Raw genomic sequence first — 115,343 nt, 5'->3', positions numbered from 1 at the left:
TCTTGACTCTGTGAACGTGGATAAATGAATTTAGCCAAAGTGACTTATACGCAATTATCGTCTGGTGTATAAGCGACATATTTATCCCGCTAATGAATTCCGCAAACCTATTTGGCTGAACCGGATTCGGTTAGCGCCGTTTCTCTGCCCATGTACCCCACTGACCCCCAAGCCGAGCTGCGTGCCTGGCAGCAGAAGATGCAGCGGCCGCCCTCGACGCTGAACCGCTTCACGCGGCACCTGCAGACGCGGTTGAACGCGCTGCTGCCCGAGCGGGTGCACCAGGCCCTGACGGCGGCCATCAAGCAGATGGTGCGCGGGGTGCTGTTTGGCTCGACGTACACCACCAGTAGGCCGCAGCCGGGGCTGGCGCTGGCGGCACGCGAGGAGGCCGTGCGCACCCGCATTCGGTACTACCGCAACACGGCCACGGTGGAGGGCGCGGCTACCGGGGCGGGGGGCTTTCTGCTGGGGCTGGCCGATTTTCCGCTGCTGCTGGGCATCAAGCTCAAGCTGCTGTTCGACGTGGCCGCGCTTTACGGCTACGATGTGAAGGACTACACCGAGCGGCTGTTTTTGCTGCACGTCTTCCAGCTCGCCTTCAGCAGCCAGCACACCCGCAACGAGGTGTACCGCCGGGTGGCCGACTGGGAAAGCTACCGCCATACCCTGCCCACCGACGTGCACGCCTTCGACTGGCGCAGCTTTCAGCAGGAGTACCGCGACTACATTGACCTGGCCAAGATGGCCCAGCTGGTGCCGGTGATTGGGGCGGCAGTGGGGGCGGTAGCCAACTACCGGCTGCTGGAGCAGCTGGGCGAAACGGCCATGAACTGCTACCGGCTGCGCTACTTTGCCCGGCCCGGCAGCGGGCTGGAAACGGTGCCCGGGCAATAGCATAGTGGCCGGGCTTGCAGAAACGCGGCGGCGGGGGTTACCTTTGCAGCATCAATTCTTTCGCTGTTGAAGGATTGTTTTTATAGAGAGGCGTGGAGAGACAGGCTCTGCGAAACGCCGGCAACCCCCCGGAGCATCCGGAACGGTGCCAAGTCCTGACCAGATAAAAACAAGTTGCTGTGGGCGCTTTGCTTTCCCCGTTTGCATTCTTTCCGGGCCCCGGCGGGGCCCCGGCTCACCTGGTAGCCCCCGTGGCGGCTGCCGGCCCGACTTCGGCGGCTTGTTGCTGTTGTTGTTAGCCCGCTTGAGCGCGTAGGCGCTTTTCCCTCGGTTTTTTGGCGGAGGCCCCGATTCAGGGACCGGGCCGTTTAGTATTGCCCCGACTCCAACGTCGGGGCACCACGCCGCCGAGCCACCCCAGTGTTTTCTTTTTCTCACCCAGGCCCGGCGCCGTGCGTCGGGTGGCGCGGGGCCGTTGGGCCGGGGCTGCTGCGGGCAGCCTGGGCGGGCGGCGCGGCGCGTATTGGCGGCCGGCCCCGGCAGGGGCGCGGGCGCACCTAGTTGTATGCTGACAAAATCGTTGGAATTGCTGCGGCGCGAGGCCGCGGAGACGGGCGCGCACACCCTCAAGCGCAGCCTGGGACCGTTTCACCTCATTGCCATTGGGGTGGGCGTCATCATTGGGGCGGGGCTGTTTTCGCTCACGGGCATTGCGGCGGCCAACCACACCGGGCCGGCCGTGACCCTGTCGTTTGTGGTGGCGGCGGTGGGCTGCGCGTTTTCGGCCCTGTGCTACGCCGAGTTTGCGGCCATGGTGCCGGTGGCCGGCTCGGCCTACACGTACTCGTATGCCACCATGGGCGAGCTGTTTGCCTGGATTATCGGCTGGGATTTGGTGCTGGAGTACTCGGTGGGGGCGGCCACGGTGGCCATCAGCTGGTCGCAGTACCTGGTGAAGTTTCTGGGCAACTACGGGCTGCACTTGCCGCCGCAACTGGTGGCCTCGCCCTTCGAGACGAGCGTGCTGGCCGACGGCAGCACCGTGAGCGGGCTGGTGAATTTGCCGGCCATGCTGGTGGTGCTGGCCATTACGGCCATCATCGTGCGCGGCACCCAGGGCTCGGCCTGGTTCAACGCGGTGGTGGTGGCCCTGAAGGTGTCGGTGGTACTGGTGTTTATTGCGCTGGGCTGGCGCTACATCGACCCGGCCAACTACCAGCCCTACATTCCGCAGAACACCGGGGTGTTTGGCGAGTTTGGCTGGAGCGGCATTCTGCGCGGGGCCGGGGTGGTGTTTTTCGTGTTCATCGGCTTCGACATTGTGGCCACCATGGCGCAGGAAGCCAAGAACCCGCAGCGCAACATGCCCATCGGCATCATCGGCTCGCTGCTGGTGTGCACGGTGCTTTTCATGTTGTTTGGGCACGTGATGACGGGGCTGGCGCACTACTCCGCATTCAAGGACAGCGCCGCGCCGGTGGCCATTGCCATCGAGCAAACGCCCTATGCCTGGCTGAGCTCGGCCATTATCCTGGCCATCCTGATCGGCTACACCTCGGTGATACTGGTGGATTTGCTGGGCCAGAGCCGGGTGTTTTTCTCGATGAGCCGCGACGGGCTGCTGCCGCGGGTGTTTTCGCAGATTCACCCGCGCTTTCAGACGCCGCACCGCTCGAACCTGCTGCTGGGCGGGTTCATCAGCTTGTTTGCGGGCTTTGTGCCCATTCGGGTGGTGGGCGAGATGTGCAGCATCGGCACCCTGCTGGCCTTCGTGATGGTGTGCGTGGGGGTGCTGATTATGCGCAAGCGGGAGCCGAACGCGCCGCGCTCGTTCCGCACGCCCTGGGTGCCGGTGGTGCCGGTGCTGGGCATTGTGACCTGCCTGGTGATGATGCTTTCGCTGCCCGCCGATACCTGGCTGCGCCTGTTTATCTGGCTGGCCCTGGGCCTGGTGATTTACTACGCCTACGGCAAAAAGCACAGCAAGCTGCGCCAGGGCCTGGCGGTGGACCCCACGGTGGAAGCCCCGGGCACGGGGCTGGGCTAAGCCAGCCGGCACCTCAGGCCAACGGCCCGCTACCCCTGACGGGTGGCGGGTCGTTGGCTTTTTCAGGGGGGTAATAGGATTCCGCGGCAGGAAGAAAGTGTGACCGGTGCCGGAACGACTGCGGCGGGTGCCGGAAGGATTGCGTCCGGTGCCGGAACGACTGAAACCAGACCCGGAACGAGTGGGGCGAGGGCCGGAACGATTGCGTCCGGTGCCGGAACGACTGCGGCGGGACCCGGAACGGTTGAGGCGGGACCCGGAAGGACTGGGGCGGGGGCCGGAAGGAGTGGGACCCCGGCCCCGGTGGCCTCACCCCCCGGCCCCCTCTCCGGGGGAGAGGGGGAGCCTAGCGTTGGTTGTTGGTTTTTTGTTGTTGGTTTTTCGCTTTTCGGGGCCGGATGAAGTACACTCTGGCAACTGGCAACTGGCAACTGGCAACTGGCAACTGGCAACTGGCAACTGGCAACTGGCAACTGGCAACTGGCAACTGGCAACTGGCAACTGGCAACTGGCAACTGGCAACTGGCAACTGGCAACTGGCAACTGGCAACTGGCAACTGGCAACTGGCAACTGGCAACTGGCAACTGGCAACTGGCAACTGGCAACTGGCAACTGGCAACTGGCAACTGGCAACTGGCAACTGGCAACTGGCAACTGGCAACTGGCAACTGGCAACTGGCAACTGGCAACTGGCAACTGGCAACTGGCAACTGGCAACTGGCAACTGGCAACTGGCAACTGGCAACTGGCAACTGGCAACTGGCAACTGGCAACTGGCAACTGGCAACTGGCAACTGGCAACTGGCAACTGGCAACTGGCAACTGGCAACTGGCAACTGGCAACTGGCAACTGGCAACTGGCAACTGGCAACTGGCAACTGGCAACTGGCAACTGGCAACTGGCAACTGGCAACTGGCAACTGGCAACTGGCAACTGGCAACTGGCAACTGGCAACTGGCAACTGGCAACTGGCAACTGGCAACTGGCAACTGGCAACTGGCAACTGGCAACTGGCAACTGGCAACTGGCAACTGGCAACTGGCAACTGGCAACTGGCAACTGGCAACTGGCAACTGGCAACTGGCAACTGGCAACTGGCAACTGGCAACTGGCAACTGGCAACTGGCAACTGGCAACTGGCAACTGGCAACTGGCAACTGGCAACTGGCAACTGGCAACTGGCAACTGGCAACTGGCAACTGGCAACTGGCAACTGGCAACTGGCAACTGGCAACTGGCAACTGGCAACTGGCAACTGGCAACTGGCAACTGGCAACTGGCAACTGGCAACTGGCAACTGGCAACTGGCAACTGGCAACTGGCAACTGGCAACTGGCAACTGGCAACTGGCAACTGGCAACTGGCAACTGGCAACTGGCAACGAACACCTACCGCCGCAGGCGGGCCAGGAATTTTTGCAGGGGGGCACGGGCTTCGGGGGCGACGCCGGTGGCCAGCACCAGGGGGGCGTAGACGGCGGTGAGCACGGCCGCGCGCAGCAGCATGGTGACCAGGGGGGAGTGTACCGGGGGTACCAGCCAGGCCAGCAGGCCGGCGGCGGTGGCCAGGGCCAGCACCAGCAGAATGCGCCCGTCGAAGGGCTGCATGCGGTAGGCCTGCCACACAAACCAGGTGCGGGCCACGTTGATGGCCGTCATGGACAGGAGCGTGGCCAGGGCGGCCCCGGTGATGCCCAGGCGGGGAATCAGCCAGGCGTTGGTGGCCACGGTGAGCACGGCCAGGGACACGTTGAAGAGCAGATCGAAGCGGTAGCGCGGGGAGGTGACGACGATGAGGCCGTTGACGCCGGTGATGCCGTCGATGAGGCGGCCCAGCAGCAGCAGCAGCACCGAGGTGGCGCCGGCGGCGTACTCGGGCTTGCCGATGAGGGCGTAGATGAAGTCGAGGTTGAGGCCGATGCCCAGGGCCAGGTAGCAGCCCAGCACGGTGCCCAGGCGGGTGGTGCTGCGGTAGAAGGCGGCCATGCGCGGCAGGTCGTTATCCTTCCAGTACTGGGCCAGCAGCGGGAAGGCAATCTTGTTGAGCGAGCGAAACGGAATGGTGAGGGCCGTGCTGATGAAGAAGGCAATGGTGTAGATGCCGGTGGCCCGCAGGCTGATAGCCGAGCCGACCATGAGCGCGTCGATGGAGCTGATGATGGTTCCCGAGACGTTGGAGAGCAGGGCAAAGCCACCGAAGCGCAGCAGCTCGCCCAGGGGCCGCACCTGCCAGGCCGCGGCCGAGGGGCGCAGGTGCAGCTCGCCGATGTAGGCCAGGTAGAGCGCGGCCAGCAGGGAGTTGAGCGCGTAGAGGCCCATGAAGGCCAGCACGAACTGGTGAAAGTCGATAAGTCCCTGGCCGTAGCAGATGGCGGCGGCAGCGGTGAGCAGGCGCTGCAGGATGTCCTGCACGAAGGCCGTGAAGGAGGAGTGAAACAGGGCGCGCAGGTAGGCTTCCTGCAAGCTGTAGAGCAGGGTGAAAAACGCCAGGCCGATGCCCCAGAAGTAGTAGGGCATGAGCAGGGCCGCGTCGTGGGCGTACTGGCGCAGAATGAGCGGCCGGCCCAGCACGTAGAGGGCCGTCGCGAGCCCGAAGCCCAGCATGGGCAGGCCCAGCAGCAGCGGCAGAAAGCCGTGGTGGCCAACCTCGCGGTTGCGGAAGTAGGGAAAGAAGCGGATGCCCACGCTGCCGAAGCCAAACGCAGCCAGCTGGGCGTAGATGGTGGCAATGCTCACCAGCACCCGGGTGAGGCCAATCTGGTCGGGACCGAGCAGGCGCGGCAGCACAAAGGCGGTGTTGACGAAGCCCAGGCCCAGCCCGACGTAGGAAATGATGGTATTGCGCAGCCCCTGCCGCTGAACGATGCCCAAATGCTAGTTATCGGTTGTCGGTTGCGAGTGGTCGGTGGCGGCCGCTTTCGTGCGGGCTACCAGTTCGGCCCCGGTGAGAAACGCGGCGCGGCGGCTGCGAAGGTAGGCCATGATGCGGTGGAACTCCCGGGGGCCGTTGCGGTGGTTGGCCGGGTCGAAGTTTTCGTTGTGCCAGAGCAGCGAGAATACGCCACCGAACCGCTCGATTTCCCCGAGCATGGGCTCAATGGCGGGCATGATTTCCTCGGGCGCCAGCTGCAGGTAGCGGGGGTGGTGCAGGGTGGCATCCATCAGGTTCAGCGGGATTTCGAGGAAGTTGTGGCAGCCGCCTTGCTCGAAGTCGAACGGATGGAAGGGCAGGCAGTACGAGTTGCGGAAGCCGAAGTGCTCGGCAAAGCCCAGGGTGGAGTCGTAATCGAAGACCCAGCCGTCGAGCAGGGCGGGGGTGCGGCGCGGTTCCCAGTACAGGTAATGAAAGCGGATGCCGGCCGGCGAGTCGGCACCGCGGGGTATGGCCTGAGTTTCTTCACCCAGGCGCTTCGAGTCAGCGGAAGTGCCAATGCTGGCGTGCAGCTGGATTTCGGCACCGGCGGCAAGCAGCTGGTTGATTTCCGGGGTGTAGTCGGTTAGGAAGTAATCCGCGTTGGGGGTACCGTTGGCCGCCGGGCGGTGCTGCGGAATGAAGAAGAAGGTGCTGACGGCTTCGTATTCGGCCACCGCCCGCTGTACCTGCGCCAGGTTGTCCCAGGCGTCGGGGCGGGTGAGGTGCTGCCAGAGCTGCCGGCCGAAACCCAGCCAGTCGCGCCGCCGCAACGCCTGCTTGGCGGTTTCCTTCCAGGCGCTGCGCAGGTTGTCGATGTCGTGGCTGACGAAGGCGGCGAAGGGCGCGTCAGCCTTCCAGTGGCGCGGGCGCATCTGCCGACCCGTGACGTGCTCCACGGCAGCGCGCAGCACGTCGAAATAGTAGTTGACCACCGGCACCGCCACGAAGCCGTAGCGCTGCTGCACGCTGGCCGAGTAGGGGAAGCGGCCGTGCTGGTCGCGCTCATCCGAGTAATACTCCTGCCAGCCGCTGAGTAGGTAAAAGGCCGCGGAAATGATGTCCGCGTGGATTTCGGCCCGGCCGGGCAACAGCGTCAGCAGCGGGCCGGCCGGGTGCGGGTCGAAAAAGAACGGCAGCGTCCGGCCTTGCCAGTCGCGCCAGCTCGGCTCCGGCGGGTACGGATTAACCTGCTCGAAGAACGCCCCGGCCGCGTCGGCTACTTCGATGTTGGGCTGCGTGGCGGCGTAGCCAATCGTCGGCAGCGCGTCTTCGGTTGCGTAGGCCAGGTGAAAATGCCGGAGCACATACGTAAGCCGGGTATCAGCCGAAACCGGGGAAGCCTGCAGCGGCGGGAGGGAAGACCTATCAGCGGGGAGGCTCATGCAGCGAAAGTACAGGACAGGAAGGCGAATCGACGCCGCTACCAGCGCAACGAGGCACAATGCAACCGGGCCGCCCGCGCGCCGCAGCAAGCGGCAGGCAGGCGGCCCGGCAAGGGCAAGCGTCAAAGCCTATTCAATTACCAAACGCTTGGTGGCTACGCCTTCGGGCAGGTTTACGCGCAGGGTGTACACTCCCGAGGGCAGCACCGGCAGCGCCAGCCGCTCCGGGGCACTGCCGCTCAGTTTCTGCGCGAATACCTGCTGGCCCAGGGCGTTGATGAGGCTGGCCTGGGCACCTTGCGGGCGCACGGCGGTCGGCAGCTCCAGCCAAACTTCCCGCTGCGCGGGGTTGGGGTAAATGCTCAGCTGCTCGCCGAGGCGGGCCGGGGCAGCGGCCAGGGGCTGATTGGCGGTCAGCACCACGGAGAATCGGCCGGTCGGCACCGCGCTGGTGGCCGTGAAGGCGTAGCTTGATTGCTGCGCCAGGTTAACCGACGTGCCGGTTTGGGCATCGTGCAGGAAAGCAGAAACGCCCGTAGGCAGATTGAGCAGTTGGTTGGCGCTCAGGGTGTAGGTCCCAGGCTGCGCCACGCGCACCAGCAAGGGCAGCGTAACGGGAGTAGCCAGGCCGGTAATGGGCAGGCCGTTGATCGACAATTCTACGTTACCCGCCAGGAAGGCCAGGCGGCTGGGGTTGTTGCCGGCTACCTTGTAAGCATCGTAGGCCGAATCGAAGCCGGGCGTAGCCCCAGCCTGGAAGTAGGCCGTGGCCTGGTCGGCCGGGCCGGTGCTGCCGGCCAGCTCAAGCTGCACCAGCGGGCGGGTTTCCGTGCTGCGCTGCAGGGCGGGGTTGGCGTAGGAAGTGAGGCGGGCCGCATGCGAGAACTGCAGCGCGGCCGAGCCGGCGTTGGGCGTGCTCACGCGCACAAAAAAGCCCTGACCCATGGGAATGAGGTTGGAGCCACCGTTGGCCGCTACCCCGTTGATGTAGGTGGCGTAGGTTCCCGTGTAGGGGCCGGAGGATTTGAACACGTACAGCGCATTATCCAGGTTGTTCAGGCCACCCGTTAGCGCATTCCAGTCGATGGGGCCGGGGTAGGGGTTGCCCAGCAGGTGCCAGCCCGACTGCGGGGTGGCATCCCGGTGCAGGCCATCCACGCGCAACGGGGTCGTCCGCAGCGAGCCGCCAAAATCCACGACCTGATTGCCGCTGATGTTCACGGCAAAGCCCTTGCCCGGTACCATGGGGTCAGTGGTGGCCGCCGGCGACAACCAGCCCAGATCAAAGTCAGCCACCGTACTGCCGGTTCCTACGCGGGCGGTGCTGTAGTAAAAAACGTTTGGGAAGGGCACCGTGGTGCTGGTGTAGGCCGGGTTCACAATGGGCGTGAAAGCGGCCGTGGCCAGGTCGGCCAGGGTGGTATTCTGCACGGGGGCGGCCAGGTGGCGGTAGCCCGCGCCGCTGTTGCGCGAACCATCGAGGTAGCGCTGCACCGTTACCCGGCCCGTGACGCTGGTTCCCGGGGCATTGTAGAGCATGGCCGTGGCCTGGGCATCCGAGGCCAGCGTCAGCGTGTTGTCGGCCAGGGCCAGGTTGCCGTTGGTCGTCAGCACCCGGCGCACCAGCATGGGCACCGACGACTGGGCGCCGGCCACGCCCACCGTCAGGAAGCCCAGATCAACTGTGCCCGCTCCGCTCAGCACCTGCGGCGCCAAGCCGGTGAGCGACACTGCGCCCAGGCCCGTCAGGCTGCCGTCAGCCGTGAGCTTGCCGCTGAGGCTCAGATTACCGGCTGCCTCCACCGTCATCGATGCTCCCGGCATTACGGTAAAGCTGGCTGCCGCGGCCGCGGCAGCCAGCACCGGCATGCGCACGGCGTTGGCCGGAATGACCACGTCGTCGGCCGCCGTGGGAACCAGGTTGGCGCTCCAGTTGGCGGGGTTGGTGTATACCGTGCTGACGGCGCCCGTCCAGAGGTTGCTGGTCAGAATGTACTCGCCGCGGTTGATTTGGGTCGCCACCGTCAGGGACGTCGCCGAGCTGGTGGTCGTAGCGGCCGACCAGCTGGCTTCGTTGCTGGAGCGCCCATACACGCGCTTGCCCGCCGGGCTGCCGTCCTGAGGAAGCAGGCTGACGCTGTAGGTGGAGCTGGCGGGAGTGGTGAATACGCCAAAGTAGCTGCTGCTGGCCCCGGCGGCCGGCGCCACATTCGGCGCTTGGTTTACGGCGTAGAGCTGCACGCCGCGGGTGTTGCTGCTGGCAACGTTCACCTGCGCCGCATCCCCATTGGCCGCGGTGAGCGACAAGGTAGTGCCACTGGAGCTGCCGCTGGGATAAGCCGATACACTCGCATCGCCCAGGGCGGCGCCGGAAGTGGTCCACGGCGACGAGCCGAAGAAGTTGGTCAGTGCGCCGTTTACTGGGGTGCTGCCTGCATCGGTGGCCGTGGCGCCGCTGCTCTGGTCGAAGCGGTAGTAGGCAACCAGGTCGGCCGGCGCGGTGGGGATTTTGGCGCACATCGCGGCGCGGATTTGGGCGGCCGTGCGGGCCGTTTTCCACACGCGCACCTCATCCATCTGCCCACTGAAGAATCGGCCATTGGCCAAGTAGTAGATGCCAATGGCCATTGGCACCGAAGTAGTCAGGTCACCATTGGTATAGTTGAAGGTCGTGCTGTTTTCCAGCACGCCATCAATGTATATCTGCCAGGTGTTGCCGGTGCAAACCCCGGCCAAGTGATGCCAGCGGCCGTCATCTACGCGTGTGGCCGACAAGCCGGAGGTAAAGTACTGACCTACTCCGGCTCGGCCGTGAAAACCAGCATAACCGCCATTCGTCACCAAATGGTAGCCCTTGTCCTCACCCGCCGCGTCAGAATATTTGCCCAGCACAAACTGATAGTCGCTGGTAGAAGTCCTGATCCAGGCTTCTACGGTTACCTGCTGTGTGATGCCGCGGTTGCTCGTGCCGGTTTCGACGTAATTGCCAAAACCATTAAAGGTCAAAGAATTGCCCGCTCCAGGCAACGTTTGACCGTGGACGGGCGCAGCGGCGAAAGTGAGAAGCATCAGAGCGCCTTTGGCCAGCGCCCGCGAAAGATTCGCCAAGGGAGAGGTAGAGTTGAGGAGCATAGAGAGAATGGAACATGAAAGCCTGCAAGTTACGGCTGTTGGAGCCAGGCATCGATAGCCTGCAGGGCAAGTTGCTGACTTTTTCCTTCGTTTGGAGTGCCCAGCGTAGCGGAGTAGTAAGCCGCCCGCTGGTAGTGGGTTGCCGGCTTGAGCTGCTGGTAGCGGCGCAACAGCTCGCCAACTTCGGGCAGGGTGTAAGCCCGTTCAACTAGGCCGTGGGCCGCGTAGCCGTAGTAATCGTCGGCCGCCGCGTGGGTGCCGAAGCGGTAGTAGATACTGACCAGGTTGAGCAGCGTGGCCTCGAGGTGGGTGGAGGTGTCGGCCGCCACCAGCGCGTCGTGGCCCAGCAGGAACTCAAACACACTTTCCTCCCGGGCACTGGACCAGCGCAGCTGCGGAAAGGCCCGGCGCAGGTCGGCAAAGTCGCGCTGGTCGCCGGGGTGAGGGCGCAGGGTGAAGGTAATATCGGGAAACTCGCTCAGTAGGTATTCCAGGGCGGCGCTCAGCCCATCGGTAGGGTCGAGCAGGTTGGCGGCAATGGCCACGCGGCGCACTGCGAGGCTGGTATTGCGCTGGGACAGAAAAGCATCGGCCTTAGGCATACCTACCAACTGTACTCTGCCGTGCACGGGGCCACACTGCCGGTACTTATCCAGCGCATCCTGGCCTTCCAGCAAATTCAGATCGAAGCCCAGAGGCGGAAACGAGGTGCTCACGCTCGCGTGCTGAATGTAAGCTGTGGGCACGCCTTCGGCTTGGCAAGCCAGCAGCAGGGCGCGGGCATCGTCGTTGTGGTCGTTGGCAAATACCACCGCTCGCGGCCGGTAGTGGCGCAGGGCCCGGCGGTATACCTCGTAGTAGCCAATGGCGTTGAAAATCAGATCAAAGAAGCGCCAGGCGGCCCGCCCTTCGGTGCGCAGCAGACCGAGCAAGACCACTGGGAACTGCCAGTAGTATAGTAGCTTGCGGCGCAGGGAAAGCCGGTTGACTCGATGGTTGTAGCGCCCGATCTGCTTGCTCTGGCCCGCTACCAGCACGGCGTCGGCACGGTGCTGCCGCAGAAAGTGCAGCGCATCGTAGTTGTTCTGACTGACCACGTAGAGCCAGACCGCGCCGCTCAGTTTTTCGGGGTTACGCACCGGCCGGAACACGTTGCCCACCAGCCGCAGTCCCGCGTAGCCCAGCACCTTAACCAAGCGCCGCACCGGACTGGCCGGCGACACGGGTTCGAGCACCGAACTGGGCAGCGAAGCATACAGCGGGCTGAACCGCAGCTGCAGCAGGTCGCGCATGCGCGCCACCAGAGGCGAAACCAACACGGGCCTACAGGTTTTCCCAGCTAAGCGGGGTGCCGGCACGCAGGGCTGCGCGGGCCGGTTTGCCCAGCACCTGGTCGAAGTAGCGGGGAGGAAGCCCGTCGCCGGGGCGCACCACGCGCAGATTTTCGCGGCTGAACGGCTCCCCGGCGGCAATGTCGCGCGCCACGTACAACGAACGTTTGTAAAGGCGGCTGTTTTCCTCGGCCCGCTGCACCCCGTACTGGATGCTGCCCAGCGCCTGCCAAGCCCGCTCGGTTTCGGTAACCAGCTGCGCCACTTCCTCGGGTTCCAGCGAAAAGGCCGAATCCACGCCACCGTCGGCGCGGCGCAGCGTGACATGCTTTTCCACCACGCAGGCCCCCAGCGCCACGGCGGCTACCGAAGCTCCTACCCCCATGGTGTGGTCGGACAGGCCCACCAGGCAGTCGGGGTAAAGCTGCTGCAGGTGCGGAATGGTGCGCAGGTTGGTGTTCTGGGGCGTGGCCGGGTAGGTGCTGGTGCACTTGAGCAGCACGAGTTGCCGGCAGCCGGCTGCCCGGAGCACGTCTACGGCTTCGGCTACCTCGGCCAGGCGGCTGGCACCGGTGCTCATGATAACGGGTTTGCCGGTGGCAGCTACGCGCCGCAGCAAGGGCCAGTCGGTATTCTCGAAGGAGGCAATCTTGTAGGCCGGTACGTCCAACGACTCCAGGAAGTCAACGGCTGTTTCGTCGAAGGGCGAGCTGAAGGCCAGCAGGCCGTGCTGCCGGGCCCGCTCAAATAACGGGCGGTGCCACTCCCAGGGCGTATGAGCTTCTTCGTAGAGCTCGTACAGCTCGCGCCCATACCAGAGCGACGACGGATCGTCGATGCGGTGGGCGCCGCGCAGGGTCATGGTATCGGCCGTGTAGGTCTGCAGCTTGATGGCGTGGGCGCCGGCCGCGGCCATGGCATCGACAATGGCCAGCCCGCGCTCCAGCGACTGGTTGTGGTTGCCGCTGAGTTCGGCAATGATCAGGGGTGGCTGCTCGGGGCCGATGGCGCGGGCGCCGATTTGAAATTCAGGCATGGCAAAACCGGGCGGGAGCCGGCAACAAAACATCAGAAATAGAACGCCGTGGGGCTAGCGGCGGAACACCCGGGCCTGCATGGCCTCGCGTAGTTGCAGCCACTCACGCTGCAGCAGGGCCAGGCCAATGACATCCTTGAACGCGCCGTCTTTGCGAATGTGTTCACGGAAGTAGGACTCGCGCCGGAAGCCGAACTTCTCGTGCATGGCTACCACCCGGGCGTTGTCGACAAATACCTCGCAGAGCAGCTTGTTAAGCTGCAGCTCCGTGAAAACGTATTCGAGCACCGCAAACTCCACCCTGGCGCCGATACCCGTACCGCGTAGGTCTTGCTCGCCCAGGTAGAAAGCCCAGTAGCACGACTGAAATGCCTGATTGATTGCGTAGAGGTTGGCTACGCCCACCGGCCGGCCCTCGTGCTGGATAATCCAGTACTGTCTGGAAGTATCCTGACTGATGGCCGCGAACCAGGCCCGCTGTTGCTCGGCGGTGATGGTATCGGCGTGGTACATATACTGCGCCACGGCCGCGGAATTGCGCCAGGCACGCACCAGTTCAAGGTCTTGGGCAAGTAGGGGGCGTAGCAGTTCGTTATTCATAGCCGGGGCACAAAAGCAGGCGGCCGCAAAGGTAGCAGCCCGGCCGGCGTTGTCAGCGCGGCGCGGCCAGGCGGGCAAACTCGGCCCGGAGCTGTGCCGGGGCCAGCGCCGTCACGTAGGGCTGGCGTAGCTGGCTTTCGTGGAACCTGAAACCCTGGCCAAGCTCCCGGGCCAGCTCCCCACTCGATAACCGGGAAAAATCCCCTACGGAGTAAGCCTGACGGTGCGCCTGCACGTACTCGGCCAGGTGGCGCTGGTTGTCCACGTAGTAGCCCGTTACGGCGGCCCGACCCAGGAGCAGGGCTTCGAGCAGAACCGTACTGGCCGGGCATACCACCGCATCGTGTGTCTGATACAGGGCCAGCATCTGCTCGGCGGAAGCACTGCGATGATACCGGACCCTGTTGGTGTCCTGCCCGCGGGTCAGCTCGTGCAAGTCGGCCTCGTAGGCAAAGGCGCCGCCCAGTACCACGCCAATCTGACGCACCTGGCTCATGCCCAGCAGCGCCACTAAGCAGCGGTGAGTGAGCCTCTCCGGATCGGCGCCGCCAAAGCACAGCAGCACCGACTCAATATGGGGAACTGGCGCCGGCAGCTGCAGGCTCTGGCGGAATTGTCTTCTGAGCAGTGAATACTCGGGACCCAGGCAATACCGGGTGGAAGCCAGCTCCTCGTAATCAGTGGGCGCTATTCCCGGGGCGTGATTAATTAGCAAGTCGGCCGCCGTAGGCCAGGCCCGCAAGTCGTCTACGACTGCCAGGCGGCAGCCACTGGCGCGCACAGCCAACTGGTAAGTGGTCTGAAAGTCGTAACCGTCGAGCACCAGCACATCGCGGGCGCTTAGCCGGGCCGCCAGCAACTGTGCCTCGGCGGCGGCCGGCTGCTCCGGCAGCTCCAGCATCGGCAGGCCGGCTTCGGCAATCAGCTGCCGGACGATTTGCGGGGGCTGCTGGGCGGCAAACAGGGTTTCGGCAAACGCACCCCGGACCATGTCGGCTAAGGCGAGCAGGCGCACCACATGGCCCAGCCCGATGCGGGAGTTACCATCGGCGCGTAGAACCAGGCGGGCGGCAGGCTGGGCGGGCATCAGGGGCTTACTTGTTGGTTGCTACCGTTAATTGCTGCCAGCCAGGGATGCTGCGCCAGCAGCAGTTGCACCTCGCGCAGACCGAAGCCCGCGGGTAGACTGGTGTAAAGCAGGTGCAGCAAGGCGTAGTCGCTGGCATAGTCGAGCGTGAGCCGTAGATCCGGTAGCAAAGGCTCAAACGCGAGGGTTTCGAGGCGGAAAGCGTTGGGGTGGCGACGCAGGTAGGGCGTCACGTGCTCGCGCTCCTCGGGGCGCTGGGCCTGGGTATGGGCCGCTGCCAGGGCCGCGTAACTGATGACTTCCAGATTGGTCCCCAGTGGCAGGCCCGTGGTCAGGGTATAATCGGCGCCGCTCCGCAGGTGATGGGCCAGGGCCTGCGTCAGGTAATGCGGGTCGAGGGCGGGGTTATCGGCGGTAAGGCGCACCACCACGTCGAGGCCAAAAGCAGTGGCAGCGTGGTAGAAGCGGCCCAGCACATCCTGCTCGCTACCCCGGAACACGGCCGCGCCGCGCGCTTCGGCCGTCGCCGCCAGCGCATCGTCGGCCGCGGCAGATGAGGTGGCCACAACCACCGTGCTGAGCTGCGGCACTCGCCCGACCCGCGCCAACACTTGGTCGAGTACAGTGAGGTTGCCTTCCAGGGGTAGGGGCAGCAATACCTTGCCCGGCAGGCGGGTTGAGCCCAGGCGGGCCTGCACCAAGGCGCCGGTGCGCGGAGCTGGGCTTAGCGAATGGTCCATCCGCCGTCAACAACCAGATTGTGCCCCGTTACGAAATCAGCGGCGCGGGAGCTTAAAAACACGAAAGCGCCGGCCAGGTCTTCGGGCCGGCCAATGCGCCCCAGGGGAATGCGCTGCTCCAGCTCGCGCACGAACTCCGGGTGCTGCTGCACGGTCGCGCTGGGAAACGCCCCCGGCGTCACGCAGTTCACCTGGATGTTTTCCGGGCCTAGGAAGGAAGCGAAGTAGCGCGTGAGTTGAATTACGCCGGCTTTGGCTGCGCCGTAGTGCGGGGGGTTGGTAAACTGCGGGGTTGCCGCGTAGGCCGTGAAATCGGGCGCTACCACGCCGTACATGGAGGCCACGTTGATGATTTTGCCGCTGCCGCGCTGCCGGAAGTAGGGCAGAATTTCGCGAATGCAGCGGTAGGTGGTGCCCATCGAGCCGTCGAGGCCGAAGGCAAATTCTTCGTCAGTGAGCTGATCGGGTCGGTTGCCGCGGCTGTAAACGGCGTTGTTGATGAGGACAGCGGGCAAGCCGTAATCAGCGGTGCTGCGGGTAAATGCCTGCTGAACCGACGCGGTGTCGGCCACGTCGCAGGCGATAAAGTGGACGTCAGACGGCTGCTCGCCGAAGGCTTCACTAAAACCATCCCGGTGACGACCCAGCACCAGCACCGTGGCGCCCTGGGCCGCCAGCGCCCGTACCGTGGCCCGGCCCAGGTGGCCGTAGCCGCCGGTCATCAGCACCACCTGGCCCCGCAGGGAAAATAGATCAGCAAATGAGGCTAGCGCGTCGGAGGCCATGTGTACGGCAGAATAAATTGCTCATCGGTTTCAGCCAGCCGCACCAGTTGCGGCCTTAATTCCCGGGCTTGCTCGGCGTAGGCCCTGGCCGCCACGTTGACCCGCAGATTCTCTGCTGAATCTACGCCAATCACTACCCGGTCAACTGCGGGCGTCTGAGCCACGAATTGCAGTAGCAGGGCCGGCAGGGGCACACCCGCTTCCCGAGCCAGAGCTTGCAGCCGCGCAAGCTTGGGACGCAGCGGCTCAAAAAAAGAGGGAAGACTACCAAGGTCGCGCAGCAGCAGGCCCTGCAGGAAGGCCGAGCGCGCGTGCACCTCGATGCCCCGCTTCCGCAGTTCAGCCAGTAGAGGCGCGAAGCGCTGATCCAGCACGTTGAAGGGAAGCTGCACTAGGGTTAGGTTTAGGCCCGAGTCCAGCAGCCAGCGCGCCTGAACCGGGTGGTAGAGCGACACGCCGATGCGCGTTGTCAGGCCCGCCTGCCGGGCTTCCACCAAGGCTGACCAGGCTTCCGGGTGTTGCTTCAGGCCATCGAAGCTGTGAAAGAGGATGCCATATACCTGCTTGAGGTGAAGCCGCTGCAACGAAGCTTGAATTTGCAGGTTGACTTCCGCGGGTGAGCCCGCCGCCAGTTTGGTTACAAGCTGGAATTGACCGGAGCTGGCTTCCAGCAAATGCCCCAGCCGGGCTTCGCTGTCGCCGTAGGCCGCCGCTGTGTCGAGCAGCGTGACGCCTTGGCTTGCCGCCTCCTGCAGAATAGCCCGGACGGTCGCATCATTGGGGCGCCCGGTAGTGTTGTTCAGCCCGTAGTCGAGGCCGAATTGCGCTGTTCCCAGGGCCAGTTTGTGGACAAACTCAACGTTCATCAGCTCCGATTTACAAACTCCAGCACGCAGTCAATCACGTACTGATGCTCTTCGTCGCTGAGGGTGGGGAACATGGGCAAGCTCAGGCAGCGGGCGTAGTAGTGCTCGGCGTGGGGAAAGTCGCCGGCGCGCCAGCCCTGCTGCTGGTAGAAGGGCATGGTATGCACCGGGATGTAGTGCACCTGCGCGAAAATCTGCCGGCTGCGTAGAAAGTCGTAGAGCCCGCGGCGGTCGGCTACCTGCACGATGTAGAGGTGGTAGGCGTGGCCCGCGTCGGTGTGCAGCAGCTCAACGCCGGGCACCGGGCCGAAGGCCGCGTCGTAGCGGGCGGCCAGGGCGCGGCGCCGGGCCAGGCCCTCGTCGGCGCGCTGCAGCTGGCTCAGGCCCAGGGCGCAGAGCATGTCGGGCAGGCGGTAGTTGTAGCCCAGCGTCTGCATCTCGTAATACCAGCCGCCCTCGTCGGCGCGCTGCAGCTGGGCGGGGTCCTTGCTGATGCCGTGGGTGCGCAGCAGCAGCAGCTTTTCGTACAGGTCGCGGCGGGCAGTGGTAATCATGCCGCCCTCGCCGGTGGCAATGTGCTTGACGGGGTGAAACGAGAAAATGGCCAGGTCGGCCAGCTGCCCGCTGCCGCAGCGCTGCTCCCGGCCCTGCCCATCCAGGAACGAGCCGCCGGGGGCGTGGCAGGCGTCTTCGATGATCCAGAGGCCAAACTCGTCGGCCAGCGCGCGGGCCTCCTCCAGGTTCACGGCCAGCCCGGCGAAATCTACCGGAATCAGCCCGTGGAAATAACCCCGCGGGTGGCTCTCGAGCAGGCGCCGCACCGCGGCCAGGTCGATGAGCGCGGTTGCAGGGTCGATGTCGGCAAAATGCACCTCGCCGCCGCAGTACAGCACGCAGTTGGCCGAGGCCGCGAAGGTGATGGGCGTGGTGATGACGCGCTGCCCCGGCTGCACGCCCAACGCCAGCGCGCACAAATGCAGGGCCGCCGTGCCGTTGCTCACCGCCACGGCGTATTCCACGCCGATGTAGTCGGCAAAGCGCCGCTCAAACTCGGCCACCTGCGGGCCCTGGGTGAGAAAGTCCGAGCGCAGCGTGTCGAGCACGGCCTGCTCATCGGCCGGGCTGATGTGCTGGCGGCCGTAGGGAATGGGACGGGAGGGGACGAACGAAGACGTAGCCATGAGGCCTCAAAAGTACGGGCTCGGCGGGTTTGGGCGGCCGCCCAGCAGTGGATAGTTTCGGCGGCCCGTGTTTGCGGCGCCTGACCGGCCCAGCCGGGTGGCCCAATCGTTAGGCCTCGGCCGCAAAAAAAGCCCGGCCGGTAAGGTCGGGCTTTGGGGCGGGGCAGCCAGCGGCTACACCGTAAAGTCGGCGTCGACGTGCTGGCGGATTTCCTCGCGCAGCTGCTCGGCTGTCATCCATTCGTCGTTGTTGGCCGAGTTGTAGTGGAAGCCCAGCGGCACGCGCTTGCCTTTGAAATGGGCAATGAACTTATCCACGCTCCAGGGCGGGGTCGAGGGCAGAATCACGTAGTAGCGGTCCAGCTCCACCGTGCTCAGCGCGTCGGTTTCGGTAATCATTTCCTCGTGCAGCTTCTCGCCGGGCCGGATGCCCACGATTTCCTGACGGCATTCGGGGCCGATGGCCGTGGCCAGCTCGGTGATGCGGTAGGAGGGAATCTTGGGCACGAAAATCTCGCCGCCCCAGGAGTGCTCCAGCGCGTACAGCACCAAATCCACGCCCTCGTCGAGTGAGATATTGAAGCGCGTCATGTCGGGGTGGGTGATGGGCAGCACGCCCCTGCCGCGCTGCTGCAGGAAAAACGGCACCACCGAGCCGCGCGAGCCGATAACGTTGCCGTAGCGCACCACCGAGAAGCGCAAATCCCGGCTGCCCTTCATGTTGTTGGCGGCCACGAACAGCTTGTCGGAGCAGAGCTTGGTGGCGCCGTACAGGTTGATGGGGGCCGCGGCCTTATCGGTGCTCAGGGCCACCACGTCCTTCACGCCGCAGTCCAGGGCGGCGTTAATCACGTTTTCGGCCCCGAAGATGTTGGTCTTGATGCACTCCATGGGGTTGTACTCGGCCGCGGGCACCTGCTTGAGGGCGGCGGCGTGCACAATCACGTCGATGCCTTCGCAGGCGCGCTTCATGCGCTCGGCGTCGCGCACGTCGCCGATGAAGTAGCGCATGGCCGGGTACTTGTCGGTGGGAAAGTGCTGGGCCATTTCGTACTGCTTCAGTTCATCGCGCGAGTACACCACCAGGCGCTTCACCTGCGGGAACCGGTCGAGCACCGACTGCACGAACTGCTTGCCAAACGAACCGGTGCCGCCGGTGACGAGAATAGACTTGTGATTGAGGTCGAGGGCCATGCCAGGGAAATAGAAGCCGGCCTTGGGGCCGGCACAGACGGCAAAATTAGGCAATACCACCCGGCTTTGCCTAGTCTGGCCCGAGATGGGGCGCGGGCGCGGCGGGCATCAGCCGCGGATGAGCTGGATGAGCCGCTCGGTGAGGGCACGCCGCGAGTAGCGGGCGTGGCTCACGGCCGGCAAATCCAGGTTGAAGTTATGCTGCCAGGCGGCCACCAGCTGGTCGAGGTGCTCGTGCATGGCGGCGGTGGCTTCGTAAGCCAGGGTGCGGCCGGCCTGGTTTTCCTCCAGAATGTGGTCGGCGTCGGAGCCCACCGGTCCGATGCACACGATGGGCTTGTTGGCGGCCAGGTACTCGAAAATCTTGCCCGGCAGAATACCGAAGTTGTGGGGCACGTCGGGAATGGCCAGCAGCAGGGCCGTGCTGCGCAGCAGATAGCCGATGGACTCGTCGTGGGGCACGAAGGGCACGATTTCGGTGTGCGCCCGCAGGCCCGCCTCGGCCAGCTGCTGCTCGATTTCGCGGGCCACGCGCCCCACAAAGCGCAGGCGCAGCGGCACCGTGGGGTGGCGCCCGATGCAGGCCGCTACTTCGCGCAGAAACGGCCCGAGGTGGTACTGCCCGGTGACGGTGCCCACGTAGGTAATCAGCAGCTGATCGGCGGGCGGCGCGGAGGGCGCCCCGAAATCGGCTTCGTCGTAGCCGTTGGGCAGCACGTTAAACTTGCCGGCCGGCAGCCCGGGTACCTTGCCCGCCAGCAGGCGGCGGGTGTCGGCGCTGGTGGTGATGACCGCGTCGGCCGCCGTGAGCACCTGCCGCTCGTAGCGGGCGTCGAGCCAGTGGGCCGGGGCCGTGCGCAGCAGCGCCTGGGTGTAGTAGATGTCGGTCCACGGGTCGCGCAAATCGGCCAGCCAGCGCAGCCCGTAGCGGCGCTTCAGCTCCAGGCCGATAAGCTGGGTGGAGTGCGGGGGCGAGGAGGTGAGCACGGCGTCGAACCGCTCCCCGGCGCTCAGCAGCTGGGCCACGGCGCGCAGCACGTGGCGGTTCCAGCCGCGGCGCGCGTCGGGCACAAACAGGTTGCCGCGCACGAAGCGGGCCACGCGCTGGGCGAGGGAGGCGCGGCCCTCGTTGGCAAAGCCGCCGTGCGGAATGGGCCGGTTGGTGAGTTTCTGGTAGGCCCCGAAGGGCTCGGTGGTGCCCGTGTGGATAACGCGCACGCCCGGCGGCACGTCGGCGGCTAGGGAGTGGTCGAGCACCGGGTAGGCGGCCTGAGCGGGGTCGACCGTAATGACCGTTGGCTCAACCCCAAAGGCAGGCAGGTGCTTTACCCACTTCAGGCAGCGCTGCACGCCGGCGCCGCCCGAGGGCGGCCAGTAGTAGGTAATGACGAGCAAACGCAGCGGAGCAGCGGACACGGCGGGGCGGGAAAAGCGGCGGAAACACGAAAGTAAACCACGAAACCGGCTTTCGGGGTTTTGTGGCTATTTTTGTGGCTGGGGCCGGGAGCCCCGCGGCCGGTTTTTACGGACCGGCCCGCAAAAAGGCGGAAGCGGCGGCTGTTGGCCGCTTTTTCGCCCACCCGGCCCGCCGCCACCCAGAGGATTCAGCCCTACCATGTTTGATAATTTAAGCACCAAGCTCGACCGCGCCTTCAAAACCCTGAAGGGCCAGGGCAGCATCACCGAAATCAACGTCGCCTCCACGGTGAAGGAAATCCGCCGCGCCTTAGTGGACGCCGACGTGAACTACAAGGTGGCCAAGGAAGTCACCGACAAGATCAAGGACGAGGCCCTGGGCCGCGACGTGCTCACGTCGGTGTCGCCGGGTCAGCTCATGGTTAAGATCGTCTACGACGAGCTGACCGAGCTGATGGGCGGCGAAAAAAAGGACATTGTCATCAAGGGCGACCCGGCCGTGGTGCTGCTCTCGGGTTTGCAGGGCTCGGGCAAAACCACCTTCGCCGGCAAGCTGGCCTCCCACATCAAAAAGCAGAACCGCACCGTGCTGCTGGTGGCCTGCGACGTGTACCGCCCCGCCGCCATCGACCAGCTGAAGGTGCTGGGCGAGCAGATTGGGGTGGAAGTGTACGCCGAGGTCGAGAACAAGAACCCGGTTCAGATTTCGCAGAACGCCCTCGAGTACGCCCGCAAAAACAACAAGAAGGTGGTCATCATCGACACCGCCGGCCGCCTGGCCGTCGACGAGCAGATGATGCGCGAGATTGAAGCCGTCAAGAAGGCCATCAATCCCTCCGAAACCTTGTTCGTGGTGGACTCCATGACGGGCCAGGACGCGGTGAACACGGCCAAGACCTTCAACGACCGCCTGAACTTCGACGGCGTGGTGCTCACCAAGCTCGACGGCGACGCCCGCGGCGGCGCGGCCCTCTCGATCCGGGCGGTGGTGGAGAAGCCCATCAAGTTCATCTCGACAGGCGAGAAGATGGAGGCGCTGGACTTGTTCTACCCCGACCGCATGGCCCAGCGCATTCTGGGCATGGGCGACGTTATCAGCCTAGTGGAGCGCGCTCAGCAGCAGTTCGACGAGGACGAGGCCAAGCGCATCAACGCCAAAATCCGCAAAAACCAGTTCAACTTCGACGACTTCCTCTCCCAGCTGGAGCAGATCAAGAAGATGGGCAACCTGAAGGACCTGGTGGGCATGATTCCGGGCATGGGCAAGGCCATGAAGGACGTGGAAATCGACGACGATGCCTTCAAGCCCATTGAGGCCATCATCAAGAGCATGACCCCGCAGGAGCGCGCCAACCCCGACATCCTGAACGGCAGCCGCCGCAAGCGCCTCGCGGCCGGCTCGGGCCAGGGCATTCAGCAGGTCAACAACCTGATGAAGCAGTTCGACGAGATGCGCAAGATGATGCGCACCATGAACAAGATGAGCCAGACCAAGGGCGGCATGGCCCAGATGGCCAAGATGATGGGTGGCGGCCTGCGTCGCTAATCCCGGATTCACCCGGATTTTTTCCGATGATTGACAGGCGCCCCGGCTACCAGCCGGGGCGCCTGTTGTCTATTGGGCGGATGCTGAGCGCGCCGGGGGCGGTTGGGCTAACCCTGGCGAGGCGAACGGCGTTTCCCGGAAGCCAAACGGCTTTGCCCATGACTGCCACCACCGTCCGTTTACTGTCCGGGCTGCTCCTGAGCCTGGGCAGCTGCACCAGCAGCCCCGACCAATCGGCCGCCAATCCGCCCCCGGTGGCTGATTCCGCTACTGCGGCCCCGCCGCCCGCGGATACCGCCGCGCCGCCGGTCAATCGGGGCCAGCCGGTTACGCTGGCGGGCCAGACCTTCCGGCTCAAGTCGGTTCCGCTGGGCCCGTCCGATTCCGACACGCCGCCGCAGTTCAACATTTACCTCTACCCGAGCCGGCGGCCCGACAGCGTGCTGGTGGCGCAGGACACCGAGCCCTCGGTGCTCGCCCGGGACCAGGGCCGGCGCATGGGTGTGCCGCCAACGGCCGTCATCCTGTTTCAGACCTATCACGCCGGGGCCGGCTACCATTATTACGCCGCGGCGGAAGGCCACCAGCTGCGCATCTACCGCAAGCGGCTGGAAGAGGCTACCCCGGCAAACGAGCACGCGGCCCGCCCGCCGTGGCAGCTGGTCAAAACGTTTGGCTTCTTCACCGATGGCGCGCGGCAGCTCACTCCCTAGCCTGGTCCGCCGCTTAGGCTACAGCGTACCGGCGGGGTGCTGACCGGCAGCAATGGCCGCCAGTTGCGGGGGCGCATACGGCGCCGTCAGCACCTGCGCGTCGGTGTGAAAAGCCCGGAACAGCGCGAAAACGTAGCGCATCCGCTCCTGAATGCGCGTCCAGTCGTGGGCGGCGGTGGCAACCGACGGGGTTTCCTGACTGGCCAGCGGCCCCCCGACGCTGCCCAGCAAGGCAATAGCCGGCGCCTGTTCGGCCGACAGGGGCAGCAGGGGAGTGGGCAGCGGGACGTCCTGGGCCACTGCCAGGCGGCGCGGACCGATGTCGAACTGTAGCAGGCGCTGCGTCACGCAGCGACGGATGATGAGGGGCATGGCCCCCCGGATGTAGGGCTCCAGCCGCAGGTGCTCATGCCACACGGCAAAGCAGTTGGCTAGGTAGGCGGCTTCCTGCTTGCGGGTCGGGTCAGTGGCGCGGCCGGCCGTGCAATACTGCTGAAACGCCTGGTGCAGCAGCTCCTGCCCGCCGTGCCCGGCCGGCCCGGGGCGCAGCCGGGCCAGAAACTCGGCTTCGGCGGCCGGCGTGAGGTCGGCGGGGCCGGTGAAGCGCGCCACGAAGCGGGCGGTCTGCTGGCCAATATCTTCCAGCACGGTGCGGTTGCCCGCCAGAATCAGCCGGGCCGATACCCGGCGGCTGCGGCGGATAATCCAACGCCCGGCCGCCGCCCCGCACCCCAGCCCGAGCAGGGTCCCGGCCGGCAGTGCCAGGGGCGGAAAGCCCAGCAGCCAGCCGCAGCCCAGTCCCACCAATGCCCCCACGATGCCCCCGACCACCGTCCCGTCGCGGCGGGCTTGGTCGAGGTCTTCTTGCCGGATGGCGACACCGGCCTTGCGGGAGCCCCACACGGCCCAGGAATGGAAATTGGCACCCGCGTCGGCTCCCAGCACGCGCTGCAGCGCTTCCGACAGCAGGTAATGACAGCGGGTAATTTTGAGGTTGGCCAGCACCGGGTCGGGCTCGGCCAGCGCCGCCCGGATTTCCAGCTCCAGTGGCGTGGCAGTGAGAGTTGCGGCTTGCATTGGCGGAAGATAGCGGGCGGAGTGCCCGTTGGTAGATCATCGACCGAAAAAAGCCCCGAATCCGGCGGATTCGGGGCCAGCAAGGGCGGGCGCTCCGAGCGGCATCAAGCCGGAAGCTAATATTCCGTCTTGCCTTCCTTGGCTTCCCAGGCGCGGAAGCCGGCCAGGGCCTCGTCGCGCAGCAGTTGCTGCATGGGAATGCTGCGCTGGGCCAGGGGCTGCTCGATTTCGTCGTAGATGAACTGGTCGTCGAAGCCGATGGCGGCCGCGTCCTGCTTGGTGTTGCCGTAGAACACGCGGCGCGGGCGGGCCCAGTAAATGGCACCCAGGCACATGGGGCAGGGCTCACAGCTGGTGTACAGGTCGCAGTCGGAGAGCTGGAAGGTACCTAGCTCGCGGCAGGCCTTGCGAATGGCGTCGACCTCGGCGTGGCAGGTGGGGTCGTTGGTGCTGGTGACTTGGTTGAAACCGCGGGCGATGATGCGGCCGTCTTTCACCACCACGGCCCCGAACGGGCCGCCGTGGCCGGCTTGCATCTGCTCGACGGAGAGGCGAATGGCCTCGCGCATGAATTCGGGGTTGGGATCTTGCTCAAGCATGGGAAGTCGGAACGGGTAAATCGACCAACTGGCCGAAGCGGCAAAGGTACGGCGCCCGGCTGCCGCGCGAAAACCCGCGGCGGGCAAAAGCGTTGGGGCGAGTCGGCGGGCGAATTCGTAAGGCGTATTGCTCTTTTAAAAGTGCCGAAGCATCCAGGGAAAGTGCCGGGCTGGGCAACCCCGCGGCTCCGCCAACCGAGTGAACGACGAACCGCCGCATTGGCTTCGCGTCCGGCCGGCGGGCTTGCCCCGCCCGATACAACGTCGGGCGGCAGTTTCACTTCAATCCCCATTGCCTTATGCGTTCAACCTGTATTCTCCGGCGTATGCTGCTGGCAGTCCTGTGGCTGCTGGCTTTTTAGGGCGAGCCGACCATCTGCGGCCTCACCTGCTGCTCGGCGCCCGGCTCGACGGGGCGCAGGAAGTGCCGGCCGTGAGCACCCCGGCCCAGGGTGCGGCCAGCTTCACCTTCAACGAAACCCGCGACACGCTTTTCGTCACGGCGGCCTTCAGCGGCCTGAGCGGGCCCATCACCGCGGCGCACGTGCACGTGGGCGCACCGGGCGTGGCTGGTCCCGTCGTCACCAGCCTGGTACCGCTGCTGCGCGGCAACCGTATGCAGGGCTTTCTGACCGGCGCCGACCTCGACCGCAGCAAGGTGGCCAACTACCTGCGCGGCAACTACTACCTCAACGTGCACACGGCGGCGCACCCGGCCGGGGAAATCCGCGGGCAGATCGAGCTGGAGCAGGACCTGGCCTACGTAGCCCAGCTCACGGGCGGGCAGGAAGTGCCCGCGGTCAGCACCACCGCCGGCGGCCTGGCCGTGCTCAACCTCTCGCCCGACAAAAGCAAGCTGAAGTTTCACCTGGTGGTGCGCGGGCTGAGCGGGCCGCCCACGGCCGCGCACTTTCACCAGGCGCCCCGCGGCACCAACGGTCCGGTGGTGGTTGACCTGGCACCCTTCCGCACGGGCAACGTCATCAGCGGGGAGCTTACGCCCACGCCGGCTTTTCTGGCCGCGTTTGAGGCGGGCAACATTTACGTGAACGTGCACACCGCCGCCCATCCCGGCGGTGAAATCCGCGGGCAGGTGACCCGCGACCGGGGCTACATGAACGCCGATGTGCGGCTGAGCGGCGGCCAGATGGTGCCGGCCCTAGGTACGGCCGCCAACGGCGTGGCCATTGTGCGGGGCACCTACACCCTCGACACCTTGTATGTATTTGCCACCTACACGGGCCTGAGCGGGCCGGTGACCCGGGCCGTGCTGCACAATGCCCCGTTGGGCCAGGCCACCAGCGCCGCTACCGAAGTTACCGGCGACCTGGCCCCGCTGATTCAGAACGAGCTGCTGGGCGTGCAGCTGGTGCCGCCGCCGGCCCAGGCCACCGCTCTCATGAACGCCCTGCTACGCGGCAACCTGGCCCTGCAGCTGTCGACGGCCACGAACCCCGGCGGCGAAATCCGGGGGCAGATCTACCGTTACGCCCGCGAGGGCTACACCTTTGCGTTGAACGGGGCGCAGGAGCGGCCCAACCCGGTGGCCAGCGGGGGCTACGGGGCCGGGCTGGTGTCCATCGACCGCGACCAAAGCAACGTGCACTACCTGCTGGCCTGGGGTGGGCTGAGTGGCCCGGCCACGGCGGGTCACTTCCACACCGGCCTCAGCACCCAGGCCGGGCCGGTCGCCTTCAACCTGGCGCCCTCCTTCAACAATGCCGGCAACCCCACGGCCGCCCACGGTTACTGGCGCAGCGACCAAACGCCACCGTTCACCCTGCGGCGGGCGCTGCAGTTTCGCACCGACAGCATGTACGTGAACCTGCACACGGCTGCCAATCCGGCCGGGGAAATCCGCGGGCAGGTGCTGCGCGGGGCCCGCAACCTGAGCCTGATTCTGGCCGCCCGGCCCGCCGCCGTGGTACCCGGCACGCTCTCTGCCTACCCCAACCCGACCCGGGAACAGCTGTACCTGAGCTTTGAGGGCCGCACGGCAGCCTCCGGCCACGTCAGAGTTACCGATGCGCTGGGCCGAAATGTCAGCTCGCATCCCCTGCGGGTGCAACCCGGCGCCAACGCGCTGACTCTGGAGAGTAGGGAGCTAGCTCCCGGAATTTATTTTTTGATGCTGGGGGTTACTGGCACGAACATTGTTATTAAATTTGCGAAAGAATAGTTTTTTAGGTGTTTTGGTTGTGGAAAAGAGGGACGGCGCTGCTGTCCCTTTTTTTATTGCTTAAAGTTATGGCGGTAAGTGAATTACGGGCGTTGCCTGGTCCGCTGAGCGGGTTGATTTCCGGGCGGTAGCCGGCAGCCGCGGAAGCCTACTGGGGCGTTGCCGCGGCTGATTACCGGGGTGCTTGGCTGCTGCCCCGGATTTTTTTGGCTGCTCCCTTGAGTTGCCGGCCAGCTTTAGTGCACCACCCGAATCAGGTACTGCTCTTCACCGTCGGCGGCTTCGTTGCGGAAGGCACCCACGCGGCTGGGGCCGTAGCCCAGGTTGACTTTCACCCACTCGTCGCGGGCGGGCAGCTGCCGCAGGATTTCGGTGCGCAGCTCGGTTAGCTTGCTTTCGAGGTGGCTGATGTGCTGCTGCAGCTCGGCGGGGTTCTGGTGCAAGCTGGCGGCGGGTTGGGCTGCCGGTTCGGCCTGCCGGGTTTGCTGAGTTACCTGGGCCTTACGCAGCTCTTCTTCGGTTTCCAGGTAGGTGCGCACGGTTTCTTCCAGGGGCAGCAGCGCGGGGTCGAGGTAGTCGAGGTTGGAGGCCATTTCGGTGAGTAGTTGCTGGGCTTCTCAACGCAGGGGTGGGGGCGAAGGATGCGGCCGCAGGCAAATTCGGCGGGGCGGCCTCGGGCCAACTTCCCTACTTTTGCGGGCTGCCGACCCCGCGTGCCGGGGCGGCATCCTTCCCGTTGACCCACATGTCCGCTTTCGACCCCATCGGCACCGCGCTGCTCGACTACCTGGCCGGCCACACCGCCGCCGCCATTACCGTGCACAGCAACGTGGCCGACGACGAGCCCCTGCCCGCCCGCTACTTTTTCCGCAGCCTCTGGGAAATGCCCGAGCTGGAGCGCACCGCCCTCGACGAATGCCGGGGCCGGGTGCTCGATTTGGGGGCCGGGGCCGGGGCCCACTCCCTGGAGCTGCAGATGCGTGGTTTTGCCGTGCGGGCCGTCGACGTGTCGAGCGGGGCGGTGCGGGTGATGCAGCAGCGCGGGGTGCGCGAGGTGGCCTGTCACGACATTTTCGAGCTGAAAACCGACGCCGACGGCCCCTACGACACCCTGCTCATGCTCATGAACGGCCTGGGCCTGGTGGGCACCCTCGACGGGCTGGAGAAGTTTCTGCAGCGCGCCCACGAGCTGCTGGCACCCGGCGGGCAGATTCTGGCCACCAGCAGCGACATCAGCTACCTCTACGAAGACGAGGAAGGGGCCCTGAACCTCAACCTCAACGGGCCTTACTACGGCGAGGTGGAGTACCGCATGAGCTACCGCGAGCAAACCGGCCCGGCCTTCGGCTGGCTGTTTGCCGACCCCACCATCGTGCAGGACTACGCCGAGGCCGCCGGCTACGACGTGGAGTTTGTGGCCGAAGACGAGCAGGACCAGTTTCTGGTACGCCTCACCCGCCGCGCCTAACCGCGGCCCCGGGCTCGCCCGCCAACCTTTGGGCCGGGGCCGCGGTTGTTGCCCTTATTCTCCCTTGCCATGTCCTACACCAAGCAATACCCTATCCGCTGGGCCGACCTCGACCCCAACGGCCACATGCGCCACTCGGCCTACAACGACTACGCCGCCCAGCTGCGCCTCGACTTTCTGGAAGACGCCGGCTATCCGCTGGCCCGGTTCGCCCAGCTCGGCATCGGCCCCATCTTGTTTCGCGAAGACACCCGTTTTCTGCGCGAAATCAGCCCCAACGAAACCATTACGGTAGGCGCCGAGCTGGCCGGCCTCAGCCCCGACGGCCGCAAGTGGCGCATCGTGCACACCGTTTACAAGGCCGACGGGCGCGAGTCGGCGGTCATCACCGTCGACGGGGCCTGGCTGGATCTGCGCCAGCGCAAGCTCACGGCACCGCCCGCCGAGCTGACCGCTGCCCTGGGCCAACTCGAGCGCCACGCCAGCTACGCCGAAATCGGCGGCGACGGCCGCACGGGGCAGTAGCGCCCAACCCACCGGAAAACTTCGGCCGCTTCGCCGGGCTTGTTTCCGACGAATACCATTTTCCCGACCGCGCCCGGGCCTGCTTCAGCGGGCCGGGGCTGCGGTCGGTTTCGTGTGCAGCGACTTGGCGATGCGCGTGAGCTGCTGGCGGTGGTGCAGCACGTGGTCGAGCATGAAGTCGAGGGTTTGCTGAATGGTGAGCATGCCGGCGCGGGGGTGGCGGAAGATGGCGCGGCCCGCGAGCTGGCCCGGAAACTCGTTGAGCAGCTGCTCCAGCTGCCGGCGGGTGCGGGCCCAGCCAAGGCGCAGCTCGGCGAGGCTGGGCAGCTCGGCCGCATCGGCGGGGGTGAGGTCGGCCACGCGGGCGGGGGCCTTGAACTTGAAGCCGGGCAGGCGCAGCGCCAGGCGCAGCAGTGCGGCGCGCAGGCTGGCTTTCCAGTTGCTGCGGCGCAACTCGCTGGTTTCCTGCTGCAGCTTGTGGCGCAGGTACTGCCCGATGGCGTCTTCGGAGGCGGCCAAATGGTGCACCACGTGCGCGGCCGACCACTGCCCGGGCGCCGGCGCCTCGTGGGCGCGGCTGCCCAAGGCTTCGGCGGCGCGTAGCAGCTGCTCGGTGGCCGATTCCAGTTGTTCGAAGCGCAGGTGCAGGCGGTGGTTCATAAGCAGGGAAGCGGGGCGGGCGGGTAGGGGCCGCGCCGCGCCAAAAGGTACTGAAAAACGATGGGGTCGGATTGCCGACCCGGGCCGAAGTGGCACGAAAAAGCCCCGCTTCGGCTGGGAAGCGGGGCTTTTCGGGAAATGGTTACCCGCGCCTAGCGGTAGAGCACGGCTTTCACGGCCTTCACGGTGCGGGCCACGTTGGGCAGGGCCGCCTCGATGAGGGTGGGCGCGTAGGGCAGGGGCACGTCGGCGTTGGTGATGCGGCCCACGGGCGCGTCGAGGTAGTCGAAGGCGTAGCGCTGCACGTGGTAGGCCAGCTCGGCGCTGATCGAGGCCAGCGGCCAGGCTTCCTCCACAATCACCATGCGGTTGGTTTTCTTCACCGACTCCACCAGGGTGTCGTAGTCGATGGGGCGCACCGAGCGCAGGTCGATGACTTCGGCTTCGATGCCTTCCTTGGCCAGCTCGTCGGCGGCGGCCAGGGCCACCTTCATCATCTTGCCGAACGAGACGATGGTCACGTTTTTGCCGGGGCGCACCACGTTGGCCTTGCCCAGCGGAATGAGGTACTCCTCCTCGGGCACCTCGCCCTTGTCGCCGTACATCAGCTCCGACTCCATGAAAATCACGGGGTCGGGGTCGCGGATGGCCGACTTGAGCAGGCCCTTGGCGTCGTAGGGGGTGGAGGGCACCACCACTTTCAGGCCGGGGGTGTTGGCGTACCAGTTCTCGAAGTTCTGCGAGTGCTGCGAGGAAAGCATGCCCGCGTTGCCGGTGGGGCCGCGGAACACGATGGGGCAGGTGTACTGCCCGCCCGACATGGACATCATCTTCGCGGCCGAGTTGATGACCTGGTCGATGGCCACCAGCGAGAAGTTGAAGGTCATGAACTCGATAATCGGCCGCAGTCCGTTGACGGCGGCGCCCACGCCGATGCCGGCAAAGCCCAGCTCGGCAATGGGGGTGTCGATTACGCGCTCGGCCCCGAATTCGTCGAGCATGCCTTGGCTCACTTTGTAAGCGCCGTTGTATTCGGCTACCTCTTCGCCCATCAGAAACACGCTCGCGTCGCGGCGCATTTCCTCGGACATGGCTTCGCGCAGGGCTTCCCGGAATTGGATCGTCCGCATGTAGATGTCAGGAAAGAAAAAGTCGGGTGAAAAACGGCCGGCCCCGCAGGAACCGGCCCGTAAAGCTACAATGCCCGGCGGGAGTGGGCAAACCTAGTTTGCGCCGGCGCTGCCGCCTACCGCCCGGGAGCCGGGCTTACAGCTGCTCCAGGTGCGGGCCGCTGTCGGCTGCCACTACCCGGTACAGGCGGTTGCCGCAGCGCACGTAGCGGACGGGCTCACCCAGCGGCACCGTGTTGGCTTTCTTCACAAACGCGCCCTGCTCGTAGGCAATAACGAGGGTGTCGCCCCGCAATTCCTGCCGGGTAATGCGGGTTTGTGCCGCCGAATTCAGGGAAGACAGCACCAGGCGCTGGTCAACTACACTCAGCAGCAGGGCCGCGTCGGGAGTGGGCGAGCTTACCCGGGTGGCGGAGCAGCCTGCCAGCAACAGCAGCCCGGGCAGCAGGGAGGAGCGTTTCATGGAGTGGAGGAAAGCGTCATTGGGTGGCAAACGGCTCGGCGGCTGAGCGGGGTATGGCTAGCCGAACCATAGGGGCTGCTAGCAGCGCCGCGTGCCCCTCTAGCAGATGCGTGTGCCTTGCTAGGCTGTGTCTGAAAAGTAGTGCTGCAGGATACGTCGAATACAGGCCAGTTGAGCCATACTGAGAAAGTGTTGGTCGTGTTTATCGTAGCGGGTGGCCACGCGGCGGTGTTCCTTGAGCGAACCGAAAAAGCGCTCCACCACGTTGCGGCGGGCATACCGGTGCGGCTCGATGCACGGTGGTCAGCCCGCCGCGGCTGCGCCCGAGGCACTGGGCTTTTTTTTCGTGCCGCCGGCCGCACTTTTCGTGGCGCGCACCGTGGTCGAGTCCACCAGCCACGTGTCCAGGTCCAGCAGCCCGTCCGCATCCAGGCGTAGGCGCAAGGCGGCCAGCACCCGCTCAAACGTGCCGTCCGCCGACCAGCGCCGGAACCGCTCGTAGGCCGTTTGCCACGGGCCGTAGCGCGCCGGCAAGTCCCGCCACGCCGCGCCCGTGCACAAGATCCACAGCAACGCGTTCCACAACGGCCGGTCGTCGCGCCGCGGCCGGCCCGTGCGCTGCGGTGGCAACTCGGCTGCCACCACGGCCCACTGCGCATCCGTTAACTCGTATCGTGCTGCCATCCCCTAAGTTAAGCACCAGCCCTTTTCAGACACAGCCTAGTCGTTGCCTGTGCTCCTCTAGCAGGAGCGTATGGCCTTCTAGCAGTTCCGTGTGGGTGTCTAGCAGTTCCATGTGGGCTTCTAGCAGAAGCGTGTGCCTCTCTAGTTGTTCCGTGTGGCCTTCTAGCAGTTCCGTGTGCCTCTCTAGTAGCCCGCGCGCGTCGGGCGCAGGGCTTTACTCCGACTTCAGATCTAGGCAAACGGTATCCGCGTTGACTTTAAGGCCTCATTCACTCTGAAAATACAGCAGGAGGTCGTAATCGGGCTGGGCGCGTTCGTTGAGGTAGATATTTTCAAACTCTTCCCGCGGATCTACGACTCGCATTTCTGGCGGGGTGCGACATAAATGAGTTAGGCAAGCATCTTCACTCAGCAAATACTTTGGGGTGCGGGGCTGCAGGTGCAAATAGCTGACGCCTTCAAATGCAAGATGCAGTTCTGCCCAAGGCTCCCGTGCGGCCCAATCACCTGCCGACTTTCGCCAAGACAGCCGGAGCGTGGCGTTGGCGGGTTCGAAGTAAAGGGCTGTAAAGTCGAAGTTGTTGTGCAGGTCGGCGTAGCCGCCTTCCGGCCATACCAAGTCGGTGTACGAACTGCCAATGGCGAAATTCAGGAATTGCATAAGTGGCTTGATTGCCGGGCAAATAAAGTTTCGTGCCGGGTTTACAGGGTCAGACGACCAGCCCGCCATTCCTTCAGGGTCGTTTCGGCAATAAAGCCCAATATGCCGTTCTCCGAGGCGACATGCCGTAGCACGGCTTCCGCTTTGGGGGTATTGCGCCTAAGTAAACAGGATGCCGCCCACAGCCGGACGCCAGGGGAGGGAGAGTCGAGAAGTTCCAGCAGCCCGGTTGTATGCCCTTGGTCTTTTAGCCAACGCACGGCGGCAATAATGCGGGTGTAGGCTTTGTTGCCAAGCCTGGAATTGCCGCATTCCGTAGCGGCTGCGTGCGCTTCGGCCGCGGCTGCAAAAGCAGCAAGGGCCGCGGCCGGATTCAGGAAACTATCCGCCTTCATTTCACTGCCGCAGGGCCTCCACAAACATCTTACTGCCGGCGTAGCCGCGAAACTCCAGGTCCTCGACGGCCTTCTGGGCGTAGGCGCGGTCGAGCTGCACGGCCCGGCGCAGGTACTGGCCCACGTCGCCCTCGCGCTGGGCACGGGCAGCGGCTACGGCCAGGCAGTAGTAGGCCATGGGGTCGTTGGGCTTGAGCGTGAGGGCTTCCTGGTAAATCTGGGCGGCGCCGTCGTAGTTTTCCTTCAGCAGGTACAGCAGGGCGCGGTTCATGGTGTTCTGGTAGCTGCGGCCGCTGAAGGAGAGGCTGCGCAGCGCGTCGTCGGGCTGGCCGATTTCGATTTCCAGGGCGCCCTTGTCGGCAAACACCTTTTCCAGCACCGGGCGCGGGCCGCCCAGCTTCACGGCGTAGTCGTAGCTCTGCAGGGCTTCGAGCCGGTCGCCGGCGCGGTGGTAGGCGTTGGCCACGTGGTAGAACATCTGGGCCGTGGGGTTGCGGTGGGCCGCCAGGGTGAAGTTGGTGGCCGCCCGGCGCAGGTAGGCCCGCCGCACCCGGTCGGAAACTTCCTTCTCGGAGCGCTGCTGCAGCACCACGGCCAGGTTGTAGTAGGCCTGCCAGTGGCCGGTGGTGGCTACCGAGGTTTCGTAAATGCGCTGCTTTTCGGCCAGCAGGGGCGTGAGCGAGGCCGAGTAGCGCAGCTCCTCGGGCGTGAGGGCGTCGGCTTCCAGCTCCTTTTCCACGATTTTCTTGGAGAGCAGGTAAATCTCCGACTCGAAGCGCTTGGGGGCGGTGTAGCGCACGGCCACCGTGCCGAAGCGCATCACCGGGTACACGTACTGCTCGAGGTAGTCGAAGAAGGAGAGGGCGTGCAGGCGCTTTTCCTTTTGGGCCCAGGTGCCGGGCGTGTCGTTGATGATGGCCACCACCGAGTCCTGCTGCTCGGGCTTGAGGGCCGAGGCGGCCACCTTGCTCAGAAACAAATCCCAGCGCCGGCGGAAGGTCTGGGTCTCAAACTTCACCGACTGCGCCGAGTTCAGGTAGGAAGCCGTTTCCAGGCGCCTCTTGTAGTACTTGGCCAGGGCCTGCACGCGCTTGTCGGCCAGGCGGGCATCGCGCGAGTCCACCGAGTCGGGCGAGTGGCCGGCTACAATCATCACCTTTTCGGTGCGCTGGTTAGCCTCGATGAATTCTTCCAGCGCGGCTACGTTGGTGCCCAGGTAGTTGCGCACCGCGCTCTGGCCCTGGTCGAAGAAGAAAGGCAGCACCCGGGTGCCCCCGCCTTCCAAGCTGGCCGACTCGGGCAGCAGCTCCACCACTTCCTGCTCGCGCACCACCAGGCGGCTGGTGAGCACGATGCCGCGGCCCAGCAGCACTTCCTCGGCGCGCACCACCTTGCCGCCGGGCTTCAGGCGGCGCACCTGCGGGCGGGCTATCAGCTGGCCGGGGTTTTTGCGCGGGTCGTAGGGAAACGACACGGGCTGGCGGATGATGAGGAAGTTGCGGTCCTGGTCGTCGTAGAGGTACTCGCCCGAAAGGAAGCGCAGGGTGCGCACCGTATCTTCGCGCAGGCCGTTGTCGTAGCGGTAGCGCACCGGCAGCTCGTACACGCGGCCTTTGCGCAGGTGCCTGGCGGGCACGCGGGCGGTGAGCTCGGCCAGCACCTGGTCGCCGTTGGCTTCGAGCACGGGCGGGCGCAAGCTCAGCTGCTGGCCTTCCTGGGCCAACCGCAACGTGCGCGGCAGCGTACAACCCGGCAACCCAACAACCAGCAGCAAACCAACGCAACGAGCGGCAACAACGGGGAACGAACGCATGCAAGAAATTTCAGGCGACAAAATCACCCCCTAAACGCATTTGCAGGGGCTTCGGACGTACCAGCGGAAGCCCAACAACGGAAAAAAACTTGACGAACGGCGCCGGCCGCGCTATCTTATCGGCCCAACACCCCTGACTTTCACCCGGCTATGAAACGCATTACCGACTTTATTGAGCTGCAAAGCTTCGGCGTGTGCGACGCGCTGGGCAAGCGGCTCGGCTTCTCCACCAGCAGCGTCCGGCTCTCGTTCGTGTACGCCTCGTTCTTCACCTTTGGCTCGCCCATCGTGCTGTACTTCGCCCTCGCGTTCTGGATGAATGTGCGCCGGGCCATGCGTCGGCAGCGCAGCACCGTCTGGGATTTGTAGGGCTGCTGCGGTCTTTTCCGCGTGAACCCGGCCGGGGGCAAACTGCCGCCCGGCCGGGTTTTTTCCTGTTCAGGCGGATTTAGCCCGCAGTGGGCGCGGAGGTCTCCGCTGAAGACGCAGACTCAGGGCAACAGCTCACTAAAGTGCTTCCGGCCGCGCCCGAAGTAGGCCCACACCACGCTGCCCGGGTACACGCCCGGCCGCTCGGCCACGCGCAGGTGCGGGCGGGCCAGCTGCCGGCGCTGCCGCCAGTAGCCCAGCTGCCGCCAGAAGTGCCAGTGGGCCCGCAGTACCGCCGTGGCGTCGGCCGCCGAACCTTTGGTCAGCAGCTGCAGGGCGGCCAGGACGTCGAGCAGCACGCGCTGGGTCAGGCTGCCCGGCAGCTCTCTGGGGGCAGCGTTCTTGTAGAGCAAAGCCAGCCCGTTGCGGAAGTTGAGGTAGGTTTTGCGCGGGTTCGACTTATGCAGGGTGCCGCCGCCCACGTGGTAGACGGTGCTGCCGCCGTGATACCACACCTCGTGGCCCGCGTTCCAGAGCCGCCAGCACAAATCAATTTCCTCCATGTGGGCGAAGAAGGCCGGCTCCAGCCCGTCAAGCTGCCGCCAGGCCGCGGCGCGCACCAGCATGCAGGCGCCGGTGGCCCAGGCCACCGGCCGCGGGTCGTCGTACTGGCCGCGGTCGGCTTCGAGGGTGTCGAACAGGCGGCCGCGGCAGAAGGGGTAGCCCAGGCGGTCGAGGTAGCCCCCGGCGGCGCCGGCGTACTCAAACTGCTGCCGGTCGGCGAAGGCGCGGATTTTGGGCTGCACGGCCGCTACCTGGGGCCGGGCTTCGAGGAGCTCCCGCAGGGGGCGCAGCCAGCCGGGCGTCACTTCCACGTCGGAGTTCAGCAGCACGTAGTAGCGAAACTCCGGCAGCTGGCGCAGGGCGTGGTTGTAGCCCTCACAGAAGCCCAGGTTGTGGGCGTGCACCAGCACCCGCACCCCGGGGTGCTGGGCCGAGAGCCAGCTGACCGAGTCGTCGGTGGAGGCGTTGTCGGCTACCACGATGGCGGCGCCGTCGGAACTGGCCAGCACGGCGGGCAAAAACTGCTCGAGCCAGCGCCGGCCGTTCCAGTTCAGAATGACCACGGCCACGTCGGCGGCCGACGTGGCCGCAGCCGGGAAAGCAGCAGTTGCCTCAGACGCCAAATCCGCTCAGATCGAGGCCGGGAATGTTGGGCAGCAGGCCGGCGGTGCGCTGCTTGAGGTGGTCTTTGGCTTTGTCGCCGGCTTCTTCCAGCACCTTGTTGACGGCGGCCACAACCAGGTCGGCCAGCATATCGCGGTCCTGGGGCGTGAGCAGGCTCTCGTCGATTTCGAGCTTGAGCAGCTGGCGCTGGCCGTTGGCGGTGGCGCGCACCAGCCCGCCGCCGGCTTCGGCCGAGGCCGTGATGGTGTGCAGCTCGGCCTGGGCCTGCTTTACTTTTTCCTGGAGCTCTTTGACGCGGCCCATCATGCCCATCATATCAAACATAGCGCAGTCGGTTTAGGGGGGAGAGAAGTAGAGAACGAGCAGACGCTGCCCGGCGTCGCGCTGGCCCAAGCGGGCCGGGCGGCCGGCAAAAGTAGCAGGGCCGCGCCGCAATTCGCGTTTGGCAGTCGGCCCGCTACCGCAGCACGGTCACGGTGCCGCGCTGGGTCACGCGCCGCCCGGTTTCGTCTACCACGTCGACCTGGTAGGTAAATACCTGCGGGGCGGCCAGAATGCCGTTTACGCGCCCGTCCCAGCCCTGACGCGGGTCGGTGCTGCGAAACACGGTCTGGCCGTTGCGGTCGTGAATGGTGAAGGTCAGCTCGCGCAGGAAACGCCCCTTGGGCAGCAGCACGTCGTTGCGGCCGTCGCCGTTGGGGGTGAAGGCCGTGGGCACCACAATGCGCACGGCGCGGGTAACGGTGGCCACGTTGCTGAACACGGTCAGCGAAGCGCCGTTGGGGGCGGTGCCGGTGGCTTCGAGGCGGTAGCGTAGAATCTGCGGGTCGCTGGGGCGGCCGGAGTCGCGCAGGTCGGTGGTGCCGGCGGCCGGGGTGATGCTGCCCACGGGGCGCTGGTCGGCATCGAGCAGCAGCAGGCGGTAGCGCCAGTTGCTGCCCTGCCCGGCAGGGGCGGACCAGGCCAGCTGCACGGTGTTGCCCTCGGGGTCGGAGGCTACCGGGGCGGCTTCGAGCACGGGCGGACAGGCCGGGGCGCTCGGGGCCGAGAAGTTGTTGCACGGGTCGCGGAAGCGGGCCGAGTAGCAGGGCACGGTGCCGATGGTGGGCGCCACGGGCAGCGGGTCGAGCAAAGGCAGCGTGCGACCCAGGCTCAGCTCCTGCGGGGCGCTGCCGCCCAGGGTGCGGCGCACCAGCAGGCGGTCGGCCGTGTCGCGGGCGGGGCCGAGCAAAGCCAGCTCCACGGCGCCGGTGAGGGTGAACGAGGCGGTGAGCAGCGGCAGCGGGGGCGCGGTGGTGGCCACGGTGGTTACGGTGCGCTCGTCGGAAACCGACTTGGCCGCGCCCACCCGGGCCGTGACGCGGTAGCGGTAGCTGCGGCCGCAGGTTACCTGCTCGTCGGTGTAGCTGCCCACGCCCGCGCCCAGGCTGGCCAGCGGCTGCCCGTCGCGGCTGATATCGAAGCCGCTCACGGCGCTACCGGCGGGCACCGACCAGCTCAGCACGTTGCGGCGGTCGGCGGCGGTGGCCGTCAAGTTCACCGGGCACAGCGGCTCCGAGCTCAGCAGGGCGTTGCCACACTGGTCGCGCAGCTGCAGGGCGTAGCAGCTCACGAGGCTGCCGCCCGCCAGAGTGAAGCTGCTGCCCGGGGGCACCGCGGCGATGGGCGCGCCGTTCTGCAGCAATTGGTAGCGGAACTCGGGCTGCAGGGCCGTGAAGCCGAACTCCAGCGCCGCGCCACGTACCATCAGTTGCTGCAGGACCGGGCGGCTGGGCGTGGGGTTGGGAATAGGCTGGGCTGCGGCGGTGGTTTCGCACAGCACCAGGTCGGGGTAGCCGGCCGTGACGGTGACGGTGCTGGCGCCGGGCGGCAGCGGGTACACGCCGCCGGTGGCCGTGGCCGCGCTGCGCGGGCCGCCGCCCACCTGCACAAAGTACTGCACCCCGCTCTGGGCCGGAATGCTCACCTGCACCTGGTTGCGGGCCACGCCGCAGATGGCCAGGGTGAAAGCGGGCACCGCGGGCCGGGCGCGCACTTCCAGCTCGCGCACGAACAGAATGCCGCCGGTGCCGCCGGGGCTGGTGTTGGGCGTGAGCTGGTGAATGCGCACGCGCCCCGGCGTGGCGGGTACCGTGAGCAGGGTGGTGCGGTCGGCGGCGGTGAAGGGCGGGGCGCAGGTGGCAGCGTCGGTGAGCTTGTAGTACACCTGCTGGGGGTCGAGGGTACGGCCGCTGGCGTCGCGCAGCTCCACGGTGCTGCCGGCGCAGAGCACCGTCAGCTCCTGCGGGGTGTTGGGCACGAACACCCGGAAGCCGGCGCTGATGCCCGGCACCACGGGGTAGCTGCACTGGGCCCGGGCCCGGGGTGCGGGCAGTAGGGCGGCGAGCAGCAGCCAGGTCAACAGCAGGTATTTCACGCTCCCACCAACGCGCAGATCAGGCCAACCCATGTGCATACCGCGAAAATACGCGCTCGGGGCCTGGCTGGTCGTGGCCCGGCGCATTAAGCCCAGGCGTACTGGCGCACGAAGCGGGCCGCGGCGTGCAGATCGGGGTACAGCACCCGGTCGCGGCCCATGAAGGGCACCTCGGCGCGGAAGGCTTCCACCACCTGCTCGAGCGGCGGGGAGGTGCGGGCCGGGCGGCGCAACGCCAGGGCCTGCACCGCGTTCAGCAGCTCGATGCCCAGCACCTGCCCGGTGTTTTCGATGACGCGCAGGGCCTTGGTAGCCGCGTTCGAGCCCATGCTCACGTGGTCTTCCTGGCCGTTGCTGCTCACGATGCTGTCGACCGAGGCGGGCGTGCACAACTGCTTGCTCTGGCTCACGATGCTGGCGGCGGTGTACTGGGGAATCATCATGCCCGAGTTCAGGCCCGGCTCGGCCACCAGGAAGGGCGGCAGGCCGCGCTGCCCGCTGATGAGCTGGTAGGTGCGCCGCTCCGAGATGGAGCCCAGCTCGGCCACGGCAATGGCCAGGAAGTCGAGGGCCAGGGCCAGGGGCTGGCCGTGGAAGTTGCCGCCGGAGAGGATGGCGTCGGTTTCGGGGAAGATGTTGGGGTTGTCGGTCACGGCGTTGCACTCGGTTTCGACCACCCCGGCCACGTACTGCACCGCATCGCGCGAGGCGCCGTGCACCTGGGGCATGCAGCGGAAGGAGTAAGGGTCCTGCACGGCGGTTTTGGCTTGCTGCTGCAGCTCGCTGCCCACCAGCAGCTCGCGCAGGTGGCGGGCCGTGGCCAGCTGCCCGGCGTGGGGCCGGATGCGGTGCAAACGCTCGTCGAAGGGCTCGGGGCGGCCGTCGAAGGCTTCCAGCGAAAGGGCACCGATAACGTCGGCGGCCTCGAGCAGGCGGCGGGCCCGCAGGGTGGTGTGCACCGCGTAGGCCAGCATGAACTGGGTGCCGTTGAGCAGGGCCAGCCCTTCCTTGGCCTGCAGCTCGATGGGCTGCCAGCTGAACAGATGCAGGGCGTCGGCGGCCTGCAGGCGGTAGCCCTCGTAGCTGACCTCGCCCAGGCCGATGAGCGGCAGGCAGAGGTGGGCCAGCGGGGCCAGGTCGCCGCTGGCGCCCAGCGAGCCTTGCTGGTACACGATGGGCAGGATGCCGCGGTTGTAGAAGTCGAGCAGGCGCTGCACGGTGGCGCGCTGCACGCCGCTGTGGCCGTAGCTCAGGCTCTGGGCCTTGAGCAGCAGCATCAGGCGCACCAGCTCCGCGGGCACCTCGCCGCCCGTGCCGCAGGCGTGCGACATCATCAGGTTAACCTGCAGCTGCCCGCGGTCCTGGGGCGAGATGCTGGTGTTGCACAGGGAGCCAAAGCCGGTGTTGATGCCGTACACCGGCGCGTCGGACTGGCTGAGCCGCTCGCTCAGGTACAGGTGGCAGTGGTCGATGCGGGCGGCGGCCTCGTCGGAGAGGCGCAGCGGGGCCTGGCGGCGGAGCACCTGCTCCAGGGTTTCGAGGTCGAGGTGGGTGGCGGGGTGCAGAACGTGCTCGGCAGACATGGGTGGGGCAGAGGGGCGGAAAAGGAGCTGGGAAAGGGCCGGGCCGGGGTGGGTGGCGAAGCGGGCCTGAAACTACTGGTTTCGCGGCAAACCGCCGCCGCGGGCCCTTGCCGCCGGCCGGGGCAACGCCGCCGGCCCTCATCGAAAGGTGCAATTCGGCGTCGGGCGGGCAGAAGCCGGGCACGGTACCCAATCCGTATAGGGAGAGTATAGGCACTCCCTGCTCAGAGCGAACCTGCTCCGAAGGGTGAGTAGCGGAAAAGTACAGTTTTGCTCGGCCGCGGCCCGGGGTGCCCTGACCCGGACGGCGCGGCCCCGAGCTGCCGGAGAAAGGCGTTGACCTAAGAGTCGGAAGCTGGCAAAATACCCGGAAGTAGGTATTGTAGGCATGCGGGCGGGGCCGCAACTTTGTTGGTTGCCTGCTCCATCCTTTCCACCTTTTTCGTTTTTATGAGAAACCTCTTCTCGTTTGATCCTGCTCCCCGGCTGCACCTGCGGCGTCGGCTGCGGGACTGGGTTTTGCCGGCGCTGCTAGCCGTTGGCGGGGCCTCCACGGCGCAGGCGCAGTGTACGTTCGCGGTGAGTGCCTTCCCGGCCGGCCCGCTGACCTTGTGCCCGGGCGGCAGCACCACGCTCACGGCCTCGGCCATGGCGCCGGGCTTCGATATCGGCACTGGTTTCGACGGCCCGGTGGGGGTGCTGGCCCGGCAGCCCGACGGCAAAATCCTGGTGGGCGGCGCCTTCTCGGCCTTCAACGGCGACGCCGGCGCCCCCAACGCCCTGCTGCGGCTGAACGCCGACGGCACGCTGGATAAGACCTTCAACTACGTGGCGGGCAGCACCAGCACCGGCGTAGGCCCCTCCGGCACGAGCGTAGAGGCCATTGTGGTGCAGCCCGACGGCAAAATCCTGATTGCGGGCTCCAACGCCGGCTTCGGGGTGTACAACGGGGACGCCGCCGCGCCCAACGGAGTGATGCGCCTGAACGCCGATGGCACGCTGGATACCTCCTTCAACTACGTAGCGGGCAGCACCAGCACCGGCTTCAACGGCAACGTCTACGCCCTGGCCCGGCAGCCCGACGGCAAGATTGTGGTTGGGGGGAGTTTCATCACCCACAACAACGTCAACGGCACGCCCAATGGCCTGGCGCGGCTCAACGCCGATGGCAGCCTGGACACTTCCTTTAACTACACCGCCGGCAACAACGACACCGGGGTCAACGGGACCGTGGCCGCGCTGGCCCTGCAGGCCGACGGCAAAATCGTGGTGGGTGGCACGTTCACCGCCTACAACCTCAATGCGGCCGCGCCCAACAACGTGCTGCGGGTGAATGCCGACGGTAGCCTGGACCAGACCTTCAACTACGTGGCCAGCAGCACCAGCACCGGGGCCGATGCTTACGTAACCTCGCTGCTCGTGCGGCCCGGCGGGCAGGTCGTGGTGGGCGGGGCGCTGTCGATTTACAACGGCGACACCGGCGCGCCTAACTACGTGCTGCAGCTCAACGCCGACGGCACGCTGGACCAGACCTTCAACTACGTAGCCGGCAACGTGAGCACCGGAGCCAACAACGTGGTGGCCACCCTGGCTTTGCAGCCCGACGGCAAAGTGCTGGCGGGCGGGGTGTTTAGCTTGTACAACCTGCTGGACGGCGCCCCCAACAACCTGCTGCGCATCAACACCGATGGTACGCTGGATCAGACTTTCAACTACGTGGCCGGCAACGGGCAGAACGGACTCAACGGCAACGTCAACTCGGTGCTGGTGCAGCCCGACGGCAAGGTGCTGGTGGCCGGCAGCTCGACCCGGCACAACCAGACGACGCCCATTCCGGTGGGGGTAGCCCGCCTGAACGCCAACGGCAGCCTCAGCCACGCCGCTGCGCCGGTGGCCGGCGCCACCTTCGCCTGGAGCAACGGCGCTACGGGCGCCAGCATCACGGTGAGCCAGCCCGGCACCTACACCGCCACGGCTACCAGCGGCAGCTGCTCGGTGGCCAGCAACGCGGTGGTGGTTGGGGCGGCACCTGCCGTGACGGTGAGCGTGACGCCGGCCGGGCCGGTGAACCTGCCCGCTGGCGGCAGCACTACCCTCACGGCCTCGGCCACGACGGCACGGTTTGCGCAAACCGGCACCGGGCTCAACGCCCGGGTATATGCCCACGCAGTGCAGGCTGATGGAAAAATAGTGGTAGGCGGAAACTTCTCGGCCTACAACGGCACGCCAGCGGCCAACGTGGCCCGGCTGAATGCCGACGGTTCACTGGACGCTTCGTTTACTTCGCGCGGCACCGGCAGCAACCGGGTATCTGCCATTGCGTTGCAGCCCGACGGCAAAATTCTGATCGGCGGGGGCTTCGGCACCTACGGGGGAGTGAACCGCAACAGCATTGCTCGCCTGAACGCCGATGGCAGCCTCGACCCTACCTTCGTGCCGCAGGGCATCCGGGGAGTAGGGCTGAATGACGCCGTTAATGCCATCGTGGTGCAGCCCGATGGTAAAATCCTGGTAGGCGGTTCTTTCACCCGGTTCGACAACGAGCCGACGGACCGCTACATCGCCCGTTTCAACGCCGACGGCAGCCTGGATGCCAGCTTTGTCCCGACCGACCTTAGCGTCAACAACCGGGTATTCGCGCTGGCCCTGCAGCCGGATGGTCGCATTCTGGCCGGCGGCGACTTCACGGCGGCCGACGTCACCTCGTTCAACACGGGCGGTACGCCCCGCACCCGAATCGTGCGTCTGTTGGCCAACGGCCTGCTCGACCCAAGCTTTGCGGCCTCGGGGCAGGGCTTCAACAGCAGCGTTAACGCCATTCTGGTGCAGCCCGATGGGCAAGTGCTGGTAGCGGGCGACTTTGAGCAATTTGCCAGCAGCACCCGCGGCGGCATTGCCCGCCTGAACGCCGATGGTACGCTTGACACGGGCTTTGTGCCGGCTGGCACGGGCCTGCGCGGCTTTTCTACGGGCTTTGGCGACGGCGCCCTGGGCCTGGCCCTGCAGGCCGATGGCAAGGTATTGGTCGCCGGCGAATTCCGGTTCTACGACAACGTAGCCCGCAATTACCTGGCGCGCCTTAACACCGATGGCTCACTTGATACCGGCTATGTTCCGGCTAGTGTGCTTTCCAACTCCGCCATTGCTTCCCTGACGGTATTGTCTTCAGGTAAGCTGTTGGCCAGTGGCTTTCAGAACGCTTATGGCAGCACTTTTGTGAACTACGTAATGCGCCTTAACGAAGACGCCAGCCTCGACAACGTGGCCACCCCCATTGCCGGCGCCACCTACGCCTGGAGCCCGGGCGGGGCCACCGGCGCCAGCATCAGCGTAAACGCCAGCGGCTCGTACACCGCCACCGCTACCGACCCGTCTACCGGTTGCCAGTACACTTCCGAACCGGTGGTAGTGACAGTCGCCACCGCCTCCGATCTGGTGATCAGCACACCCGGCCAGAGCATTCCGGCGGGCGCCTACAACAACGTGACCGTGACCGGCACCGGCACGGGCACCCTGCAGGGCAACATCACCGTGAGCGGCGCGCTGCTGGTGCAAACCGGCGGCCAGCTCGCCTCGGGCTGCTTCACCATCGGCGGTACGGGCAGCTTCACCGTGGCCGACGGGGCCATGCTGGCCATTTGCTCGCCCCAAGGCCTGAGCACCGCCGCCGGCACGGGCACCGTGCAAACCACCGGTGCCCGCTCGTTGAGCACCCAGGCTACCTACCTCTACAACGGCACTCTGGCCCAGGTAACCGGCAACGGCCTGCCCGCCACGGTGCGTGAGCTGGCGCTCAGCAACGCCGCCGGCCTCACGCTCAGCCAGCCCCTGCAGGTGCGCCGCCGGGTGAACCTGCTCGCGGGCAACCTGGCCCTGAGCGGCCAGGCGCTGACCTTGCTCTCCGACACCAGCGGCACGGCCCTGGTGGTCAACGCGGGCGGGGTAGTAACGGGCAATACCGGTACCATGCAGCGCCACATCGAGCGCAACACCGCGGCCAACGGCTACCGCCACTACAGCAGCCCAGTAACCCCGGAAACCCTGGCCACGCTGGCCACGCCGGGCTACGCGCCCAACTTCAGCGGGGCGGCGGCCTACAACAGCAGCGCCACGCCGGGCGCGGTTACGCCCTTCCCCACGGTGTTTGCCTACGACCAGGACCGCATTGCCACCACGCCGTCCAACTTCTCGGCCTTCGACAAGGGCTGGGTGGCGCCCACCAGCGCCGCTGCGCCCATGGAAGTAGGCCGCGGCTACTCGGTGAATGCCCCGGGCTCGGTGCTGGTCGACTTCACCGGCACCTTCACCACCGGCCCCGTCACGCGCAGCGGCCTGGCCCGCACCGGCGCCGAGGGCGGCTGGCACCTGCTGGGCAACCCCTACCCGGCGCCGCTCGACTGGAGCACGCTCACCCGCGGGGCCGGCCAGAACCTGGAGAACATGGACGGCGCGGTGTACGTGTTTCAGAGCAGCGGGCCCTACAGTGGCTCGTACCGCACCTACCTAGCCGGGGCCCCCGGCGGCGGCTCGCCGCTGATTCCGGCCGGCTCGGGCTTCTTCGTGCACACCACCACGCCCGGCACCCCGGGCACGGTGCGCCTGACCAACGCCAACCGCGTGACCACGTTCGGCGCCCAGCCCGCCTTCGGCCGCCCGGCGGCTGATGCCCGCCCGCAGCTGCAGCTCACGCTGACCAGCGCCAGCGGCGCCACTGACGCGGCCACGCTCTACGCCGACCCCAGCGCCACAGCCGGTCTCGACGCCGCCTACGACGCGGTGAAGCTGCCCAACCCCTCGGGGCTGAACCTCTCGACCCTGGCCGCCACGGGCGAGGCCCTGGCCATCGACGGCCGCCCGGCCTTTGTGGCCACTACGGCGGTGCCGGTGCAGGTGCAGGTACCGGCCGCCGGGACCTACACCCTGCGCGCTACGGATCTGCTCAACCTGGTGCCCGGCACCCGCGTGCTGCTCCACGATGCCCAGACCGGGCAGGAAACCGAGCTGCGGCCGCAGGTCAGCTACCCCTTTACGCTCAGCACTACCTCGGCCGGGACGCGCTTCACGCTGCTGTTCCGCCCCGGTAACGTCACGGCTACGGCCGCGGCGCAGCTGGCTGCCCAGGTGCAGGTGTACCCCAACCCGGCCCACGGCCGCTTCCAGGTGCAGCTGCCCGCCGGCGTCAGTGAACTGGCCCTCTACAATGCCCTGGGGCAGCGCGTGAGCACCCAGGCCGTACGCGGCCCGCAAGCCGACGTGGACGTGACCGGCCTGGCGACGGGCGTGTACACCCTGCGCGTGCAGGCCGGCAGCACGGCCATCAGCAAGCGCGTCGTGCTCAACTAAATCCCGGGAAGCCCGCCGCCACTGGCGGAGCCGGGGCGGCGGGCTGACCCTTGTTTCACCTTCTACTGTAACCCATGACTCGTTTCTTTTTCTGTCTGCTGGGCGCGGCCCTGTTGAGTAGCGCCGCGGCCCAGGCCCAGGGCAACCCCGGCTCGGGCGGCCCCCAGCCCGGCCAGCCCACCGCCGTACCCATCGACGGCGGCGCCTCCCTGCTGCTGGCCGGAGGCGCGGCCTATGCCCTCAACCGCCTGCGCCGCCGCAAGTAGTCGCCCGGTTCCTTCGTTGCCCGGTAGCCTGCCGCCACTCGTAGTGGCATGGGTAGGAGCCCGTCCAACGGTAAAAGCCCCATTCCAGCGCCTGCGGGCGTTGCAATGGGGCTTTTTGGTGGCGGACAGCTGCCGTGCTCAGCTTCTTAGGTCAGGGCACTGCTTCCGGCGGGTAGTCAGAGCCATAATCATACAACTCATCAGCGTCGCGCAGGTACCAGGCCAGAAAGGTTGTCAGCGAAGACGTCAGCACCTTGAATATTCCCTCCGAGGGTATAATGCCAATCAGATAACCGGTTTCGTTTTCCGCCGCAATGAAGCCGTATTCCCAGCTGCGGTGCATGTAATCGACGAAAACCGTTACCTGCTGCCGGGCCTTAGTGGTAACGTTGTCAGGAATGATGTGAAGCAACCCGCGCCGTGTTTCCAGTGCTTCAATGGGCAGAAAGGAGAAACCCTTTTCATCGAGCCAGTTTGGGTACAGCCCGGGCGTTCCGTTGACTGCGCAGTAGAACTGATGAAAATCCGGAGGCAGTATGAGGCCCCGGACAGCGCAAACCTCTTTTACGTAAGCGGCTGGCAGCGCAGGACCCGCAATGCCCTGACGTTGCCAGGACGAGGCCAAATCGGCAAGTACTGCGGAAAGCGCCGGATCGGTCATCGGTGAAATGCGGGTGAGGAAAGTAAATAACTCCAAAAGCAGTCGTGCCCGAACCGGGAAGTTCGGGCACGACTGCTGTATTCAGTGAAGCGTTGGCTTAGGCCAGAGCCTGCACGGTGGCTACCACGTCGCTCAGTGCCAGGGTCTGCTCGGTGCCGGCGCGCATGTCGCGCAGCTTCACCTGGCCCGCGGCCCGCTCGTCGGGGCCGGCCAGCAACAGGTAGCGGATGCCGCGCTTGTCGGCGTACTCGAACTGCTTTTTGAGCTTGCTGACCTCGGGGTAGAGCTCGGCCGCGAGGCCCGCGTCGCGCAGGCGGCGCAGCAGCGGCAGCACGGTGGCGCGGCCCTCCTGGTCGAAGTTGGCAATGAGGCAGAGCGGGGCGGCGGCCACTTCTTCGGGGAACAGCTGCAGCTCCTCCAGCACGTCGTAGATGCGGTCGACGCCGAAGGAGAAGCCCACGCCCGAGAGGCCGGGCAGCCCGAAGGCGCCGGTGAGGTTGTCGTAGCGGCCGCCGCCCGAGATGCTGCCCATCTGCACGTTGTTCACCTTCACCTCGAAGATGCAGCCGGTGTAGTAGCTCAGGCCGCGGGCCAGGGTCACGTCGAAGTCCAGTCGCTCGAAGTGCTCGAAGCCGAAATCCTGCAGGTACTGCTGCACCTGGGCCAGGTCGGCCAGCCCGCGGGTGGGGGCACTGGCTTCGTCGGCGAGCACGCCGTCGGCGCCGAAGGCCTGGCGAAGCGCGGTCAGCTTTTCATCAAACGAGCCGCCGACTTCGAGGTAGCCGAACACTTTGTCGATGGCGCCCTGCGAGAAGCCACGTTCCAGCAGCTCTCGGGTCACGCCCTCGCGCCCGATCTTATCCAGCTTGTCGATGGCCACGAACAAATCGGACTCGCGGCCTTCGCCGCCCAGGGCCTGGTAGATGCCCGAGAGCACGCCGCGGTGGTTGATCTTGATGGAGAAGTCCGTCAGGCCCAGGGTGCTGAGCACCTCGTCGATCATGAGCACGATTTCGGCCTCGCAGAGCAGCGAATTGGTGCCCACCACGTCGGCGTCGCACTGCACAAACTCGCGGTAGCGGCCACGAGCCGGGCGGTCGGCGCGCCACACGGGCTGAATCTGGTAGCGCTTGAAGGGCAGGGTGAGCTGACCGCGGTTCATAACCACGTAGCGGGCGAAGGGTACCGTCAGGTCGTAGCGCAAGCCTTTTTCGGCCACTTTGGGCAGAACCTTTTGCGAACCAGCTGCCAGGTCTTCAGCTGTAACGTCCTTGGCGAAGTCGCCTGAATTAAGAACCTTGAATAGCAGTTGGTTGCCTTCTTCACCGTACTTACCCATCAGAACCGACAGGTTTTCCAAGGTGGGCGTTTCGAGCGGGGCGTAGCCGAACTTCTCGAACACGCGGCGCACCACGCCGAAGATGTAATTACGTCGGGCCACCTGCGTGGGGCCAAAGTCGCGGGTGCCTCTGGGGGTGCTGGGTTTCTGCATGGGAATAGGGTAGCGGGGGCGCAAAGGTAACGGCGGGCCGCGCCCCATCCCAACGGCCGCTATTGCCCGGGGACAGGGCGCGGCGCCTTCGTCCCATGCCGACCGGCCGCGAGGTGTTATATTAACGGTTCACTATATGCTTGCGGGCCGGGGTTATTGGGACCGGGAGCAAGCTCATCGGGTAATGAAACTGCTCAGGTTTGCCCCGGCGCCCGCGCTGGCCGATTTCGTCGAGCACTACTGGGTGGTGGAAGACCAGGCCACCCCCGCGCAGCCGGTCGTGCACGCCGTGCTGCCGGCTACCATTCAAAGCATCATCGTGGTGTTCGGCGAGCCGTACCAGACCATTACCTACGACGGCCGGGAAGTGCGCGACATCCGGGCGGGGCTGGTGCTGGGCCGCGTCACCACCAAGCGCCTGTACCTGCACCAAACCGGGCGGGTGGGCATCTTCGGGGTGCGCTTTCACTCCACGGGCTTCTTCAACTTGTTTGGCGTGCCCATGCACGAGGCCACCGACACCACCCTCGAGCTGGACTGCGCCGCCGGGCAGTTCGGCCGCGAGCTGACGCGCCGGGTGCAGGAGGCCGACTCGCATGCGGCCCGGGTGCAGGCCGCCGAAGCTTTGCTGCTGGCCCGCCTGAACCAGGTGCAGCCCCGCCTCGACGCGGTCGACTTCGTGGCGGCCCGCATCGTGCAGCAGCACGGGCAGGTAAGCATCGACGCGCTGGTGCAGGTCAGCAACCTGAGTTTGCGGCAGCTGGAGCGCCGGTTTCTGGCCAAGGTGGGCACCTCGCCCAAGCTCTACGCCCAGATTGCGCGCTTCGGCCACGTCTGCCAGCTGCTGAAGGAGGAGCCCCGGCCCGAGTGGGTGGACGTGGCCTACCGCTGCGGCTACTACGATCAGGCCCACCTGATCCGGGAGTTTCGGCGCTTCACCGGCGAAACGCCGGCCGCCTACTTGGCCCACTACGATGAGTTTGCCCGGTTTTTCTGGGCGCGGTAGCCAGCCACCCCACAATTTCCCGGCCGCGGCACGCAGCGGGGCGAACAGTAGCGTGTCTTTGGGAAGACTGATTTTGAGCTGCCTTGCGCCCCGGCCTGCCCGGCGCTTACCAGGAATTAGCCGGCTCCCCACCCGGCCCGCCCCCAACTTTCCGGCCGCCCCAACGCGCAGTGTGGCATTCGTGCAATACACCGGCCGGGGGGCACAGTATCTTTCCCTGGCTACCCTGATTTCCGCGCCGGCTCTTCCTCCGCGCTGGCTTGCTGCCGGCCCGCTGCCCTCGGGCGGCCCACTTCTGCCTGTTGCCTCAATCCCACAACCCTTCTGCGCTATGAAAACCCTCATTCTTCTTGCCCTGCTGGCCCTGAGTGCTGCCGGCTCGGCCCAGGCTCAGGCCCAACCAAGCACGGGCTACTGGAACCTGGAAACCAACCTGAGCACCCGCGACTACACCCTGGTGCGCTTCTACAACGACCAGCACGAGCTGGTGCGCGAAGAGCGCCTCGACAACCTCTGCCTCGATTTGAGCCGTCCCACGCCGCTGTGCCGCCGCACTACCCAACTGCTCAATAACACGCTGACCCAGGTACTGCGCGACCCCCAGGCGGCCGAAACCACTACGATGCTGGCCGTGCAGCTGGGGCAAAATCGCCGTATGCAACGCGTGTACGCGGTGCGCTAACCGTTTCATCGTCCCCTGCGGCGCGGCCGCGAAGCAGTTGCCGGGAGCTACGGCGGCGGCTTCGCGGCCGCATTGCGTTGGCCGCGGTCGGGCCCCCGGCGCCTGACGGCGGGCAAAAGCCAGCTGTGTACCCGGGCCGCCTGTTTCCCGCAGGCCAGCCTGACGGTTGGGCGGCACCCGCCAGGGCGAAATCAGCGGGAAGCAGCCCGCCGGGCCTGAAACAGCACCGAGGCCGCCAGCGGAGCTTTGAGGGCCGCGCGCAGGCCGGCGTGGTGCAGGCCCTGGTTGGTCCAGTCGTTGCAGGTGCGCAGGGCGTGGTAGCGGCCCCGGGCCGGAAAGAAAAAGTCGGCCTCCCCGTAGCCCTGGGCGTTGCGCAGCGTCCAGCGCCCCACCGAATCAGACAGGAAGCTCTGCGCGACGTAGCCGCTCAGCTGCCGGTACTGCGCCGCCGAGATGCGTAGCGGCACCACGTAGCGGCCCGAGTCGGGGGCTTGGTGCCGAAAGCCCACGTGCATGAGGGTGCGCGCCGGCAGCAAGGCCCGCGCAATGGTGCCCGCCCGTGGCAGCCGTCCGCCGTACGATTCCAGGTAAAAAGCCTCGTTGCCCCAGCCAAAGCTCACGTAGCGGGCCGCCCCAAACCGCTCGAAGCCCGGCTGCGGCAGGTGCGCCAGCCAGTCGGTGCCGGTTTGTAGTTCGCGGGCGGGCAGCACCAGGTCGGTGTGAAAGCCGTTCGACACCACAAAAATGCGGATGCCGCCCGGGGTTTGGCGGAAGTCGCCGTTGCGCGGCACCAGCGTGCCGGCCATCAGCAAAGCAATCAGGGCGGCAAATACGGACATCAGCAGGCGCAATCCTCGGGTGAACGTAGTCATACGGCCGCCGGCAGTAGGGAGCCGGCCCAGGCTTGATACTGCCCGGGGCCAGGCGTAACCCATAAAAAAAAGCGGGACTCCGGTGTGAGCAGCCGAAGTCCCGCGCGGGAAGGAGGATGGGAGCGAAGAGCGGAGTGGAAATCCGCCGTCGGGCAAACGAACCTAGGAGCGCACTATTGCCCGGCGGGCGTAGCGGCGCGGCTGGGTGGCCGTGAGCACGCACTTGCTGGCCTGGCCCACTTTGCTGGCTTTCGAGTCGAGTGGGTTGCTGGCGGGCAGGGCGGTGAAGCGGGCCAGCGGGGCGTTCATGGGCACCAGGGCGAGGCTGCCCAGGGTGAGCTTGGGCTGGCGGGCACTCACCTGGAAGGCCGGGCGCAGCTGCTCGTAGCCCAGCACGGTGGTGCGCAGCCGGTACTGGCCAAAGGGCAGGTTGGCGACGCTGAACGAGCCGTCGGCGCGGGTTACTACGCTGCACACGAAGCGGTTGTCGCTGAGGCGCAGCACGATGACGTTGGCCTGGGGAATGGCCTCGCGGGTGTCGGCGTCGAGCAGTTTACCCGAGATGACGCCGACGGCTTTGGCCGAGGAGCTGGTGCCGGCCGTTGCCGCGTTGAAACCGAGGAAAAGGGCAATGGCAAGGAGGAAGAAACGGACTGCAAGCGTTTTCATGGCTTAGAAAGGAAAGGGAGTGGGGTGAGGGGTGGGGCTAGGCGGCGCAGGCAGAAGCCGCGGTTCTGCTGCCGTGCGCGGGGCGGCCCACGTGGCCGAGTCGTGCCGTCGGACCCTAGCGGGCCGACTGGCGGAACCGGCCCGATTGGCCGATGCGGGGGGAGCGGTGGCACTGCTGGGCCGGGAGTCGGAGACCGTTAAGGCCGGCAGCGGAGGCGTTGTGCTTGGTTGATGGTGTAAAGATAATAGCAGGTACTTTGTGATGCAAGGTACTATCGAAATTTATTTTCATTTACTGGTTTTAGCTGGTACTGAGCAGGGCTGAAGTGCGCAGTAAAGAAGTTTTTGGGGAAATCTTTGGCGGGAGCGAAGAACCAGCGGTGGGTTGTTCGCTTAGCCTGATAGCGGGGTATCAGGTCCGTTTGGCAGGTAAGATGGCAGCAACTGACGAAGCGTTGCCCAAGGCTGCAAAAAAAGTCGCTGGCAGTACCAAAACTTTTTCAGGAGTGATTCCCGACCAAAGGAAGCCGCCGCTGGAAAAGAGAGCAGTGCATTTTCCGAAGTCAGATTTGTGATTTGACAGCGCAAAGGTAGCGGACCACGTGGGCGCCCTCCAATCCCACGATGATGTGAGTGGCCAGGCGGGTGTCAGCCGGAATGCCCTGCAGTTGCCTGCCAGGCGCGTATTTCACTGTCGCCCTACCACCCCGATTGGTTATGGGCTACCTAGGAGCAAAACCGGCACACCAGCCGCCGGTACCAACTTTCAGCTGAGCCAAAGCTTCTGCTTGTAAGCCTGGTTCGGATTATTGACTACGAATTAATTCGTAGGTTGCTTGGGCCTTTGGGAAATCCGAATAATTGTTGCCGGTTTCGTTTTGCCAGGTGTGAGCGGGCCGGGCTGGCTCGTCGGGTTGGCTGCCAGGCCGGACGCGTTGGTTTGCAGCTGCCCTAAAAAGACCCCCGCCAGCAACCGAGGGCTGCTGGCGGGGGACCACAAAAAATCGACGGCGGCTAAAAATCGGCGCCGGGGGCTCCGTTGGCCGGCGCCTGCTCGCCGCGGCGGCGCGGGCGGGCCGGTGCCTGGTCGTTGCCGAAGCGGTAGATGAAGCCCAGCAGGGCCACCCGTGACTCGCGTTTGAAGCGGAAGTCCAGCGCCAGGTCTTCGCCGTAGGCCTGGGCCCGCAGGCGGTTGGTGTCGAACACGTCGGATACGCGCAGGGTGAGGCTGCCGCGGTCGTTGAGCACGTCCTTTTTCAGGGCCAGATCCACGAAGTACAGCTCATCGATGCGTCCCTGGCTGGTGACGTTGGGTGAGCGGTAATTGGCCGTGAGCTGCACGTCGAGCTTTTTCAGCGGGGTAAACGTGGTGTTCAGGCGGGCCGTGTAGGCGTAGTTGCGGTTGAAGCGCGTCGAGCCAATGGTGGAGGCCACCACGTTGCGGAATCCCGAGCCGTTCACGTTCAGACGCCACCACTTGGTCAGCGGCTGGTTGAAGCTCAGCTCCAGGCCGTAGGCGCTGTTCTGGCCCACGTTCACGAAGCTGGTGCGCGTAATCACCAGCCCGTCGGCGTTCAGGCGCGTGAGGGTGGTATCAACCGAGCGGTAGCGCTGAATCTGGCCGGTGGTCTGGCGGAAGAAGGCCGTGGTGCTGAGCGTGGCCGCGCCCCAGGACTGCTGGTGACCCAGCTCCAAGGCGTTGATGTACTCGGGGCGCAGTCGGGTATTGCCCACGCGGTAGTTGCGCGGGTCGGAATAGTTGGTGAAGGGCAGTAGCAGCGGGGCGTCGGGGCGGTTGAGGCGGCGGGCAAAGCTCAGCTGCAGGCGCTGGTCGGCGCTGAGCTGGTAGGCCAACGTGGCGCTGGGGAACAGGTTGAGGTAACGGCGCGCGAAGCCCAGGCCGGTGGTGCGCAGCAGCCCGCGCATGGTGGTATGCTCGGTGCGCAGCCCGCCCTGGTAGCTGAGCTTGCCGGCCTCGCCCTGGTAGGTGGCGTAGCCAGCCTGCACGTACTCGTCGAAGCGGTAATTGTTCGAGAGGCTGTCGATGCGGGCGTAGACGGCCGTGCCGGAGGCGGCGCGCTCGAAGTCGTAGCTGCCGCCCGAGCGGCGGAAAGTGGTTTTCAGGCCTGCGTCGAGCCGCGCTTTTTCGCCGAAGGGGTGGGTGTAGTCGAGCTGGGTCGAGCTTTGGGTGAGCTGGAAGTCGATGACCTGGCGCTGCACCAGCTCATCGGGCAAGCCCACGTTCTGGTTCTGGCTCAGCACCTGCTCGCCGCGCACCGGCGAGTACACCACGTTGGCCGTCAGCTCGCGGCGCTTCTGCCCGTCCCAGGTGCGCCGGTAGTCAGCCGAGAAGTCGGCGCTGCCGAACTCCGAGCGGATGCCGTTGTCGGCCCCGAAGCGGCGCAGGGTGCTGCCGCGGCGAATGTCGGTGGTCAGCGCGTCGGGCAGGGAGTTGGTGTTCAGGTTGGGCTGGGCCGTGACGGTGAGCGTGTGCTGGGGGCTGATGTTCCAGTCGAGGCCGGCGCGCAGGGTGTGCGTCTGGCTGCGCTGGCCGTTGCGCGACACCTGCTCGGTCACGATCTGCTCGCCCTCCACCTGGTTGAGCTGGCGCGAGTCGTTGCGGCCCCAGCGCTGGTCGAAGCGGAAATCGTAGTTGCCGAACACGTTCACGCGGCCCTGGCGGCGGTTCAGCCCCAGGCTGCCGGTGTACTTGTCGCCGGTGCCCACGTTGGCCGCGACCGAGCCGTTGAAGCCGTCTTGCTTCTGCTTTTTGAGCACGATGTTGATGATGCCGCCCGCGCCCTCGGCGTCGTAGCGGGCCGAGGGGTTGGTCATCACCTCCACGCTCTCGATCTGCGAGGCCGGAATCTGGTCCAGGTTCACGGCCCGGCCGCCGCCCGCCGCGCCGCTGGGCTTGCCGTCGATGTAGATGGTCACGTTGCCCGTACCGCGCAGCGACACCTGCCCGTTCTGGTCCACGCTCACCGAGGGCACGTTCTGCAGCACGTTGGTGGCGGTGCCGCCCACGCTGGTCAAGTCCTTGGCCACGTTGATGACGCGCTTGTCGAGGTTGTCGACCACCGGAGCTTTTTCACCGGTTACCGTCACGCCCTTGAGCTGGGTGGTGGCGGGCATCAGGGCCACGTTGCCCAAACCAAGGGGCTGACTCTCGGCCACACTCAGGCGGCGGCGCAGCGGTTGGTAGCCCAGCACGGTGGCCCGCAACAGGTAGTTGCCAGGGGGTACTTTTTCCAGGCGGAAAGCGCCGGCTTCACTGGTCTGCGCGCCGGTAACCAGGGTCGAGTCCTGGGCGCGCAGCAGCACCACGCTGGCAAACGGCAACGGTTGGCGGGTGGCGTGGTCGAGCAGGGTGCCCGACACGGAGCCGGCGGTCTGGGCCGCGGCCGGCAAGCTAAGGCACGCAACGAGGAGGCCGGCGCCCAACTGGGGCCGGAGAGGAGTAGTAAACAACATACAAGCAGCGGAAAGCCAACAATGACAGCGGCTTTTCGGTCGTCGGCTGGGGCGGGTCCGCGGGGCCGTCCGGCCGGAAGATTTCCGAAAAGCACCCCAAGGACAGGACGCGCTTTCCAGGGTTGCGCCCGCGCCGCACATTTATGTTGGTTGCGGTATATAGCCCCGTTTTCAGCCTGTAGGCCCTAAAAGTCGTCCGCCCCGCACGAGAGTGCGGGGCGGACGGAGCAAGAAGCTGATAATCTGATGTGCCCCGGCAGCTGCCTAGCCGCCGAAGCCGCCGCCGCCCTGCGGGGCCGATTCGATGCGCTTGCCGGGCTTGGTGGCACCGATGTACCAGGTGAAGCCCAGCCAGCCAACGCGGGTTTCATTTTTATGCCAGGCCCGCAAATCCAGGTTTGCGGTGCTGATTTCGGAGCGGCGCTTGTCGGTGTTCAGCACGTCGGAGACGCGCAGGGTGAGGGCAGCGCGGTCCTGGAACAAACGCTGGCGCAGGGCTACTTCCAGGGCGCCCACGGCCAGCTGCCGGCCCTGGGCGGTGAGCGAGGCCGAGCGCCACCAGCCGCTCAGCTGCACGTCGAGGGTGGGGCGGGGCGTGAAGTTGCTGGTGAGGCGGGCCGTGCCGGTGAGGGCGTGGCGGTTGTTGGCCAGGTCGGCGTTAGACGCTACTTCGCTGCGGAACAGTGAGCCGCTGGCGGCCACGCGCCACCACTTGGTCAGGGGCTGGTTCCAGGTGGCTTCGGCGCCCAGGTTGGCGGTGCGGCCAAAGTTGCGGTACGACTCGGCCGTTACCACGCCCACGTTGCCGAGGCGGGTGGCCAGGGTATCGACGGCGCGCAGGCGCTGAATCACGTCCTGCGAGAAGCGGCCGAACAGGGTGCCGGTCAGGGCCGCGCCGCCTTTCAGGTTGGCCTGGTAGCCCAGCTCCACGTTGTGGCTGAACTCGGCGCGCAGGGCCGGGTTGCCGATGCGGTAGTTGCGCGGGTCGTGGTAGAGGGGGAAGGGCAGCTGCTCCATGAAGTTGGGCCGGTCGATGCGGCGGGCGTAGCTGGCCTGGATGCGCTGCTCGCCGGGTTTTTCGCCCAGGTCGCGGGCAATGGTGGCCGAGGGAAACAAGCTCAGGTAGTCGAGGTCGACGCGGCCCTGGCCGCCGCGCACGGCGCCGTGCAGGTTGGTGTACTCGGCGCGCAGCCCGGTTTGCAGGCTGTAGCCCTGGCTCAGGCTGCGCTGGTAGGTGAAGTAAGCGGCGGGCAGCAGCTCCTGGAAGTCGTAGGCCAGGGCGCGGGCGGGGTTGCGCACAAATTCGGTGGGGCGGTCGGCCGGGGCCTGCAGCTGGTCGCCGGTGCCGGTGTTGTCGGCAAACTGCAGCTTGGCGCCGGCCTCAACTTTGCCTTTGCCGCCGGCCAGCGGGTGCTCGTAGTCGATTTTGCCGAAGAACATGTTGGGGCCCACGGCAAATTCCTGGCGCTGGCTCGGGCCGCCCTGCAGGGTCTGGGTAACCGGCACGGTGGCATCGACGCGCACCCAGCCGGCATCGGCGCTCAGCTCGCGGCCTTTCTGCTCGGCCCAGGTGCGGCGGTACGAGGCGCTGGCGTTCAGCACGAACACGTCCACGTCGACCCGCTGGGTGCCCAGCTGCTGCCGGCGGCCTTCCGCAGTGTCCTGCAGCAAAAGCTGGGTATCGGAGTCCTGCTCTTTTTCCCAGGTGCCGTCCACGCTCACGCTCAGGCTTTGCTGCGGGCTGAGTTCGTAGTCCAGGCCCAGGCGCAGGGAGTGGTCCTGGTCAAGGTCGCGGCCGCGGCCCTGCTGGCTGGTGCGCACGGTTTCGCCCGAGGGCAGCACGGCTGTCTGAACGTCTTCGGAAGTGCTGGTGAAGCGCGTCAGGCGGCTGTTGTAGCCCATGTTCCAGGTGGCCGGGCCCTGGCGCCGGCTCAGGTTCAGCGTCGGCGCATACTTCTGCCCGGTGCCCACTACCAGGCCCACCTGCCCGTTGAAGCCGTCTTTGCGGTCTTTCTTGGTGATGATGTTGATGACGCCCGCTCCCGAGGCGTCGTACTTGGCCGAGGGGTTGGTAATGACTTCCACCTGGGCGATGCGCGAGGCCGGCAGCTGGTCGAGGCGCGGGCCGGGGCCGCCGTTGGTGGTGCCGGCCGGCTTGCCGTCGATGAGGATGGTCAGGTTCGACGAGCCGCGCAGGCTCACCGTGCCGTTGGCGTCCACCGCTACCGAGGGCACGTTCTGCAGCACGTTCACGGCCGTGCCGCCCACCGTGCTCAGGTCTTTCTCCACGTTGATGACGCGCTTGCCCAAATCGTTCTGCACCGTTTCCCGCTCGCCGGTCACCGTCACGCCCTTGAGCTGAGTGGTAGTGGGCCGCAGCGCCACCACGCCCAGGCTCAGCTCGGTCTGGCCGGTGGGCAGCGCCACGGCCCGGCGCAGCGGGTTGTAGCCCAGCACCGTGGCCCGCAGCACGTAGCTGCCCGGCTTCACCGATTCCAGGCGGAAAGTGCCGTTTTCGGTGGTTTGCGCGCCGGTCACCAAAGCCGAGTCGGGCAGGTGCAGCAGCACCACGCTGGCAAAGGGCAGCGCCTGCTGGTTGCTGTGGTCGAGCAGCTTGCCCGAAATAGTGCCCGGGGTTTGGGCCCGCAGGCCGAAGGGCAGGAGCGTAAGCAGGAGGCCTGAGCACAGCAGTGCCCGGTGAGTGGTAGATACCAGTGCCATAAGGTCAGGGAATGAGTTGGGGGTTGGGGCCGGGCACACTTCGTCAGCGGCCGCGGTTCCGCTGGAAGTGTCAGGCTGGGCTGGAGTCAGGGTAGAGGCCGCTGCGGAAAGGCAATAAAGTGCCGGGGCGCAGGCGGCGCCGTTGGTCTGAAGTAGGGGAGAAAGGCTGTTTTCTCTGAGGTTGATGCAAATATAAAAGCAGGTACTTTGCAACGCAAGGTACCTGCTTAGATAAGTATACGGGTAATGCCATGTAATGAATTATGTGGTTGATTATCAGGGTGAAAAAAATAATGTCCCGGCAGCGGTCGAAGTGCTGCCGGGACATTCCCCGCGTTCCAGTTCGTTGGTTTTACTTGCCGGGCTTCACTTCCTGCCCGTTGCGGAAGGTTTTCTTTTCCCGCACCGTTTTGCCGTCGGGCCCGAAGTAGGACCACACCCCGGTTTCGCGGTTGTTGCGGAACTGGCCGCTGACTTCCAGCGTGCCATCCTCGCGCAGCAGGCGGTAGGGCCCCAGCTTCAGCCCCGATTTCCAGGTGCTTTCGCCGCGCAGCTTGCCCGAGGGAAAGAACTCCTGCGCCAGCCCACTGGCCTTGCCGCCTTCGTAGAGCATCTTGTGCTGCACCTGCCCGTTGGGATGGTAGCTCAGCTGCTCGCCCACGAGGCGGTTGGCCTGGTAGGTTTCCTTGCGCTGCAACTGCTTGCCGCCGGGGTAGAAGGTGCGCCAGGTGCCCGTGCGCTGGTTATTCTTGAACTCCTGCTCTTCCTTCACGCCGCCCTCCTCGAAGTACCCGGTGACTTTCCGGTCGCGTCCCTGGTTGGCGTAGATGATTTCCTGCTCGGTTTTGCCCGAGGGGTAGAGGTATTTGGCCTGGCCGGTGAGCACGCCGTTCTTGTAGTTCTGGGTGCTTTTCAGCGCGCCGGTTTCGTAGTAGGTTTTCACCAGGCCCTCCAGGTTGGCCGTGCCGGGTGCCAGCTGCTGGGCCCGCTTGGTGAGGTCGTCACCCAGCGGGTTTTTCACTGGGCGCGTGGCAGCGGTGGCCGGCACGTAGTTGCCCTCGGTGCGCAGCTGGCCCGAGGGGTAGTAGGTGCGCATCTGGCCGCGGCCGGTTTTGTCCATGCTCACCTCGGTTTCGAGCTTGCCGTTCTCGTACCAGGTTTTGTAGCCCCCGGCCAGCAGGCCGTTGCGGTAGGTGCCCTCGCTCTGCTGCTGCCCCGAGGGGTAGTAGGTGCGCACCACGCCGTCGGGCTGGCCGTTCTGGTAGCTCATTTCGGCCTGGGGCTTGCCCGAGGGGTACACCTGCCGCACCACGCCCTGGGGCTGGCCCTTGAGCAGGGTGGTTTCCAGCTTCAGCTCGCCCGAAGGATGGTACATGCGAATCAGGCCCGTGGGCTGGTCGTCTTCGTAGCTGCCTTCCTGGGCCAGCCGACCGGTAGGGTAGAAGGTGCGGAAGGGACCCTGGCGCTGCCCGTTGCGGAACGTGACTTCGAGCCGGTGCTGGCCGCTTTCGAAGAACTCGACGTAGGCGCTGTCGGGCTTGCCGGCGCGGTAGCTGGTGAGCACCTCCAGCTTGCCCGAGCGGTAGTAGCGCTTGTAGTTGCCCTCCAGCACCGTGTCGGCGCCCACCAGGGCGTGGTAGACCTCGCGCTTGCGGGTGTGGGTGGTGTCGTAGTAGGTAGTAAGCACGCGCGGCCGCTGGGCCCAGGCCGGGACGGCCAGCAGGCCCAGCAGCAAAATCAAGAGGAATCGGTTCATGGCCGCAAAAACGCAGAAATTCTGCCAATCGTGCGAATCCCGGATTTTGGCGGATTTAGCTTCGCTGACCTTCGGTCCACGGATTCTGCAGACGATTGGACGGTTGACTGGTAGCGGGCCGACCCAAAGCCGGGAGGTTGCCGCTCCGCCTGCTGCTCGATGAGGAGCGGTGCAGAAGCAGGCCCCGGGCAGCAAAAGCGGCCTGATCAGACAAGCAAATAAAAAAGTAGTACCCCGGCAGCAAGCCAGGGTACTACTCAAAGAATCGTCGGCGGAATCCGAAAAATCCGCTCAAATCCGGCATTACAGCTTTTCCAGTACGATGCTGCTGGCGCCGCCGCCGCCGTTGCAGATGCCGGTGACGCCGATTTTGCCGCCCTCGTTCTGCAGCACGTTCAGCAGGGTAGTCACGATGCGCGCGCCCGAGGCGCCCAGCGGGTGGCCCAGCGACACGGCGCCGCCGTACACGTTCACTTTCGTGCCTTCCAGCTTCAGCAGCTTGTTGTTGGCCAAGGACACCACCGAGAAAGCCTCGTTGATTTCGTAGAAGTCCACTTTATCGGCTTCCACGCCGGCATGCTTCAAGGCCTTCGGAATGGCCAGCGAGGGCGAAGTGGTAAACCACTCCGGGGCCTGCTCGGCGTCGGCGAAGCCCAGGATGCGGGCCAGGGGCTTGAGGCCCAGCTCTTCGGCCTTTTCCTTGCTCATCAAAAGTACCGCGGCGGCGCCGTCGTTCAGGGTCGAGGCGTTGGCGGCCGTTACGGTGCCTTCCTTGATGAAAGCAGGCTTGAGGCCGGGCACCTTGGCGAAATCCACCTTCAGGTATTCCTCGTCGTCTTCTACCACCACGGTCTTGCCGCGCTGCTCGATGGTAACGGGAATGATTTCGTCTTTCTTTTTGCCGGCTTTGGCCGCGTTGGCGCTGCGGGTGTAGCTCTCGATGGCAAAGGCATCCTGCTCTTCGCGGGTGATGCCCATTTCCTTGGCCGTGTTTTCGGCCGCGTTGCCCATGGCGTAGTTGTGGTAGGGGTCCCACAGCCCGTCCTTCATCAGCCCGTCGATCATCTGGCCGTGGCCGTACTTGGCGCCGAAGCGGGCTTTGTCGAGGTAGTAGGGTACGTTCGACATGCTTTCCATGCCGCCGGCCAGCACCACGTCCGACTGGCCCAGCATGATGGACTGGGCGGCCATCATAATGGCCTTCGAGCCCGAGGCGCACACTTTATTAACGGTGGTGCATTCCACCTCGTAGCCCAGGCCGGCTTTCAACGCGGCCTGGCGGGCCGGGGCCTGGCCCAGGTTGGCCGAAATCACGTTGCCCATAATCACCTGCTGCACGTGCTTGGCATCGACGCCGGCTTTCTCGAGGGCACCCTTGAGCGCGATGCCGCCCAGCTCGGTGGCCGACAGCGACGACAGGGCGCCGCCAAACGAGCCGATGGGCGTGCGCACGGCGGAAATGACGTATACTTCTTTGGTTTGCATGAAAAAAGTAGGAGAGAAGTGGAGGGGAAACAACCTAAGTCGGCTAACCAGGGCCGCCGGCTTTGCGGGAAGCAGTAACTCAAAAGTAGCAGGATTTCCGGCGGCCTGACCGGCTGGCGGCTGGTACGGCACCATCCCGCTCGCCTGACAACCGGTACTCTACCACGCAGGTTTGCCGGCCACGGGCGGGCGGGTGGGCTTGTGCGGCAGCTGCTGCAGGTACTGCTGCTCCCGTTCACGCAGCGCATCGAGCAGCTGGCGGGCCTGCGCTTCGGTGAGGTTGAGTTGCCGCAGCCGCTGCTGCCGGGTGTTCACGCGGCTGTCGGTGGGGGCCGCGCCCTCGGTGCCCGCCCGCCCCGGCGCGCCGCTGCGGGAATCAGAGTCGGCACCGGTGCCGCGCACGGAGCCGGGCTGCTGGCCTTGCGCCGCTTCAGTGGCCGCGCCAGGGCCGCCGGCGGACTGCGGCGCTACGTCGCGGCCCGCCGGGGCTTTGGGCTGAGGTTGCGGGGTATTGGCCGGCGTCGGGGCTGCCTGCGGTTTGGGAGCCGGGGCGGACGGGGGCGGAATCTGGGGTTGAGGCGGCCGGCCCTGGTAGCGGCGCAACAGTTCGTAGTTGTAGCGCGCCTCGGCGTTGGTGGGGTTGTCGAGCAGGGCCTGGCGCAGCAGGGCAATGGCTTGCACAACGTCGCCGCGGCGGGCCGCCAGCACGGCCAGCTGCTGCCGGGCCACGCTGCGCACCGCGGGCTCGGCGCCGGTCAGCAAGCCCGAGTAGAGTTGCCGGGCCCGGGCGGTCTGGCCCAGCCGGGAATGCGCGTGGGCCAGGTTCAGTCGGAGATTGGCGGGAGCCGGCCCCAGCGTCAGGGCCTGCTCGTAAAGCAGAGCAGCTTCCTGGTAGCGGCCCCGGACATAGGCTGAGGACGCCCGCTGCACGACGGCATTGTAGTCGCGCACCCGCGTCAGGCCGTCCCACAGCCCGCCGCCCGCCAGCATCAGCACCACGAGCAGGCTGCGCATCATGGGCGAATGACGCTAACGGTGATGAGCACGTCGAGGGCCAGCAGCAGCAGGGCCGCCGCCAGCGGGTAGGCGTAGCGGTTGTCGGCCACCGACACGGTCCGCACCTGCTGGGTCTGGCCTTCGAGGCGCGAGAGGGCGCGCAGCAGCACCGGAAACTCGTTGCGCCGCTCCGACACCTCGATGTAGCTGCCGCCGGTGAGCTCGGCCAGGCGACGCAGCGGGGCCGGCTGCAGCCGGCTCACACCCGGACGACCCTGGGCGTCGCGCAGGAAGTCGCCCGAGCGGGGAATGCGGCTGCCCGCCGCCGTGCCCACGCCCACCGCGTAAAGTCGCACGCCGGTGCGCACCAGCTCCCGGATGGCGGGCTCCAGTTGCTCGCCGAAGTCCTCGCCGTCGCTCACCAGCACCAGGGCCGTGGCCCGCCGCGCTTCGGTACCAGTGGGGCGCGGTGCAGCGGCCAGACGTGTCAGGGCTAGTTGCAGCGGCTGGGCCAGATCGGTAGCGGCCGCCGGCACCAGGCGGGTGTGCAGGGTGCCCAGCAGCGTCAGTAGGGCCTGCTGATCGTAGGTGAGGGGGCAGTGCACGAAGGCTTCCGAGCTGAACACGATCAGCCCGATGCGGTCGGCGGGAAAGCGCTGCACCAGGTTGGCCAGCTCGGCCCGCGCCCGCAGCAGGCGGGTAGGCACTACGTCGGGGGCATCCATGGAGCGCGAAAGGTCGACCAGCAGCCACAGGTCCTTGCCGGCAGTGCGCACGGGCTGCCGCATCAGCCCGTAGGCCGGCCCCAGCAGGGCCACCAGCAGCAAACCCAGGGCCGCGGAGCGCAGCACCAGCTTCCACGCCACGCGCCCACTCGACTGGTCGAGCGGGCGGGCTAGCCGGCGGGTGCGCAGGGCGTAGCCGCCGTACAGCAGCAGCGCCAGCGCGCAGAGCGCGGTTTCGGCGTAAGTCCATGAATAAAGCCAAGTTGGCATACCCGCTCGCGTAATTGCCCGCCGCAGATGCAGCGGGTGCTGGCCAAAGATAAGCGGCCGTACGGGCTTGAAGGGGCATATTTTTTTTAACCAGGGCCTTGTTTTCCGATGCACCCCTGTATATTTGCTGCCCCGAAGGGCAAGCGGCCCGCGGGAAATCAACCCACGGAGAGATGGGTGAGTGGCTGAAACCAGTAGTTTGCTAAACTGCCGTAGCTCTAAAGGCTACCGGGGGTTCGAATCCCCCTCTCTCCGCGCTTGAAATGTTGAATTCTGAATGCTGAATTTTGAATTAGTTCGTTCAACCTTCATCGTTCGGAATTCAACATTTTTTTTCGGGGTGTAGCGTAGCCCGGTATCGCGCCTGCTTTGGGAGCAGGAGGCCGCAGGTTCGAATCCTGCCACCCCGACGTTGCCACGAGAAAGCCGCCTGCCCATTTCGGGGGCGGGCGGCTTTCGTGGTATCGGCCTTGCCCCGTTAGCTCAGTTGGATAGAGCATCCGCCTTCTAAGCGGACGGTCAGGAGTTCGAATCTCTTACGGGGTACTGCCAGAAAGCCTCTCCGCCGCGGAGAGGCTTTTTTGTTTGGCGCAGTTGGGCAATTTTCGCCCGGTTTGCAACCAGCGCCTCGGTGCAGGGTTCTTTCCCCGGTCGGCGCTGGCAAAGGGCCGCTACTAGCTGGCGAACGGCAGCGCTCTAGCGAAGTTCAGGCTGCTGAAGCAGAAAAGGAACCCCAGGAGCTGGTAATACGGCTTCAGGGGAACTCGCCGGGGCTCGGTGCGTACAGTAGCCGGACTTTCCCGGGGCAGTCTGCGGGCACAGTACTTTGGGAATTTCCAGTAGGCATAAACCGATTTTGCCTATATTGATGCCGCCTAGAATGCTTGCCAGGTGGGGCTTAGCGCCCTTACGGTTTGTTTTTCACTGCTTTCCTTCATTCATCCTCCTTTCCTTCACCCATCACCCATGAAGAAAATCTTACTTACGCTTGCCTGCGCCTTTGCCCTTAGCACGGCTGCTTCGGCGCAGACGCCCTACTTCGTAACGCAGGGCATCGGTGCTGCCATCACGCCCCAGAACCACATCGTTTCGGACGTGGAGGCGGTGGATGCCTCGACGGCGTGGATCCTGTTCCGCGAGAACATTGCCAACGGTACGGCCCGCCGCTTCGTGCGCACCGTGGATGGTGGTACTACCTGGACCGGCGGCCCCCTGAACATTCCTGCCAACCTGAGCGTGACCAACTTCACCGCGGTGGACGGTAACACGGCTTGGATTGCAGCCTACAGCACCGCAGGTGCCGGCGGCGGCGTCTTCAAAACCACCGACGGCGGTGTAACCTGGACGCGCCAGCCGACGGCAGCCTTCACCGGCGCCGATGCCTTCCCGAACGTGATTCACTTCTTCGACGCCAACAACGGCGTGGTAATGGGTGACCCGAACCCCCGTCCGGCCGGTGGCGTGGGCGGCTCGCTGGAAGTGTACACCACCACCGACGGCGGCACCAACTGGACCCGCGTGAGCCGGGCTCCCGTGACGACCGACGCCTTCGAGTACGGCCTGGTAAACTCCTACTTCGCACTGGGCAACACCATCTGGGCCGGCGGCTACAATGATGACGACCGCGCCGTGCGCCTCTACAAATCGACCAACATGGGCGTGACGTGGACCGCTGCTCCGACCGACCTGCTGGCGGCCGTCAACCACATTGCCTTTGCCGACCAGAACAACGGCCTGATGGCCAACGGCCTGGACCTGGTGAAAACCACCGACGGCGGCGCCACCAACACCGCCATCGGCTACACCGGTGAGTTCCGCGACGCGGGTATGGATGCCGTACCGGGTCTGCCCAACACCTACGTTGTAGTGGGTTCGCGCGACTTCGCCGCCGACAGCCTCAACGACTACGGCGCGTCTATCTCCCGCGACGGCGGCGTGACCTGGGACGTGCTCGACTCGAGCAAAGGCATGTTTGAAATCGACGTAGTGAGCCCCTCGGTTGGCTGGGCCGGCTCGTTCCTGGGTGCTACCGCAGTCAACGGGGCCGTGTACAAGCTGAACCGCTCGGTGACGCTGGCTAACAAGCCCATGGCAGCCGTGAAGGCCGACATTCAGGTGTACCCCAACCCCAGCGCCAACGGCGTGTTCACGCTGCGCAACGGCGCCGTGAACAACAAAATTGGCCGCGTGGTGGTATCCGATGCCCTGGGCCGTCAGGTGTACAGCACCAACCTGCAGGACGCCCGCGTGGCTGGTCAGGAAGCTCCCATCGACCTGAGCAAGCAGAAGGCCGGCGTGTACACCATGCTGCTGCAAACCGAAAAAGGCTCGGTAGTAGAAAAGCTGGTTATCCAGTAGTCTGCCCCCAGTCCCAGTATCAAGGCCTGCCGGCAATCCGGCAGGCCTTTTTTTGTGCCCGGCAGGGGCTTCGGTATCGTTGCGGACCGGCAGCCGCGCGGCGCCGCTGGTCTCGCCCTGGCAGGCCGGAAGGCGACCAACCGGGCGACCGGCGGTGCAGGCAGTACGCGAGCCGGCGGGTGGCCGAGGCAGCAGTAGCGGCCACCCAAACCCGACGGCAGCCCCCGCAAGTAAACCCGGGGCCGGTGGCCGGGGAAAGTCAATTCAGCCGGGGCGAAATACGGTGATTTATTTGCGGTTTTTGGGGGGCGAAAAAGGGCGAAAACATGGCGGAGAAGGGATGTTTCGGTATCTTCGCGTGTTCTACCCTAGGCCGAATCTGCGGCTGAACTTCAAGCGTCCTACATGAGCGAAATCCAAGAGAAAAAAGCCCGCAACGAGTACTCCGCGGACAACATCCAGGTACTCGAAGGGCTCGAAGCCGTGCGCAAGCGCCCGGCTATGTACATCGGCGACATCGGCGTGAAAGGCTTGCACCATCTGGTGTGGGAGGTAGTCGACAACTCCATCGACGAAGCCCTGGCCGGGTACTGCGACACGATTGACGTTACCATCAACGAAGACAACTCCGTCACGGTGCGCGACAACGGCCGGGGCATTCCGGTGGACTTTCACCAGAAAGAAGGCCGCTCGGCGCTCGAGGTCGTGATGACCGTGCTGCACGCCGGCGGCAAGTTCGACAAGGATACCTACAAGGTGTCGGGCGGTCTGCACGGCGTGGGCGTGAGCTGCGTAAACGCGCTCAGCAACCTGCTGCGCGTGACGGTGTACAAAAACGGCAAGGTCTACCAGCAGGAGTACGAGCGCGGCGCCCCGCTGTACCCGGTGAAGGAAATCGGCGAAACCACCCAGAACGGCACCCAGGTGGAGTTCTGGCCCGACGACACCATCTTCACCGACACCGTGTACCGCTACGAGACCGTGGCCACGCGCCTGCGCGAGCTGTCGTACCTCAACAAGGGCATCCGCATCAACCTCACGGACCTGCGCGAGAAGGATGAAGCCGGGGTGGCCCGCGGCGAGCAGTTCTTCTCCGAGGGCGGCCTGGCCGAGTTCGTGCAGTACCTCGACGGCAAAGAGCGCCGCGCGCTGATGCCCGAGCCCATTCACGTCGTCAGCGAAAAGGGCAACGTGCCGGTGGAAGTGGCCCTGCAGTACAACGACTCCTACCAGGAGCACATCTTCTCCTACGTCAACAACATCAACACCCACGAGGGCGGTACCCACGTGGCGGGCTTCCGCTCGGCCCTCACCCGCACCCTGAAGGCTTACGCCGACAAATCGGGTAAGCTGGAAAAGGCCAAGGTGGAAATTTCGGGCGAAGACTTCCGCGAAGGCCTCACCGCCGTCATCTCGGTGAAGGTGCAGGAGCCGCAGTTCGAAGGCCAGACCAAAACCAAGCTGGGCAACAGCGAGGTGAACGGTGCCGTGAACACGGCCGTGGGCGAAATCCTGGCCCAGTACCTGGAAGAGAATCCCAAGGAAGCGGCCATGATCGTGGAGAAGGTGATTCTGGCGGCCCGCGCGCGCATTGCCGCCAAGAAGGCCCGCGAGATGGTGCAGCGCAAAACCGTGCTGGGCTCGACCTCGCTGCCCGGCAAGCTGGCCGACTGCTCGGAGTCGGACCCGGAAATCTGCGAGCTGTACCTGGTGGAAGGGGACTCGGCCGGCGGCACCGCCAAGCAGGGCCGCAACCGCGCCTTCCAGGCCATTCTGCCTTTGCGCGGCAAGATCCTGAACGTGGAGAAGGCCCAGGAGCACCACATCTACGAAAACCAGGAAATCCGCAACATGATTACGGCCCTGGGCGTGAGCTTCGGGGTGCCGGCCGACGCGGAAAAGGGCATCGAGAAGGATGACAAGGCGCTCAACATTTCCAAGCTGCGCTACCACAAGGTCATCATCATGACCGACGCCGACATCGACGGCTCGCACATCCGCACGCTGATCTTGACCTTCTTCTTCCGCTACATGCGCGAGCTGGTCGACCGCGGCTACATCTACATTGCCCTGCCGCCGCTGTATTTGGTGAAGAAGGGCAAGGAGGAGCGCTACTGCTGGACCGAGGTCGAGCGCCAGGCCGCGCAGGAAGAGCTGGGCAAGGGCCGCCCCGAAACCGTGAACGTGCAGCGCTACAAGGGTCTGGGCGAGATGAACGCCGAGCAGCTCTGGCTGACTACCATGCAGCCCGCCACCCGCTCGCTCAAGCAGGTTACGGTAGAATCGGCCGCCGAAGCCGACCACCTGTTCTCCATGCTGATGGGCGACGAGGTGGCCCCGCGCCGCGAGTTCATCGAGAAAAACGCCAAGTACGCCAAGCTGGACGTCTAAATCACGGATGCGTCCGGATTTACCGGATTGCGGGGACGTTAATCGTCCCACGTAGTGGTGCCACGGCTCAAAGCCGTGGCACCACTTTTTTTACCCCGCCCAGCTTTTGCGCGCAAGTCCCGGCAACTTCCCCCGGACTCAGAAATTTTGCGCGGAAGCCCCGGGAATTCCCCGGGAGCAAAAACCATTGTAGAAAGGCCCGAGGGCTTCCCCTAAGCTTGGAAACCATTGTAGGCAGAGGCAGGGGAAGCCCCCGGGCGTGAAAACGATTGTAGGAAGGCTCGGGAGAAGTTGCCGGGCTCGAAAACGATTTTAGAAGGGCTCTGGAGAAGTTCCCGAGGCCGAAACCAATTGTAGTAAGGCTCTGGAGAAGTTCCAGAGCCTAAAAACGATTGTAGGAGAAGGCTGGAGAAGTTCCCGAGGCAAGAAACCATTGTAGGCCCTTCCGCTTTGCCTGGTTCCCCTCTCCGCGAGGCTTCGCGCATCAAGCGAACCGAGTGGGGGGAGGTCTCAGCAGGCCGCGCCGGGGACGCGGTTCAGTTGAGGCAGGGCGGCTTTCCGTACCGCCCGTGCAGCCTCAAGCCGCGGAAAGCGTCCACCTTTACGGCCCGGCCGACGGGCACCACTTCCACCTCCCGGCTTCAACCCTCATCCTGACACGCTATGCGACAACTCATTTCTTCCGGCTCGCCCTGGGAAGGGCCGGTGGGCTACTCCCGCGCCGTGCGCGTGGGCAACCTGGTGGAAGTGGCCGGCACCACGGCCATGGACGGCGACGTGGTAACGGGCACCGACGCCTACTCCCAGACGCGGCGCGTGCTGGCCAAAATTGCCGAGGCCCTCGGGCAGGCCGGCGCCGGGCTGGAGCACGTGGTGCGCACCCGCATCTTCGTCACCGACATCGGCCAGTGGCCCGAAGTGGGCCGCGCCCACGGCGAGGTGTTCGGAAATATTCGCCCGGCCTCATCCATGCTGGAGGTTCGCGCGTTAATTGATGACCGGCTGCTTGTCGAAATCGAGGCAACCGCCGTTATTTCGTAACTCCACCTACCCTCAAGCCGGCCGCCGCCCCGCCCGCCGGTTATGCTATGAAAATTTTCAAGTCCTCGGACCTCATCCGCAAAAGCAAATACATCAGCCGCGACCTGAGCTGGCTGCGCTTCAACTACCGCGTACTCGACCAGGCCCGCGACGACAGCCGCTCCCTGTTCGAGCGGCTGCGCTTCCTGGGCATCACGGCTTCCAACCTCGACGAGTTCTTCATGATCCGTGTCGGGTCGCTCTACAACTACCTCGACTACGGCAAGGTGCGCGTGGACTACTCGGGGCTGCGCGAGCTGCCCTTCCGCCGCAAGCTGCTCGACTTTGCCCACCGCTTCGTGCACGACCAGTCGCAGACCTACCTGCAGGAGCTGCGGCCCCAGTTCGTGCGCAACGGCTTCGACATTCTGCGCGTGGACGAGCTCACCGACGTGGAGCAGAAAAAAGCCGACGGCTACTTCAAGAACACGGTGTTCCCGCTGCTCACGCCGATGGTCTACGACTCGTACCACGGCTTCCCGCTGATGATGAACCAGTCGCTGACCTTCGGCGTGGTTACGCGCATGGGCGAGGGCAACGACGCGGGCCAGGAGCGGCTCACCTTTGTGCAGCTGCCGCTGAACCTCTCGCGCTTTTTCGAGCTGCAGCGCAAGGACCGGGTGGTGTTTGTGCCGCTGGAGGAAATCGTGCGGGCCAACCTCGACAAGCTGTTCCGCAACGTGGGCATCGAGTCGGCCACCCTGTTCCGCATCACCCGCAACGGCGACTTCACCCTGGAAGAGTCGGAAGACATCGACGTGGACTTCATCAAGGAAATCCAGCAGGGGCTCAAAACGCGCAAGCGCGGCCGCGTGGTGCGCCTGGAAGTGGAGCCCGGCGCCTCGCCCATGCTCATGCAGGTGCTGCGCGAGCGGTGGCACATCGACAACGGCAACGTGTTCGTCATCGACTCGCTCATCGATTTGCGCGGGCTCAACCAGGTGGTGAAGCACCCCAACTTCCGCGACAAGCTGCCCAAGCTGCCCACCCCGGTGGCGCCGCTGAGTTTGCCCGAGGGCACCGAGGAAAACCTCTTCGACTACCTCAAAACCCACGACGTGCTGCTGCACCACCCCTACAACTCCATCGAGCCGGTGGTGCGGCTGCTGGAGCTGGCGGCCGAAGACCCCCACGTGCTGGGCATCAAGCAAACCATTTACCGCCTGGCCGACGAAAGCCGGGTGACGGCGGCCTTGCTGAAGGCGGCCGAGAACGGCAAGCACGTGTCGGTGCTGTTCGAGGTGAAGGCCCGCTTCGACGAGGAGCGCAACATCCGCGAGGGCGCCCGGCTGGAAAAAGCCGGCTGCTTTGTCATCTACGGCGTGTCGAAGTACAAGACGCACACCAAGATGGCCATGATCATCCGCAAGGAAGGCGAGAAGGTGACGCGCTACGTGCACCTGGGCTCGGGCAACTACAACGAAACCACCTCGCGCCTCTACACCGACGTGAGCTTGCTCACCACCAACGACGTGTACGGCCACGACGTGTCGGAATTCTTCAACGTGATTACCGGCCACTCGCAGCCCGACGACTACGAGTACCTGATTACGGCGCCCAAGGACATGCGCCAGCAGCTCATCCAGCTCATCCGCGACGAGGCCAAAAACGCCAAGCGTGGCCTCGTCTCGGGCATTGTGATGAAAATGAACTCGCTGGAAGACCGCGAAGTCATCGACGAGTTGTACAAGGCCAGCAAGGCCGGGGTGCCCATTCGCCTGATCGTGCGCGGCATCTGCTGCCTGCGCCCCGGCCGCCCGGGCCTGAGCGACAACGTGGAGGTGCGCAGCCTGGTGGGTGAGTACCTCGAGCACGCCCGCCTGTTTTACTTTCACCACGGTGGCCAGCCCAAGCTCTACGCCGGCTCGGCCGACGTGATGGTGCGCTCCTTCGACCGCCGCATCGAGGCGCTTTACCTCATTGCCAACCCGCAGCTGCAGCGCGAGGGCATCAATATTCTGTACTTCAACCTCAAGGACAACTACAACACCTACCTCATGCGCGAGGACGGCGCCTACGTCAAGCGCATTCCGCTGCCCGACGAGCCGGTGTTCAACGTGCACAAGGAGTTCTACCACAAAGGCTACGGCCAGGTGCCGGCCGAGGCCCTCTACGACGAGTACCTGACCTCGAGCGTGGTGCCCGTCAGCCCCATTGTCGAGACCGAGCCGGTGTCGCCGCCCGAAGACGTGCTCATCGCCGACGAAGTGCTGGAGCTGACCAGCGCCGACATCATTCCGCTGGTGCCCACCCTGGGCGAGCCGCTGCTGCCCGGGCCCGTGCCCTCGGCCTCGGAAGCCGAAGGCGAATAAGCCCACCGGCCCACCAGTGCAAACGAAAGCGCCGCCGAACTCCAAGATTCGGCGGCGCTTCTGATTTGTGGGGCAGGAGTTCTACCTCTCTAAGCTCTAATTGCCATCGGAGTGGCGGTTCTGCACTTCGGGGGCAGGAATGGGCTCCCCGGCGGCGTGGCGCGGCTCAATCTCGTCGAACCACTGCTCAAACAGGGTTTGCAACATGCCGTCCTTGAGGCCGATGTCGGGCACCACCATTTCCTTGATGCCGGCCCATTCCATGGCCGAGAGGTAGATCTGCCCGGCGGGCACAATCACGTCGGCACGGTCGGGGTTGAGCATGAGCTTGTTCACGCGCTCGTCCATGCTCATGTTGCGCACCTCGTCGAGCACGGCGGCAATGCGCTTGCGCGCGATGGGCTGGTCGAGCGGCTGCTGGGCCAGGCTGTAGATTTTGTTAATGTTGCCGCCGGTGCCGATGGCGCGGGTGAGGTGAAACTGCTTGGCGTTGTCCTTCACCCACTGCTCCATGCGCTGCCAGGTATCCTGCATGCCCGCGCCGGGCTGGCCGTTCTGCTGCAGGCGCCGGATGGAGCCCACCTCGAACGACTGCGAGGCCACCTTGCGGCGGTCGAAGTACAGGTTGAACTCGGTGCTGCCGCCGCCCACGTCGATGTGCAGGTAGTGACGCTTGTCCTCGAGCTGGTGCATGATCACGCTGTTGATGTAGGCCGCCTCGGCCTGCCCGTCGATGATCTGCACCGGCATGCCCAGCTCGCGCTGCATGCGCTCGGCAATGGCCGCCCCGTTCTGGGCCGAGCGCATGGCCGAGGTGGCGCACACCAGGTAGTGAGCCACGTCGTGCACTTCCATCAGCAGCTTGAGCGCGTGCAGGAACTTGACGAACTTTTCTTCCTTGGCGGGCGAGATGCGGCCCGTGGCAAACACGTCTTCGCCCAGGCGCAGCGGGTAGCGCACGTACTCCACCCGCTTGAGCCGGTAGTGGCCCTGGTATTCCAGCACCGCCGAAATCTGGCAGCGGACGGCGTTGGAGCCGATGTCGATGGCGGCCAGTTTGAGCAGCGGGTATTCCATGGCAGGAGCACGGTTGGGGTAGAGTGGGTGGCAAAGATAGAAGGCCGGGCAATTTGCCCGGCCCCCGTCATGTTAGGCATGCCGCGTACGTTACTGGTCGATTCGGAAGCCCAGGCCGAACTGCAGCAGGTATTTTTCCTCGGCCGAGCTTTGCACCGACACCGACAAGGCCAGCGTCTCGTACACCGGGGCCAGGTAAAAGCCGCCGCCGTAGCCGCGGTGCCAGCCGCCCTCGGCCCGGCCCCGGAAGTACACCTGGCCCTGGTCGTAGAAGCCAAACACGCCGTAGTAGAAGGGCAGCAGCGAGGTTTGGGCATAGCCCAGGGCCAGGCGCAGCTCCGAGTTCAGGTACAGCGAGGCGTCGCCGCTGAAGCGGTTGCGCAGGTAGCCGCGCAGATTCTGGCGCTGACCCAGCTGGGTGTACTTGTAGAAGGGAATTTCGCTTCGGTCGCCGTAGTTTTTGGCCCCGCCGCCCTTCACCACCAGCGTCACCGGAATGCCTAGCCGGGCGGTGGCGTAGTACTCGGCAAAGCCCTCGGTCAGCCCGAAGGTTTCGCGGCCCCGGTTGAGCTGATGCCAGGTGGTGTGCTGGCCCAGCAGGCGCACGCCCTTGCGCGCGTACACTTTCCGGTCGCGGAAGTCCAGGTCGAGCAGGGCCGTGCCGCCCAGCAGGCGCTGCAGTTGAGTGTCGGGAACGGGCTCGGCCGTGTCGGGGCCGTCGGGAGCGGTGAGGGTGCCCAGGTAGCTGTTGCGGGCGAAGTCGCTTTCGTACTGCTCGTACACCGGCCCCAGGCGCAGCAGACTTTTCTGCCGAAACACGCGCTCAAAGAAAACGCTGGTTTCCACACCGCGGTAGCGCGCCCGGTAGTAGCCGTCGTCGAACAGCTCGTCGTTTTTGCGCGTAGCGTTACCCAGCCCGAAGAAGTTGTAGAAGGGAAAAAAGTTGCCGTAGGTGGCGCGGGCGCCCACATCCCATTTGCCCAGCAGGTAGCGCCAGCGCACGTTGCCCGTCAGTTGGCGATTGCCGCCGGTGGTATACTGCGCGTCGATGCCGTAGCGCACCCGGTAGTCGGGCTTGCGGAAGCCCTGCTTCACCCAGTCGAAGCCCGCGGCCACGCCCAGGCCGTCGTTGCGGTTGAAGATGATGCCGCCGCGGGGCGCGTAGCCGTCGTACTCGAAGGCCTCGCGGTCGTAGTGGTTCACACCCAGGCGCGAAGAGCGGCGGTCGGCGGTGGCGGGGCCGGCCTGCAGCTCGGTCTGGGGCACGTCGTACACCTCGGTACGCCCCCCGCGCGAGTCGTCGGCTACCTGGTCCTTGCCCTCGCCGCCAATCAGGCGCACCCGGATGCTGCTCGGTCCCTGGCCCGATACCCGGAACACGTCCTTACCGTCGAGGCCGTAGAGGCGGATGTCGCGGGTTTCGCCGCGCACGAAAGTGCGGTCGAAAAACGGCTGGCCCTGCGGGCCGCCCGCGTCGTTTTTCTTGCTCACCTGCACGCGCACGTTGCCGTCAGTCAGGCGCTGCACCGCAAAGTATTCACCCTTGTTGGAGCCCACCACGTCCACGTCGCGGGCCAGCATCAGGTAGTAGTCGTCCAGGGCCCGGGGCAGTTCCTGCAGGCGGCTTTTGAGCTTGCGGTTGATGTCGCGGCCCGAGATGCCCTGAATTTCGGCGGCCAGCTGCGCCGTGGCCGAGTCGATGGCGGCGGGCGTGAGGCGCTGCTGCAGGTAGCGGCCGATCTGCTGCCAGTCCTCCCGGCTCAGGCTCTGCAGCAGGGCGCGGTCGAGGTGACGGGCGGGCCAGTTCAAACTTTCCAGGTCGCGGAAATGCTCCCCAAAGTCTTCGATGCTGGGCACGGCCCACTCGCGGTTGGCCACCCAGGTCAGGGCCCCGTTCCAGAGCGTGAAGGCTTGGTCCCGGTCGCGGGGAATGGGCTGAAACGTTTTCTGCTTGCCCTGCTCATACTCGGCCCACTTCCAGTTGTCCTCGTGCTTGCCGAAGTCGGCAATGAGCATGTCGAAGGCGCGGGCCTTGCCCAGCTGCCGGGCATCCACGCGATTGTCGTTGTCTTTGTAGAGCTGCCGGAACAAGCTGAACGAGCGGCGCACGTCCGTGGCCCCGCCGAAGCCGGGCAGGTTGTCTTTCTGGTCCCAGGGGTCTTCTTCCAGCGTGCCCAGCAGGCCGGCGTACCGCGCGCGGTAGGGACCGAGCTGCTGGTTGTCGGGCAGCACGAACAGGCGCGGGCGGGCGTGCAGCACGTCGGTGCGGTCGAGCAGCGAAGATACTACCAGCGCCGAGTAGGGGTGGGCCGTGGGCGTGATGTCGCGCAGTACGTCGGCGGCCACCGACTGGCGCAGCTCGGGCGGCAGAATGCGCGTCACGTCCTTGTCGACCGAGCGGAAGGTGTACTCCGAGCTGTCGGCGGCAATGAACTTGAGCGAGGTGGTCTGACGGCCGCCGCCGCGGCCAGTGGGGCGCAACCCGCCTTTTTCGGTGTTCAGGTTCAGCACCGGTACCTGCACCGGCTGCGTCCACGACGAGCGGTAGAGCGGGCCCATCAGGGGGCGTTGCAGGCCGTGGGCGCGGTACTGCGGGCCGGGGACTACGGTAGCGGTGGCTGCGGTGGGAGCATCAGGCTTCTCCGGGGCGGTACCAGCCGAGGAGCCGGGGCACTCGGGGAAGTAGGGGTTTACCCGCTGGGCGGGTTCAGTGCCGGCCGCTCCCACGCAGGCCGAGCGAAACAGCGGCGGCGCGGCCAGCTCAGTCGGCGGGGCCTCAGCCGAATTGGTGAAAGTCAGAAACGCAGATTTGACCGTGCCGTCGGCAAAGTAGTCGAGGCGCGTGAAGCCGGCCTGGGAGGCATTTACCAGGGCACGGCGGTTGCTGGCCACCGGCTCGGTGCGGGCAAACGAGCCGCTGACCAGGTGGTAGCTGCCCTCGTGGTCGTTGAGCTGCAGGCTGAAGTCGTGGGCAGCGGCGTAGAGCGTGCCGGGGTGCTCTTTCAGCACGCTGAGCATGGTTTGCCGAAACGCCTGGTAGCCCGGCGAGGCCATATCCCGGGGGCTGCCCACGTTCTGGCGGTAGGCGGCGTACACGGTGCCCAGCACAGGCGGCGCCAGGTGGCGCTTCAGCGGCTGGTACCCCCCGTAGGGGCCGTTGCTGACCACCGGCTGGTGGCCCACCAGCAGCACGTGGCGACCCCGGGTGTCGGCCAGCACGTCCTGCAGCTGCTCGCGGAATTCCTCGGCCGACATGGTTTTGCAGTCGGTGTCGGGGGCTTCGGGGCGGTCGAAGGGGTGGCTCCACCAGGGCGTGTTTAGGGCCACCAGCCGTACCAGCGGGGCCACGTCCACGATTTCGGGGCCGGGGCAGCCGTTGCTGGGCAGAAACGCGTTCTGTCCCGGCAGCTGCTGCTCGAGGTACTTTTCCAGCCGGCGCACGGTTTTCTGCCCGTCGCGGCCCGAGTTGTTCCAGTCCTTGTCGCCGGGCACAAAGTAGATGCGGCCCCGGGGCAGGCCCTTTACCAGGGCTACCAGGGCATCGGCGCGGGCGCGCAGGGCGGCGCTGCTGGTATCGGCTTTTTCGGTGAGGCCCTCGTTGCCCACGATGTCGCCCAGGTGCACCACCGTGAAAGGGCCGGTTTCACGCTCCAGGGTCAGGCGCAGGGCGCGCAGGCGGTGGGCGGGCAGAGCCCCGGCCGTGTTGCCCAGCAAATACACGCGGTGGGCGGGCCGCTCGGGCACAACCACCTGTGGCCGGGCCGGCAGGGCCGTCAGCAAAAAGCCCGCAACGAGCAGCGGGCGGTAGAAATAGCTCATGGGCAGAAGGAGGCGAGCCCCGCGCCAGCTGCGAACCAGCAGCGGTAAACGGGGTATCTGCCTCCTACGCGAAACGGTTGGGTTTGGCTACCTCCAGCCCGGGACTTAGGACTGCGCCGCGCCCAGCAGCTCGCCCACCACCCGCGGTACTCCCGTAGTTGCCGGCTCGGTCACGAAGTGCACCTGGCCGCGCCGCGTGAGGGCCGGCTGACTGGGGTCGATGACGTAGAGCGGCCGGCCGGCGGGCAGGTAATGCACGAGGTTGGCGGCCGGGTATACCTGCAGGGAGGTGCCCACCACCAGCATGAGGTCAGCGGTAGCGGCTTCTTCCATGGCGCGCTCCATCAGCGGCACCGGCTCGCCAAACCACACGATGTTGGGCCGCAGCTGACTGCCCCGCTCGCAGAGCTGCCCCCACTCAATCCGGTCACCTTCCAGCGGATACACCAGCTCCTCGTAGCGCGTGCTGCGGGCTTCGCGCAACAGGCCGTGCAGGTGAATCACGCGCGAGGAGCCGGCCCGCTCGTGCAGGTCGTCCACGTTCTGGGTCACGATGACTACCTCGTAGCCCTGTTCCAGCTCGACCAGGGCGCGGTGCCCGGCGTTGGGCTGGGCGGCGCGGGCGGCGGCGCGGCGCTGGTTGTAGAACTCCAGCACCAGCTGCGGGTTGGCAGCCCAGCCCTCGGGCGAGGCCACGTCCTCCACGCGGTGGTTTTCCCAGAGCCCGTCGACGGCACGAAAGGTGGCCAGGCCGCTTTCGGCCGAGATGCCCGCGCCGGTAAGCACGACGACTTTCTTTTTCATGAGCAGACTGTAGCGGGTTACGGAAGCGGGCTTCACCCGAACGGGCAGCCCGGTTGTTGGCTGCCCGAAAATAGCTGCGCCACTCCGTAACCGGGCCCCGGAGCCGAATTACGGCCAGCGCTTCAGCTGGTCGGACGAAAATGACCACTCCGGGGTTTCCAGCCACTCGGCCGCCGGGTCGATGGCAAACCAGGCACCCAACTGCGGCTGTTCTACGTTGCGCAGCACGTGCAGGTCCTGGGCCGGCATGTAGCTCTGGGCCAGCAGCACGTAGCGCCGCCGCGTCGCGGCATGCTCGGCCGCGTCGAGCACCAGCACTGCGTGGCCCGGCGAACCGCCCTTGATGAGCACGTCGCCGGGCTGAATGCTCGCCAGGGCTGCCGGGCGCAGCTCCCGCGCCAGCGAAAGCGTGCCGGCGTAGGTGAAAATCAAATCCAAGTAGCGGCGCAGCGCCGCGTGGGTGGGGGCTTCGGCGGGCTTGCGGGCGGGTAGCACTTCTTCGCCGCGCACTTGAAAGGTCTGGCCCGCCACCCAGTCGGCAAACCCCACGGTGTGGCCGCTGGTAAGCTGGAAGTGAATGCGCCGGAAATCCTGGCTGAACAGATACTCGCCGCGCAGGCGAATCACCGCGTCGGCGCACTGCTGCAGGTCGCGCGGGCCGGTGTCGATGTCGACGACGGCCGCGTGCACGGTTTGCAGGGGCTTCAGCTTCCCGGTGTGCAGGCGCACGGCCGTGCCGGCTGGCTTCAGGGGCAGAAACCGCAGCCAGTGCCCGAACGAGCCGGCCGGCAGCGCCACGCGCCGGCAGCCCGCCGGCGGGGCAAACCGGGCCGCCAGGCTGGCCGGGGTCCGGTACGGCGTGGTCAGCCACGGATACGCGTTAGTCGCGAGACTGGCTTGGCTGGTGGCGGGGCTGTTCTGGGCGGGAGCCGGTTGCGGGGGAGCGAGCAGCAAGAGGGCGGGTAAGCCAGCAAGAATCGGGGAGAGACGCATGGGGCGCTAACGCGCAAGCCAGCCGCCGTCGTGTGCCGGGTTGGCGGCGCAGCGACGAAAAAAAAAGCCCCGCGGCCAGGGGCTGCGGGGCTTTTGTGGGGTGAACAAAGAAAGTTTACTTGGCCGATTTGCCGGTGGCTTTCTTGGCGGCCGGCTTGGCGGCGGTTTTTTTCGCGGCCGGCTTTTTGGCCGGGGCTTTCTTGGCTTCGCCCTCAGCCGCCGGGGCCGCGGCTTTCTTGGCGCCGAAGCGGCCGCGGGCGGGTTTGTCGGGCGTGGCGTCGGCCAGCTCCAGGCAGCGCTCCAGGCTCAGCTCAGTGGGCTCTTCGCCCTTGGGAATCTTCACGTTCTTGCCCGCGGCCACGATGTAGGGCCCGTACTTGCCGTTGACCACCTGCACGTCGGCGCGGCCCTCGGCCTCGAAGGAGCGGATAAGCTTTTCGGCTTCCTGCTTGCGCTTGGCCAGAATCAGCTCCACGGCTTCCTCGGCCGTGACGGTGTGCGGGTCCTGGCCCTTCTGCAGGGAGTAGAACTTGCTGTCGTGGCGGATGTAGGGCCCGAAGCGGCCGATGGCGGCGGTCATGTCCTTGTCCTCGTACTGGCCCACCACGCGCGGCAGCTTAAACAGCTCCAGGGCATCTTCCAAAGTCAGGTTTTCGATGAACTGGCCTTTGCGCAGGTTGGCGTAGGCGGGCTTGGTTTCGCCCTCGGCCTCGCCCAGCTGCACGTAGGGGCCGAAGCGGCCGAGGCGGGCAATGATTTTTTCGCCGGTTTCGGGGTGCAGGCCGATTTCGCGGGTAGTACCCACGTCGGCGCGCTCCACTTCCTTGCCACGCTCCACGGTTTCGTGGAAGGTGCCGTAGAAGCCCGAAATCATTTCCTCCCAGCTTTCCAGCCCGTCGGCAATGCGGTCGAACTCATCCTCCACCTTGGCCGTGAACTGGAAGTCGACGATAACGGGGAAGTGCTCCACCAGGAAGTCGTTCACCACCATGGCCGTGTCGGTGGGAAAGAGCTTGGCCTTGTCGGCGCCGTATGTTTCGGTTTTGACTTCGGTTTTCACTTCCGGGCCCTCCAGCGTGAGCACGTGGAATTTGCGCTCCTTGCCCTCGCGCGAGTCCTTCTCCACGTAGCCGCGCTTCTGAATGGTGCTAATGGTGGGCGCGTAGGTGGAAGGCCGGCCAATGCCCATTTCTTCCATCTTCTTCACCAGCGAAGCTTCGGTGTAGCGCGCCGGCGGCTGGGAGTAGCGCTCGGTCGCCGAAAAGCGCAGCAGCGGCAGCTGCTGACCCACCGAAATGGGCGGCAGCCCCCGCGAAAACGACGACTCGCCGTTGTCCTGGCCGTCTTCCTCGTCGCGCGACTCGGCGTAGGCTTTCAAAAAGCCCTCGAAGGTGATGACCTCGCCCACGGCCGTCAGCGTCACGCCCGGCTGGGTGCTGATGCCGATGGTGGCGGTGGTGCGCTCCACCTGCGCGTCGGCCATCTGCGAGGCCAGGGCCCGCTTGCGAATCAGGTCGTAGAGGCGCTGCTCGGTGGAATCGGCGCCGGCCTTCAGCAGCGAGAAGTCGGTGGGGCGGATGGCTTCGTGGGCCTCCTGCGCCGACGAAGCCTTGGTTTTGTACTGGCGGGTGTGGGCGTAGTCGGCGCCGTAGCTGCTGGTGATTTCGTGCTTGGCGCCCAGCAGGGCTTCCTGCGAGAGGTTCACCGAGTCGGTACGCATGTAGCTGATCTTACCGGCTTCGTAGAGACGCTGGGCCACGCTCATGGTCTGCGCCACCGAGAAGCCCAGCTTGCGCGAGGCCTCCTGCTGCAGGGTAGAGGTGGTGAAGGGGGCGGCCGGCGAGCGGCGGCTGGGCTTCTTCTCCAGGTTTTCGATGCGGTAGGCGGCGCCCACGCAGGCCGCCAGGAAGGCCTCGGCTTCTTCGCGGGTTTTCAGGCGCTGGGGCAGCTCGGCTTCCAGGGCCGCGCCGTTGCCGGCGTCGAAGCGGGCCACCACGCGATAGGCCGAGCCGGTCTTGAACTGGTTGATTTCCCGCTCGCGCTCCACCACCATGCGCACGGCCACCGACTGCACGCGGCCGGCCGAAAGCCCGGTCTTTACTTTTTTCCAGAGCACCGGGCTCAGCTCGAAACCTACCAGGCGGTCGAGCACGCGGCGGGCCTGCTGGGCATTCACCAAGTTCAGGTCGATTTCGCGGGGCGAGTCGATGGCGTTGAGGATGGCGTTCTTGGTGATTTCGCGGAACACGATGCGCCGCGTCTTCTCGTTGCTCAAATCCAGGGTCTCGGCCAGGTGCCAGCTGATGGCCTCGCCCTCGCGGTCATCGTCACTGGCCAGCCACACCACCTCGGCTTCCTTGGCCAGCTTCTTCAACTGGTTGATAATCTCGCGCTTGTCGGGCGAGACGACGTAGGTGGGCTTGAAGCCGTTCTTGATATCGATGGCGTTGTTGTCCTTGGGCAGGTCGCGCACGTGCCCAAAGCTGGATTTCACCACAAAGTCTTTCCCCAGGTAGCCCTCGATGGTTTTGGCTTTGGCGGGAGACTCCACTATGACAAGGTTCTTGACCATATAAAAAGAATGAGTAGCGGTAGGGCGCGTGGGGCAGTACGGAAGGGGGAAAGTGAAACGGCGAAACCGGCCGCCGCGTTGAATGCGGCCGCAAAGATGAACGAATAATCCCGTCAGCCGTATCAGAGCGGTTTTTCAGGCCGCATAAGTGAGGGAACGTTGCCGGCCCCCGTGCAGTTTCCACATTCCCCGATATCGGGGGCTTTTGCCGGAATTCCGCGCGCCCCGGTGCGGGGCGTTTCCCGGTAACCCTGAATTACTAACTTTGTCAGCTGCGCCGGTACCTTTGGAGCCGGCCAGCAGCCTCCGTGCCCTCACTCGGCGCCCCCCGCGCTACTACCTTCCGTCTATGGCTTCTGCGAAGACCACCAAGACCAACATTACTCCTCCGTCCACCGAATCCGATACCCCGCAGGCACCCGTTACCGGTACCACGGGCTTCAATGGGGCCAGCGCCCCGGCTATCGACCAGACGCGCAAGCGCGGCATTGCCCGCGGCAACATGCCCCTGGGTACGCCCGATCAGGACTACGTCAACGAGCAGCTCAACCGGGTGCTCTACGCGCTCGACGCCTTTAAGAAGGGCGACATCTCGGTGCGCCTCACTAAGCAGAACGACGACATCTTCGCCGAAATTGCCGAGGCCTACAACTCGATGGTAGAGATGATCGGCGGTGTAGGCGGCGAGGTGTCGCGCATTTCCAAGGTAGCGGGGGTAGAAGGCAACCTGAAGGCGCGAGCTTCGGCCGAAAACGCCACGGGCTTCTGGCGCGACATGATCAACAACATCAACGGCCTGGTGGACTCCATTGCCGTGCCGGTGTTGGAGGTAGGCAAGGTTCTGAAAAACATTTCGCGGGGCAACCTCGACGAGTCGTTCCAGATTCCGGTGTCGGGCGACTTCAAGGTGATGGCCGAAACCATCAACAAAACCATCGACAACCTGAACGTCTTCGCCGGGGAGGTAACCCGCGTGGCGCAGGAAGTAGGCACCGAAGGCCGCCTCGGCGGCCAGGCCTCGGTACCCAACGTGGGCGGGGTGTGGAAGGATTTGACCGACAACGTAAACACGATGGCCTCGAACCTGACGAGTCAGGTACGCGACATTGCCAACGTGGCCACCGCCGTAGCCCGCGGCGACTTGTCGCAGAAGATTACGGTAAACGTCAAAGGCGAGCTGCTCCAACTCAAGGAGAACCTCAACCAGATGGTGGACTCGCTGAACCTGTTTGCCGGCGAAGTAACCCGCGTGGCGCAGGAAGTAGGTACCGAGGGTAAGCTGGGCGGCCAGGCATCGGTGCCGAACGTAGCCGGCGTGTGGAAGGATTTGACCGACAACGTAAACAACATGGCCTCGAACCTGACTTCTCAGGTGCGAGACATTGCTAACGTAGCCACCGCCGTAGCCCGCGGCGACCTAAGCCAGAAAATCACCGTCGACGTAAAGGGCGAACTGCTGCAACTCAAGCAGAACCTCAACCAGATGGTGGACTCGCTGAACCTGTTTGCCGGCGAGGTAACCCGCGTGGCGCAGGAAGTAGGTACCGAAGGCCGCCTCGGCGGCCAGGCCGTGGTGCCCAACGTGGCCGGGGTATGGAAGCAGCTCACCGACAACGTAAACACGATGGCCTCGAACCTGACGAGTCAGGTGCGAGACATTGCCAACGTAGCTACCGCCGTAGCAAAGGGTGACCTAACCCAGAAAATCACCGTCGACGTGAAAGGGGAGCTGCTGCAACTCAAGCAGAACCTCAACCAGATGGTGGACTCGCTGAATTTGTTTGCCGGCGAGGTAACCCGCGTAGCACTTGAGGTAGGTACCGAGGGTAAGCTGGGCGGGCAGGCCGTGGTGCCGGGCGTAGGCGGGGTTTGGAAAGAACTCACCGACAACGTAAACAACATGGCCTCGAACCTGACTTCGCAGGTACGAGACATTGCCAACGTAGCTACCGCCGTAGCCCGCGGCGACTTGTCGCAGAAGATGACGGTGAACGTGAAGGGCGAAATCCTGGAGCTCAAGAACATCTTGAACCAGATGGTGGACTCCCTGAACATCTTCGGTGACGAAGTAACCCGCGTGGCCCGTGAAGTAGGCACCGAGGGCAAGCTCGGCGGGCAAGCTGTGGTGCCCCGCGTTGGTGGTACCTGGAAAGAGCTGACCGACAACGTGAACACGATGGCCTCGAACCTGACCTCTCAGGTACGAGACATTGCCAACGTGGCAACGGCCGTAGCAAAGGGTGACCTGACCCAGAAAATCACCGTCGACGTAAAGGGCGAGCTGCTGGATCTGAAGAACATTCTGAACCAGATGGTGGACTCGCTCAACATCTTCGCCGGCGAGGTAACCCGCGTGGCCCGCGAAGTAGGTACCGAGGGTATCCTGGGCGGTCAGGCCAACGTGCCGAACGTAGGTGGTACCTGGAAGGACCTCACCGACAACGTGAACACGATGGCCTCGAACCTGACGAGTCAGGTACGCGACATTGCCAACGTGGCAACGGCGGTAGCCCGCGGTGACTTGAGCCAGAAAATCACGGTAAACGTGAAAGGTGAGCTGCTGCAGTTGAAGGAAAACCTCAACCAGATGGTGGACTCGCTGAACACGTTTGGTGACGAAGTAACCCGCGTGGCCCGCGAAGTAGGCACCGAGGGCAAGCTCGGCGGCCAGGCCGTGGTGCCCAACGTGCGCGGTACCTGGAAAGACCTCACCGACAACGTAAACTTCATGGCCGCCTCGCTCACCTCGCAGGTGCGCGACATTGCCAACGTAACCACCGCGGTAGCCCGCGGCGATTTGAGCCAGAAAGTATCGGTTGATGTAAAAGGCGAGCTGCTCGACCTCAAAGACAACATCAACCGCATGGTGGACTCGCTCAACATCTTCGCCGGCGAGGTAACCCGCGTGGCGCAGGAAGTAGGCACCGAAGGCCGCCTCGGCGGCCAGGCCAACGTGCCCAACGTAACGGGCGTGTGGAAGGATTTGACCGACAACGTAAACACGCTGGCGGCTAACCTCACCACCCAGGTACGCGGCATCGTGAAGGTAGTAACCGGGGTATCGAAGGGTGACCTGACCCAGAAGCTGACCCTGGAAGCCCGCGGCGAGGTGGCCGAGCTGGCCGACACCATCAACCGCATGGTGGACGACCTGAACCGTCTGGCCCAGGAAGTAAGCCGCGTAGCCCGCGTAGCCGGGGTCGAGGGCAAGCTGACGGAGCGCGCCACGGTTGGCGGTGTGTCGGGCTCGTGGAAAGACATCGTGGACACGCTCAACGACCTGATCGAGTCCATTGCCTCGCCGGTGCTCGAAGTGTCGCGCGTGGTACGCTCGATTTCCGAGGGCGACCTGACCCAGAAAGTAGAAGTATCCACGGCGGCCGGCGACATCTACGCCATGGCCATTGCCTTGAACACGGCCGTGGACTCGCTCAACGAGCTGCTGGCCGAAATCAACGAGTCCTCGCAGGTGGTGGGTACCTCGTCGGAGGAAATGGCCCAGAAAGGGCAGGAGATGAGCCGGGTAACGGTTGACGTGGCTTTGGCCATGCAGCAGATGGCCGAAGGCGCCCAGAATCAGGCCTTGAAGACCGACCAGGCTTTCAAGCTGATCGAGGAAATCATGCAGGCCACCAAGGAAACGGCCGGCAAGGCCGACATCGTGAACAAATCGGCTATCCTGGGTGAGCAAACCTCGCAGCTGGGTCTGAAAACGGTGGCCGAGGTGGTAAAGAACATGGAGGAAATCAGTGGTGCAGCGGCCCAGACGGCCAAAACCATCGACGTACTCTCCGTTCGCTCGCAGGATATCAGCAAGTCGCTGAGCGTGATTACCGACATTGCCGCCCAAACCAACTTGCTGGCCCTGAACGCGGCCATTGAGGCCGCCCGCGCCGGCGAGGCCGGTCGGGGTTTTGCCGTAGTAGCCGAGGAAATCCGCAAGCTGGCCGAAGGCTCCCGCAAGTCGGCCAACGAAATTGCTACCCTGGTAGAAGACGTGCGCAAAGACACCGACTCGGCCGCCGCGGCAATTGCCACCATGGAAGGGCGGGTACTGAAGGGCAAGAACGCCACCTTCGAGGCAAGCTCGGCCTTTAAGAACATTGCCACTTCCTCGGGCGAAACGCTGCGCACCTCGCGCGACATTCTCACCGCTACCGACGTGCAGAAAACGTCCATCGGCGACGTGGTGAAGTACGTGGAAGAGGTAGTAGCCATTGCCGAGCAAACCGCCTCGGGCACCCAGCAAGTAGCCAGCACGGCCAAGCAGCTGTCCAGCTCGATGCAGGAGCTGACCGTGTCGAGCCAGAAGCTCACCGACATTGCCGACGACCTGCAGGTGGGCCTCTCGGCCTTCCAGCTGATGGACCACCTGGCCGAAGACGTGTACTACGAGCCCGTGCCGGTGCGCAGCAACGGCCTGCGCCGCCTGCAGCAGCAGGCTGCCCTCAGCCGTGAAGAAGCCCAGCGCGGCAGCCGTCAGCCCCTGGCCCGGCCTTCCCGCGCCGGCGCGGCGGTAGTTGAGGAGCGCCGCCCCGTCACGCGTACCGTGCGCGTCGAGCCCGCCGCCAGCCGGCCGGCTCCCAAGCCGGGGCGCCCGGCGGCCGAGAAAGCCGCGCCGGAACCGGCCGCAGTTACCCGCAAGGTGAACCGCCGCGTGACGCCCGCACCGGCTCCCGAACCCGCGCCGACCCCGGCCGCCAAAGCTGCGCCCAAGGCGGCCCCGGCCCGCAAGCCTGCCGACAACAAAGCCAAGAAAAAATAATCCGACTCGCATAGCTGCCGGACCGGGCCTCACTTGCCTGCCCGGTCCGGCAGCCGCTTTCGTCCCCAATGACTGACCAGAACCTGGCACCGGAAAAAAAGACCTCGAAACCCGAGGCTCCCATTCAGCTGATTGTTTTCCGGCTCGGCAACGAAGAATACGGCATTCGCATCGAGCAGGTAAAGGAGGTAACCATCACTCCCGAAGTGGCGCGCATGCCCAAAACGCCGCCCTTCGTGAAAGGCATTGCCAACCTGCGCGGCGACATCATTGCCATTGTGGACCTGGAGGAGCGCTTTAAGCTGCGCCCCGCCGGCCAGAAGCTGCCCGACCACAGCTTTACCCTGGCCATCGAGGCCCGCGACTACACCATCGGCATCGTGGTGCGCGAGGTGCCCCAGCCGCTGTCCATCCTGGCCTCGGCCATCGAGAAAACGCCCGAGTTTATTCAGGACCTGAACGTGCACGACAAATACATTGAGGGCATTGCCCGGCTCGATGGCCGCATCATCATCGTGCTCGACATGCTCAAGCTGCTGACTCCCGAGGAAATTATGCAGCTCCGGCCTAAAGCGGCATCCTCCCCCGGGGCCGAGCGTAAACAGGCCTGACGTTTTTGCCTCCTCCTTTATTTCCTCGCCCTCTTCACCCCACTGATATGAAAAATCGCATCCTCATCGTAGACGACTCGTTCTACATGCGCACGATGCTGAAGAATATGCTCACCGACGCCGGTTACGACGTGGTAGGCGAAGCAGCCAACGGTCAGCAGGCCCGCGAAATGGCCACGGAGTCCAAACCCGACCTGATTACCCTCGACGTAATTCTGCCCGACAACACCGGCCTGGAAGTGCTCAAGGATATCCGCCAGGAGCTGCCCGACGTGAAGATTGTCATGTGCTCGGCCGTGGGGCAGGAGGTTATCGTCAACGAAGCCCTCGAAAGCGGCGCCTCGGCCTACATCGTCAAGCCCTTTTCCGAGGACAAGGTGCTGGAAATCGTGAGCACGGCCCTGCAGAACAACGACGAGGCGTCGGCCTAACCTTTTCTTCTCCGCTTACCCACCACCCCGGTTTGCACCCCGGCGGGTTTTCGCCCGCACCTGAGGTGTTCTGCGTTTTGTTTGTAGCTGCCGTGCCCGCACCTTCCGTTTCGCTTTCCGTTCTTCTCGGCGACCTGCCCAGCCCCGCCCGGCTGGAGCTCATGAAGCTGTTGCGGACGGAGCCGAATACCCACGTGGTAGCCACCGCGACGGGGGCCGAAGACCTGCTGCGCAAAGCCCAGCAGCACCGCCCCGGCCTGATTGTGGTGGGCGAGCAGCGCCTGCTGACCCTGGAGCAGCTCACGGCCTACTACCGCGCGCCCATTCTGCTGTACTCGGCGGCGCCACCCTGGCCCGGTACCCTGCGCGAAGCGGCCCGCTGGGGCGTGTACGACCACCTGGCGCCCCTGCTGCCGGCCGTGCACCCCGACTACGAGCACAGCCGCCGCGAGGTGCTGCGCAAGGTGCGCCGCGCCCGCAACCACGCCCACGTCAACCTGACCACGCCCGAACCGGTAGCCAGCCTGCTGGGCCGGCGGCCGGTGCCCGTGATTCCGCCCCGCGGTCTGGTGGTCATTGGCGGCTCTACCGGTGGCGCGGCGGCCGTCGAGCAGATTGTGCGTGACTTGCGCCCGGGGCTGCCCTACGCCGTGGTCGTGGCCGTGCACCTGCCGGCCGCCTTCACCATGTCGCTGGTCGAGCGCATCCGGCGGGCCACGGGTCTGCCCGTGGTGGTGGGGCAGCCCGGCACTTCGCTGCTGGCCGGGCAGATTACGGTGATGCCCGGTGGCTGCAACCAGGTGGTGCGCTCGGTGCCCGGCCGCGGCTGGGTGCTGGAGCTGGCTGCCGAGCCGGCTGCCAGCCTCGACGAGCCCAATATTGACCTGCTGATGCGCTCTGCGGCCCGCACCGCCGGCCGCCACGTGCTGGGCGTGGTGCTTTCGGGCCTGGGTCGCGACGGTACCGCCGGCGCCCAGATGCTGCGCCAGCACGGCGGCCAGGTAGTGGCGCAGGACGAGCTGACCTCGGCCGTGTTCGGCATGCCCAGCTCGGTGATTCAGGCCGGCGCGGCCCAGGCCGTGCTGCCCGTAACCGACATTGCCGCCTACATCAATGCGCACGCGGTGCCCATCCGGAGCCTGCCGGTGCTCACGCGCATTTCGCCCGTTACCCGTTCGAGAAACTGATGAAGTCACGCGAGCAGGAGTACCGGGAAATTTTTCTGGCCGAGGCCCTGGAGGCCTACGACGCCATGAGCCAGCATATTTCGGTGCTGGAAAAGAAGCCCGACGACGAAGCGGCCCTGCACGAGCTGTTTCGCCTCATGCACAACCTCAAGGCCAACGCCCGGGCCATGGGCTTCACCGCCATCGGCGAAGTGGCCCACCGCATGGAAACCATCTTCGGGCTGATCCGCAGCAAGGAGCGGGCATTCAGCGGGGCCGTGGTGCCGCTGACCTTTACCGCCATCGACGCGGTAGGCGGCATGATCCGGGCCGTGAACGAAGACCAGCCGCTGCCCGACGTGAGCACGCTCACCGGCAACCTCGACCGCCTGGTGCAGGGCGAGGAAATGGTGGCCGAGGTACCCGCCGGGCAGGGCAGCGACGAAGACGCCACCCGCAAGCTGGAACTCTCCGACCTGGTTTACATCCAGATCAAGAAGCTCGACCACCTACTCAACCTGGTGGGCGAGCTGATCATCGACCGCGACCGGGTGCTCACCCTGAGCCAGGAAATCGGCCACCCCGCGCTCATCAGCGTAGCCGCCCACCTGGGCCGCCTGGCCGACGACCTGCAGTACTCGGTAATGGACGCCCGCCTGGTAGGGGTAGGGACCCTGTTCAACAAGTTTCCGCGGGTGGTGCGCGACGTGGCCACCGCCGAGCAGAAGCAGGTGGAACTGACCATCAGCGGGCAGGATATTCAGATCGACCGCAACATTCTGCAGATCATCACCGACGCCTTGCTGCACCTGGTGCGCAACGCCATCGGCCACGGCATCGAAACGCCCACTGAGCGGCGCCGCGCCGGCAAGTCGGCCGAGGGGCACCTGAGCTTGTCGGCCCAGACCGAGCGCGACGACGTGCTGATCAGCATCAGCGACGACGGCCGCGGCATCGACGTGGAAGCCGTGCGGCGCAAGGCCGTGGAGCGGCGGCAGCTGACGGCCGAGGCCGCCGCCCGCATGAGCCCCTCGGAGGTGTACATGCTGCTGTTTGAGGCCGGTTTCTCAACCGCCGAGCAGGTAACCGAAATTTCGGGCCGCGGCGTGGGCCTTGACGTGGTAAAGCTGGCCATCGACTCGCTCGGCGGGCAGGTGCGCGTGGAGTCGCGCCTGGGAGAGGGCACCACCTTTACGCTGGTGCTGCCCACGTCCATTGCCGTGAAAGGTGCCCTGCTGTTCGAGCTGGAAGACCATTCCTACGCCCTGCCGCTGATGCACACCGACTCGGTGGTGTCGTTGCGGCCCGAGCAGCTGAGCGTGGTCGGCGGCATGCTGCTGGCCGAGGTGCAGCAGGAAAACGTGCCCGTGGTAAGCCTGCGCGAACTGCTGGCCGACACCGACGACCCGCTGCTGCCCGCCGATAAGGCTGCCCTGCAGGGCCGGCAGGACATCATCATCACCAACTACAACAACCGCCGCCTGGGGTTGATTGTCGACCGCTTTCTGCGTCAGCAGGATATTGTAATTAAGCCCGTGAGCCAGCCGCTGGACATGATTGACCTGTTCGGTGGCGTCACGCTCCTTGGCAGCGGGCAAGTATGTCTGGTACTCGACGTACCGGCCCTGACCCGACTTTTCCTGGCCCGCCGCCCATGAAACACGTACTCACCACTTCGGACTGCCGCTTCCGCGCCACCCGGTTTGCTAATTTGACTTAGTATGGACCTGCACATGACCGATCTGGAGCGGGACATCATCCGCGAGATACTCAACATCGGCCTGGCCCGGGCGGCAGACTCGTTTGCCGCCATTGCCCAGGAAAAGGTGTTGCTGGAGGTGCCCAGCCTCGAACTTGTGCGCGGCCGCGACATTCTGGAGCTGGTACGCAAGTACCAGGCAGGCCACGTGGGAATTCAGAGCGACATCAAGGGTGACTTCAACGGCACCACGCTCATGTTTTTCTCGGGCCAGCACGTGCAGCGCCTCTCGCGGGTATGCCTGCGCCAGAACGTGGCCGAAACGGTGGAGCTGAACGAGATGCAGGAGTCGCTGCTGCTGGAAATCAGCAACATCATCACCGGCGCCCTGGTCACCCAGCTGGCCAACATCCTCAAGGCCAAAATCTATGGTGCGCCGCCCACGGCGCCCAAGGGCGACATCACCCGCGCCCTCGACAACCTGCTGGTGAGCCACCCGCTGATGCAGCCGCTGATTTTCTCCGTCATCACCCAGTTCTCCGACCAGAACAGCAACGTGGAGCTGCCGCTGATGCTGTTCTTCGACCGCGAAACCTTCGCTAAGGTGCTCACCATCATCCGCACCTACGATTTGTCGGGCGGCAAATAGCCAGCTCCGTTCCTTGGCAGGTGCGCCCGCCCGGTCCGCTCGGGGCCGGGCGGGCGCACCGTCTGATTCCGGGCCGCCCCGCCGCCCGTTTTCCACTCACTCAACCGACCACACTCATGCACGACCCGACCGTCCTCGCGCTGCAGCAAAAAATTGCCTCCTTCGACCCCAACGCCGTGGGCGACACCTCCGGGGGCCTGTTTGGCCTGCCCTTCACGCCCGAAGAAGCTCAGGTGGTGGTAGTGCCCGTGCCCTGGGAAGTCACCGTTTCCTACCGCGCCGGCACGGCCCAGGGTCCGGCGGCCATCCACGAAGCCTCGGCCCAGGTCGACCTCTACGACCCAGACCTGCCCGACGCCTGGAAAATGGGCTTGGCCATGGAAGCCATTGACGAGGAATGGGCCGCCGAAAGCAACCGCCTGCGCACCCAGGCCGCCGACTACATCGGCTGGCTCGAAGACGGCCGCCCGGCCACCGGCGCGGGCAACCTGCAGGCCGTGCCCGCCACCGTAACCGAGCGCGGCAAGGCGCTGCTGCAGTGGCTGAAGGAGAAAACCGGCGCCTACCTCGACGCCGGCAAGGGCGTAGTGGTGCTGGGCGGCGACCACAGCACCCCGCTGGGCTACCTGCACGCCCTGGCCGAGCGCCACGAAGAATACGGCATCCTGCAGATCGACGCCCACTGCGACCTGCGCGTGGCCTACGAGGGCTTCGAGTACTCGCACGCCTCCATCATGTACAACGCCCTGCAACTGCCCCAGGTCAAGAAGCTCGTGCAGGTAGGCATCCGCGACCTGTGCCAGCAGGAGGCCGACCTGATTGCCCAGTCGGGCGGGCGCATCGTGATGTTTCACCACCGCTTCCTGCGCGAAGAGCAGTACGGCAAAAAGTCTTGGAAGAAAGTCTGCGGCAAAATCATTGCCCAACTGCCCCAGAAGGTGTACCTGAGCTTCGACATCGACGGACTCGACCCCAAGCTCTGCCCCGGCACCGGCACGCCCGTGCCCGGTGGCCTTGAGTTTGAGGAAGCCCTGTACCTGATCCGGGCCGTAGTGCGCTCGGGCCGCCAGATCATCGGCTGCGACCTGAACGAGGTGGCGCCCGGCGACTCAGACTGGAACGGCAACGTGGGCGCCCGCCTGCTCTACCAGATGGCCAACTGGATGGCCGTGTCGCAGGGCCGGCTGAAGGCCACCGGCATGGAAACCGAATAAGCCCCGCTAAGTATCGGGTTTTTCGTATTGTTGCCCGGCGGGCCGGCCTGTCTCCAGGTCGCCCGCCGGGCTTCTTGTTTCCACTTTCCTTCCACCACCTATGGGGTTTCTCGTCAAATTTCTGCTCACGGCCGTGCTGGTGTACGTGCTGGGCAACTTCCTGCCGGGGGCGCACCTGGCCGGCTTCACCGACGCCATTCTGCTGGTCATTGTGCTGGCCGTGCTCAACGCCGTGCTCAAGCCCATTCTGAAAATCCTGGGCTTCCCCATCACTATTCTCACGCTGGGTTTGTTTCTGCTGGTCATCAACGCGGCCATTGTGGGGCTGGCGGCCTACCTGCTACCCGGCTTCAAGCTCGATGGATTCCTGGCCGCGCTGCTGTTCAGCATCGTGCTGTCCATTGTCACTACCATCATCGATCTGGTGATTGACTAAGCGCCCCAGCCACCCATAAAAAAGCCGGTCCAGCACGCTGGACCGGCTTTTTTATGGGCTTTAAGCCGGGTGGGAGCGGCTCCGCCGCCGGCGCAGCAGCCCCAGCGCCGCCGCACCCAGCAACAGCAGCGGCCACAGGTACACGGCGCCCACCACCAAGCCGGTAATCAGGGACCACCCGCCGTAGAAAGCTTCGGTCAGCCGGCTGCTCAGCGACAACAGCGGGGCTTCGGGCGCGGACAGGGGCAGGGGCTGGTAGAGGCGCAGGGTGATGGTGGAATAGGCCAGCTGCTCATCAAGAGCCTTCAGGCGGCTTTCGGTAGCCTCAATGTCTTCACGCCCGGCGGCGATTTTGGCTTCTACTTCCAGCACCTCGCTGATATTGCGGGCCTGGGCCAGCAAGGCGAGGTAGCGCTGCTCCACGGCCCGCTTGGCGCGCAGCCGGGCTGCCACGTCGGCGCGGGCGGTCGTCACGTCTTCCGAGGCCAGGGTTTTGCCCTCCACGCTGCCCAGCGCCGACAAAGCTGCCAGCAGCGGGGCAAACTGCGCGGGACGCACCCGGATGGTGGTTTCCTGCCGCCACTCGCCCTCGGTGCGGGCCTGGTCGGCCTCGCTCACCCAGCTGCCCGTGGCCTGCGCCAGGCTGTCGACGCGGGCCGCGGCGCGGGGCAGGTCGGCTACCCGCAAATCAAGGGTGGCGCGGTAGATAATCTGCCGGGCCGGGGTACTGGGCGCAACCGTTGGCTCGGCGGGCGCAGTGCCGGGCGTGGGGGCCGCAGCGGTGGTTTCCGGCGCCACGGCATCGGCGCTTGAGGAGGCTTCGTTGGAGGACTGGCCGCAGGCAGCCAGGCCCAGTCCGAGCAGGACGGGATACAACAGACGTTTCATCGGATAGGGGAGTGGGTTGGGGATGAAAAGCCGCGCAGCCTTTCTCTTAATGCGCCAGGCCCGGCCCGGTAACCCGCCCAAGCGGCCGTCAACCAAAAAGCCCCGCCGATGAGGCAGGGCTTTGGCACTCCGAATCGGAATGTCGGTGACGCTTACACGCGCTTGATTTGCGCGCCCAGCGCCTGCAGGCGGCCATCGATGTTCTGGTAGCCGCGGTCAATCTGCTCCACGTTCAGAATCTTGCTCTTGCCCTCGGCCGACAGCGCCGCAATCAGCAGGGCCACGCCGGCGCGGATGTCGGGCGAGGTCATGGTGATGCCGCGCAGGGCCTGGCGCTTGTTCAGGCCTATGACTACGGCGCGGTGCGGGTCGCAGAGGGTAATCTGGGCCCCCATGTCGATGAGCTTGTCCACGAAGAACAGGCGCGACTCGAACATCTTCTGGTGAATGAGCACGGTGCCCTTGGCCTGGGTGGCCACCACCAGCGCAATGCTCAGCAGATCGGGCGTGAAGCCCGGCCAGGTGTGGTCCGACACCGTGAGGATGGAGCCGTCGAGGTAGGTGGCAATTTCGTAGTGGTCCTGGGCCGGCACGTGAATGTCGTCGCCGCGGAAATCCATTTGGATACCCAGCTTGCGGAAGGTGTCGGGAATCAGGCCCAGCTCGGGAATTTGGCAGTCCTTGATGGTAATTTCCGAGCCCGTCATGGCCGCCAGCCCGATAAAGGAGCCGATTTCGATCATGTCGGGCAGCATGCGGTGCTCGGTGCCGCCAAGCTTGTCCACGCCCTCAATCACGAGCAGGTTGGAGCCGATGCCCTGAATCTTGGCGCCCATGCGCACCAGCATCTTGCTGAGCTGCTGCAGGTACGGCTCGCAGGCCGCGTTGTAAATCGAGGTGGTGCCCTCGGCCAGCACGGCGCCCATCAGAATGTTGGCCGTGCCCGTTACCGAAGCCTCGTCCAGCAGCATGTAGGCCCCGCGCAGGCGGCCCGCAACGGTCATCTTGTAGAAGTCGGGGCCTTCCACTTTCAGGTCGCCGCCGAGCTTCTGCAGGCCCAGAAAGTGCGTGTCGAGCGGGCGGCGGCCAATTTTGTCGCCGCCGGGCTTGGGCAGCTGGCATTTGCCGTAGCGGCCCAGCATGGGGCCCAGAATCATCACCGAGCCGCGCAGCTCGCGGGCTTGCTTGATGAACTCCTCGGTGTCGAGGTAGGCCAGGTTCACGTCGTCGGCCTGGAAGCGGTAGGTGTCGGGCGAGAGGCGCTCCACCTTTACGCCCAGGCTGCCCAGCAGCTCGATGAGCTTGTTGACGTCGCGGATGTCGGGAATGTTCGAGATGGTGACCGGCTCGGCGGTCAACAGTACGGCACAGAGAATTTGCAGGGCCTCGTTTTTGGCCCCCTGCGGCACAATCTCGCCGCGCAGCGGTTGCCCGCCGATTACTTCAAATGCTGCGGACATAGCTTACTGCGGCGCTTGTTGCGGTTCACGACCCCCCTTTTTTCCCCGGCGCTTGTCGCGGCCCCGGTCGTTTTTGCCCCCGCCTCCGCCGCCGCGGCGCTGCTCCCGGTCGGCCCGGGGCTGGGGCACCACGAAGGCCCCCTGGCGGGCCGCGCCACCACTGTGACTGGCCGAGCCGGTCATAGTATCGAAGCCGCCGGCCGCGTCTACCTGGGTTTGGTCGAGCACGATCTTGCCGCCCGACAAGTCGCGCAGGTGCTTGAGGATGGTCACGTCCTTGGGCACGTCCTTGCTGTGCATGCGGTGCAGGAACTTCATCACCCGCCCAATGGTGAGGGCGGCCTGCTCACGTTCCGTCGCGTCTTCCAGGGAGGCGGCCTTGGCTACCATTTCCTCCACGTTTTTGCCGTAGGGGCGCAGCTTGGGGCCCTTGGCTGGGTAAGCCAGGTGCTGGGGCTTGTTGTTGAACTGGTCGAGGCCGGTGAGCGGAAACGGGGCATCTACTTCCAGCCGGTTGCCGGTCATGGCGTAGAGGTGGTTCCAGAGCTTGTGCTGGTAGTCCTGCTGCTCGCGCACGCCCGGGTTCAGGCGAAACATGAGCTGCACCACCTGGGTAGCGCGCTTGGTGCGCTCGGCGCGGTCTTCCACCGTCAGCAGCATCTGGGCCAGCTGGAAGGTGTTTTGCCCGTACTCGCGAACCAACAGTTCGAGTTGCGGGGGGAGGGTTTCAATCATTGTCAAAGTCAGAAGAGGGGCGCGGCGGCGGGGTAAAAGCAGCCTGGTAAACGGGCGGGCGGCCGGCCGAAGCGCCGAGCGGAAAACAGCTCGGCTTTTTGCAGGGCTAAATATACGGTAGTTGCCTCAGTTGGGTAGCGTTTTCGACTGCGCGTACTTTGTGACTACTATTGGTCAGTCCTAAGAATGGCAAGTGCTTCACTCAGAGCAACAGCATCAAACCCGCGGTAGTAAGTTGTACGGACCCAGTGGCTGCGGTATTGATGAGGAAGCTCGGCGAGTCTACTATCGTCATCAAGGATGACGAAATGAGCAGGTTGCCCATAGTGGTTCAACCAAGCCGCAATTTCAACTGCGCGAGAGACACCACTTGGTGCAGTGGCATCGTCTACTTTCCCGATAATTTGGCCGCAGCAACCGCGCCGCTGCATAATCTCCTGAAATTCATCTATCGTCTTGGTCATGCGACGAGACGAAGTAAGGATGATTCCGGCGCCGGTTTGCTCGATGAGCAGATTTAAATTCTCAATGCACGCTGCATTGAATTCGCTGTAGCCATCAGCGGCTATGATTTCCGGTTTCCAAGCGCTTTGCGTGCATAGCACACCGTCAATGTCGAGGAAAATGATGCTGTTTGAAGGCGCAGGCATGGCTTAGGTCCGAAGCAAAAAAGTAGTTCGCGCATCCCAGAAGGTGCCGTTCCATGACAACCGTCTAGGATACGCGAACTGAAAGTTCGCGCTACAACTCGGCGGGCTTACAAAATCCGCAGCTTGGCGAAGCTCAGCAGCAGGGTTTTTTCGCCCACTTCGTCGAACTGAATGATGGCCTTGGTCTGCCCGGCCTGGGTTTCCATTTTGCTGACCGTGCCGAAGCCGAACTTAGGGTGCTCCACCTTGTTGCCCGCCTGCAGGTTGCTCGTGTCCGAGGGTTTGAAGTCGGGCGAGGGCACGTAGGCCTTGGCCACGGTTACGCGGGGCTTCTGGGCCGCCACCAGGTTCGAGCGGCGCTCCAGCACCGGGGCAAAGGGGCTGTCTTCCTGGCCGTACTTGAATTCGACGTAGGTGGGGTCGATTTCGTCGATGAAGCGGCTTTTCTCGCAGCTGCGCAGGTTGCCCCACTGGTAGCGCGAGGTGGCGTAGCTGAGGGTGAGCTTCTTCTCGGCCCGGGTAATAGCCACGTAGAACAAACGCCGCTCTTCCTCCAGATCGGCCCGCGAGGTAATCATCATCTGCGAGGGAAAGAGGTTTTCCTCCATGCCCACGATGTACACGTTGCGGAACTCCAGGCCCTTGGCCGAGTGAATGGTCATCATCGTCACCGAGTCGCCCTCGTCCTTGGCGTCCTTCAGGTCGGTGTCGGTCACCAGGGCAATGTCCTGCAGGAAAGCGGCCAGCGACTTGTCTTCGCGCTCGGGGTCTTCCACGAAGGCCTTCACGCCGTTGAGCAGTTCCTGGATGTTCTCGTAGCGCGAGAGGCCCTCGATGCTCTTGTCGGCGTAGAGGTCCTCGATCATGCCCGAGTTTTTGGCAATGAACTTGGCCGCCTCGAAGGCGTCGTCCTTGCCCGCTACCACGGCGTAGCTTTTCACCTGGTCGCCAAACTGCTGCACAGCCCCCGCAATGCGGGTGGGCAGAAACTGGTTGGCGTTGCACACCACGTCGTAGAGCGTCTCGTTTACCTCGTCGGCGGTGCTGATAATCTTGGCCACGGTGGTGTCGCCGATGCCGCGCTTGGGGTAGTTGATGACGCGGCGCAGGGCCTGCTCGTCGTTGGGGTTCACCGCCAGGCGCAGGTACGACACCAGGTCCTTGATTTCCTTGCGCTGGTAGAAGGAGAGGCCGCCGACGATTTTGTACTTGATGTTGAGCTTGCGCAGGGCTTCTTCCATGGCCCGGCTCTGCGCGTTGGTGCGGTAGAGGATGGCGAAGTCCTCGTAGGACAGATGGTGGTTCATCTTGTCCTCGTAGATGGAGTTGGCCACCAGCTTGCCTTCTTCGTTGTCGGAAGCAGCCCGGATGACTTCAATCTTAGTGCCTTCCTCGTTGTCGGAAAACACGCTTTTGCGCAGCTGGGCCTGGTTGTTTTTGATGACGGAGTTGGCCGCCTTCACGATGTTCTTGGTGCTGCGGTAGTTCTGCTCGAGCTTGAAGATGGCCAGCTCGGGGTAGTCCTTCTCGAAGTTCAGGATGTTCTGAATGTCGGCGCCGCGGAAGGCGTAGATGCTTTGCGCGTCGTCGCCCACCACGCAGATGTTGCGGTTTTTGGCCGCCAGCTTGCGCGTAATCAGGTACTGCGAGTAGTTGGTGTCCTGGTACTCGTCCACCATCACGTGGTGGAAGATGTTCTGGTACTTGTTGAGCACGTCCACGTGGTCTTTGAAGAGCACGTTGGTTTGGTAGAGCAAATCGTCGAAGTCCATGGCGCCGGCCTTGAAGCAGCGCTGCTGGTACTGCTGGTAGAGCACCCCGATCTTGGGCCGCAGCGCCGCCTCGTCGTCCTGCCGGATGACGGGGTCCTGCAGGTACTGCTCCACCGAAATCAGCTTGTTTTTGGCGGCCGAAATGCGGCTCAGCACCGTGCTGGGCTTGTAAAGCTTGTCGTCGAGGTCCAGCTCCTTCACGATCTGCGTGATGAGCGTCTTGGTGTCCTGCGTGTCGTAGATGGTGAAGTGGCGCGGGTAGCCAATCTTGTCGGCTTCCGAGCGCAGAATGCGGGCGAAGATGCTGTGGAAGGTGCCCATCCACAGGTTCTTGGCCTCAGGGCCCACCACCTTCTCAATCCGGGCGCGCATCTCGCGGGCGGCCTTGTTGGTAAACGTGAGGGCCAGAATGTTGAACGGGTCGACGCCCTGTTCCAGCAAATGCGCAATGCGGTAGGTAAGCACCCGTGTTTTACCCGAGCCCGCGCCCGCAATAATCATCGCCGGGCCCTCCGTATGCAATACCGCGCCGCGCTGCGACTCGTTCAGTAGGTTGATATAATCCAGTGCCATTCGTTGTCCTTGAAGCTAGCGTCGTAGCCGAACAACAAAGGTAGGGCGAAAGCTCCGCCGGGGGAAGCATAAATGCACCCGCGCGCTTCCAGGTGCCTTGTGCCGGCTTCTACGACGGCTCAACCCCGTGAAACCGTCTTAGAAGCGTGCGAAACGCACGTAGAAATGAGCAGCACCGACTTAGAAGCGCGCAGACGAACGTAGAAGAGTGCGAAACCGACTTAGAAGCACGCGAAGTCTTCTTAGAAGCGTGCGAAGCCGACTTAGAAACACGCAGATGAACGTAGAAGCGTGCCGCGCCGACTCAGAAGCGTGTAGCACGATCTTAGAAGCGCGCGAAACGGTCTTAGAAGGAAGTTGAACCGACTTGGAAGCACGCGCAAGGATCAAAGAGCCGGACTGGATGGACGTCGAGCCGCGCCGGCCGGTTGTGTATCATCCCTAGCCGCGTATCGGCGCTACGGGGATATTGACGTGGCGCCGCTACGCGCCTGGGGTAAGCATAATGGGGTAAGCATACTATCAATACGCCTAAAACTCCAATCCAGTGGATGTGGCTACCGCTGCGGGCGGGCTAAGACGGGCTGCCATACGCGTAAATCGGGGAGCTGAACTTCCGGCCCGCCTGGGGCTGTTCCTCCCCGCGCGCCGCTGCCGTATCTTTGCGGTTCGCTTTGCCCCAACACCCATGATTGTCATCCAGAATACCATCGTCTCCGACGACGTCCGCGACCAGTTCTTCGTGTGCAACCTGGAGCGCTGCAAGGGCGCCTGCTGCGTGGAGGGCGACCTGGGCGCCCCGCTGGAGGAGGCGGAGCTCAAGATTCTGGAGCAGGAATACGAGAACATCAAGCCCTTCCTGACCCACGCCGGCCGCCACGCCATCGAGCAGCAGGGCCTCTACATTAAGGATTGGGAAGGTGACTACAGCACCACCACCATCGACGACCGGGAGTGCGCCTACGCCCTCTACGACGAGCGCGGCATTCTGAAGTGCGGCATCGAGCAGGCCTACCTGGCCGGGGCCACCACCTTCAAGAAGCCCATCAGTTGCCATTTGTACCCCATCCGCATCAGCAAGTACGACGAGTTCGACGCCTTGAACTACGACCGGTGGGAAATCTGCAACCCGGCCTGCGCCTTCGGCGCCTCGCTGGGCGTGCCGGTGTACAAGTTTCTGCGCGAGCCGCTCATCCGCAAATACGGCGAGCAATGGTACGGCGAGTTGGTGCAGGAAATTGAAACGCCGAAGCCGGTGGTTTAATGAAGACAACGGGCCGGTTCCTTGCTGGAACCGACCCGTTGTGTTTTAGGGCTGCGGAGGAATTGGTAGCTATTTATTTGCGGAAATACCTGATCTGCTGAAGACGGGTCTGCGCTTTTTCGAGCGTGTAATCTTCCGAGCTAAGGCTTTCGATCAGCGCATAATTGCCGAAACGAACTTGTTGGATATTCGGGCCAAGCGTGAGCAGGCTGAAGCCATTGCAGCTATTGCAGCGCACGATGAGCCAACTGGTGTCCGGTCCCTCTTCAGAGCGGCTCACGACGTCCGTCCGCAACGGCATCTGGCAATTGGTGCACGGCTCGCTGATCGACTCCAGCACTTGTTCTTTCTTTCGAAATATGGCTGCGACCTTTAGCAGCCCACCCATGAGTGAGCCATACAGAAAAGAGTTCAGCATTGCGCTGATGTTTACTCCTCCAAGGTCGGCCAGATAGCTAAAATAGTCGCAGACGAACTCTCGCTCTTCGGTATCCAAGGTGGCCCGGCTAAACCCGGTTAAATGGATTTGGAGCACACGCTTGAACTGCTGACCGCCCACCGGTACACCCAACAAATCCTGCGCGCAGGCATTAAACTTGGCGTTTAGCTCCCGGCAAAGTGAATCGTCAGAGGGATGAAGCCCCCGAGCTTCCCAGTCGGCGGGTGCAAACTTGTCGCGAGCAATAAACGAGTGCAGCTGTTGGGTAATGGGGACGGAGCCAGCCATGCGCCAATAAAATGATAAGCAGGTAAAGCAAAGGAAGCTTATGAAAAAGCCCGGTCATTTTGACCGGGCTTTTTCATAAGCTTCTCTTCTACAGCGTCGAGAAGTCAAACGACTCCAGAAACTTCGTGGTGAAGTTGCCGGACTTGAAGTCCTCGTTGTCCATGAGCTTGAGGTGGAAGGGAATCGTGGTTTTCACGCCTTCCACCACAAACTCCGACAGGGCGCGCTTCATTTTCACCACGCACTCCTCGCGGGTCTGGGCCACGGTGATGAGCTTGGCAATCATCGAGTCGTAGTTCGACGGGATGGTGTAGCCGGCATACACGTGGGTGTCCACGCGCACGCCGTGGCCGCCGGGAATGTGCAGCACGGTGATTTTGCCGGGGGAGGGGCGGAAGTCCTTGGTGGGGTCTTCGGCGTTGATGCGGCACTCCATGGCGTGCATGGTGGGGGCGTAGTTCTTGCCCGAAATCGGAATGCCCGCGGCCACCTTGATTTGCTCCTTGATCAGGTCGTAGTTGATGACTTCCTCGGTCACGGGGTGCTCCACCTGAATGCGGGTGTTCATCTCCATGAAGTAGAAGTCGCGGTTTTTGTCGACCAGAAACTCGATGGTGCCCACGCCCTCGTAGCCGATGGCGCTGGCGCCGGCCACGGCGGCCTTGCCCATCTGCTCGCGCAGCTCCGGCGTCATAAACGGCGAGGGAGCCTCTTCCACCAGCTTCTGGTGGCGGCGCTGAATGCTGCAGTCGCGCTCGGAGAGGTGGCACACGGTGCCGAACTGGTCGCCCACGATCTGGATTTCGATGTGGCGGGGCTCCTCCACGAACTTCTCCAGGTACACGCCGTCGTTGCCGAAGGCAGCCTTGGCCTCGGTGCGGGCGTCGTTCCAGGCCTTCTCAAACTCGCTTTCCGAGCGAATGATGCGCATGCCCTTGCCGCCGCCGCCGGCCGTGGCCTTCAGAATGACGGGGTACTTCATCTTGGCGGCTACCTTGATGCCTTCCTGCATCGACGCGAGCAAGCCCTCGGAGCCCGGAATGGTGGGCACCCCGGCCTTGCGCATGGTGGCCTTGGCCGACGACTTGTCGCCCATCTGGTTGATCATCTCGGGCGAGGCCCCGATGAACTTGATGCCGTTTTCGCGGCAGATGCGCGAGAACTCCGCGTTTTCGCTCAGGAAGCCGTAGCCCGGGTGAATGGCGTCGGCGTTGGTGATTTCGGCCGCGGCAATCAGGTTGGGCATGTTCAGGTACGACAGCGACGAGGCGGCCGGCCCGATGCACACGGCTTCGTCGGCGAAGCGCACGTGCAGGCTTTCCTTGTCGGCGGTCGAGTACACGGCCACCGTCTTGATGCCCATCTCGCGGCAGGTGCGAATCACGCGCAGCGCAATTTCCCCGCGGTTGGCAATGAGTATTTTCTTGAACATAGAGGTTAGGTCTTAGGGATTAGGAACGTAGGGCTTAGGGGTTAGGAAATGCCGGATGGATTTCGCTAAGCCCTAAGCCCTAACACGCTAAGTCCTACCAATTACATCGGCTCGATGAGGAACAGGGGCTGGTCGTACTCCACGGGGGAAGCGTTTTCAGCCAGTACCTTCACCACGCGGCCGCTCTGCTCGGCCTCGATTTCGTTGAAGAGCTTCATGGCTTCGATGATGCAAATCACCTGGCCTTTCTCAATCACGTCGCCCACGTTCACGAAGGGCGGGGTGTCGGGGTTGCTCGAGCGGTAGAAGGTGCCAATCATCGGGGCCTTGATGGCTTCGGTGCTGCTGGCCGCGGCCGGTGCTGCTGCGGGAGCCGGCGCCGAAGCGGGGGCGGCCTGCGGAGCGGCTACGGTCGGCGCGGGCGCGGCAGCGGCCGGCACCGGGGCGGGGGCGGCGTGGCTCACCACCTGCTTGGTGTTGGGCTCGCGCTGAACCGAAATCTTGAATTCTTCGGTCTCGATGTTGACCTTGTTCAGACCGGACTTGGCGATGAAGTCGATCAGTTCCTGGAGTTCCTTGGCTTTCATGGCGGCGGGGCTAGGCTTCTGCGGCTGCTTATTTGACTCTTTCGACATAGGAGTAGTCGCGGGTGTCCACGCGGATTTTCTGGTCCTGATCGATGAACAGCGGCACCTGAATGCGGGCGCCGGTTTCCATGATGGCCGGTTTGAGGGTGTTGGTGGCGGTGTCGCCGCGCAGGCCCGGCTCGGTGTAGGTTACCACCAGCTCCACGAAGGCGGGCAGCTCGGCCGTGAGGGGCTGCTCGGTTTCGGCGTGAAACAGGATGGTGGCTTCCTGGCCTTCCTTCATCAGGTCGGCAAAGGGCACCATGGCCTCGGGCAGCACCACCTGCTCGAAGGTGCTGTTGTCCATGAAGGTGTAGCCGTAGTCGTCCTTGAACAGGAACTGGTGCGGGCGCTGCTCCACGCGGGCAGTTTCCACTTTCACCCCGGCGTTGAAGGTATTGTCGAGCACCTTGCCGGTTTTGATGTTGCGCAGCTTGGTGCGCACGAAAGCGGGGCCTTTGCCCGGCTTCACGTGCTGGAATTCGGTGATGACGTGCAACTCGCCGTTGTAGTTCAGCACGAGACCGTTGCGAAAATCCGCGGTGGTGGCCATGAGGGGGAAATAATGAAGAATTGAGAAAGAAGAAGTAAAAACGGAGCCGGAGCTCAAACGACGTGGCCAATCGGGGAATCAGCCGCCGGGCCGTTTGTCAGGAGTTCAGCCTCCGTTTTTAGCGGACCCGTCGTACGCCCACTTCACGTAGAGCGCACCCCAGGTAAAGCCCCCGCCGAAGGCGGCGAAGATCAGGTCGTCGCCCTGCTTAAGCTGGCTTTCGTAGTCCCACAAACACAGGGGAATGGTAGCGTTGGTGGTGTTGCCGTACTTGTGGATGTTGAGCATCACTTTTTCGGGCCCGATGCCCACGCGCTGGGCGGTGGCGTCGATGATGCGCTTGTTGGCCTGGTGGGGCACCAGCCAGGCAATGGTGTCGGGGGTGAGGTGGTTGCGCTCGGCTACTACGGCGGCCACGTCGGCCATGCCCTTCACGGCGAACTTGTACACGGTGGCGCCTTCCTGGTAGGCGAAATGCTCGCGGTTGGCCACCGTCTCGGCCGAGGGCGGGCGGCGCGAGCCGCCGGCTTTCTGGTGCAGGTAGGCTTCGCCGTTGCCGTCGGAGTGCAGCTGCTGGTCGAGTAGGCCGTAGCCCTCGGTGTTGGGCTCCAGCATCACGGCCCCGGCGCCGTCGCCGAAGATGATGCAGGTGGCCCGGTCGGTGTAGTCGACGATGCTCGACATCTTGTCGGCCCCCACCACGATAACTTTCTTGTAGGTGCCGGTCTGGATGAACTGCGCGCCGGTGGCCAGGGCAAACAGGAAGCCCGAGCAGGCGGCCTGCATGTCGAACCCAAAGGCCTTGGTCAGGCCCGCGGCAGCCGAAATGATGTTGGCCGTGGCCGGAAACACCAGGTCGGGGGTGGTGGTGGCGCAGATCAGCAGGTCCACTTCCTCGGGGCGGGTGTTGGTTTTGGCCAGCAGCTGCTCCACGGCCTTGATGGCCATAACCGAGGTGCCCTGGTTTTCGCCCTTCAGGATGCGCCGCTCCTTAATGCCAGTCCGCGTCTGAATCCACTCGTCGTTGGTGTCGACCAGGGTTTCCAGCTCCTGATTGGTGAGCACGTAATCGGGTACGTAGGCGCCTACGCCGGTAATGGCAGCGGTCAGCTTCATGCGAAAGAGAAAAGCGGCAGAAGGAAAAGAAAAGGCGGCGCAAGGTAGCAAAAAGTCCAGCCTGCAAAGGCCGGACTTTCCGTTAAACTTAACCGCCGATTAGGACTTAAAGGTGTCCTTGATCTGGTCGGCAATGCCCGCCTCGGCCATCTGGTAGCCCTGAATGAGCATGTTGCAGATGGCCAGGGGCGTGCTCACGCCGTGGCCGATGATGGCGTTGTCGTTGATGCCCAGAATGGGCGAGCCGCCCACGGCTTCGTAGTTGAACTTGTCGAAGAAGGGGTCGTGCATGTTGCGCGCGTCGAGCAAATCGTAGATGCTCTCGGCCAGCTTCAGCACCACGTTGCCGGTGTAGCCGTCGCACACAATCACGTCGGCCCGGTCGTTGAACAGGTCGCGGCCTTCGATGTTGCCCACGAACTGAATGTGGGGGTTCACCTTCAGCAGCTGGTGCGCCGACTGCAGCAGGGGGGTGCCCTTGCCTTCTTCCTCGCCCATGTTCATGAGGCCCACCTTGGGGTCTTCGATGCCCAGCACGTAGCGGGCGTACAACGAGCCCAGCTCGCCGAATTGCTCCAGCATCTCGGGCTTGCACTCGGCGTTGGCGCCGGCGTCGAGCATGATGCCGAAGCCGCCGTGCAGCTTGGGAACGAAGTTGGCAATGGCGGGGCGAATCACGCCGGGCACGGGCTTGACGCTGAACATGGCGCCCACCAGCATGGCGCCGGTGTTGCCGGCCGAGCAGAAGGCCTCGACCTCGCCGGCGTGCAGCATGCGGTAGCCGACGGCAATGCTCGAATCCTGTTTCTGCTGGTAGGCCTTGGCCGGGTGCTCACCCATCTCAATGATCTGGGAGGCGGCCACCACAATCAGGGCCTCGGCGGCGGCGCCGTGGGCCTGCAGCAGCGGGCGCAGCGCGTCTTCCTGGCCGATGAGCACGATCTGGGCTTTGCCGGCCAGCTTTTCGGCGGCCAGCACAGCGCCATCCACGGCAGCTTGGGGAGCGAAGTCGCCTCCCATGGCGTCGAGGGCTATTTTCATGTAAGCGGTGTTCGGGGGAGGGCGGATAGTAAAAAACCGGCGGCCGGGCTGCGGCCGCCGGTCAGTAGGGGGCGGTTAAGGCTACTCCTCGTCGGTAGAAGGAGCGGCCGCTGCTACGGGAGCGTAGTTCTTGATGGCCACTTTGCCGTTGAGGTACAGGTCGCCGTCTACCACGTAAGCGCGGTGACGTAGGTGGGTTTCGCCGGTGGTCTGGCAGGTAGAAACGGCCTTCGGGTCGAGCTTGTAGTGGGTGCGGCGCTTGTCGCGGCGGGTGGAGGAAATCCGGCTTTTAGGATGTGCCATGAGTGAGAAACAGTTGGAAAGCGAAGGAAAAGATTTTTGGCAGAAACAGCGCGGCGCGGGGCCGGCTAGTTGAGGTTGCGCAGGGCGTTCCAGCGCGGGTCGGTGGCGTCGTCCTCATCGTCGTCGTCGCCGGCCGCGGGGCCCGAGGAGTAGATGAGTTTGACTTCGGCGTCCGGGTTGTCGTCGGCCTCGTCCTGGAAGCGCGGGTGCAGCTTCTTCATGGGCAGGGCCAGCCCGATGTAGTCGAACAGGTGCTGGGCCAGGGGCAGGGTTTGCGTGTCGGGCGTGATTTGCAGCACGTCGTCGTCGAGCTCGGCTTCGTGGTCGCCGTAGCGCACCAGCAGCTGGTGCTGCACGTCGATGGGCTGGTCGAACTCGTCGAGGCTCCGGTCGCAGATCAGCTGCACGGTACCCTGGATGTGAATGTCGAGCACCATGCGGCGGTCGTTTTTGTCCAGCTTCACCTCGGCGCGCAGCTGGCCGTCCGGAATCAGGGTCTGGTCAAACTGCTCGAAGAAAGACTGGTCGAGGTCGAATACGAACTCGTGCGTTTTCTCGCTCAGGCTGGCAATCGGCAGATCGTAGCGAAGGTCCTTTTTCACGGGGAAGGCGGATAGCAGGGGGCAAAAATAGGAAGATTTACCTGGTTGATGCGTCCCGGCGGGAAATTGAAAACGGTGGGCTCAGGCGGTGCGCAGAATGAACTCGGGGCTGATACCCAGCCGCTCGTAGAGCTTTTTGGCCAGGTCCAGGGTTACGCGCCGCTTGCCGCTGAGAATCTGCGAGAGGCGCCCGGCCGGCACTTCCAGCAGCTGGGCCAGGTCTTTCTGCTTGAGGCGCATCTGCTGCCGCTTCAACTCAATCATCTCGACCAGGGTGGTCGGTAGGTTGGGAATGGGCAGCAAACCTAGTTTGTCCTCGTAGGTGTCGACGGCCACAATCAGCTCCCGAAACTCGGCTTCCAGCACCGCGTTGCCCTCGAAGCCGGCCGCCACCAGCGCGTCGAGGCGACGCAGGGCAGCACGGTAATCAGCGGGTTCGTTCAGAATCATGGAAAAAGCAGAAGGCGGCCGCCACTCCGGCGCAAATACCCGACGGGTGGCTTAGCGGCTGCAAAGGTGGGAATAGAATTCTAAAACCACAAACAAAGTTTCGGTTTTGGAAAGAATGTTTCGGCAAAGGAAAAGCCCGGCGCACCGCAGGGAGCGGAGCACCGGGCTTGGCAAAGCAGCGCGGAAAGGTATTACTGCGCGGCGGCGCGGTTTTTTATCAGGTCGCAGGCCAGGTACAGCGCTTCACGGAACGAGGTGGGGTCGGCGGCAAATTTACCAGCCAGCCCGTAGGCTGTGCCGTGGTCGGGGGAAGTGCGGATGACGGGCAGGCCGGCGGTGTAGTTCACGCCCCGCTCAAAGGCCAGGGTCTTAAACGGAATCAGGCCCTGGTCGTGGTACAGCGCCAGCGTCGCGTCGAACTGCTGGTACTGGCGGGTGCCGAAGAAGCCATCGGCGGGGTAGGGGCCGTACACCAGGTGGCCCTCCTGCAGAAACTGCTGGATGACGGGCTGTACCAGGTCCTGCTCCTCGCGGCCCAGCAGGCCGTTTTCGCCGGCGTGGGGGTTCAGGCCCAGCACCGCCACCCGGGGCTTGGCAATACCAAAATCGTGGCGCAGGGAGTGCAGCAGCATGCGCAGCTTGCCGCTGAGTACCTCGGGCGTGAGGCGGGCGGGCACGTCCTTGAGCGGAATGTGGCCGGTGGCGGTGGCCACGCGCAGGTCCTCGGCCACCAGCAGCATCAGGCTGTCGTTGTGCTTGCTGAAGTGGTGGGCCAGAAACTCGGTGTGGCCGGGAAAGTTGAAGCCTTCGCCCTGGGTGTTGTCCTTGCTGATGGGCGCCGTCACCAGCCCGTCGAGCAGGCCGGCTTTCAGGTCGCGCACGGCGGCCAGCAGCGCGAGGCGGGCCGCCCGCCCCGAGGCTTCGGTGGGCTCCCCGGGGGTGAGCACAAAGTCTTCGTCGTCCCAGCAGGTCACGGCGTTGATCTTGCCCTCCACGATGTCGGCGGCTTCGCGCACCTGCCGGAAAGCCAGCGGAGCGTGCTGCTTGTCCTGGGGAAACTCGTCGAAGAGCGTGGCGGCCGTGCCGTACAGCACCGGCGTGCAGAAGCGCAGCAGGCGCGAGTCCTGTAGGGTGCGGTAAATGATTTCGGGACCGATGCCGGCCAGGTCGCCGGGAGTTATGGCAATGCGGGGGAGCATGTGGGGAGTTGTCAGTTGTCAGTTGTCAGTTGGCGGAGCAGCAACTGAAGGGTCGTTTGAGCAGGCATAGGGCAAAGTCGCCCCAAGCGACCTGATCGGCTCGGGCCGCGGATTTCAAGGGTGTCCGGCCGGATCGGGAAGGCAACGAGGTACCATTATGCTTTGCCGCCCGGGCGGGCAAAATCTGCTGCCGGCTACTTAAGTTGGGTGGTGAGGAAGTCGTAAAGCAGGCGCACGGCGGTGCCGGTGCCGTTTTTGCCGCGGTAGCTGTCGGGGGCAGCGAGGAAGGCCGGGCCGGCAATGTCGAGGTGAATCCAGGGGTAGCCCTCGGCAAAGCGCTCCAGGAACTTGCCGGCCGAGATGGCGCCGGCTTCGGCCTTGCCCAGGTTGTTGATGTCGGCAATGTCGCTCTTGATGTGCTCGGCGTACTCGTCCCAGAGCGGAAACTCCACGATGCGCTCGTGGGTGCGGCGGCCGGCTTCGGCCAGGGCCTGCATCACCGACTCGTCGGCGGTGCCCATGGCCACGATGCCTTCCTTGCCGATGGCGCGGGCCGCCGAGCCGGTGAGCGTGGCCGCGTCGATAACGAGCTGGGGCTGGTACTTGCGGGCAAAGCTGAGCGCGTCGGCCAGGATGAGGCGGCCCTCGGCGTCGGTGTTGAGCACTTCCACCGTCAGGCCGCTGTGCATGGTGATGACGTCGCCGGGCGCGAAGGCGTTGCCGCCGGGGCGGTTGTCGGTGGCCGGCACCAGGGCTACTACGTGCAGCGGTACCTGGTTTTTGGCCAGCGCGAACATTACGCCCGTCATGGCGGCGGCGCCGGCCATGTCGCACTTCATCAGATCCATGCTGCCGGGCGTGGGCTTGAGGCTCAGGCCGCCGGTGTCGAACACCACGCCCTTGCCCACCAGCACGTAGGGCCGCTCGTTGCGGGCGCCCTCGGGCTTCCACTCCATAATGGTGAACGTGGGCGGCTCGGGGCTGCCCTGGTTGACGGCCAGCAGTCCGCCCATGCGCAGCGACTCGATGTGGGCCATGTCGAAAACCTCGGTAGTGAAGCCCGCGCGCTGCCCGGCCGCCGCCATCTGCTCGGCAAAATCGGTGGCCGTGAGCTTGTTCTGGGGCATGTTCACCAGGTCGCGGGCCAGCGTGACTCCCTGCAGCAGGTTTTCCAGCTGCGCGGCTTCGGCTTCGTCGAGGCCCACCAGCACCAGCTGCTCCAGGTCGGCGGGCTTTTTCGACTTCTCGTCGGTTTTGTAGCCCTCAAACTGGTAGGCCGTCAGGTACAGGCCCTCGGCCAGCGCCCGGGCGCCCTGCCGCTGGGCAGTCAGGTCCAGCACGTACAGCGTCTTGACCTTGTCGGCCTTGAGCTGGGCGTGCAGGCCGTGGCCGCTTTTGCGCAGCTCCTCGGCCACCAGCGCCGGGGTTTTCTTGTCGGCGGCCACCACCACGTACAGCCGGTGCGAGTACAAATTCACGGCAAACAGCTTGCGGTCGGCGGCCAGCTGCTCGTCGGCGTAGCGCTGGGCGGCTTCGGGCAGCAGCGGCGCTTCGGCGGGCAGCGCGGCGGTGCCGGCGGGCAGGATGAGCACGAGGTCGGCCGCGGTACCCTCGGGCAGCGTGGCGGCGGTGGTGAGGTGTAGTGACATAGGAGCGTAACTTTGGGCCGCAAGTTATCGGGTTGTTTCGTTGCGGCCCGTGTTTCCCCCTAATCCCCGCCCGTTTGGACCGCGTCGCCCCCAAAAAACACCTCGGCCAGCACTTTTTGGCCGACCTGAACATTTCCCGGCGCATCGCCGAGTCGCTGCGTTTGCCCGACGGCGTGCGCCACGTGCTGGAAGTGGGCCCCGGCATGGGTGTGCTCACCCAGTTCCTGCTCGAGCGCCGGGCCGAGTACGAAACCACGGTGGTGGAAATCGACCGCGAATCGGTGGCCTACCTCAAGGTGCACTTCCCGGGGCTCGAAGGCCGCATCCTGGAGGCCGACTTCCTGAAAATGAAGCTCGACCAGCAGTTCGCAGGCGCGCCGCTGAGCGTCATCGGCAACTTTCCCTACAACATCAGCACCCAGATCTACTTCGCCATTCTGGCCCACCGCCAGCAGGTGCGCGAGTCGGTGGGCATGATTCAGAAGGAAGTGGCCGAGCGCATTGCGGCCGGGCCGGGCTCCAAAACCTACGGCATCCTGAGCGTGCTGGTGCAGGCCTGGTACGACGTGGAGCTGCTGTTCCTGGTGGGGCCGCACGTATTTGTGCCGCCGCCCAAGGTGCAGAGCGCGGTGCTGCGCCTCACCCGCAACCAAACCCTGCAGCTCGACTGCGACGAGGCCCTGTTCTTCAAGGTGGTGAAGCAGGCCTTCTCGACCCGCCGCAAAACCATGCGCAACTGCATGAAGCCCTTTGGCCTCTCGGCCGAGGTGGTGGCCGACCCCTTGTTCGACAAGCGCGCCGAGCAGCTCAGCGTGCAGGACTTCGTGGGCCTGACCCAGCTGGTAACGGCTGCCCGCCAGGTCAGCCCGGGCGAAGCTCTTTAACCCAAGCCACCAATCAACCCCTTGCATGAAAAAAGCGGCATTCCTGAGCCTGATCATCGTCCTGCTGGCGGCTTTCCGCCCGGCACCCGCCGAGTTTGAAGGGCGCATCATCTACCAGTACTCCTTTACCGACCTGCAAGGCAACGACATCACGGCCAAGCTCACGCCCTACTTCGGCCAGCAGCAACGCTATTTCGTGAAAGGCGCCGCCTACAAGGCCCTCAACGAGCGCGACGAATGGGTGCAGCTCTACGAGCCGGGCGCCAACGTCTACCACTACTTTGCCGGCGGCAAGCTGGTGCAGACCTTCCCGGCCGGCGACCCGGCTGGGCCCGCCAAAACCACCCGGCTGACCAAGCCGGAAACCGTGCTGGGCCGCAGTTGCCAGGGCGTGCAGATCGAGGCCGATGGCGTGGCCACCACCTATTACTTTGCCCCCGACGTTTGGGTAAACCCGGCGCTGTACCGCCAGCACAACTTCGGGCACTGGAACACGCTGATGGAGGCCAGCAAGGGCGCTCTGCCACTGATGTTTTCCTCGGTAAACACCCAGCAGGGCTTCATCATGAAAGCCGTGGCCATTGAAGTGACGCCTATGCAACTCCGCGCCGAGGACTTCGCTTTCCCGGCCAGCATTCAGAAATAAGCCGATGCCCCTTTCCACCTGCCTGGTTATCGATGAAATGCACCCCACACTCAAGGCCCTGCTCCGGGCCGAGGGCGTGCAAATGGATTACGAGCCCGACCTGCTGCCCGCCGAAGTGCCCGCCGCCCTGGCCGAAAAGCCCTACCAGGGTTTGGTGGTGCGCAGCAAAGTGCGCGTGACGGCCGAGCTGCTGCGCCACGGCCGGCACCTGCGCTACGTGGCCCGCGCCGGCGCCGGCATCGACAACATCGACATGGCGGCGCTAACGGCGGCCGGCGTGCAGCTGGTAAACGCGCCCGAGGGCAACGCCCAGGCCGTAGGCGAGTTCACGGTGGGCTTGCTGCTGGCGCTGCTGCGCCAGGTGGCCGCGGCCGACGCCGAGGTGCGCCGCGGGCAGTGGCAGCGCGAGGCCAACCGCGGCTACGAGCTGAGCGCCCGCACCGTGGGCATTCTGGGCGCCGGCCACATGGGGCGCAGCCTGGCCCGCTGCCTGCGCGGCTTCGGCTGCCAGGTGCTGGGCCACGACCACGACCCCGCGGTGCCAGCCCCCGACTACCTGCCCCTGGTCTCGCTCGGGGAGCTGCAGGAGCGCGCCGACGTGCTCAGCATTCACATTCCCTACTCGCCCGAAAATCACCAGTTCGTGAACGAGGAACTGCTGAGCGGCTTCCGGCAGCCGCTATGGCTGCTCAACACCGCCCGCGGCGAGGTGCTCGACCACGCCGCCCTGCTGCGGGCCCTGGGCAGCGGGCAGGTGCGCGGCGCGGCCCTCGACGTGCTCGACAACGAGCGGCTCACCGCCCTCAAGCCCGAGCAGCAGGCCCGCTTCGAGGCGCTGCGCGCGGCGCCCAACGTGGTGCTCACCCCGCACGTGGCGGGCTGGACCCACGAGTCGTACCGGCGCATCAACGAGGTGCTGGCCAGCAAAATAGGCGCCCTGCTGCGCGGCTGAGGCGCGGCTGCCCCCGGCCCGGCAATTCCCGGCGGGCGGGGCGGCGGCGGCGGCCGGCTTGCGTTCGGTAGGCAGGGATTCGTATATTTGCTCTTGCCTGTTCGGGAGAACGGCTGGCAAACGCCGGCCGTTCTCCTTGTTTTTTACCTGATTGCCCCTTTCCTCGTCATGGCCGTTAACTATTATACCCCCGAAGGCTTGCAGAAGCTCAAGGACGAACTGCAGGACCTCAAAATCCGCGGCCGGGCCGAAGCCGCTGAACAGCTGCGCGAGGCCCGCGACAAAGGCGACCTGAGCGAAAACGCCGAGTACGACGCCGCCAAGGAAGCCCAGGGTTTGCTGGAGCTGAAAATCTCGAAGCTGGAAGAAGTGATTGGTAACGCCCGCGTCATCGACGACTCCAACCTGGACGCTACCAAGGTGCTGATCCTGAGCAAGGTGAAGCTCAAAAACCTGAAGAACAACATGGTGCTCGACTACCTGCTGGTGGCCGAGGAAGAAGCCAACTTGGCCGCCGGCAAAATCTCGGTGAAGTCGCCCATCGGCAAAGGCCTGCTGGGCAAGTCGGCCGGCGACGTGGCCGAAATCACGGTGCCCGCCGGCAAGCTGCACTTCGAGATTCTGGAAGTAAGCCGCTAAGTTTTCGGGTGACCGGTACCAGGTGATACGTAACCCGTCAGCTGGTACCGCAACCACCTCAACCCGTACCAAGCCAGGCGGCGGAGCATCGTGCTCCGCCGCCTGGCTTTTTCGCTTACTTTGGCCTGCCGTGCCCGCCGGTACGGGTTACGTGTCACCTGTCACTTGTTACCTCCCATGCCATCCATCTTTTCCCGCATCGTTTCGGGCGAGCTGCCCGCCTTCAAGGTGGCCGAAGACGAGCGTCACCTGGCCTTTCTCGACATCACCCCGCTGGTGGAGGGCCACACCCTGGTGATTCCCAAGCGCGAGGTCGACTACATCTTCGATTTACCTGCCGACGAGCTGGCCGCCCTGCACCAGTTTGCCCAGCGCGTAGCCCAGGGACTGAAGGAGGCAGTAACCTGTAAGCGCATCGGCGTGGCCGTGATTGGGCTGGAAGTGCCCCACGCTCACATTCACCTCATTCCGATGAACCGGGTGTCGGACATGAACTTCGCCAACCCCAAGATCAAGGTGGAGGAGGCACGTATGCGCGAGCTGGCCGAGGCCATTGCCGCCCAGGTGCCCGGCGCCGAGGGCCAGCCGGCCGAGCGCCCGGCTCCGGCCCCCGCGGGCGGTTCCGCCGAGGCGGCCAACGACCCGGCCGTGACGGCGCTGCGCGAGATGAGCGCGGGCCTCACGTACATGAGCGAAACCGACTCGCCGCTGACGGTGGTGAGCTACCCCGCGCCGGCCGGCAACTTCACCAACGGCGCCCTGCTCAAGCTACTGGGCCAGCCCGCCGACACGGCCGTGGAAACCCAGGAGCTGACCTACTTCCTGCGCAACCATACCGCCGACGACGGCGTGCTGGGCAACCCCGAGCTGGCCAACCGCTTCAAGGCCCTGCAGATGTACCTCAAGCAGGAGCTGGAAGACACCAAGGTGTACCGCGTGGGCCAGGGCCCCGAGCTGCAGGCCTACGTGCTGGGCAAAACCAGCGCCGGCAACCTGGTGGGCTTCCAGGTAACGCTAGTAGAAACCTGATAACGAACCCCCGCAACCCAAAAAGGCGCTGCCACGGCTGAGTAGCCGTGGCAGCGCCTTTTTGGGCCCTGATTCCGCCCCAACGCTAGCGGGTGGGGCCGGTATCGGTGCGCGGCTCGAGCTGCTCCTGGGCCGCGCGGGGCAGCTGGCTAAGCAGGTCGAGGCCGGTGGCGGCTTCGATGGCGTCGATGCTGGTGCGGTAGCGGCCCCAGTCGGGCGAGATGCTGTTGTCGTTGGGGGTGTCGACGGCGATGAGGCGGGCCTGGCCGGCGGCGGTGCGCTGCACGTCGTTGCTGCCCTGAGGCAACACTACCAGCACTTTCCAGATGCGCTTGGGCACCGTGACGCGGCCCTGGTCGAGGGTCTGGGCGGGGCCGTTGGCGCCGCTGCCGCCGCGGCCGTAGCTGCCCATGAGCACGTAGACTTCGTTGCCGGCAGCCACCAGGTCGCGGCTGTACTCTTCGAGCTGGTTCCAGGTGCGCTGGTTGTTGTTGGGCGCCTGGGGCACCATGTTGGTCATCAGGAAGGTGCTGGAGTTATCGTCGAGGTCGAAGGTGCGGTCGGCCGAGGGGCAGTTGTGGCCCTTGTCGAAGCCTGAGCCGGAGTAGGACTGGCGCGAGACGGGGTACCAGCCGCGGGGCAGGGCGGGGTCGGGGCGGAAGTCGTCCTGGCGCGGGGCTTGGCCCAGCCAGGCCGGGCTCAGGTGCCAGGCCACCCAGGTAGGAATGCCCCGGTCGCGGGAGTAGCTGAGCGCGAACTGGGGCTTCACCATCAGGTAGTTGTTGGGCGACTTGAGCGCATCGGAGCTGGCGCCGCTGGGGTTGCCCAGGCTCAGCGGGTCGTCGCGGTGGGCGCCGGCGGCGCCTGGGCTCCTGGGGGCTTGGGTGCTGGGGGACTTGGCTGGCTGCTGGGGCTGGGGGCTGGCCGGTGTGTTGGCTACCGCAGGGGCGCCGGCGCGGTAGGGCTCCACGGTGAAATCGTCGAGGTTGAGGCGGTCGTCGCCGCCGTCGGTCTTGCGGATTTCCAGCCGCAGCGGCCCGGGACGATTCACGGCCAGCTCCACGGGCAGGCCGGGGCCTTCCACCTTCACTGCGGTGGCCACGGGCTGCCAGCTGCGGCCGCGGTCGGTGGAGGCGAAGAGCTGGAAGCGCACGGCCCCGTCCTGGCCGTAGCTGGCGGCGAACAGGCGCACGCGGCCGGCGCCGGCGGGCAAGTCGAAGCGCAGCTGGGCGCGGCCCTTGCCGCGCAGGCGCAGGGCTTTCTGGCCGTGCTTGTGGTCCTGCTCGCTGCTGCCGATGAGCGCGTCGTCGAGCAGCCAGGGGCCGGTGCTCAGGGTTTCCTCGCCCGGGGCGTAGCCGCCCTTGCTGCCGCTCTCAAAGGTTTCGGTGAGGCTGCGGCCGGCCTGGGCAGGCTCGGTGCTGATGACGGTGGCTACGCTGGGGTCGGTAGCGGCGGGCGGGGCGGGGGCCGTGGTGGCGGTTTCGTCGCCGGCGCGCTGGAAGCAGGCGGCCAGGGAGCCGGCGAGCAGCAGGCCGCCGAGCAGGGGAGAGACGGAGAGGCGCATAGGCGGGCAAGATACGGCGCGGGCGTATTGCGCCGATGAGGAAACCACCGGGCCCGCGCTGCTTGCCTACCCCCGGCTGCCCTCCCGCGCTTGATGCGGAACATGGGGAAGCGGGTAGCTACGGCTCCAGGCCGAAGTGCTATTGGTTTAGTCTGAAACTGGTTTTAAGCGTACGGGGGCCTCCATTTAGAACCCTTAGCTTCTACGAAACACTTACTCGCACTGTACTAAGCGGGGCTTGAACGTGGTGAGCTGGTAAAAACACGAACAGCAGGGGTGGAAGCAGGCAATGAGCAGTCATTTTTTGCGGCCGCCGAACCGGTAACCCCACGCCCCGAACCGCACTTTGCCGCTACCTTTCGCCCGCCCAACCCGAACCCCTACCCCATGACCCCACGCTACGCCCGATTTCTCGCCGGCCTCGGCCTGACGGCGGCCCTGGCGGCCACCGGCTGCCAGTCCAGTACCGACACCACTTCCACCGCGGCCAGCGGCAGCCCGGCCGACCAGGCCTTCGAGCAGTACAAGGCCCAGTTCATCGACTCGCTCTGGTACTACAACCCCGGCTGGGCCAGCAGCCAGGGCTACCACCGCTACGACTCCCTGCTGGTGCTGCCCACGCCCGGGCGGCGGCGCATGGAGGCCAAGGCCAACCAGCGGCGGCAGCGCGAGCTGGCTGCCCACCCGGTAGGAGGGCTGTCGGTCAACAACCAGACCGACTACCGGCTGATGCTGAACCAGCTGCGCGCCGAGCGCTGGTACCTCGACACGCTGCGCAGCTGGGAGTGGAACCCGGCCCAGTACAACGTGGGCGAGCCGGTGGCCGAAATCCTGAACGGCCGCTACCAGCCCCTGGACCGCCGCCTGCGCAGCATCTCCATGAAGATCAGCCGGGCGCCGGAGTACTACGAGGCGGCCACCGAAAACGTGAAGAACCCTACCCGGGAACACCTGGAGCTGGCCATTCTGCAGAACCGCGGCGGGCTGGAGGTATTCGGCCCGGCCCTGCTCGACAGCGTGAGCCGCTCGGGACTGTCGGCCCGCGAGAAGGAGGAGCTGCGCGGGCGCATTGCCACCACGCGCCTGGCCATCGAGAACTACATCGGCTTCCTCGACAAGCAGGCCCGGCCCACGGCCACGCGCTCGTTCCGCATCGGCCGGGAGCTGTTCAACCAGAAGTTCGCCTACGACATCCAGTCGGCCTACTCGGCCGATGAGGTCTACGGCAAGGCCCAGGCCCACAAGCGCGAGCTGCTGCGCGACATGGCCCGGCGCGCCACCCGCCTGTGGCCCAAGTATTTTGGGCAGCAGCCCCTGCCGGCCGACACGCTCACCCGCATCCGGCAGGTGATTGGCAAGCTCACCACCCAGCACGCCACGCCCGCGGGCTTCGTGGCTGCGGTGCGCCAGCAGATTCCCGAGCTGGTGAAGTTCGTGGATGAGAAGCAACTGCTGACCCAGGACCCCACCAAGCCGCTGGTGGTGCGCGAAACCCCGCCCTACATGCGCGGCAGCGGGGCCGGCGCCTCCATCTCGGCCCCCGGGCCCTACGACAAGTCGGCCAACACCTACTACAACGTGGACCCGCTCACGGGCACGCCCACGGCCCAGGCCGAAAGCTACCTGCGCGAGTACAATCACTACACCCTGCAGATTCTCAACATCCACGAAGCCATTCCGGGCCACTATACCCAGCTGGTGTACGCCAACCAGTCG

General features: G+C 65.0%; 91 protein-coding genes, 3 tRNA genes, 1 pseudogene and 1 riboswitch (2 of these 96 cut by a window edge). Of the genes and pseudogenes, 36 read left to right on the top strand and 59 right to left on the bottom strand.

Annotated elements, in window-relative coordinates; genetic code table 11:
• From ACE191_RS06105 to ACE191_RS06090, 4 genes are all read left to right on the top strand, one after another.
• On the top strand, positions 1-28 hold the 3' end of the coding sequence (locus ACE191_RS06105) for a hypothetical protein (RefSeq protein WP_400191299.1). Its footprint begins 506 nt before the window's first position; only the last 28 of its 534 coding nucleotides appear in the window; the start codon falls outside the window, past its left edge; its stop codon occupies positions 26-28.
• Positions 29-150: 122 nt separating this feature from the next.
• Complete coding sequence (locus ACE191_RS06100) at positions 151-897, top strand: EcsC family protein (protein ID WP_400191298.1); 747 nt, start codon at positions 151-153, stop codon at positions 895-897.
• Between the two features lie 77 nt (positions 898-974).
• Positions 975-1,067, top strand: a riboswitch (SAM riboswitch).
• Between the two features lie 395 nt (positions 1,068-1,462).
• Positions 1,463-2,944 (top strand): amino acid permease, encoded by a 1,482-nt coding sequence (locus ACE191_RS06095; protein ID WP_400191297.1) that lies wholly within the window; start codon positions 1,463-1,465, stop codon positions 2,942-2,944.
• A gap of 398 nt (positions 2,945-3,342) precedes the next feature.
• Positions 3,343-4,419 (top strand): hypothetical protein, encoded by a 1,077-nt coding sequence (locus ACE191_RS06090; RefSeq protein WP_400191296.1) that lies wholly within the window; start codon positions 3,343-3,345, stop codon positions 4,417-4,419.
• Here the strand turns inward: ACE191_RS06090 and ACE191_RS06085 are convergent.
• The 13 genes from ACE191_RS06085 to ACE191_RS06025 all read right to left on the bottom strand — a co-directional run bounded on the left by ACE191_RS06085 (position 4,335) and on the right by ACE191_RS06025 (position 20,609).
• Positions 4,335-5,816, bottom strand: coding sequence for a polysaccharide biosynthesis C-terminal domain-containing protein (locus ACE191_RS06085; RefSeq protein WP_400191295.1), 1,482 nt, complete (start codon positions 5,814-5,816; stop codon positions 4,335-4,337). The two genes, ACE191_RS06090 and ACE191_RS06085, sit on opposite strands and share 85 nt — an antisense overlap.
• A gap of 3 nt (positions 5,817-5,819) precedes the next feature.
• Positions 5,820-7,241 carry a DUF7033 domain-containing protein gene (locus ACE191_RS06080; protein WP_400191294.1) on the bottom strand — a complete coding sequence of 474 codons (1,422 nt, stop codon included), beginning with the start codon at positions 7,239-7,241 and terminating at the stop codon, positions 5,820-5,822.
• Positions 7,242-7,370: 129 nt separating this feature from the next.
• Positions 7,371-10,310, bottom strand: coding sequence for a LamG-like jellyroll fold domain-containing protein (locus tag ACE191_RS06075; RefSeq protein WP_400191293.1), 2,940 nt, complete (start codon positions 10,308-10,310; stop codon positions 7,371-7,373).
• Positions 10,311-10,402: 92 nt separating this feature from the next.
• Positions 10,403-11,692 carry a hypothetical protein gene (locus ACE191_RS06070; RefSeq protein WP_400191292.1) on the bottom strand — a complete coding sequence of 430 codons (1,290 nt, stop codon included), beginning with the start codon at positions 11,690-11,692 and terminating at the stop codon, positions 10,403-10,405.
• Between the two features lie 4 nt (positions 11,693-11,696).
• Positions 11,697-12,740: a pseudaminic acid synthase gene (gene pseI, locus ACE191_RS06065; protein ID WP_400191291.1), complete on the bottom strand. Its 1,044-nt coding sequence runs from the start codon at positions 12,738-12,740 to the stop codon at positions 11,697-11,699.
• A 54-nt stretch (positions 12,741-12,794) separates the two neighbouring features.
• Positions 12,795-13,340: a UDP-4-amino-4,6-dideoxy-N-acetyl-beta-L-altrosamine N-acetyltransferase gene (pseH, locus tag ACE191_RS06060; RefSeq protein ID WP_400191290.1), complete on the bottom strand. Its 546-nt coding sequence runs from the start codon at positions 13,338-13,340 to the stop codon at positions 12,795-12,797.
• 52 nt (positions 13,341-13,392) lie between these two features.
• Positions 13,393-14,427, bottom strand: coding sequence for a UDP-2,4-diacetamido-2,4,6-trideoxy-beta-L-altropyranose hydrolase (pseG, locus tag ACE191_RS06055; protein WP_400191289.1), 1,035 nt, complete (start codon positions 14,425-14,427; stop codon positions 13,393-13,395).
• A complete protein-coding gene (locus tag ACE191_RS06050) occupies positions 14,427-15,167 on the bottom strand; it encodes a cytidylyltransferase domain-containing protein (RefSeq protein WP_400191288.1) in 741 nt (246 codons plus the stop codon). The genes pseG and ACE191_RS06050 overlap by 1 nt, the downstream gene beginning before the upstream one ends.
• Positions 15,152-15,952, bottom strand: a complete 801-nt coding sequence (locus ACE191_RS06045) for an SDR family oxidoreductase (protein ID WP_400191287.1) — start codon at positions 15,950-15,952, stop codon at positions 15,152-15,154. The genes ACE191_RS06050 and ACE191_RS06045 overlap by 16 nt, the downstream gene beginning before the upstream one ends.
• Positions 15,934-16,818 carry an aldo/keto reductase gene (locus tag ACE191_RS06040; RefSeq protein WP_400191286.1) on the bottom strand — a complete coding sequence of 295 codons (885 nt, stop codon included), beginning with the start codon at positions 16,816-16,818 and terminating at the stop codon, positions 15,934-15,936. Before ACE191_RS06040 ends, ACE191_RS06045 begins: the two co-directional genes overlap by 19 nt.
• On the bottom strand, positions 16,818-17,999 hold the full coding sequence (pseC, locus tag ACE191_RS06035) for a UDP-4-amino-4,6-dideoxy-N-acetyl-beta-L-altrosamine transaminase (protein WP_400191285.1): 1,182 nt from the start codon (positions 17,997-17,999) through the stop codon (positions 16,818-16,820). The genes ACE191_RS06040 and pseC overlap by 1 nt, the downstream gene beginning before the upstream one ends.
• 174 nt (positions 18,000-18,173) lie before the next feature.
• Positions 18,174-19,193 (bottom strand): UDP-N-acetylglucosamine 4,6-dehydratase (inverting), encoded by a 1,020-nt coding sequence (pseB, locus tag ACE191_RS06030; protein WP_400191284.1) that lies wholly within the window; start codon positions 19,191-19,193, stop codon positions 18,174-18,176.
• A gap of 108 nt (positions 19,194-19,301) precedes the next feature.
• Positions 19,302-20,609, bottom strand: coding sequence for a glycosyltransferase family 4 protein (locus tag ACE191_RS06025; RefSeq protein WP_400191283.1), 1,308 nt, complete (start codon positions 20,607-20,609; stop codon positions 19,302-19,304).
• Positions 20,610-20,808: 199 nt separating this feature from the next.
• Between ACE191_RS06025 and ffh the strand changes: the two genes are divergently transcribed.
• Complete coding sequence (ffh, locus tag ACE191_RS06020; protein ID WP_400191282.1) at positions 20,809-22,155, top strand: signal recognition particle protein; 1,347 nt, start codon at positions 20,809-20,811, stop codon at positions 22,153-22,155.
• 158 nt (positions 22,156-22,313) lie between these two features.
• Positions 22,314-22,868, top strand: a complete 555-nt coding sequence (locus tag ACE191_RS06015) for a hypothetical protein (protein WP_400191281.1) — start codon at positions 22,314-22,316, stop codon at positions 22,866-22,868.
• An 18-nt stretch (positions 22,869-22,886) separates the two neighbouring features.
• Here ACE191_RS06015 and ACE191_RS06010 read toward each other — a convergent pair whose 3' ends face one another.
• Positions 22,887-23,945 (bottom strand): hypothetical protein, encoded by a 1,059-nt coding sequence (locus ACE191_RS06010; protein WP_400191280.1) that lies wholly within the window; start codon positions 23,943-23,945, stop codon positions 22,887-22,889.
• A gap of 116 nt (positions 23,946-24,061) precedes the next feature.
• A complete protein-coding gene (locus tag ACE191_RS06005; protein ID WP_400191279.1) occupies positions 24,062-24,544 on the bottom strand; it encodes a nucleoside deaminase in 483 nt (160 codons plus the stop codon).
• 343 nt (positions 24,545-24,887) lie between these two features.
• On the opposite strand from ACE191_RS06005, the gene ACE191_RS06000 reads away from it, so the two are divergent.
• Positions 24,888-26,723 (top strand): CHRD domain-containing protein, encoded by a 1,836-nt coding sequence (locus tag ACE191_RS06000; RefSeq protein WP_400191278.1) that lies wholly within the window; start codon positions 24,888-24,890, stop codon positions 26,721-26,723.
• Between the two features lie 236 nt (positions 26,724-26,959).
• On the opposite strand, the gene ACE191_RS05995 is transcribed toward ACE191_RS06000, so the two are convergent.
• Positions 26,960-27,316 (bottom strand): hypothetical protein, encoded by a 357-nt coding sequence (locus ACE191_RS05995; RefSeq protein ID WP_400191277.1) that lies wholly within the window; start codon positions 27,314-27,316, stop codon positions 26,960-26,962.
• A gap of 152 nt (positions 27,317-27,468) precedes the next feature.
• On the opposite strand from ACE191_RS05995, the gene ACE191_RS05990 reads away from it, so the two are divergent.
• Positions 27,469-28,191, top strand: coding sequence for a class I SAM-dependent methyltransferase (locus tag ACE191_RS05990; RefSeq protein ID WP_400191276.1), 723 nt, complete (start codon positions 27,469-27,471; stop codon positions 28,189-28,191).
• Positions 28,192-28,260: 69 nt separating this feature from the next.
• Positions 28,261-28,716 carry an acyl-CoA thioesterase gene (locus ACE191_RS05985; RefSeq protein WP_400191275.1) on the top strand — a complete coding sequence of 152 codons (456 nt, stop codon included), beginning with the start codon at positions 28,261-28,263 and terminating at the stop codon, positions 28,714-28,716.
• A gap of 84 nt (positions 28,717-28,800) precedes the next feature.
• Here the strand turns inward: ACE191_RS05985 and ACE191_RS05980 are convergent, their stop codons facing one another.
• The 7 genes and pseudogenes from ACE191_RS05980 to ACE191_RS05950 form a co-directional block, all read right to left on the bottom strand.
• Positions 28,801-29,376 carry a DinB family protein gene (locus ACE191_RS05980; protein ID WP_400191274.1) on the bottom strand — a complete coding sequence of 192 codons (576 nt, stop codon included), beginning with the start codon at positions 29,374-29,376 and terminating at the stop codon, positions 28,801-28,803.
• 152 nt (positions 29,377-29,528) lie between these two features.
• Positions 29,529-30,506 (bottom strand): pyruvate dehydrogenase complex E1 component subunit beta, encoded by a 978-nt coding sequence (locus tag ACE191_RS05975; RefSeq protein ID WP_400191273.1) that lies wholly within the window; start codon positions 30,504-30,506, stop codon positions 29,529-29,531.
• 136 nt (positions 30,507-30,642) lie between these two features.
• On the bottom strand, positions 30,643-30,969 hold the full coding sequence (locus ACE191_RS05970; RefSeq protein ID WP_400191272.1) for a hypothetical protein: 327 nt from the start codon (positions 30,967-30,969) through the stop codon (positions 30,643-30,645).
• Positions 30,970-31,089: 120 nt separating this feature from the next.
• Positions 31,090-31,653, bottom strand: a pseudogene (locus ACE191_RS05965) (IS5 family transposase).
• Positions 31,654-31,918: 265 nt separating this feature from the next.
• Entirely contained in the window at positions 31,919-32,314 is a 396-nt protein-coding gene (locus tag ACE191_RS05960; protein ID WP_400191271.1) for a hypothetical protein, read from the bottom strand.
• Between the two features lie 41 nt (positions 32,315-32,355).
• Complete coding sequence (locus ACE191_RS05955; RefSeq protein ID WP_400191270.1) at positions 32,356-32,709, bottom strand: HEAT repeat domain-containing protein; 354 nt, start codon at positions 32,707-32,709, stop codon at positions 32,356-32,358.
• Between the two features lies 1 nt (position 32,710).
• Positions 32,711-34,438 carry a tetratricopeptide repeat protein gene (locus ACE191_RS05950; protein WP_400191269.1) on the bottom strand — a complete coding sequence of 576 codons (1,728 nt, stop codon included), beginning with the start codon at positions 34,436-34,438 and terminating at the stop codon, positions 32,711-32,713.
• A gap of 234 nt (positions 34,439-34,672) precedes the next feature.
• Here ACE191_RS05950 and ACE191_RS05945 point away from each other — a divergent pair, with 234 nt between their 5' ends.
• Entirely contained in the window at positions 34,673-34,891 is a 219-nt protein-coding gene (locus tag ACE191_RS05945) for a PspC domain-containing protein (protein ID WP_400191268.1), read from the top strand.
• Between the two features lie 122 nt (positions 34,892-35,013).
• Here ACE191_RS05945 and ACE191_RS05940 read toward each other — a convergent pair whose 3' ends face one another.
• From ACE191_RS05940 to hutH, 4 genes are all read right to left on the bottom strand, one after another.
• Entirely contained in the window at positions 35,014-36,078 is a 1,065-nt protein-coding gene (locus ACE191_RS05940) for a glycosyltransferase family 2 protein (RefSeq protein WP_400191267.1), read from the bottom strand.
• Complete coding sequence (locus tag ACE191_RS05935) at positions 36,068-36,403, bottom strand: YbaB/EbfC family nucleoid-associated protein (protein WP_400191266.1); 336 nt, start codon at positions 36,401-36,403, stop codon at positions 36,068-36,070. Before ACE191_RS05935 ends, ACE191_RS05940 begins: the two co-directional genes overlap by 11 nt.
• A gap of 133 nt (positions 36,404-36,536) precedes the next feature.
• The gene (locus ACE191_RS05930; protein ID WP_400191265.1) at positions 36,537-38,495 is read right to left on the bottom strand and encodes a T9SS type B sorting domain-containing protein; all 1,959 of its coding nucleotides are present in this window, start codon (positions 38,493-38,495) and stop codon (positions 36,537-36,539) included.
• An 86-nt stretch (positions 38,496-38,581) separates the two neighbouring features.
• Entirely contained in the window at positions 38,582-40,078 is a 1,497-nt protein-coding gene (hutH, locus tag ACE191_RS05925) for a histidine ammonia-lyase (RefSeq protein ID WP_400191264.1), read from the bottom strand.
• 450 nt (positions 40,079-40,528) lie between these two features.
• On the opposite strand from hutH, the gene ACE191_RS05920 reads away from it, so the two are divergent.
• The gene (locus tag ACE191_RS05920; RefSeq protein WP_400191263.1) at positions 40,529-45,421 is read left to right on the top strand and encodes a T9SS type A sorting domain-containing protein; all 4,893 of its coding nucleotides are present in this window, start codon (positions 40,529-40,531) and stop codon (positions 45,419-45,421) included.
• 74 nt (positions 45,422-45,495) lie between these two features.
• Positions 45,496-45,687 carry a PID-CTERM protein-sorting domain-containing protein gene (locus ACE191_RS05915; RefSeq protein ID WP_400191262.1) on the top strand — a complete coding sequence of 64 codons (192 nt, stop codon included), beginning with the start codon at positions 45,496-45,498 and terminating at the stop codon, positions 45,685-45,687.
• A gap of 151 nt (positions 45,688-45,838) precedes the next feature.
• Here the strand turns inward: ACE191_RS05915 and ACE191_RS05910 are convergent, their stop codons facing one another.
• Positions 45,839-46,348 carry a hypothetical protein gene (locus ACE191_RS05910; RefSeq protein WP_400191261.1) on the bottom strand — a complete coding sequence of 170 codons (510 nt, stop codon included), beginning with the start codon at positions 46,346-46,348 and terminating at the stop codon, positions 45,839-45,841.
• 97 nt (positions 46,349-46,445) lie between these two features.
• The gene (hisS, locus tag ACE191_RS05905) at positions 46,446-47,840 is read right to left on the bottom strand and encodes a histidine--tRNA ligase (RefSeq protein WP_400191260.1); all 1,395 of its coding nucleotides are present in this window, start codon (positions 47,838-47,840) and stop codon (positions 46,446-46,448) included.
• Positions 47,841-48,024: 184 nt separating this feature from the next.
• Between hisS and ACE191_RS05900 the strand changes: the two genes are divergently transcribed.
• Both ACE191_RS05900 and ACE191_RS05895 read left to right on the top strand, forming a co-directional pair.
• The gene (locus ACE191_RS05900; protein WP_400191259.1) at positions 48,025-48,846 is read left to right on the top strand and encodes a DUF6597 domain-containing transcriptional factor; all 822 of its coding nucleotides are present in this window, start codon (positions 48,025-48,027) and stop codon (positions 48,844-48,846) included.
• Between the two features lie 331 nt (positions 48,847-49,177).
• Positions 49,178-49,528: a hypothetical protein gene (locus tag ACE191_RS05895; protein WP_400191258.1), complete on the top strand. Its 351-nt coding sequence runs from the start codon at positions 49,178-49,180 to the stop codon at positions 49,526-49,528.
• 191 nt (positions 49,529-49,719) lie between these two features.
• Here ACE191_RS05895 and ACE191_RS05890 read toward each other — a convergent pair whose 3' ends face one another.
• The 8 genes from ACE191_RS05890 to ACE191_RS05855 form a co-directional block, all read right to left on the bottom strand.
• Entirely contained in the window at positions 49,720-50,400 is a 681-nt protein-coding gene (locus tag ACE191_RS05890) for a TIGR02117 family protein (protein WP_400191257.1), read from the bottom strand.
• Between the two features lie 162 nt (positions 50,401-50,562).
• On the bottom strand, positions 50,563-51,069 hold the full coding sequence (locus ACE191_RS05885; protein ID WP_400191256.1) for a carboxypeptidase regulatory-like domain-containing protein: 507 nt from the start codon (positions 51,067-51,069) through the stop codon (positions 50,563-50,565).
• 1,014 nt (positions 51,070-52,083) lie between these two features.
• The gene (locus ACE191_RS05880) at positions 52,084-54,543 is read right to left on the bottom strand and encodes a TonB-dependent receptor domain-containing protein (RefSeq protein WP_400191255.1); all 2,460 of its coding nucleotides are present in this window, start codon (positions 54,541-54,543) and stop codon (positions 52,084-52,086) included.
• 264 nt (positions 54,544-54,807) lie between these two features.
• On the bottom strand, positions 54,808-57,264 hold the full coding sequence (locus ACE191_RS05875) for an outer membrane beta-barrel protein (RefSeq protein WP_400191254.1): 2,457 nt from the start codon (positions 57,262-57,264) through the stop codon (positions 54,808-54,810).
• A gap of 352 nt (positions 57,265-57,616) precedes the next feature.
• The gene (locus tag ACE191_RS05870; RefSeq protein WP_400191253.1) at positions 57,617-59,020 is read right to left on the bottom strand and encodes a toxin-antitoxin system YwqK family antitoxin; all 1,404 of its coding nucleotides are present in this window, start codon (positions 59,018-59,020) and stop codon (positions 57,617-57,619) included.
• 303 nt (positions 59,021-59,323) lie between these two features.
• Positions 59,324-60,505 carry an acetyl-CoA C-acyltransferase gene (locus ACE191_RS05865; protein ID WP_400191252.1) on the bottom strand — a complete coding sequence of 394 codons (1,182 nt, stop codon included), beginning with the start codon at positions 60,503-60,505 and terminating at the stop codon, positions 59,324-59,326.
• A 159-nt stretch (positions 60,506-60,664) separates the two neighbouring features.
• Positions 60,665-61,522 (bottom strand): tetratricopeptide repeat protein, encoded by an 858-nt coding sequence (locus ACE191_RS05860; protein ID WP_400191251.1) that lies wholly within the window; start codon positions 61,520-61,522, stop codon positions 60,665-60,667.
• The gene (locus ACE191_RS05855; protein WP_400191250.1) at positions 61,519-62,496 is read right to left on the bottom strand and encodes a VWA domain-containing protein; all 978 of its coding nucleotides are present in this window, start codon (positions 62,494-62,496) and stop codon (positions 61,519-61,521) included. Before ACE191_RS05855 ends, ACE191_RS05860 begins: the two co-directional genes overlap by 4 nt.
• Positions 62,497-62,663: 167 nt before the next feature.
• On the opposite strand from ACE191_RS05855, the gene ACE191_RS05850 reads away from it, so the two are divergent.
• The 7 genes from ACE191_RS05850 to ppk1 all read left to right on the top strand — a co-directional run bounded on the left by ACE191_RS05850 (position 62,664) and on the right by ppk1 (position 70,637).
• Positions 62,664-62,751: transfer RNA gene (locus tag ACE191_RS05850), tRNA-Ser, on the top strand.
• Between the two features lie 81 nt (positions 62,752-62,832).
• Positions 62,833-62,906: transfer RNA gene (locus ACE191_RS05845), tRNA-Pro, on the top strand.
• A 62-nt stretch (positions 62,907-62,968) separates the two neighbouring features.
• Positions 62,969-63,042 (top strand) — tRNA-Arg (locus tag ACE191_RS05840).
• A 420-nt stretch (positions 63,043-63,462) separates the two neighbouring features.
• Positions 63,463-64,854 carry a T9SS type A sorting domain-containing protein gene (locus tag ACE191_RS05835; RefSeq protein WP_400191249.1) on the top strand — a complete coding sequence of 464 codons (1,392 nt, stop codon included), beginning with the start codon at positions 63,463-63,465 and terminating at the stop codon, positions 64,852-64,854.
• A gap of 405 nt (positions 64,855-65,259) precedes the next feature.
• The gene (gene gyrB, locus ACE191_RS05830) at positions 65,260-67,245 is read left to right on the top strand and encodes a DNA topoisomerase (ATP-hydrolyzing) subunit B (RefSeq protein ID WP_400191248.1); all 1,986 of its coding nucleotides are present in this window, start codon (positions 65,260-65,262) and stop codon (positions 67,243-67,245) included.
• A 663-nt stretch (positions 67,246-67,908) separates the two neighbouring features.
• Complete coding sequence (locus ACE191_RS05825; protein ID WP_400191247.1) at positions 67,909-68,286, top strand: RidA family protein; 378 nt, start codon at positions 67,909-67,911, stop codon at positions 68,284-68,286.
• A 47-nt stretch (positions 68,287-68,333) separates the two neighbouring features.
• On the top strand, positions 68,334-70,637 hold the full coding sequence (gene ppk1, locus ACE191_RS05820) for a polyphosphate kinase 1 (RefSeq protein WP_400191246.1): 2,304 nt from the start codon (positions 68,334-68,336) through the stop codon (positions 70,635-70,637).
• A gap of 96 nt (positions 70,638-70,733) precedes the next feature.
• Here the strand turns inward: ppk1 and ACE191_RS05815 are convergent, their stop codons facing one another.
• From ACE191_RS05815 to topA, 5 genes are all read right to left on the bottom strand, one after another.
• Positions 70,734-71,714: a phosphatase gene (locus ACE191_RS05815; RefSeq protein WP_400191245.1), complete on the bottom strand. Its 981-nt coding sequence runs from the start codon at positions 71,712-71,714 to the stop codon at positions 70,734-70,736.
• A gap of 90 nt (positions 71,715-71,804) precedes the next feature.
• Positions 71,805-75,533 carry a hypothetical protein gene (locus tag ACE191_RS05810; RefSeq protein WP_400191244.1) on the bottom strand — a complete coding sequence of 1,243 codons (3,729 nt, stop codon included), beginning with the start codon at positions 75,531-75,533 and terminating at the stop codon, positions 71,805-71,807.
• 105 nt (positions 75,534-75,638) lie between these two features.
• Positions 75,639-76,337, bottom strand: a complete 699-nt coding sequence (locus tag ACE191_RS05805) for an SIR2 family NAD-dependent protein deacylase (RefSeq protein ID WP_400191243.1) — start codon at positions 76,335-76,337, stop codon at positions 75,639-75,641.
• Between the two features lie 108 nt (positions 76,338-76,445).
• Positions 76,446-77,291 carry a DUF4846 domain-containing protein gene (locus ACE191_RS05800; protein ID WP_400191242.1) on the bottom strand — a complete coding sequence of 282 codons (846 nt, stop codon included), beginning with the start codon at positions 77,289-77,291 and terminating at the stop codon, positions 76,446-76,448.
• 154 nt (positions 77,292-77,445) lie between these two features.
• Positions 77,446-79,902, bottom strand: coding sequence for a type I DNA topoisomerase (topA, locus tag ACE191_RS05795; RefSeq protein ID WP_400191241.1), 2,457 nt, complete (start codon positions 79,900-79,902; stop codon positions 77,446-77,448).
• Positions 79,903-80,404: 502 nt separating this feature from the next.
• Between topA and ACE191_RS05790 the strand changes: the two genes are divergently transcribed.
• The 8 genes from ACE191_RS05790 (at position 80,405) to ACE191_RS05755 (ending at position 90,873) form a co-directional block, all read left to right on the top strand.
• Complete coding sequence (locus ACE191_RS05790) at positions 80,405-84,667, top strand: HAMP domain-containing protein (RefSeq protein WP_400192299.1); 4,263 nt, start codon at positions 80,405-80,407, stop codon at positions 84,665-84,667.
• Positions 84,668-84,735: 68 nt separating this feature from the next.
• Positions 84,736-85,278: a chemotaxis protein CheW gene (locus ACE191_RS05785; RefSeq protein ID WP_400191240.1), complete on the top strand. Its 543-nt coding sequence runs from the start codon at positions 84,736-84,738 to the stop codon at positions 85,276-85,278.
• 47 nt (positions 85,279-85,325) lie between these two features.
• Positions 85,326-85,709, top strand: coding sequence for a response regulator (locus tag ACE191_RS05780; RefSeq protein ID WP_400191239.1), 384 nt, complete (start codon positions 85,326-85,328; stop codon positions 85,707-85,709).
• 92 nt (positions 85,710-85,801) lie between these two features.
• Complete coding sequence (locus ACE191_RS05775) at positions 85,802-86,896, top strand: chemotaxis protein CheB (protein WP_400191238.1); 1,095 nt, start codon at positions 85,802-85,804, stop codon at positions 86,894-86,896.
• Positions 86,896-88,533: a chemotaxis protein CheA gene (locus tag ACE191_RS05770; protein ID WP_400191237.1), complete on the top strand. Its 1,638-nt coding sequence runs from the start codon at positions 86,896-86,898 to the stop codon at positions 88,531-88,533. Before ACE191_RS05775 ends, ACE191_RS05770 begins: the two co-directional genes overlap by 1 nt.
• A gap of 63 nt (positions 88,534-88,596) precedes the next feature.
• On the top strand, positions 88,597-89,223 hold the full coding sequence (locus ACE191_RS05765) for a chemotaxis protein CheC (protein ID WP_400191236.1): 627 nt from the start codon (positions 88,597-88,599) through the stop codon (positions 89,221-89,223).
• A gap of 116 nt (positions 89,224-89,339) precedes the next feature.
• Positions 89,340-90,437, top strand: coding sequence for an agmatinase family protein (locus ACE191_RS05760; RefSeq protein WP_400191235.1), 1,098 nt, complete (start codon positions 89,340-89,342; stop codon positions 90,435-90,437).
• 100 nt (positions 90,438-90,537) lie between these two features.
• The gene (locus tag ACE191_RS05755; protein WP_400191234.1) at positions 90,538-90,873 is read left to right on the top strand and encodes a phage holin family protein; all 336 of its coding nucleotides are present in this window, start codon (positions 90,538-90,540) and stop codon (positions 90,871-90,873) included.
• A 60-nt stretch (positions 90,874-90,933) separates the two neighbouring features.
• On the opposite strand, the gene ACE191_RS05750 is transcribed toward ACE191_RS05755, so the two are convergent.
• The 5 genes from ACE191_RS05750 to ACE191_RS05730 all read right to left on the bottom strand — a co-directional run bounded on the left by ACE191_RS05750 (position 90,934) and on the right by ACE191_RS05730 (position 96,945).
• A complete protein-coding gene (locus tag ACE191_RS05750) occupies positions 90,934-91,761 on the bottom strand; it encodes a DUF4349 domain-containing protein (RefSeq protein WP_400191233.1) in 828 nt (275 codons plus the stop codon).
• A 152-nt stretch (positions 91,762-91,913) separates the two neighbouring features.
• The gene (murA, locus tag ACE191_RS05745; RefSeq protein ID WP_400191232.1) at positions 91,914-93,221 is read right to left on the bottom strand and encodes a UDP-N-acetylglucosamine 1-carboxyvinyltransferase; all 1,308 of its coding nucleotides are present in this window, start codon (positions 93,219-93,221) and stop codon (positions 91,914-91,916) included.
• Positions 93,222-93,224: 3 nt separating this feature from the next.
• Positions 93,225-93,956 (bottom strand): DUF4290 domain-containing protein, encoded by a 732-nt coding sequence (locus tag ACE191_RS05740; protein WP_400191231.1) that lies wholly within the window; start codon positions 93,954-93,956, stop codon positions 93,225-93,227.
• A gap of 167 nt (positions 93,957-94,123) precedes the next feature.
• Positions 94,124-94,606, bottom strand: a complete 483-nt coding sequence (locus tag ACE191_RS05735; protein WP_400191230.1) for an HAD domain-containing protein — start codon at positions 94,604-94,606, stop codon at positions 94,124-94,126.
• A gap of 107 nt (positions 94,607-94,713) precedes the next feature.
• A complete protein-coding gene (locus tag ACE191_RS05730; protein WP_400192298.1) occupies positions 94,714-96,945 on the bottom strand; it encodes an ATP-dependent helicase in 2,232 nt (743 codons plus the stop codon).
• Positions 96,946-97,639: 694 nt separating this feature from the next.
• Between ACE191_RS05730 and ACE191_RS05725 the strand changes: the two genes are divergently transcribed.
• Positions 97,640-98,215: a DUF3109 family protein gene (locus ACE191_RS05725; protein ID WP_400191229.1), complete on the top strand. Its 576-nt coding sequence runs from the start codon at positions 97,640-97,642 to the stop codon at positions 98,213-98,215.
• Between the two features lie 73 nt (positions 98,216-98,288).
• On the opposite strand, the gene ACE191_RS05720 is transcribed toward ACE191_RS05725, so the two are convergent.
• The 11 genes from ACE191_RS05720 to ACE191_RS05670 form a co-directional block, all read right to left on the bottom strand.
• Positions 98,289-98,942 (bottom strand): hypothetical protein, encoded by a 654-nt coding sequence (locus ACE191_RS05720; protein WP_400191228.1) that lies wholly within the window; start codon positions 98,940-98,942, stop codon positions 98,289-98,291.
• A gap of 88 nt (positions 98,943-99,030) precedes the next feature.
• The gene (gene accC / locus ACE191_RS05715) at positions 99,031-100,374 is read right to left on the bottom strand and encodes an acetyl-CoA carboxylase biotin carboxylase subunit (RefSeq protein ID WP_400191227.1); all 1,344 of its coding nucleotides are present in this window, start codon (positions 100,372-100,374) and stop codon (positions 99,031-99,033) included.
• Positions 100,375-100,475: 101 nt separating this feature from the next.
• On the bottom strand, positions 100,476-100,961 hold the full coding sequence (gene accB, locus ACE191_RS05710) for an acetyl-CoA carboxylase biotin carboxyl carrier protein (protein WP_400191226.1): 486 nt from the start codon (positions 100,959-100,961) through the stop codon (positions 100,476-100,478).
• Positions 100,962-100,989: 28 nt separating this feature from the next.
• On the bottom strand, positions 100,990-101,553 hold the full coding sequence (gene efp, locus ACE191_RS05705; RefSeq protein WP_400191225.1) for an elongation factor P: 564 nt from the start codon (positions 101,551-101,553) through the stop codon (positions 100,990-100,992).
• Between the two features lie 105 nt (positions 101,554-101,658).
• Positions 101,659-102,669 carry a beta-ketoacyl-ACP synthase III gene (locus ACE191_RS05700; protein ID WP_400191224.1) on the bottom strand — a complete coding sequence of 337 codons (1,011 nt, stop codon included), beginning with the start codon at positions 102,667-102,669 and terminating at the stop codon, positions 101,659-101,661.
• A gap of 99 nt (positions 102,670-102,768) precedes the next feature.
• Entirely contained in the window at positions 102,769-103,710 is a 942-nt protein-coding gene (gene plsX, locus ACE191_RS05695) for a phosphate acyltransferase PlsX (RefSeq protein WP_400191223.1), read from the bottom strand.
• A gap of 81 nt (positions 103,711-103,791) precedes the next feature.
• On the bottom strand, positions 103,792-104,013 hold the full coding sequence (gene rpmF, locus ACE191_RS05690) for a 50S ribosomal protein L32 (RefSeq protein ID WP_400191222.1): 222 nt from the start codon (positions 104,011-104,013) through the stop codon (positions 103,792-103,794).
• Positions 104,014-104,078: 65 nt separating this feature from the next.
• Entirely contained in the window at positions 104,079-104,615 is a 537-nt protein-coding gene (locus ACE191_RS05685; protein ID WP_400191221.1) for a YceD family protein, read from the bottom strand.
• Between the two features lie 81 nt (positions 104,616-104,696).
• Positions 104,697-105,065 carry a type II toxin-antitoxin system HigA family antitoxin gene (locus ACE191_RS05680; RefSeq protein WP_400191220.1) on the bottom strand — a complete coding sequence of 123 codons (369 nt, stop codon included), beginning with the start codon at positions 105,063-105,065 and terminating at the stop codon, positions 104,697-104,699.
• Positions 105,066-105,256: 191 nt separating this feature from the next.
• Positions 105,257-106,264, bottom strand: a complete 1,008-nt coding sequence (gene pdxA, locus ACE191_RS05675) for a 4-hydroxythreonine-4-phosphate dehydrogenase PdxA (RefSeq protein ID WP_400191219.1) — start codon at positions 106,262-106,264, stop codon at positions 105,257-105,259.
• A 194-nt stretch (positions 106,265-106,458) separates the two neighbouring features.
• The gene (locus ACE191_RS05670) at positions 106,459-107,913 is read right to left on the bottom strand and encodes a leucyl aminopeptidase family protein (RefSeq protein WP_400191218.1); all 1,455 of its coding nucleotides are present in this window, start codon (positions 107,911-107,913) and stop codon (positions 106,459-106,461) included.
• A 74-nt stretch (positions 107,914-107,987) separates the two neighbouring features.
• Here ACE191_RS05670 and rsmA point away from each other — a divergent pair, with 74 nt between their 5' ends.
• From rsmA to ACE191_RS05645, 5 genes are all read left to right on the top strand, one after another.
• Positions 107,988-108,797: a 16S rRNA (adenine(1518)-N(6)/adenine(1519)-N(6))-dimethyltransferase RsmA gene (gene rsmA / locus ACE191_RS05665; protein WP_400191217.1), complete on the top strand. Its 810-nt coding sequence runs from the start codon at positions 107,988-107,990 to the stop codon at positions 108,795-108,797.
• 25 nt (positions 108,798-108,822) lie between these two features.
• Positions 108,823-109,443 (top strand): hypothetical protein, encoded by a 621-nt coding sequence (locus ACE191_RS05660; RefSeq protein ID WP_400191216.1) that lies wholly within the window; start codon positions 108,823-108,825, stop codon positions 109,441-109,443.
• 4 nt (positions 109,444-109,447) lie between these two features.
• Positions 109,448-110,395 (top strand): NAD(P)-dependent oxidoreductase, encoded by a 948-nt coding sequence (locus tag ACE191_RS05655; protein WP_400191215.1) that lies wholly within the window; start codon positions 109,448-109,450, stop codon positions 110,393-110,395.
• Positions 110,396-110,563: 168 nt separating this feature from the next.
• Positions 110,564-111,034, top strand: coding sequence for a transcription elongation factor GreA (greA, locus tag ACE191_RS05650; protein ID WP_400191214.1), 471 nt, complete (start codon positions 110,564-110,566; stop codon positions 111,032-111,034).
• 177 nt (positions 111,035-111,211) lie between these two features.
• Positions 111,212-112,063, top strand: coding sequence for a nuclease A inhibitor family protein (locus tag ACE191_RS05645; protein WP_400191213.1), 852 nt, complete (start codon positions 111,212-111,214; stop codon positions 112,061-112,063).
• 85 nt (positions 112,064-112,148) lie between these two features.
• Here the strand turns inward: ACE191_RS05645 and ACE191_RS05640 are convergent, their stop codons facing one another.
• Positions 112,149-113,627: a DNA/RNA non-specific endonuclease gene (locus ACE191_RS05640; protein WP_400191212.1), complete on the bottom strand. Its 1,479-nt coding sequence runs from the start codon at positions 113,625-113,627 to the stop codon at positions 112,149-112,151.
• Positions 113,628-114,014: 387 nt separating this feature from the next.
• On the opposite strand from ACE191_RS05640, the gene ACE191_RS05635 reads away from it, so the two are divergent.
• Positions 114,015-115,343, top strand: partial view of a DUF885 domain-containing protein gene (locus ACE191_RS05635; protein ID WP_400191211.1) — the 5' portion only. It continues 447 nt past the right edge of the window; the window shows 1,329 of its 1,776 coding nt (coding positions 1-1,329); its start codon is at positions 114,015-114,017; its stop codon lies beyond the right edge, outside the window.

Origin of the sequence: Hymenobacter sp. B81 (assembly GCF_044628455.1) — a bacterium.
Lineage (GTDB): Bacteria > Bacteroidota > Bacteroidia > Cytophagales > Hymenobacteraceae > Solirubrum.
This window is presented reverse-complemented; position numbering and strand designations above follow the sequence as displayed.

What these genes read in the sequence shown, in the direction of transcription:
- ACE191_RS06100 (WP_400191298.1), top strand. Translation starts at nt 151, where the DNA reads ATGTACCCCACTGACCCCCAAGCCGAGCTGCGTGCCTGGCAGCAGAAG.
- ACE191_RS06095 (WP_400191297.1), top strand. Translation starts at nt 1,463, where the DNA reads ATGCTGACAAAATCGTTGGAATTGCTGCGGCGCGAGGCCGCGGAGACG.
- ACE191_RS06090 (WP_400191296.1), top strand. Translation starts at nt 3,343, where the DNA reads ATGAAGTACACTCTGGCAACTGGCAACTGGCAACTGGCAACTGGCAAC.
- ACE191_RS06080 (WP_400191294.1), bottom strand. Translation starts at nt 7,241, where the DNA reads ATGAGCCTCCCCGCTGATAGGTCTTCCCTCCCGCCGCTGCAGGCTTCC.
- ACE191_RS06075 (WP_400191293.1), bottom strand. Translation starts at nt 10,310, where the DNA reads ATGCTTCTCACTTTCGCCGCTGCGCCCGTCCACGGTCAAACGTTGCCT.
- pseI (WP_400191291.1), bottom strand. Translation starts at nt 12,740, where the DNA reads ATGCCTGAATTTCAAATCGGCGCCCGCGCCATCGGCCCCGAGCAGCCA.
- pseH (WP_400191290.1), bottom strand. Translation starts at nt 13,340, where the DNA reads ATGAATAACGAACTGCTACGCCCCCTACTTGCCCAAGACCTTGAACTG.
- pseG (WP_400191289.1), bottom strand. Translation starts at nt 14,427, where the DNA reads ATGCCCGCCCAGCCTGCCGCCCGCCTGGTTCTACGCGCCGATGGTAAC.
- ACE191_RS06050 (WP_400191288.1), bottom strand. Translation starts at nt 15,167, where the DNA reads ATGGACCATTCGCTAAGCCCAGCTCCGCGCACCGGCGCCTTGGTGCAG.
- ACE191_RS06045 (WP_400191287.1), bottom strand. Translation starts at nt 15,952, where the DNA reads ATGGCCTCCGACGCGCTAGCCTCATTTGCTGATCTATTTTCCCTGCGG.
- ACE191_RS06040 (WP_400191286.1), bottom strand. Translation starts at nt 16,818, where the DNA reads ATGAACGTTGAGTTTGTCCACAAACTGGCCCTGGGAACAGCGCAATTC.
- pseC (WP_400191285.1), bottom strand. Translation starts at nt 17,999, where the DNA reads ATGGCTACGTCTTCGTTCGTCCCCTCCCGTCCCATTCCCTACGGCCGC.
- pseB (WP_400191284.1), bottom strand. Translation starts at nt 19,193, where the DNA reads ATGGCCCTCGACCTCAATCACAAGTCTATTCTCGTCACCGGCGGCACC.
- ffh (WP_400191282.1), top strand. Translation starts at nt 20,809, where the DNA reads ATGTTTGATAATTTAAGCACCAAGCTCGACCGCGCCTTCAAAACCCTG.
- ACE191_RS06015 (WP_400191281.1), top strand. Translation starts at nt 22,314, where the DNA reads ATGACTGCCACCACCGTCCGTTTACTGTCCGGGCTGCTCCTGAGCCTG.
- ACE191_RS06010 (WP_400191280.1), bottom strand. Translation starts at nt 23,945, where the DNA reads ATGCAAGCCGCAACTCTCACTGCCACGCCACTGGAGCTGGAAATCCGG.
- ACE191_RS06005 (WP_400191279.1), bottom strand. Translation starts at nt 24,544, where the DNA reads ATGCTTGAGCAAGATCCCAACCCCGAATTCATGCGCGAGGCCATTCGC.
- ACE191_RS05995 (WP_400191277.1), bottom strand. Translation starts at nt 27,316, where the DNA reads ATGGCCTCCAACCTCGACTACCTCGACCCCGCGCTGCTGCCCCTGGAA.
- ACE191_RS05990 (WP_400191276.1), top strand. Translation starts at nt 27,469, where the DNA reads ATGTCCGCTTTCGACCCCATCGGCACCGCGCTGCTCGACTACCTGGCC.
- ACE191_RS05985 (WP_400191275.1), top strand. Translation starts at nt 28,261, where the DNA reads ATGTCCTACACCAAGCAATACCCTATCCGCTGGGCCGACCTCGACCCC.
- ACE191_RS05980 (WP_400191274.1), bottom strand. Translation starts at nt 29,376, where the DNA reads ATGAACCACCGCCTGCACCTGCGCTTCGAACAACTGGAATCGGCCACC.
- ACE191_RS05975 (WP_400191273.1), bottom strand. Translation starts at nt 30,506, where the DNA reads ATGCGGACGATCCAATTCCGGGAAGCCCTGCGCGAAGCCATGTCCGAG.
- ACE191_RS05970 (WP_400191272.1), bottom strand. Translation starts at nt 30,969, where the DNA reads ATGAAACGCTCCTCCCTGCTGCCCGGGCTGCTGTTGCTGGCAGGCTGC.
- ACE191_RS05960 (WP_400191271.1), bottom strand. Translation starts at nt 32,314, where the DNA reads ATGCAATTCCTGAATTTCGCCATTGGCAGTTCGTACACCGACTTGGTA.
- ACE191_RS05955 (WP_400191270.1), bottom strand. Translation starts at nt 32,709, where the DNA reads ATGAAGGCGGATAGTTTCCTGAATCCGGCCGCGGCCCTTGCTGCTTTT.
- ACE191_RS05945 (WP_400191268.1), top strand. Translation starts at nt 34,673, where the DNA reads ATGAAACGCATTACCGACTTTATTGAGCTGCAAAGCTTCGGCGTGTGC.
- ACE191_RS05935 (WP_400191266.1), bottom strand. Translation starts at nt 36,403, where the DNA reads ATGTTTGATATGATGGGCATGATGGGCCGCGTCAAAGAGCTCCAGGAA.
- hutH (WP_400191264.1), bottom strand. Translation starts at nt 40,078, where the DNA reads ATGTCTGCCGAGCACGTTCTGCACCCCGCCACCCACCTCGACCTCGAA.
- ACE191_RS05920 (WP_400191263.1), top strand. Translation starts at nt 40,529, where the DNA reads ATGAGAAACCTCTTCTCGTTTGATCCTGCTCCCCGGCTGCACCTGCGG.
- ACE191_RS05915 (WP_400191262.1), top strand. Translation starts at nt 45,496, where the DNA reads ATGACTCGTTTCTTTTTCTGTCTGCTGGGCGCGGCCCTGTTGAGTAGC.
- ACE191_RS05910 (WP_400191261.1), bottom strand. Translation starts at nt 46,348, where the DNA reads ATGACCGATCCGGCGCTTTCCGCAGTACTTGCCGATTTGGCCTCGTCC.
- hisS (WP_400191260.1), bottom strand. Translation starts at nt 47,840, where the DNA reads ATGCAGAAACCCAGCACCCCCAGAGGCACCCGCGACTTTGGCCCCACG.
- ACE191_RS05900 (WP_400191259.1), top strand. Translation starts at nt 48,025, where the DNA reads ATGAAACTGCTCAGGTTTGCCCCGGCGCCCGCGCTGGCCGATTTCGTC.
- ACE191_RS05895 (WP_400191258.1), top strand. Translation starts at nt 49,178, where the DNA reads ATGAAAACCCTCATTCTTCTTGCCCTGCTGGCCCTGAGTGCTGCCGGC.
- ACE191_RS05890 (WP_400191257.1), bottom strand. Translation starts at nt 50,400, where the DNA reads ATGACTACGTTCACCCGAGGATTGCGCCTGCTGATGTCCGTATTTGCC.
- ACE191_RS05885 (WP_400191256.1), bottom strand. Translation starts at nt 51,069, where the DNA reads ATGAAAACGCTTGCAGTCCGTTTCTTCCTCCTTGCCATTGCCCTTTTC.
- ACE191_RS05880 (WP_400191255.1), bottom strand. Translation starts at nt 54,543, where the DNA reads ATGTTGTTTACTACTCCTCTCCGGCCCCAGTTGGGCGCCGGCCTCCTC.
- ACE191_RS05875 (WP_400191254.1), bottom strand. Translation starts at nt 57,264, where the DNA reads ATGGCACTGGTATCTACCACTCACCGGGCACTGCTGTGCTCAGGCCTC.
- ACE191_RS05870 (WP_400191253.1), bottom strand. Translation starts at nt 59,020, where the DNA reads ATGAACCGATTCCTCTTGATTTTGCTGCTGGGCCTGCTGGCCGTCCCG.
- ACE191_RS05865 (WP_400191252.1), bottom strand. Translation starts at nt 60,505, where the DNA reads ATGCAAACCAAAGAAGTATACGTCATTTCCGCCGTGCGCACGCCCATC.
- ACE191_RS05860 (WP_400191251.1), bottom strand. Translation starts at nt 61,522, where the DNA reads ATGATGCGCAGCCTGCTCGTGGTGCTGATGCTGGCGGGCGGCGGGCTG.
- ACE191_RS05855 (WP_400191250.1), bottom strand. Translation starts at nt 62,496, where the DNA reads ATGCCAACTTGGCTTTATTCATGGACTTACGCCGAAACCGCGCTCTGC.
- ACE191_RS05835 (WP_400191249.1), top strand. Translation starts at nt 63,463, where the DNA reads ATGAAGAAAATCTTACTTACGCTTGCCTGCGCCTTTGCCCTTAGCACG.
- gyrB (WP_400191248.1), top strand. Translation starts at nt 65,260, where the DNA reads ATGAGCGAAATCCAAGAGAAAAAAGCCCGCAACGAGTACTCCGCGGAC.
- ACE191_RS05825 (WP_400191247.1), top strand. Translation starts at nt 67,909, where the DNA reads ATGCGACAACTCATTTCTTCCGGCTCGCCCTGGGAAGGGCCGGTGGGC.
- ppk1 (WP_400191246.1), top strand. Translation starts at nt 68,334, where the DNA reads ATGAAAATTTTCAAGTCCTCGGACCTCATCCGCAAAAGCAAATACATC.
- ACE191_RS05815 (WP_400191245.1), bottom strand. Translation starts at nt 71,714, where the DNA reads ATGGAATACCCGCTGCTCAAACTGGCCGCCATCGACATCGGCTCCAAC.
- ACE191_RS05810 (WP_400191244.1), bottom strand. Translation starts at nt 75,533, where the DNA reads ATGAGCTATTTCTACCGCCCGCTGCTCGTTGCGGGCTTTTTGCTGACG.
- ACE191_RS05805 (WP_400191243.1), bottom strand. Translation starts at nt 76,337, where the DNA reads ATGAAAAAGAAAGTCGTCGTGCTTACCGGCGCGGGCATCTCGGCCGAA.
- topA (WP_400191241.1), bottom strand. Translation starts at nt 79,902, where the DNA reads ATGGTCAAGAACCTTGTCATAGTGGAGTCTCCCGCCAAAGCCAAAACC.
- ACE191_RS05790 (WP_400192299.1), top strand. Translation starts at nt 80,405, where the DNA reads ATGCCCCTGGGTACGCCCGATCAGGACTACGTCAACGAGCAGCTCAAC.
- ACE191_RS05785 (WP_400191240.1), top strand. Translation starts at nt 84,736, where the DNA reads ATGACTGACCAGAACCTGGCACCGGAAAAAAAGACCTCGAAACCCGAG.
- ACE191_RS05780 (WP_400191239.1), top strand. Translation starts at nt 85,326, where the DNA reads ATGAAAAATCGCATCCTCATCGTAGACGACTCGTTCTACATGCGCACG.
- ACE191_RS05770 (WP_400191237.1), top strand. Translation starts at nt 86,896, where the DNA reads ATGAAGTCACGCGAGCAGGAGTACCGGGAAATTTTTCTGGCCGAGGCC.
- ACE191_RS05765 (WP_400191236.1), top strand. Translation starts at nt 88,597, where the DNA reads ATGGACCTGCACATGACCGATCTGGAGCGGGACATCATCCGCGAGATA.
- ACE191_RS05760 (WP_400191235.1), top strand. Translation starts at nt 89,340, where the DNA reads ATGCACGACCCGACCGTCCTCGCGCTGCAGCAAAAAATTGCCTCCTTC.
- ACE191_RS05755 (WP_400191234.1), top strand. Translation starts at nt 90,538, where the DNA reads ATGGGGTTTCTCGTCAAATTTCTGCTCACGGCCGTGCTGGTGTACGTG.
- ACE191_RS05750 (WP_400191233.1), bottom strand. Translation starts at nt 91,761, where the DNA reads ATGAAACGTCTGTTGTATCCCGTCCTGCTCGGACTGGGCCTGGCTGCC.
- murA (WP_400191232.1), bottom strand. Translation starts at nt 93,221, where the DNA reads ATGTCCGCAGCATTTGAAGTAATCGGCGGGCAACCGCTGCGCGGCGAG.
- ACE191_RS05740 (WP_400191231.1), bottom strand. Translation starts at nt 93,956, where the DNA reads ATGATTGAAACCCTCCCCCCGCAACTCGAACTGTTGGTTCGCGAGTAC.
- ACE191_RS05735 (WP_400191230.1), bottom strand. Translation starts at nt 94,606, where the DNA reads ATGCCTGCGCCTTCAAACAGCATCATTTTCCTCGACATTGACGGTGTG.
- ACE191_RS05725 (WP_400191229.1), top strand. Translation starts at nt 97,640, where the DNA reads ATGATTGTCATCCAGAATACCATCGTCTCCGACGACGTCCGCGACCAG.
- ACE191_RS05720 (WP_400191228.1), bottom strand. Translation starts at nt 98,942, where the DNA reads ATGGCTGGCTCCGTCCCCATTACCCAACAGCTGCACTCGTTTATTGCT.
- accC (WP_400191227.1), bottom strand. Translation starts at nt 100,374, where the DNA reads ATGTTCAAGAAAATACTCATTGCCAACCGCGGGGAAATTGCGCTGCGC.
- accB (WP_400191226.1), bottom strand. Translation starts at nt 100,961, where the DNA reads ATGAAAGCCAAGGAACTCCAGGAACTGATCGACTTCATCGCCAAGTCC.
- efp (WP_400191225.1), bottom strand. Translation starts at nt 101,553, where the DNA reads ATGGCCACCACCGCGGATTTTCGCAACGGTCTCGTGCTGAACTACAAC.
- ACE191_RS05700 (WP_400191224.1), bottom strand. Translation starts at nt 102,669, where the DNA reads ATGAAGCTGACCGCTGCCATTACCGGCGTAGGCGCCTACGTACCCGAT.
- plsX (WP_400191223.1), bottom strand. Translation starts at nt 103,710, where the DNA reads ATGAAAATAGCCCTCGACGCCATGGGAGGCGACTTCGCTCCCCAAGCT.
- rpmF (WP_400191222.1), bottom strand. Translation starts at nt 104,013, where the DNA reads ATGGCACATCCTAAAAGCCGGATTTCCTCCACCCGCCGCGACAAGCGC.
- ACE191_RS05680 (WP_400191220.1), bottom strand. Translation starts at nt 105,065, where the DNA reads ATGATTCTGAACGAACCCGCTGATTACCGTGCTGCCCTGCGTCGCCTC.
- pdxA (WP_400191219.1), bottom strand. Translation starts at nt 106,264, where the DNA reads ATGCTCCCCCGCATTGCCATAACTCCCGGCGACCTGGCCGGCATCGGT.
- ACE191_RS05670 (WP_400191218.1), bottom strand. Translation starts at nt 107,913, where the DNA reads ATGTCACTACACCTCACCACCGCCGCCACGCTGCCCGAGGGTACCGCG.
- ACE191_RS05660 (WP_400191216.1), top strand. Translation starts at nt 108,823, where the DNA reads ATGAAAAAAGCGGCATTCCTGAGCCTGATCATCGTCCTGCTGGCGGCT.
- ACE191_RS05655 (WP_400191215.1), top strand. Translation starts at nt 109,448, where the DNA reads ATGCCCCTTTCCACCTGCCTGGTTATCGATGAAATGCACCCCACACTC.
- greA (WP_400191214.1), top strand. Translation starts at nt 110,564, where the DNA reads ATGGCCGTTAACTATTATACCCCCGAAGGCTTGCAGAAGCTCAAGGAC.
- ACE191_RS05645 (WP_400191213.1), top strand. Translation starts at nt 111,212, where the DNA reads ATGCCATCCATCTTTTCCCGCATCGTTTCGGGCGAGCTGCCCGCCTTC.
- ACE191_RS05640 (WP_400191212.1), bottom strand. Translation starts at nt 113,627, where the DNA reads ATGCGCCTCTCCGTCTCTCCCCTGCTCGGCGGCCTGCTGCTCGCCGGC.